104 protein-coding genes and 4 tRNA genes (2 of these 108 only partly in view) are annotated in these 114,917 nt (G+C 59.1%); 53 read left to right on the plus strand and 55 right to left on the minus strand.

Annotation, left to right across the window (positions count from 1 at the left end; all coding sequences use genetic code 11):
* The 5 genes from msrP to V6Z53_RS28575 all read right to left on the minus strand — a co-directional run.
* Window positions 1-317: the start of a protein-methionine-sulfoxide reductase catalytic subunit MsrP gene (msrP, locus tag V6Z53_RS28555; protein WP_338583057.1), read on the minus strand. 697 nt of this gene lie to the left of the window's left edge; the window shows 317 of its 1,014 coding nt (coding positions 1-317); the start codon lies at window positions 315-317; the stop codon falls past the left edge of the window.
* 63 nt (window positions 318-380) lie between these two features.
* Window positions 381-1,238, minus strand: coding sequence for a CDP-diacylglycerol--serine O-phosphatidyltransferase (gene pssA / locus V6Z53_RS28560; RefSeq protein WP_338583059.1), 858 nt, complete (start codon window positions 1,236-1,238; stop codon window positions 381-383).
* Between the two features lie 145 nt (window positions 1,239-1,383).
* A complete protein-coding gene (ilvC, locus tag V6Z53_RS28565) occupies window positions 1,384-2,400 on the minus strand; it encodes a ketol-acid reductoisomerase (RefSeq protein ID WP_007948647.1) in 1,017 nt (338 codons plus the stop codon).
* Window positions 2,401-2,448: 48 nt separating this feature from the next.
* Window positions 2,449-2,940 (minus strand): acetolactate synthase small subunit, encoded by a 492-nt coding sequence (gene ilvN, locus V6Z53_RS28570; protein ID WP_003176102.1) that lies wholly within the window; start codon window positions 2,938-2,940, stop codon window positions 2,449-2,451.
* Between the two features lie 2 nt (window positions 2,941-2,942).
* Window positions 2,943-4,667, minus strand: coding sequence for an acetolactate synthase 3 large subunit (locus tag V6Z53_RS28575; protein WP_338583060.1), 1,725 nt, complete (start codon window positions 4,665-4,667; stop codon window positions 2,943-2,945).
* Between the two features lie 400 nt (window positions 4,668-5,067).
* Between V6Z53_RS28575 and V6Z53_RS28580 the strand changes: the two genes are divergently transcribed.
* On the plus strand, window positions 5,068-5,490 hold the full coding sequence (locus V6Z53_RS28580) for a DUF4124 domain-containing protein (RefSeq protein WP_338583061.1): 423 nt from the start codon (window positions 5,068-5,070) through the stop codon (window positions 5,488-5,490).
* Window positions 5,491-5,508: 18 nt separating this feature from the next.
* On the opposite strand, the gene V6Z53_RS28585 is transcribed toward V6Z53_RS28580, so the two are convergent.
* Genes V6Z53_RS28585 through mrcB form a run of 3 tightly spaced genes read right to left on the minus strand, consistent with a single transcriptional unit; the run spans window position 5,509 to window position 8,919 of the window.
* Window positions 5,509-5,844 (minus strand): YqcC family protein, encoded by a 336-nt coding sequence (locus tag V6Z53_RS28585; protein WP_338583062.1) that lies wholly within the window; start codon window positions 5,842-5,844, stop codon window positions 5,509-5,511.
* On the minus strand, window positions 5,844-6,578 hold the full coding sequence (locus tag V6Z53_RS28590) for a hypothetical protein (protein ID WP_338583064.1): 735 nt from the start codon (window positions 6,576-6,578) through the stop codon (window positions 5,844-5,846). The genes V6Z53_RS28585 and V6Z53_RS28590 overlap by 1 nt, the downstream gene beginning before the upstream one ends.
* Window positions 6,579-6,594: 16 nt before the next feature.
* Window positions 6,595-8,919: a penicillin-binding protein 1B gene (mrcB, locus tag V6Z53_RS28595; RefSeq protein ID WP_338583065.1), complete on the minus strand. Its 2,325-nt coding sequence runs from the start codon at window positions 8,917-8,919 to the stop codon at window positions 6,595-6,597.
* Between the two features lie 115 nt (window positions 8,920-9,034).
* On the opposite strand from mrcB, the gene V6Z53_RS28600 reads away from it, so the two are divergent.
* From V6Z53_RS28600 to V6Z53_RS28610, 3 genes are all read left to right on the plus strand, one after another.
* Entirely contained in the window at window positions 9,035-10,591 is a 1,557-nt protein-coding gene (locus tag V6Z53_RS28600) for a bifunctional aminoglycoside phosphotransferase/ATP-binding protein (protein ID WP_338583066.1), read from the plus strand.
* A gap of 91 nt (window positions 10,592-10,682) precedes the next feature.
* Window positions 10,683-11,027: a pentapeptide repeat-containing protein gene (locus V6Z53_RS28605; protein ID WP_338583068.1), complete on the plus strand. Its 345-nt coding sequence runs from the start codon at window positions 10,683-10,685 to the stop codon at window positions 11,025-11,027.
* A gap of 243 nt (window positions 11,028-11,270) precedes the next feature.
* Window positions 11,271-11,543 carry a TfoX/Sxy family protein gene (locus V6Z53_RS28610; RefSeq protein ID WP_007971093.1) on the plus strand — a complete coding sequence of 91 codons (273 nt, stop codon included), beginning with the start codon at window positions 11,271-11,273 and terminating at the stop codon, window positions 11,541-11,543.
* A gap of 270 nt (window positions 11,544-11,813) precedes the next feature.
* Here V6Z53_RS28610 and V6Z53_RS28615 read toward each other — a convergent pair whose 3' ends face one another.
* Window positions 11,814-12,686 (minus strand): ABC transporter substrate-binding protein, encoded by an 873-nt coding sequence (locus V6Z53_RS28615; RefSeq protein ID WP_338583070.1) that lies wholly within the window; start codon window positions 12,684-12,686, stop codon window positions 11,814-11,816.
* A gap of 164 nt (window positions 12,687-12,850) precedes the next feature.
* Here V6Z53_RS28615 and V6Z53_RS28620 point away from each other — a divergent pair, with 164 nt between their 5' ends.
* Complete coding sequence (locus V6Z53_RS28620) at window positions 12,851-13,168, plus strand: Rieske 2Fe-2S domain-containing protein (protein WP_338583071.1); 318 nt, start codon at window positions 12,851-12,853, stop codon at window positions 13,166-13,168.
* Here V6Z53_RS28620 and sfsA read toward each other — a convergent pair.
* Both sfsA and V6Z53_RS28630 read right to left on the minus strand, forming a co-directional pair.
* The gene (sfsA, locus tag V6Z53_RS28625; protein ID WP_338583072.1) at window positions 13,165-13,878 is read right to left on the minus strand and encodes a DNA/RNA nuclease SfsA; all 714 of its coding nucleotides are present in this window, start codon (window positions 13,876-13,878) and stop codon (window positions 13,165-13,167) included. The two genes, V6Z53_RS28620 and sfsA, sit on opposite strands and share 4 nt — an antisense overlap.
* Window positions 13,878-15,050 carry a pyridoxal phosphate-dependent aminotransferase gene (locus V6Z53_RS28630; protein ID WP_338583074.1) on the minus strand — a complete coding sequence of 391 codons (1,173 nt, stop codon included), beginning with the start codon at window positions 15,048-15,050 and terminating at the stop codon, window positions 13,878-13,880. The genes sfsA and V6Z53_RS28630 overlap by 1 nt, the downstream gene beginning before the upstream one ends.
* 334 nt (window positions 15,051-15,384) lie before the next feature.
* On the opposite strand from V6Z53_RS28630, the gene dksA reads away from it, so the two are divergent.
* From dksA to V6Z53_RS28710, 16 genes are all read left to right on the plus strand, one after another.
* A complete protein-coding gene (gene dksA, locus V6Z53_RS28635; protein ID WP_338583075.1) occupies window positions 15,385-15,828 on the plus strand; it encodes an RNA polymerase-binding protein DksA in 444 nt (147 codons plus the stop codon).
* A 77-nt stretch (window positions 15,829-15,905) separates the two neighbouring features.
* Window positions 15,906-16,802 carry a tRNA glutamyl-Q(34) synthetase GluQRS gene (gene gluQRS, locus V6Z53_RS28640; protein WP_338583076.1) on the plus strand — a complete coding sequence of 299 codons (897 nt, stop codon included), beginning with the start codon at window positions 15,906-15,908 and terminating at the stop codon, window positions 16,800-16,802.
* Window positions 16,803-16,879: 77 nt separating this feature from the next.
* Entirely contained in the window at window positions 16,880-17,056 is a 177-nt protein-coding gene (locus V6Z53_RS28645) for a hypothetical protein (RefSeq protein WP_003176118.1), read from the plus strand.
* On the plus strand, window positions 17,040-19,994 hold the full coding sequence (locus tag V6Z53_RS28650; protein WP_338583077.1) for an ATP-binding protein: 2,955 nt from the start codon (window positions 17,040-17,042) through the stop codon (window positions 19,992-19,994). The genes V6Z53_RS28645 and V6Z53_RS28650 overlap by 17 nt, the downstream gene beginning before the upstream one ends.
* A 22-nt stretch (window positions 19,995-20,016) precedes the next feature.
* Window positions 20,017-21,456, plus strand: coding sequence for a sigma-54 dependent transcriptional regulator (locus tag V6Z53_RS28655; RefSeq protein ID WP_338583078.1), 1,440 nt, complete (start codon window positions 20,017-20,019; stop codon window positions 21,454-21,456).
* A gap of 735 nt (window positions 21,457-22,191) precedes the next feature.
* The gene (locus V6Z53_RS28660) at window positions 22,192-23,592 is read left to right on the plus strand and encodes a polynucleotide adenylyltransferase PcnB (RefSeq protein WP_338583079.1); all 1,401 of its coding nucleotides are present in this window, start codon (window positions 22,192-22,194) and stop codon (window positions 23,590-23,592) included.
* Between the two features lie 3 nt (window positions 23,593-23,595).
* Entirely contained in the window at window positions 23,596-24,081 is a 486-nt protein-coding gene (folK, locus tag V6Z53_RS28665; protein WP_338583080.1) for a 2-amino-4-hydroxy-6-hydroxymethyldihydropteridine diphosphokinase, read from the plus strand.
* Between the two features lie 377 nt (window positions 24,082-24,458).
* A complete protein-coding gene (panB, locus tag V6Z53_RS28670) occupies window positions 24,459-25,259 on the plus strand; it encodes a 3-methyl-2-oxobutanoate hydroxymethyltransferase (RefSeq protein ID WP_338583082.1) in 801 nt (266 codons plus the stop codon).
* Window positions 25,256-26,116 carry a pantoate--beta-alanine ligase gene (panC, locus tag V6Z53_RS28675; protein ID WP_338583084.1) on the plus strand — a complete coding sequence of 287 codons (861 nt, stop codon included), beginning with the start codon at window positions 25,256-25,258 and terminating at the stop codon, window positions 26,114-26,116. Before panB ends, panC begins: the two co-directional genes overlap by 4 nt.
* A gap of 138 nt (window positions 26,117-26,254) precedes the next feature.
* Window positions 26,255-26,635 carry an aspartate 1-decarboxylase gene (gene panD / locus V6Z53_RS28680; protein ID WP_008153310.1) on the plus strand — a complete coding sequence of 127 codons (381 nt, stop codon included), beginning with the start codon at window positions 26,255-26,257 and terminating at the stop codon, window positions 26,633-26,635.
* A 225-nt stretch (window positions 26,636-26,860) separates the two neighbouring features.
* On the plus strand, window positions 26,861-28,525 hold the full coding sequence (gene pgi / locus V6Z53_RS28685; RefSeq protein ID WP_338583086.1) for a glucose-6-phosphate isomerase: 1,665 nt from the start codon (window positions 26,861-26,863) through the stop codon (window positions 28,523-28,525).
* Window positions 28,526-28,753: 228 nt separating this feature from the next.
* Window positions 28,754-30,691: an acetate--CoA ligase gene (gene acs, locus V6Z53_RS28690; protein ID WP_338583087.1), complete on the plus strand. Its 1,938-nt coding sequence runs from the start codon at window positions 28,754-28,756 to the stop codon at window positions 30,689-30,691.
* A gap of 128 nt (window positions 30,692-30,819) precedes the next feature.
* Window positions 30,820-31,692 carry an oxygenase MpaB family protein gene (locus V6Z53_RS28695; RefSeq protein ID WP_338583089.1) on the plus strand — a complete coding sequence of 291 codons (873 nt, stop codon included), beginning with the start codon at window positions 30,820-30,822 and terminating at the stop codon, window positions 31,690-31,692.
* Window positions 31,693-31,874: 182 nt separating this feature from the next.
* Window positions 31,875-32,891: a class I SAM-dependent methyltransferase gene (locus tag V6Z53_RS28700; RefSeq protein WP_338583090.1), complete on the plus strand. Its 1,017-nt coding sequence runs from the start codon at window positions 31,875-31,877 to the stop codon at window positions 32,889-32,891.
* A gap of 93 nt (window positions 32,892-32,984) precedes the next feature.
* On the plus strand, window positions 32,985-35,936 hold the full coding sequence (locus V6Z53_RS28705) for a DUF748 domain-containing protein (RefSeq protein WP_338583092.1): 2,952 nt from the start codon (window positions 32,985-32,987) through the stop codon (window positions 35,934-35,936).
* Complete coding sequence (locus tag V6Z53_RS28710; protein WP_338586586.1) at window positions 35,936-36,232, plus strand: DUF2845 domain-containing protein; 297 nt, start codon at window positions 35,936-35,938, stop codon at window positions 36,230-36,232. The genes V6Z53_RS28705 and V6Z53_RS28710 overlap by 1 nt, the downstream gene beginning before the upstream one ends.
* A 269-nt stretch (window positions 36,233-36,501) precedes the next feature.
* Here V6Z53_RS28710 and V6Z53_RS28715 read toward each other — a convergent pair whose 3' ends face one another.
* Together V6Z53_RS28715 and V6Z53_RS28720 are read right to left on the minus strand one after the other, a co-directional pair.
* A complete protein-coding gene (locus tag V6Z53_RS28715; protein ID WP_338583094.1) occupies window positions 36,502-36,858 on the minus strand; it encodes a BON domain-containing protein in 357 nt (118 codons plus the stop codon).
* A 309-nt stretch (window positions 36,859-37,167) separates the two neighbouring features.
* Complete coding sequence (locus V6Z53_RS28720; RefSeq protein ID WP_338583097.1) at window positions 37,168-37,587, minus strand: pilin; 420 nt, start codon at window positions 37,585-37,587, stop codon at window positions 37,168-37,170.
* A gap of 225 nt (window positions 37,588-37,812) precedes the next feature.
* Here V6Z53_RS28720 and pilB point away from each other — a divergent pair, with 225 nt between their 5' ends.
* Genes pilB through yacG form a run of 5 tightly spaced genes read left to right on the plus strand, consistent with a single transcriptional unit; the run spans window position 37,813 to window position 42,424 of the window.
* On the plus strand, window positions 37,813-39,513 hold the full coding sequence (pilB, locus tag V6Z53_RS28725; protein WP_338583098.1) for a type IV-A pilus assembly ATPase PilB: 1,701 nt from the start codon (window positions 37,813-37,815) through the stop codon (window positions 39,511-39,513).
* Between the two features lie 2 nt (window positions 39,514-39,515).
* Window positions 39,516-40,733 carry a type II secretion system F family protein gene (locus V6Z53_RS28730; protein ID WP_338583099.1) on the plus strand — a complete coding sequence of 406 codons (1,218 nt, stop codon included), beginning with the start codon at window positions 39,516-39,518 and terminating at the stop codon, window positions 40,731-40,733.
* A gap of 1 nt (window position 40,734) precedes the next feature.
* Complete coding sequence (locus tag V6Z53_RS28735; RefSeq protein WP_338583101.1) at window positions 40,735-41,607, plus strand: A24 family peptidase; 873 nt, start codon at window positions 40,735-40,737, stop codon at window positions 41,605-41,607.
* The gene (gene coaE / locus V6Z53_RS28740) at window positions 41,604-42,227 is read left to right on the plus strand and encodes a dephospho-CoA kinase (protein ID WP_338583103.1); all 624 of its coding nucleotides are present in this window, start codon (window positions 41,604-41,606) and stop codon (window positions 42,225-42,227) included. The genes V6Z53_RS28735 and coaE overlap by 4 nt, the downstream gene beginning before the upstream one ends.
* Window positions 42,224-42,424: a DNA gyrase inhibitor YacG gene (gene yacG, locus V6Z53_RS28745; protein WP_060543361.1), complete on the plus strand. Its 201-nt coding sequence runs from the start codon at window positions 42,224-42,226 to the stop codon at window positions 42,422-42,424. Before coaE ends, yacG begins: the two co-directional genes overlap by 4 nt.
* A 35-nt stretch (window positions 42,425-42,459) precedes the next feature.
* On the opposite strand, the gene V6Z53_RS28750 is transcribed toward yacG, so the two are convergent.
* Complete coding sequence (locus V6Z53_RS28750; protein WP_338583107.1) at window positions 42,460-43,149, minus strand: energy-coupling factor ABC transporter permease; 690 nt, start codon at window positions 43,147-43,149, stop codon at window positions 42,460-42,462.
* Window positions 43,150-43,336: 187 nt separating this feature from the next.
* Here V6Z53_RS28750 and V6Z53_RS28755 point away from each other — a divergent pair, with 187 nt between their 5' ends.
* A complete protein-coding gene (locus V6Z53_RS28755) occupies window positions 43,337-43,579 on the plus strand; it encodes a DUF2790 domain-containing protein (protein ID WP_338583108.1) in 243 nt (80 codons plus the stop codon).
* A gap of 8 nt (window positions 43,580-43,587) precedes the next feature.
* Here the strand turns inward: V6Z53_RS28755 and V6Z53_RS28760 are convergent, their stop codons facing one another.
* Genes V6Z53_RS28760 through V6Z53_RS28770 form a run of 3 tightly spaced genes read right to left on the minus strand, consistent with a single transcriptional unit; the run spans window position 43,588 to window position 47,440 of the window.
* Window positions 43,588-44,856, minus strand: a complete 1,269-nt coding sequence (locus V6Z53_RS28760) for an OprD family porin (RefSeq protein WP_338583109.1) — start codon at window positions 44,854-44,856, stop codon at window positions 43,588-43,590.
* Window positions 44,857-44,872: 16 nt separating this feature from the next.
* The gene (locus tag V6Z53_RS28765) at window positions 44,873-46,093 is read right to left on the minus strand and encodes a benzoate/H(+) symporter BenE family transporter (RefSeq protein ID WP_338583110.1); all 1,221 of its coding nucleotides are present in this window, start codon (window positions 46,091-46,093) and stop codon (window positions 44,873-44,875) included.
* 3 nt (window positions 46,094-46,096) lie between these two features.
* On the minus strand, window positions 46,097-47,440 hold the full coding sequence (locus V6Z53_RS28770) for an aromatic acid/H+ symport family MFS transporter (RefSeq protein ID WP_338583111.1): 1,344 nt from the start codon (window positions 47,438-47,440) through the stop codon (window positions 46,097-46,099).
* Between the two features lie 218 nt (window positions 47,441-47,658).
* Here V6Z53_RS28770 and V6Z53_RS28775 point away from each other — a divergent pair, with 218 nt between their 5' ends.
* From V6Z53_RS28775 to V6Z53_RS28790, 4 genes are read left to right on the plus strand one after another with little or no spacing between them, the layout of a single operon-like run.
* Window positions 47,659-48,285 (plus strand): DUF1780 domain-containing protein, encoded by a 627-nt coding sequence (locus V6Z53_RS28775; protein WP_007970534.1) that lies wholly within the window; start codon window positions 47,659-47,661, stop codon window positions 48,283-48,285.
* Window positions 48,282-48,809, plus strand: a complete 528-nt coding sequence (locus tag V6Z53_RS28780) for an MOSC domain-containing protein (protein ID WP_338583114.1) — start codon at window positions 48,282-48,284, stop codon at window positions 48,807-48,809. Before V6Z53_RS28775 ends, V6Z53_RS28780 begins: the two co-directional genes overlap by 4 nt.
* A gap of 54 nt (window positions 48,810-48,863) precedes the next feature.
* Entirely contained in the window at window positions 48,864-49,037 is a 174-nt protein-coding gene (locus V6Z53_RS28785; RefSeq protein ID WP_338583115.1) for a DUF3094 family protein, read from the plus strand.
* A 60-nt stretch (window positions 49,038-49,097) separates the two neighbouring features.
* Window positions 49,098-50,396, plus strand: a complete 1,299-nt coding sequence (locus tag V6Z53_RS28790) for an NAD(P)/FAD-dependent oxidoreductase (protein ID WP_338583116.1) — start codon at window positions 49,098-49,100, stop codon at window positions 50,394-50,396.
* A 115-nt stretch (window positions 50,397-50,511) separates the two neighbouring features.
* Here the strand turns inward: V6Z53_RS28790 and V6Z53_RS28795 are convergent, their stop codons facing one another.
* From V6Z53_RS28795 to rluD, 8 genes are all read right to left on the minus strand, one after another.
* On the minus strand, window positions 50,512-52,137 hold the full coding sequence (locus V6Z53_RS28795; RefSeq protein ID WP_338583117.1) for a methyl-accepting chemotaxis protein: 1,626 nt from the start codon (window positions 52,135-52,137) through the stop codon (window positions 50,512-50,514).
* A 152-nt stretch (window positions 52,138-52,289) separates the two neighbouring features.
* Window positions 52,290-52,366 (minus strand) — tRNA-Pro (locus tag V6Z53_RS28800).
* A gap of 95 nt (window positions 52,367-52,461) precedes the next feature.
* Window positions 52,462-52,537 (minus strand) — tRNA-Lys (locus V6Z53_RS28805).
* Window positions 52,538-52,542: 5 nt separating this feature from the next.
* Window positions 52,543-52,619 (minus strand) — tRNA-Pro (locus tag V6Z53_RS28810).
* A gap of 9 nt (window positions 52,620-52,628) precedes the next feature.
* Window positions 52,629-52,704 (minus strand) — tRNA-Asn (locus tag V6Z53_RS28815).
* Between the two features lie 300 nt (window positions 52,705-53,004).
* A complete protein-coding gene (gene clpB / locus V6Z53_RS28820; protein WP_338583119.1) occupies window positions 53,005-55,569 on the minus strand; it encodes an ATP-dependent chaperone ClpB in 2,565 nt (854 codons plus the stop codon).
* 130 nt (window positions 55,570-55,699) lie between these two features.
* On the minus strand, window positions 55,700-56,425 hold the full coding sequence (gene pgeF, locus V6Z53_RS28825; RefSeq protein ID WP_338583121.1) for a peptidoglycan editing factor PgeF: 726 nt from the start codon (window positions 56,423-56,425) through the stop codon (window positions 55,700-55,702).
* On the minus strand, window positions 56,422-57,384 hold the full coding sequence (rluD, locus tag V6Z53_RS28830; RefSeq protein ID WP_047533394.1) for a 23S rRNA pseudouridine(1911/1915/1917) synthase RluD: 963 nt from the start codon (window positions 57,382-57,384) through the stop codon (window positions 56,422-56,424). The genes pgeF and rluD overlap by 4 nt, the downstream gene beginning before the upstream one ends.
* A gap of 151 nt (window positions 57,385-57,535) precedes the next feature.
* Here rluD and V6Z53_RS28835 point away from each other — a divergent pair, with 151 nt between their 5' ends.
* The 4 genes from V6Z53_RS28835 (at window position 57,536) to V6Z53_RS28850 (ending at window position 61,842) form a co-directional block, all read left to right on the plus strand.
* The gene (locus V6Z53_RS28835) at window positions 57,536-58,558 is read left to right on the plus strand and encodes an outer membrane protein assembly factor BamD (protein WP_338583123.1); all 1,023 of its coding nucleotides are present in this window, start codon (window positions 57,536-57,538) and stop codon (window positions 58,556-58,558) included.
* Window positions 58,559-58,695: 137 nt separating this feature from the next.
* Window positions 58,696-58,929: a PP0621 family protein gene (locus V6Z53_RS28840; RefSeq protein WP_338583125.1), complete on the plus strand. Its 234-nt coding sequence runs from the start codon at window positions 58,696-58,698 to the stop codon at window positions 58,927-58,929.
* Window positions 58,919-60,508, plus strand: a complete 1,590-nt coding sequence (locus tag V6Z53_RS28845; protein WP_338583127.1) for an ATP-binding protein — start codon at window positions 58,919-58,921, stop codon at window positions 60,506-60,508. The genes V6Z53_RS28840 and V6Z53_RS28845 overlap by 11 nt, the downstream gene beginning before the upstream one ends.
* Before the next feature lie 2 nt (window positions 60,509-60,510).
* Window positions 60,511-61,842 (plus strand): sigma-54 dependent transcriptional regulator, encoded by a 1,332-nt coding sequence (locus V6Z53_RS28850; RefSeq protein WP_338583129.1) that lies wholly within the window; start codon window positions 60,511-60,513, stop codon window positions 61,840-61,842.
* Window positions 61,843-61,972: 130 nt separating this feature from the next.
* Here V6Z53_RS28850 and thiO read toward each other — a convergent pair whose 3' ends face one another.
* The 7 genes from thiO to V6Z53_RS28885 are packed head-to-tail and all read right to left on the minus strand — an operon-like array spanning window position 61,973 to window position 68,749.
* Entirely contained in the window at window positions 61,973-63,073 is a 1,101-nt protein-coding gene (gene thiO / locus V6Z53_RS28855) for a glycine oxidase ThiO (RefSeq protein WP_338583131.1), read from the minus strand.
* Between the two features lie 57 nt (window positions 63,074-63,130).
* On the minus strand, window positions 63,131-63,532 hold the full coding sequence (locus V6Z53_RS28860; RefSeq protein ID WP_338583132.1) for a type IV pilin protein: 402 nt from the start codon (window positions 63,530-63,532) through the stop codon (window positions 63,131-63,133).
* Between the two features lie 14 nt (window positions 63,533-63,546).
* Window positions 63,547-66,642, minus strand: a complete 3,096-nt coding sequence (locus tag V6Z53_RS28865; RefSeq protein WP_338583133.1) for a PilC/PilY family type IV pilus protein — start codon at window positions 66,640-66,642, stop codon at window positions 63,547-63,549.
* Window positions 66,629-67,108 (minus strand): PilX N-terminal domain-containing pilus assembly protein, encoded by a 480-nt coding sequence (locus V6Z53_RS28870; RefSeq protein WP_338583134.1) that lies wholly within the window; start codon window positions 67,106-67,108, stop codon window positions 66,629-66,631. Before V6Z53_RS28870 ends, V6Z53_RS28865 begins: the two co-directional genes overlap by 14 nt.
* An 11-nt stretch (window positions 67,109-67,119) precedes the next feature.
* Window positions 67,120-67,833, minus strand: coding sequence for a prepilin-type N-terminal cleavage/methylation domain-containing protein (locus V6Z53_RS28875; protein ID WP_338583135.1), 714 nt, complete (start codon window positions 67,831-67,833; stop codon window positions 67,120-67,122).
* On the minus strand, window positions 67,830-68,279 hold the full coding sequence (gene pilV / locus V6Z53_RS28880; RefSeq protein ID WP_338583136.1) for a type IV pilus modification protein PilV: 450 nt from the start codon (window positions 68,277-68,279) through the stop codon (window positions 67,830-67,832). The genes V6Z53_RS28875 and pilV overlap by 4 nt, the downstream gene beginning before the upstream one ends.
* A complete protein-coding gene (locus tag V6Z53_RS28885) occupies window positions 68,276-68,749 on the minus strand; it encodes a GspH/FimT family pseudopilin (RefSeq protein ID WP_338583137.1) in 474 nt (157 codons plus the stop codon). The genes pilV and V6Z53_RS28885 overlap by 4 nt, the downstream gene beginning before the upstream one ends.
* A 128-nt stretch (window positions 68,750-68,877) precedes the next feature.
* Between V6Z53_RS28885 and V6Z53_RS28890 the strand changes: the two genes are divergently transcribed.
* Window positions 68,878-69,435 carry a GspH/FimT family pseudopilin gene (locus tag V6Z53_RS28890; protein WP_338583138.1) on the plus strand — a complete coding sequence of 186 codons (558 nt, stop codon included), beginning with the start codon at window positions 68,878-68,880 and terminating at the stop codon, window positions 69,433-69,435.
* On the opposite strand, the gene ispH is transcribed toward V6Z53_RS28890, so the two are convergent.
* From ispH to murJ, 6 genes are all read right to left on the minus strand, one after another.
* The gene (gene ispH / locus V6Z53_RS28895) at window positions 69,404-70,351 is read right to left on the minus strand and encodes a 4-hydroxy-3-methylbut-2-enyl diphosphate reductase (RefSeq protein WP_095196614.1); all 948 of its coding nucleotides are present in this window, start codon (window positions 70,349-70,351) and stop codon (window positions 69,404-69,406) included. The two genes, V6Z53_RS28890 and ispH, sit on opposite strands and share 32 nt — an antisense overlap.
* Window positions 70,352-70,506: 155 nt before the next feature.
* Window positions 70,507-70,944 (minus strand): FKBP-type peptidyl-prolyl cis-trans isomerase, encoded by a 438-nt coding sequence (gene fkpB, locus V6Z53_RS28900; RefSeq protein ID WP_178081412.1) that lies wholly within the window; start codon window positions 70,942-70,944, stop codon window positions 70,507-70,509.
* Between the two features lie 7 nt (window positions 70,945-70,951).
* On the minus strand, window positions 70,952-71,464 hold the full coding sequence (gene lspA / locus V6Z53_RS28905; protein ID WP_338583139.1) for a signal peptidase II: 513 nt from the start codon (window positions 71,462-71,464) through the stop codon (window positions 70,952-70,954).
* Window positions 71,457-74,288, minus strand: a complete 2,832-nt coding sequence (gene ileS, locus V6Z53_RS28910; RefSeq protein ID WP_338583140.1) for an isoleucine--tRNA ligase — start codon at window positions 74,286-74,288, stop codon at window positions 71,457-71,459. Before ileS ends, lspA begins: the two co-directional genes overlap by 8 nt.
* Window positions 74,289-75,239: a bifunctional riboflavin kinase/FAD synthetase gene (ribF, locus tag V6Z53_RS28915; RefSeq protein ID WP_008058292.1), complete on the minus strand. Its 951-nt coding sequence runs from the start codon at window positions 75,237-75,239 to the stop codon at window positions 74,289-74,291.
* Window positions 75,240-75,368: 129 nt separating this feature from the next.
* Entirely contained in the window at window positions 75,369-76,907 is a 1,539-nt protein-coding gene (gene murJ / locus V6Z53_RS28920) for a murein biosynthesis integral membrane protein MurJ (RefSeq protein WP_338583143.1), read from the minus strand.
* Window positions 76,908-77,159: 252 nt separating this feature from the next.
* Here murJ and rpsT point away from each other — a divergent pair, with 252 nt between their 5' ends.
* Complete coding sequence (gene rpsT, locus V6Z53_RS28925; protein WP_007970922.1) at window positions 77,160-77,438, plus strand: 30S ribosomal protein S20; 279 nt, start codon at window positions 77,160-77,162, stop codon at window positions 77,436-77,438.
* A gap of 183 nt (window positions 77,439-77,621) precedes the next feature.
* Here rpsT and V6Z53_RS28930 read toward each other — a convergent pair whose 3' ends face one another.
* The 5 genes from V6Z53_RS28930 to rplU form a co-directional block, all read right to left on the minus strand.
* Window positions 77,622-78,086 carry a CreA family protein gene (locus V6Z53_RS28930; RefSeq protein ID WP_338583146.1) on the minus strand — a complete coding sequence of 155 codons (465 nt, stop codon included), beginning with the start codon at window positions 78,084-78,086 and terminating at the stop codon, window positions 77,622-77,624.
* 12 nt (window positions 78,087-78,098) lie between these two features.
* The gene (proB, locus tag V6Z53_RS28935; protein WP_338586587.1) at window positions 78,099-79,217 is read right to left on the minus strand and encodes a glutamate 5-kinase; all 1,119 of its coding nucleotides are present in this window, start codon (window positions 79,215-79,217) and stop codon (window positions 78,099-78,101) included.
* Window positions 79,218-79,354: 137 nt separating this feature from the next.
* Window positions 79,355-80,578 (minus strand): Obg family GTPase CgtA, encoded by a 1,224-nt coding sequence (gene cgtA / locus V6Z53_RS28940; RefSeq protein ID WP_338583148.1) that lies wholly within the window; start codon window positions 80,576-80,578, stop codon window positions 79,355-79,357.
* A 197-nt stretch (window positions 80,579-80,775) separates the two neighbouring features.
* Window positions 80,776-81,033, minus strand: coding sequence for a 50S ribosomal protein L27 (rpmA, locus tag V6Z53_RS28945; protein WP_003205738.1), 258 nt, complete (start codon window positions 81,031-81,033; stop codon window positions 80,776-80,778).
* A gap of 35 nt (window positions 81,034-81,068) precedes the next feature.
* Window positions 81,069-81,383 (minus strand): 50S ribosomal protein L21, encoded by a 315-nt coding sequence (gene rplU / locus V6Z53_RS28950; protein ID WP_003176051.1) that lies wholly within the window; start codon window positions 81,381-81,383, stop codon window positions 81,069-81,071.
* 240 nt (window positions 81,384-81,623) lie between these two features.
* Between rplU and V6Z53_RS28955 the strand changes: the two genes are divergently transcribed.
* From V6Z53_RS28955 to V6Z53_RS28970, 4 genes are all read left to right on the plus strand, one after another.
* A complete protein-coding gene (locus V6Z53_RS28955) occupies window positions 81,624-82,592 on the plus strand; it encodes a polyprenyl synthetase family protein (RefSeq protein ID WP_150701501.1) in 969 nt (322 codons plus the stop codon).
* Between the two features lie 182 nt (window positions 82,593-82,774).
* Window positions 82,775-83,833, plus strand: a complete 1,059-nt coding sequence (locus V6Z53_RS28960) for an IS110 family transposase (RefSeq protein ID WP_338586588.1) — start codon at window positions 82,775-82,777, stop codon at window positions 83,831-83,833.
* Window positions 83,834-84,187: 354 nt separating this feature from the next.
* On the plus strand, window positions 84,188-84,529 hold the full coding sequence (locus tag V6Z53_RS28965) for a zinc ribbon domain-containing protein YjdM (RefSeq protein WP_020798653.1): 342 nt from the start codon (window positions 84,188-84,190) through the stop codon (window positions 84,527-84,529).
* Between the two features lie 207 nt (window positions 84,530-84,736).
* Window positions 84,737-84,994: a hypothetical protein gene (locus tag V6Z53_RS28970; protein ID WP_338583158.1), complete on the plus strand. Its 258-nt coding sequence runs from the start codon at window positions 84,737-84,739 to the stop codon at window positions 84,992-84,994.
* Window positions 84,995-85,110: 116 nt separating this feature from the next.
* Here the strand turns inward: V6Z53_RS28970 and V6Z53_RS28975 are convergent, their stop codons facing one another.
* From V6Z53_RS28975 to V6Z53_RS28985, 3 genes are all read right to left on the minus strand, one after another.
* Window positions 85,111-85,728, minus strand: a complete 618-nt coding sequence (locus tag V6Z53_RS28975) for an FKBP-type peptidyl-prolyl cis-trans isomerase (RefSeq protein ID WP_338583160.1) — start codon at window positions 85,726-85,728, stop codon at window positions 85,111-85,113.
* Window positions 85,729-85,849: 121 nt separating this feature from the next.
* Window positions 85,850-86,158: a DUF6482 family protein gene (locus tag V6Z53_RS28980; protein WP_338583162.1), complete on the minus strand. Its 309-nt coding sequence runs from the start codon at window positions 86,156-86,158 to the stop codon at window positions 85,850-85,852.
* 132 nt (window positions 86,159-86,290) lie between these two features.
* Window positions 86,291-86,779 carry a TIGR00645 family protein gene (locus tag V6Z53_RS28985; RefSeq protein ID WP_007970904.1) on the minus strand — a complete coding sequence of 163 codons (489 nt, stop codon included), beginning with the start codon at window positions 86,777-86,779 and terminating at the stop codon, window positions 86,291-86,293.
* Between the two features lie 159 nt (window positions 86,780-86,938).
* Between V6Z53_RS28985 and V6Z53_RS28990 the strand changes: the two genes are divergently transcribed.
* Window positions 86,939-88,768 (plus strand): hypothetical protein, encoded by a 1,830-nt coding sequence (locus tag V6Z53_RS28990; RefSeq protein ID WP_338583164.1) that lies wholly within the window; start codon window positions 86,939-86,941, stop codon window positions 88,766-88,768.
* Between the two features lie 6 nt (window positions 88,769-88,774).
* On the opposite strand, the gene V6Z53_RS28995 is transcribed toward V6Z53_RS28990, so the two are convergent.
* Together V6Z53_RS28995 and V6Z53_RS29000 are read right to left on the minus strand one after the other, a co-directional pair.
* A complete protein-coding gene (locus V6Z53_RS28995; protein WP_338583165.1) occupies window positions 88,775-89,116 on the minus strand; it encodes a hypothetical protein in 342 nt (113 codons plus the stop codon).
* Window positions 89,117-89,414: 298 nt separating this feature from the next.
* Window positions 89,415-91,853 carry an AAA family ATPase gene (locus V6Z53_RS29000; RefSeq protein ID WP_338583167.1) on the minus strand — a complete coding sequence of 813 codons (2,439 nt, stop codon included), beginning with the start codon at window positions 91,851-91,853 and terminating at the stop codon, window positions 89,415-89,417.
* 276 nt (window positions 91,854-92,129) lie between these two features.
* Here V6Z53_RS29000 and V6Z53_RS29005 point away from each other — a divergent pair, with 276 nt between their 5' ends.
* The 3 genes from V6Z53_RS29005 (at window position 92,130) to V6Z53_RS29015 (ending at window position 95,254) form a co-directional block, all read left to right on the plus strand.
* Window positions 92,130-92,618, plus strand: a complete 489-nt coding sequence (locus V6Z53_RS29005) for a DUF3015 domain-containing protein (RefSeq protein WP_192309054.1) — start codon at window positions 92,130-92,132, stop codon at window positions 92,616-92,618.
* A 90-nt stretch (window positions 92,619-92,708) separates the two neighbouring features.
* Entirely contained in the window at window positions 92,709-94,562 is a 1,854-nt protein-coding gene (locus tag V6Z53_RS29010) for a DUF4105 domain-containing protein (RefSeq protein WP_338583169.1), read from the plus strand.
* A 197-nt stretch (window positions 94,563-94,759) separates the two neighbouring features.
* Window positions 94,760-95,254 carry a GreA/GreB family elongation factor gene (locus V6Z53_RS29015; protein ID WP_338583170.1) on the plus strand — a complete coding sequence of 165 codons (495 nt, stop codon included), beginning with the start codon at window positions 94,760-94,762 and terminating at the stop codon, window positions 95,252-95,254.
* Here the strand turns inward: V6Z53_RS29015 and gdhA are convergent.
* The gene (gene gdhA, locus V6Z53_RS29020; RefSeq protein WP_338583171.1) at window positions 95,251-96,588 is read right to left on the minus strand and encodes an NADP-specific glutamate dehydrogenase; all 1,338 of its coding nucleotides are present in this window, start codon (window positions 96,586-96,588) and stop codon (window positions 95,251-95,253) included. The genes V6Z53_RS29015 and gdhA overlap by 4 nt on opposite strands.
* 371 nt (window positions 96,589-96,959) lie before the next feature.
* The gene (gene ettA / locus V6Z53_RS29025; RefSeq protein WP_338583173.1) at window positions 96,960-98,624 is read right to left on the minus strand and encodes an energy-dependent translational throttle protein EttA; all 1,665 of its coding nucleotides are present in this window, start codon (window positions 98,622-98,624) and stop codon (window positions 96,960-96,962) included.
* Window positions 98,625-99,014: 390 nt separating this feature from the next.
* Between ettA and V6Z53_RS29030 the strand changes: the two genes are divergently transcribed.
* The 6 genes from V6Z53_RS29030 (at window position 99,015) to V6Z53_RS29055 (ending at window position 108,202) form a co-directional block, all read left to right on the plus strand.
* Window positions 99,015-102,761, plus strand: coding sequence for an EAL domain-containing protein (locus tag V6Z53_RS29030; RefSeq protein WP_338586589.1), 3,747 nt, complete (start codon window positions 99,015-99,017; stop codon window positions 102,759-102,761).
* Between the two features lie 249 nt (window positions 102,762-103,010).
* Window positions 103,011-104,264, plus strand: coding sequence for a serine hydroxymethyltransferase (glyA, locus tag V6Z53_RS29035; RefSeq protein ID WP_338583175.1), 1,254 nt, complete (start codon window positions 103,011-103,013; stop codon window positions 104,262-104,264).
* 242 nt (window positions 104,265-104,506) lie between these two features.
* Entirely contained in the window at window positions 104,507-105,055 is a 549-nt protein-coding gene (locus tag V6Z53_RS29040) for a hypothetical protein (RefSeq protein WP_338583177.1), read from the plus strand.
* A gap of 347 nt (window positions 105,056-105,402) precedes the next feature.
* The gene (locus tag V6Z53_RS29045) at window positions 105,403-106,716 is read left to right on the plus strand and encodes a C4-dicarboxylate transporter DctA (RefSeq protein ID WP_338583179.1); all 1,314 of its coding nucleotides are present in this window, start codon (window positions 105,403-105,405) and stop codon (window positions 106,714-106,716) included.
* A gap of 66 nt (window positions 106,717-106,782) precedes the next feature.
* Window positions 106,783-107,487, plus strand: a complete 705-nt coding sequence (locus tag V6Z53_RS29050) for a FadR/GntR family transcriptional regulator (RefSeq protein ID WP_338583181.1) — start codon at window positions 106,783-106,785, stop codon at window positions 107,485-107,487.
* A gap of 25 nt (window positions 107,488-107,512) precedes the next feature.
* Window positions 107,513-108,202, plus strand: a complete 690-nt coding sequence (locus tag V6Z53_RS29055; protein WP_338583183.1) for a GntR family transcriptional regulator — start codon at window positions 107,513-107,515, stop codon at window positions 108,200-108,202.
* Window positions 108,203-108,302: 100 nt separating this feature from the next.
* Here V6Z53_RS29055 and yjiA read toward each other — a convergent pair whose 3' ends face one another.
* From yjiA to V6Z53_RS29070, 3 genes are all read right to left on the minus strand, one after another.
* A complete protein-coding gene (gene yjiA, locus V6Z53_RS29060; RefSeq protein WP_338583185.1) occupies window positions 108,303-109,274 on the minus strand; it encodes a GTPase in 972 nt (323 codons plus the stop codon).
* 162 nt (window positions 109,275-109,436) lie between these two features.
* Window positions 109,437-109,634: a YbdD/YjiX family protein gene (locus V6Z53_RS29065; protein WP_007895266.1), complete on the minus strand. Its 198-nt coding sequence runs from the start codon at window positions 109,632-109,634 to the stop codon at window positions 109,437-109,439.
* Window positions 109,635-109,649: 15 nt separating this feature from the next.
* Window positions 109,650-111,716: a carbon starvation CstA family protein gene (locus tag V6Z53_RS29070; protein WP_338583187.1), complete on the minus strand. Its 2,067-nt coding sequence runs from the start codon at window positions 111,714-111,716 to the stop codon at window positions 109,650-109,652.
* Window positions 111,717-111,875: 159 nt separating this feature from the next.
* Between V6Z53_RS29070 and V6Z53_RS29075 the strand changes: the two genes are divergently transcribed.
* Window positions 111,876-112,244 carry a PilZ domain-containing protein gene (locus V6Z53_RS29075; protein WP_338583189.1) on the plus strand — a complete coding sequence of 123 codons (369 nt, stop codon included), beginning with the start codon at window positions 111,876-111,878 and terminating at the stop codon, window positions 112,242-112,244.
* A 110-nt stretch (window positions 112,245-112,354) separates the two neighbouring features.
* Here V6Z53_RS29075 and radA read toward each other — a convergent pair whose 3' ends face one another.
* On the minus strand, window positions 112,355-113,722 hold the full coding sequence (radA, locus tag V6Z53_RS29080; protein ID WP_338583190.1) for a DNA repair protein RadA: 1,368 nt from the start codon (window positions 113,720-113,722) through the stop codon (window positions 112,355-112,357).
* A gap of 657 nt (window positions 113,723-114,379) precedes the next feature.
* Between radA and mscL the strand changes: the two genes are divergently transcribed.
* Window positions 114,380-114,793, plus strand: a complete 414-nt coding sequence (mscL, locus tag V6Z53_RS29085) for a large-conductance mechanosensitive channel protein MscL (protein WP_338583191.1) — start codon at window positions 114,380-114,382, stop codon at window positions 114,791-114,793.
* Between the two features lie 44 nt (window positions 114,794-114,837).
* Here the strand turns inward: mscL and V6Z53_RS29090 are convergent, their stop codons facing one another.
* A protein-coding gene (locus tag V6Z53_RS29090; RefSeq protein WP_338583193.1) for a ferredoxin--NADP reductase crosses the window boundary here: on the minus strand, window positions 114,838-114,917 show its 3' portion. It continues 697 nt past the right edge of the window; only the last 80 of its 777 coding nucleotides appear in the window; its start codon lies beyond the right edge, outside the window; it ends in the stop codon at window positions 114,838-114,840.

Consider the following 114,917-nt stretch of genomic DNA (forward strand, 5'->3'; position numbering starts at 1 on the left):
GGGTCACCTTTGTCAGTACCGAACTCATAGAAGTTGTTGTAGTGGGTCGCATCCTTGAAGGGTGTGATCGCCTCATCTTTAACGTTAACCGCCCCCCATTGGGTAGAAGGAAGCTTTTCGCTAAACCAGGAAGGCGCCTTGCCAGGTTCGACATCCGGGTAACGCGCCGTTTCATCGGCCACCGCCCATCGAGGCAGACCACTCACGGCCAACCCGGCAACGGCAGCACCCAATATATTGCGTCGAGAAAGATAGAAGGATTCAGGCGTGACGTCCGACTCTAGGCAGTCGGACGCTTTTGGGACTTTGATCAGCATGGCTACTCCGCAGCATTGGAGAACAGATGCACCAACAGACTGCGGAGTATGAGGGAAATTACATCACTCGACGCTTTTACGCCGACGAAGATGTAACAAGTACTGCACCGGACCGGAAGCTGCGTAGGCGAGGAACACCAACAGCAGAATGCGCGGCGGATCGCTGAACACCACTGCGAACACCAGGACCACCGCAAGGATCGCCACGAACGGCACGCGCCCTTTCAGGTCCAGCTCCTTGAAGCTGTTGTACTTGATGTTGCTGACCATCAGCATGCCCGCAGCCGCAACCATCAGCGCCACCAGGAAGGACATCTTGGAGCCCTGGATGCCGTAATCACTGAACGCCCAGACAATCCCGGCCACAACACCAGCGGCAGCCGGGCTGGCCAGACCGATGAAGTAGCGCTTGTCGGCGGTGCCGACCTGGGTGTTGAAGCGCGCCAGACGCAGCGCCGCGCCCGCGACATAAATGAAGGCGACCATCCAGCCGACCTTGCCCATGTCACCCAATGCCCAGCCAAACGCCAGCAATGCCGGCGCAACACCGAAGGCGACCATGTCCGACAGCGAGTCGTACTCGGCACCGAAGGCGCTCTGGGTATTGGTCATGCGGGCAACTCGACCGTCGAGACCGTCGAGCACCATGGCGACGAAAATCGCGATGGCGGCGAAAGCAAAATACTTGCTCGCACCAATCGAATCACCGGCACTCAAGGCACTCTGGGCGCTCATGGAGTTGATGATGGAATAGAACCCTGCGAACAGGTTCGCAGTGGTAAACAGATTCGGCAGAAGATAGATGCCACGATGCCGGACTTTACGGCCTTCAGCATCATGCCCTTCTTCGACATGCTCATCGATGGGCAGCAGGCTTTCGGCGTCAGAGGCCTGCTTTGGCTCTTCGGGACGTTCGCTCATGGACAATACCTTGCAACGGGGTGGAAAGTTTCGACAGATGTCTGCGACGCCGGTTCGCATCGCAAACGATGCAGCTTTATACCAGAACAGACCGTCCAAACGAAAAAACGCGGCCTAAGCCGCGTTTTTCGTACAAGTGTCAGACTTAGTTTTTGGCTTTGTCGACGATCTTGTTGGCACCGATCCACGGCATCATGGAGCGCAGTTGCTCGCCGATGATTTCGATACCGTGAGCGGCGTTGTTACGACGCTTGGCGGTCATCGAAGGATAGCCGGTAGCGCCTTCGCTGATGAACATCTTGGCGTATTCGCCGTCCTGAATACGTTTCAGGGCGTTGCGCATGGCCTGACGGGATTCGGCGTTGATCACTTCCGGGCCGGTCACGTACTCGCCGTATTCGGCGTTGTTGGAGATCGAGTAGTTCATGTTGGCGATACCGCCTTCGTACATGAGGTCAACGATCAGCTTCAGTTCGTGCAGGCATTCGAAGTAGGCCATTTCCGGCGCGTAGCCAGCTTCAACCAGGGTTTCGAAACCGGCTTTAACCAGTTCAACGGTACCGCCGCACAGAACGGCTTGTTCGCCGAACAGGTCGGTTTCAGTCTCGTCCTTGAAGGTGGTTTCGATGATGCCGGTACGACCGCCACCAACGCCGGCAGCGTAGGACAGTGCAACGTTTTTGGCGTTGCCCGAAGCGTCCTGATAGATAGCGATCAGGTCAGGGATACCGCCGCCCTTCACGAATTCGGAACGTACGGTGTGACCTGGAGCCTTCGGCGCGATCATGATCACGTCGAGGTCAGCGCGTGGCACTACCTGGTTGTAGTGGATCGCGAAGCCGTGGGAGAAGGCCAGGGTGGCGCCTTTCTTGATGTTCGGCTCGATTTCGTTCTTGTACAGGGCGGACTGGAACTCGTCCGGGGTCAGGATCATGACCAGGTCGGCAGCTGCTACAGCGGAAGCAACGTCAGTCACTTTCAGGCCGTGGGCTTCGGCTTTGGCAACAGTAGCCGAACCTTTACGCAGGCCAACGGTAACGTCAACGCCGGAGTCTTTCAGGTTGCACGCTTGAGCGTGGCCCTGGGAACCGTAACCGATGATGGCAACTTTCTTGCCCTGGATGATCGACAGGTCGCAGTCTTTTTCGTAATAAACTTTCATGAAATTCCCCTATATATCCAGGCCGTGCAGGCCGTTCGCTAATTTGGTTTAGATGCTGAGTACTTTGTCGCCGCGTGCAATCCCGGTTACGCCGCTACGGACGGTTTCCAGAATCGAGGCGGTGCCGATGGACTGAATGAAGCTGTCGAGCTTGTCGCTGGTACCGGTCAGTTGAACGGTATACACGCTGGCGCTCACATCAACGATCTGCCCACGGTAAATATCGGTAGTGCGCTTGATCTCGGCGCGCTGGGCGCCGGTGGCCTTGACCTTAACCAGCATCAGTTCGCGCTCGATGTGAGCACTTTCCGACAGGTCGACCAGTTTTACCACTTCGATCAGCTTGTTCAGGTTCTTGGTGATCTGCTCGATGACTTCATCGTGCCCCACGGTGGTCAGCGTCAGACGCGACAGGGTCGGGTCTTCGGTTGGCGCCACGGTCAGGCTTTCGATGTTGTAGTTGCGCTGCGAGAACAGGCCGACTACGCGAGACAGAGCGCCGGGTTCGTTTTCCAGAAGCAAGGAAATAATGTGCCGCATGATTAGGTACGCTCCGTCTTGCTCAGCCACATATCGCGCATGGAGCCGTCTTTGATCTGCATCGGGTAGACGTGCTCGCTGGTGTCGACCGAAATATCGATCACCACCAGGCGATCTTTCATGGCGAACGCTTCTTCCATCTTCGACTTCAAATCTTTCGAATCGGTGATGCGCATACCAACGTGACCATAAGCCTCCGCCAGCTTGACGAAATCAGGTAGCGATTCCATGTAGGAATGAGAGTGACGGCTGCCGTAGCTCATGTCCTGCCACTGGCGAACCATGCCCAACACACCGTTGTTCAGGATGACGATTTTTACCGGCAAACCATATTGCAGGCAGGTCGACAGTTCCTGAATGTTCATCTGGATGCTGCCCTCGCCCGTTACGCAGGCGACGTCATCATCCGGGAAGTTCAACTTGATGCCCATGGCCGCCGGGAAACCGAAGCCCATGGTGCCCAGGCCACCGGAGTTGATCCAGCGGTTCGGCTTGTTGAACTTGTAGTACTGCGCCGCGAACATCTGATGCTGGCCCACGTCGGAAGCAACAAAGGCATCGCCCTTGGTCACTTCGCACAGGGTTTCGATCACAGCCTGCGGCTTGATGACACTGCCGTCGCCCTTGTCGTAAGGGAACAGGCCGCGATCACCCTTCCACTCATCGATCTGCTTCCACCAGCTGGCAACGGACTCCTTGTTCGGGGTCTCGCCGATTTCCTTGAGGATCGCGACCATTTCGGTCAGGACGCTCTCGACCGGGCCAACGATTGGCACGTCGGCCTTGATGGTCTTGGAAATCGAAGCCGGGTCGATGTCGATGTGAATGATCTTGGCGTTCGGGCAGAACTTCGACGCACCGTTGATAACACGGTCATCAAAGCGCGCGCCGACGGCCAGGATCACGTCAGCATGGTGCATCGCCAGGTTGGCGGTGTAGCTGCCGTGCATGCCGAGCATGCCGATGAACTGACGATCGGTGCCTGGGAAACCGCCCAGGCCCATCAGGGTATTGGTCACTGGCAAGTTGAGCATTTTCGCCAACTCGGTCAGCGGCGCGGAGCCACCACCGAGAATCACGCCGCCGCCCGAGTACATCACGGGACGCTTGGCCGCCAGGAGCATTTCTGCCGCCTTGCGGATTTGCCCGGAGTGACCGCGAACAGCTGGGCTGTAGGAGCGCAACTTGGCTTTTTTCGGGAAGACGTATTCGTACTTCTCGGCCGGGTTGGTCATGTCTTTCGGGATATCGACAACGACTGGGCCAGGACGACCGGATTGCGCCAGGTAGAAGGCTTTCTTCATGACTTCCGGGATTTCCGACGCATGCTTGATCATGAAGCTGTGTTTCACGATCGGCCGGGAGATACCGATCATGTCGGTTTCCTGGAATGCGTCGGTGCCCACCATGGTGCTCGGCACCTGGCCGGAAATCACCACCATCGGAATAGAGTCCATGTAGGCCGTAGCGATACCGGTAATGGCGTTTGTTGCGCCAGGACCGGAAGTCACCAGTACCACACCGGCTTTACCGGTGGCACGGGCGTAGCCGTCAGCCATATGGGTAGCCGCTTGTTCGTGACGAACCAGGATGTGGGTCACTTCCGGTTCTTTGAACAGGGCATCGTATACATGAAGAAGAGCACCACCCGGGTACCCGTAGATATATTTGACGCCTTCGTCACGCAAAAAGCGGACGAGCATCTCACCGCCAGATAAAAGCTCCACGTTGCTCACCTCTAAAACGCCAGAATACCGCCCACGAAAAATGGGACGGGTCTTAATAGGTTTACTTCTCAGCAGAGCATGAGCGACGGTGGTCGCCGACTACGTCAGCACTGACTGAGCAAGTATTGGGATCGTCCCAAGTGTTGCGGGCCTTTCCCACCCAGCGCGAGGTAACGCGTTGCGGGTGTAACAGGTCGGCGCTGGTGTGCGCCTCATGATCTGCTGAGAGGGTCTGCTTCTGGCAGTCCCTGTACAGCGGACTTTGGATTCTTCTGTTTCGCCCTTCGCAAGTCAAGCCGTCAATGTGCTTTATTCTAGTAACCACATGAGAACGCAAGAAAAAACCCATAAATCCCATGTGTGTTAGCTTCAATTGCGCAACTTTTGACAAGGAATTGGCATGCGTACGCACTTCTTCATCGCCGGCCTGATGGTCGCCCTCAGCCCGTTGTCCATGGCCGCGCAGATTTACAAGTGGGTCGACGCCCAAGGCGTTACCCATTTCGATGCGCAGCCACCGCAAGGCCAGCAAGCCACTGTAGTGGTAACGCCCTCCTCACCCGCCAGCAAGCCGCCCACAACCACCAATAGCGGCGTGATCGGCGATCAACGGGCCATCGACAACACCGTAAAGGAGCAGGTCGCCGAGCAGCAGGCAGAACTGAAAGTGTTTTGTGATCAGGCGCGAACAAACCTGGCGCAGCTGCAGAACAACCCGCGGCTCAGGGAGGAAGTGGAAGGAGAATTGCGCCGACTGGATGATGCACAGCGGCAAGAGCGTATAAGCGAAACGCAGAAGCAGATTGCGGATAACTGCCAGTAATCACTGGCAGCGTCCGATTCAACGGGAGGCGGTGATCAGCAGATCAAACTCTTTGAGCAGCACTTGCAGCTGTCGATCCTTGCCCTGGACATTGCGCCCAGCGAAGACCATTTCGGCCATTTCCTGAATGCCCGAAGCGTTCGGCAACGGGAGATCCTGTTCCAGGATTGCCCTCATGCGCGGAAGGAAAATCCACTGCAGCCACTGTTCGAACTCCAGAGTATCGACCGAAAACGGCTCGACACTGGAAAGCGCTTCAGCCGATGGCGAAACCTCGTCCCACCATCCCTGCACACGCAATTCCCGTTCGATCAGCAACAACTTATCGGCGATCTTCGGAAAGCGGCCATCCATTACGACGTAACCTTGGCTTTCTGACGGGCCAATGCGGCGCCAGCCGAATCACCCTGTTTCTCACGCGCCTGAGCGATCAATTCCCACAGGCTGGCCTGAAGTGCCGGACGACCATTGGCGAAAGTCAGGCCACGGCGAGCGAATTGCTCAGCCTGCGGCGCGTCACCTTGCGCCATGCGTACTTGCGCCAGGCGATAAAGCACTTGCGGTTCACGCGGGGCAACACGCTGGGCACGTTCCAGACTTGAAGACGCACCATTGAGGTCGCCGCCAGCCTGTTGCTGCTGAGCGGTGGTCAACAGTGCCAGGACAGGACCGTCCAGTTGCTCATCGGCGGACAGCCCGCCGGAACTGGCCGACGGAATCCCGCTCGGCGTCGACGGCATGCTGTAGCTGCCCTGATTGATCGGCGCGGACTGAACCGGCGACGTATCAATCGGCCCTGGCGTAATCGGACCCGGGGTAATCGGCGTGGTGCTGATCGGCGTCGACGTCGTTGCACCGCCACCCGGCACCATCACGACCACACCGGTATCGCCTTGTGGAATTTCCTGAGCCTGAGATTGCACAGGACGTTTTACTGTCGTCTGACGGTAACCACCGTTCGCAGAAACGCGCTCGCTATTGGAAACCGTGGTGCCGGAGTCCACTACTGGAATCGAGCCACGCTGTACGCTGGAACAACCGCTGAGCAAAGCTACGGCGGCAACCGCTGGAATCAACCACTTGTTCACTTGAAACCCTCTTTGCTTAATTCATCCAGCCTTTGACCCAATCCATCACCGTTTCGCCGGAAGCAGGGCCTTCGCCACCGCATGCGGCGCCGGGAGGCGGTTCGCTGCCGCGAATATACGGCATCTGCACGGCGCCTGGGCAACCGGCATCAGAGCCTTGTCCTGTCCGTGAATCGACCCAGGCCTGAACGACATTATCCGGCTGCGGCATGTCCAGCGGCAACGGATCGGCTTTGCGCATGAAACTGGTCCAGACCTGCAACGCACCGGTAGCGCCAGTGAATGGCGTCTTGCCGTTATCGTCGCGACCGAGCCAGACCACTGCCAGCAAATCCTGGCTGAAGCCCGCGAACCAACTGTCCCGCGAATCGTTACTGGTGCCGGTCTTGCCGGCCAGGGTCAAGGTTTTCGGTAACACGTTGTAAACCGAACTACCGGTACCTTCACGCATGACCCGCTGCATGGCGCTCTGGATCAGGTAAATGGAAGCCGGATCGAAGCGCTGCTGAATCTGGAACGGATAACGCTTGAGCGGTTCGCCTTCGGCCGTCAGCACGCTACGAATCCCGCGCATCGGTGTATTGAAACCACCGTTGGCGAGGGTCTGGTACATGGTCGCCACTTCGATCGGGGTCATGCCGCCCGCCCCCAGCAACATCGACGGGAACGCCGGGAATTCGCGGGTCACCCCCAATCGGCCGAGGGTCTTGAGCACATTCGGCACACCCACCGCCAGGCCAAGACGCGCGGTCGACAGGTTGTAGGAATGCGCCAACCCTTGATACAGGAAAACCGTGCCATGGGAGCGGCGATCATAGTTCTGCGGTTTCCAGACCTGACCGTCCGCACCTTTGACCGAGAAGGATTCGTCTGACAGCCAACTGGTCAATGTGTACTGGCTCGGTTTCTCGAGCGCTGTCAGATAAACCGCCGGCTTGATTAACGAGCCAATCGGTCGCACCGCATCCAGTGCACGGTTGAAACCGGCAAAACTGGCCTGGCGACTGCCGATCATGGCCTGGACTTCGCCGGTTTCCGGATTGGTCACGACCATGGCCGCTTCAACGTCATCGGAACCCTTGCGCCCGGACAGGCGCTTGAAGGTGTCGTTGACCGACGCCTCGGCTTTCATCTGCAGGATCGGGTCGAAGCTGGTGAAGATTCGCAGGCCTTCTTCGGTCAAGTCTTCGTCGCGATAGTCTTCGCGAAGCTGGCGCTTGACCAGATCGAGGAAGCCAGGGAACGAGCTGTCCGCCAATTTGCCTCGCGTTGTCACTCCCAACGGCATTTTCTTCGCGGCAGCGACCTGCTCGGCGGTGGCGACGCCCTGTTGCTCAAGCACATCGAGCACCAGATTGCGCCGCTCGAGCGCCCGCTCAGGGTTGCGACGCGGATTGTAGTAAGACGGGCCCTTGACCATGCCCACCAGCATTGCGACTTGATGCAGCTTCAGTTCCGACAATGGCTGCCCGAAGAAGAACTGGCTGGCCAGACCGAAACCATGCACCGCCCGCTGACCATCCTGGCCGACGAACACTTCATTGAGGTAGGCCTCAAGAATTTCTCGTTTGTCGTAATGCAACTCTAGCAACATCGCCATCATGGCTTCGGTGAGTTTACGGCTCAGGCTGCGTTCACTGGTCAGGTAGAAGTTCTTGACCAGTTGTTGCGTCAGCGTACTGCCGCCCTGGGTCATCTTGCCGCCAGAGGTGTTGACGTAGACGGCTCGTGCAATCGATTTCGGCGACACGCCCCAGTGGCTATAGAAATCCCGATCTTCCACGGCAACCAGGGTTTCCAGCAAATACGGTGGGACCTGATCGATTTTGATCAGAATGCGGTCTTCGAGGTTCTTCGGATAAATCCCGCCGATCAGCAGCGGCTCCAGGCGCACCACGGATAGCTTCGAACCGTTCGTCGCCGAGAGCTCGGCAACGTAGTCACCGGAGAAACGCACTCGTACCGGCTGAGCACTCTCCATGCCTTCATAGAACTGGAAGCCACGGGTATTCAAGTCGACAGTATTGCCGCTAACCGCCGCCGCGCCGGGGCCATTGCTCACGCTTTCACGGCGATAGCCCAAGGCATCGAGCTCAGTGAGAAAGTCGTCGCGGCTCAGCTTTTGTCCGACGAACAGCTCAAGCGGACGTGCGTAAACCTTGGCCGGAATCGTCCAGCGCTTGCCGGAGAACTTCTCCTGCACGATGGCATCGAGATAAACGGCGAATCCGGCCAGCACCACAAGGCCGACCAGACTGAGTTTAAGGGCCCAGCCCAGCCAAGGCCGCAGGCCTCGGGAAGGTGGTTTTTTAGGAGTGCGGGGGGATCGAGTACGAGTCATGGCGGCGGATTATACGCACTTTATTCATACTCAACAGGAGCCCTCCGAGTTTGCGTTAGGCTGGCTAGCCGCCATAATGACGACCTGAATTTTCCAGACTCTGAAGGATCACCCTGTGAGCCAGTCCCTGATCGCCGCCCTGCAAAACCCGGCCCTTTTTCCGCATCCAGTTGACGGGTTTCAGGTCATAGAGACCCATATTTCCTGGGTGCTGCTCACCGGCCCCTATGCCTATAAAGTGAAGAAGCCGGTTAATTTCGGCTTTCTTGACTTCACCACCCTTGAGGCTCGCGAGCATTTTTGCGGCGAAGAGCTGCGTTTGAACCAGCGCCTGACAGATGATTTGTATCTTGAAGTGTTGCCAGTCACTGGCACTGTCGACGCTCCGCAACTGGGCGGCGAAGGCCCGGCCATCGAATACCTGCTGAAAATGCGCCAGTTCCCACAAAGCGGCCTGCTCAGCACCTTGCAGGCCAATGGCGAACTGACCACCGCGCACATCGATGCGATGGCGGCGCAAATTGCCCGGTTCCACCTCAATGCACCGAAAGTACCGAGCGAACACGAAGCCGGCACCCCGGACAGCGTCATGGCACCGGTGCGCCAGAACTTCGATCAGATCCGTCCATTCCTCAGCGACAAGGCTGACCTGCTGCAACTCGACGCCCTGCAAGCCTGGGCAGAGAGCAGCTTCGATCGCCTGAAGCCGGTACTCACCCAGCGCAAGGCCGACGGTTTCATCCGCGAATGCCACGGCGACATTCATTTGGGTAACGCGACGGTGATCGACGGTAACGTCGTGATTTTCGACTGCATCGAGTTCAACGAACCGTTCCGCTTCACCGACGTGTATGCCGACGCCGGTTTCCTCGCCATGGACCTCGAAGATCGCGGCCTGAAGTGCCTGGCTCGTCGCTTCATCAGCCAGTATCTGGAACTGACCGGCGATTATCAGGGCCTGGAGTTGCTCAACTTCTATAAAGCCTACCGTGCATTGGTTCGCGCCAAGGTCTCGCTGTTCAGCATGCCCGCCGACGCCACCCCGGTGCAGCGCGCCACCACCCTGCGCCAATACCGTACCTATGCGAACCTGGCGGAAAGCTACAGCACCATTCCTTCGCGCTTCATGGCCATTACCCACGGTGTTTCCGCCGTTGGCAAAAGCCACGTTGCGATGCGCCTGGTGGAAGCGTTGGGCGCGATTCGCCTGCGCTCCGATGTCGAGCGCAAGCGCCTGTTCGGCGAGCAAACCGTCGCGAACGACCTGCAGGCCGGCATTTATAGTGCCGACGCCAGCACCGCGACTTACAACCGCCTGCATGAAATTGCCGCCGTCATCCTCCACGCCGGTTTCCCGGTAGTAATCGACGCCACTTACCTCAAGCACGACCAGCGCAACAGCGCCGCAAAAGTTGCCGAGGCCACGGGCGCGCCGTTCCTGATTCTCGACTGTAATGCGCCGCAAGCGGTCATCGAGAGCTGGCTGGCCCTGCGCCAGGCAGATAAAGCAGATCCGTCCGACGCCACGCTGGAAGTCATCGCAGCCCAGCAAGCCAGCCGTGAAGCTCTGACGCCAGCAGAGATCCTCTGCAGCAAACGCGTTCAAACCAATGAAAGCGGAACGCTCGACACAGTCGTGGCGCAAATTCGCCAACGCCTGCCAGGCCTGTAAAAAACTATTTCAGTCGTGAGGCGTTTGCCCGCTTCACGGCTGTCAAATAGTGGCACTATACTGGCGTCATAAAACCATCAGGTGATGCGACATGAGCCAGCCGAAACTTCTCGACACCCCGCTTTACGCCTTGCTGCACAAAGACGACATCACAGGTTTTAACAACGAACGCCCCAAGGATGGGCCTGTCGACATGGTCGGTGGTGACTTCCGGGGTCTGGATCTGCGTGAGTTGAACGCCGACGGCGTCGATTTCACAGATGCTTATTTCCGCTCGGCAGATTTGCGCGGCATCGACTTCCGCAAAGCATCGCTTGAAGGCGCGAGTTTGGCTCATGCGCAGATTTCCGGCGCTTACTTTCCGGTAGAGCTGAGTGCAGACGAGATTCTGATGTCGATGAACTTCGGCACCCGACTGCGGTACCGCACCCGCTGACCGTAAACGCAATCTGACAAGTCCGGCGCCCCCGCTTCGCACTGGACTTCGGGCAGACTTGCCCTGAATCCCGACATCTTCAGCATCTATCCCGCTCACTTAGCAGATTTTCCTGCATCCGCGAGCGCCTGCCTCTTAGAAGCATTTGCGTCGAAAACGACCAAACAATCACGCTTTTCCTACTGATGGCTACACTCCTCAGAAGCTTGCCCACGCACCATTCGGCCATCGCAAGGAGGCTTGATGAATGATGAACTGCAACACCTGAAAAATCTTGGCAAGACGTCGGCGCAATGGCTGCATGCCGTGGGCATCCACAGCGCCTCGGACTTGCGTCGCCTGGGGGCGGTGGACGCTTATCGGGCCGTGCGCACCCGCGGGTTTCGAGCGTCCAAGGTGTTGTTGTATGCAATCGAAGGCGCCCTGATGGATGTGCACTGGAACGACATTCCTGCCGAACGCAAAGAAGCCCTGAATAAACAGCTGGAAGCCATCTCGTCGCGCCACAAGAATTGAACCAGTGCCCCTTTCATCCTGGCGCACTAAAAACGACAGACCAATATTCAACGATTACAATGACTTATCGATAGAGCACGACACAAATCAGGTAAACGGAAAATCAGCTGTTGACTTGGTAATGAGAATCGCTATGATTATCACAACTGGTCGCGAGACTGGTCGATATTCTGAAAAGCCCTTGGTTCGGACTCTCAGATTATCTCCTCATCAGGCTAATCACGGTTATTTGACCCGGCTCTTGCCGGGTCTTTTTTTGCCTGTGGAAAACTACTGGCTTACGTCAGCGGGAAAGAACCCGTCTGACAGTTTCTTCAGGCTTTCCGGCAATCGTGGCCCCAACCCGCCTACCAGCAAAGTGGGATCAAGTTCGATGACCCGGCCATCCCTGGCTGCGCGGGTAGAGGCCAGAATCGGATTTTCCTTGAACAACGCTGCCCGCGCCGCGTCACCGCTAAGCGCTCTGTCGGCAAACACCAGCACATCGGGATCCAGACTCACCAGCGACTCGTTGGAAAAGGGCTTGTACCCGGTGTGGGTTGCCAGATTGTGGCCGCCGGCCCGTTGCAGCAACCAATCGGCGGCGGTGTCCTTGCCGGCGATCAACGGCTTGCCGCCAGCGTGTCCGAGCAACAACAGTACACCCGGAGAAGGTTGCTTCAGTTGCGCTTGGGTAACCCGGATCTTCTGCTGCTCCAGCGCCTGTTGATAAGTAGTCAGCAATTGAGTTGCCCGTTCTTCGGCGCCGAGCAACCGGCCCAAATGCTGCAGATTGGTATGCAGCGTCGGCAGGTCCGGCTGGGCCGAGAACAGTTCGACCTGCACGCCTGCGCTACGAATCTGCGAAAGCACCGGTGGCGGCCCCATTTCTTCGGTTCCGACCAGAATCTGCGGGCGCAAACTCAACACACCTTCCGCCGAAAGCTGCCGTTGATACCCGACACTGGGTAAAGCCTTGAGGGATTCCGGGTGTTGACTGGTGGTATCGACGCCCACCAGTTTCGACTCACCGCCCAAGGCGCTGACCCACTCCGAAAGCGCGCCACCGGCACTGACCCAGCGCTGCGGCAAGTCTGCCGCGGCGGCGTGATGACTGGCGAGAAGTCCGACACAAAGCACGGCGACACGGGTACTCAGGCGCATAAACAGCTTCCTTTGAGGGTTTCCCGGGCATCAGGTGGGCAGGCCAAGTATCCTGTGCACCTGGCACCCGCACCCATAGGGCAAGTCAGCCATTTGATAATCGCTTGCATTTTCACGTCAAGCTCGGACATACCCGGTCACAACTGCGCGACCTGAGGATAGGCATGAAATTTCTGTGTACTGGCATTGAGCTGGCCGACGCCAGCAGCCGTGGATTCGAACTCGACGGGCAGAAGCTGTTCGCCGTGCGTCGCGCCGGCCAGGTTTATGTCTATATCAATCGCTGCCCGCACCGCGGTGTCGGGCTCGAGTGGACCCCTGACCAGTTTCTAGATCCGAGCAACAGCCTGATCCAGTGCGCTACCCACGGCGCTCTGTTTTTGATCGAGGACGGCGAATGCGTGTCCGGCCCCTGCGCGGGACAATCGCTGACCCGCGTCGATTGCCGCGAAGACGCACAAGGAATCTGGGTCAGCCTTTAACCGCCGAGCAACACTTCCAAGCGTCGATCCACCACCATTTCTTCATGGGTCAGGCGCACGCCATAGGCCAGCACCTCAACCCCACACGCCACCGCCTCACGCAGGGCCAGCGCGTAGACCGGATCAATTTCTTCGGCAGGACGCACAGCGTCGACCCCGGTGAGGTTCACGCAGTACAACTGCACCGCACGAATCCCGTCCCGCGCCAGATGCGCCAACTCCCGCAAGTGCTTGGCGCCGCGCTGGGTCACCGCATCGGGAAACGCTGCCACCGCGATGCCGTCAAACCCCAGCGTGACACTTTTGACTTCCACATAGGCTGGGCCGTCGGGGTATTCGAGACGAAAATCGATCCGGCTCTTTTCCTGACCGTAGGCCACTTCGCGCTTGAGTTGGGTAAAGCCGTTCAGTTCGGTGATCACCCCGGCCTGCAGCGCTTCCTCGATCAAAGCGTTGGCCCGACCGGTGTTCACGCAAAAGTGACGGCCGTGCGGCGTCTCGCCGATTTCCCAGGTGCCGGGCAACTTGCGCTTGGGGTCGTTGGAGCGGCTGAACCAGACCTGGCCTCCTTCGACCTGACAATTGAGCATCGATCCGGTGTTGGGACAGTGAATGGTCAGCAACTCACCGGTAACGGTTTCGATATCGGCGAGAAAACGCTTATAACGGCGGATCAGCCGACCTTCTTCGAGGGGAGGATGAAAGCGCATCAGCCTTGCCAGCTCCGCAGACCACGCGCGATACGCTCCACCGCTTCCTGCAAGCGTTCGAGGTTCTGCGTGTAGGCAAAACGCACGTGGTGCCCGGCTTGATAACGTCCGAAGTCCAGTCCCGGCGTGAACGCCACGTGCTCGGTTTCGAGGAAGTGCCGGCAAAACGCGAAGGCATCGCCGCCAAACTTGCTGATATCGGCGTACAGGTAGAACGCGCCCTCGGGTTCGACGGCGATCCCGAAGCCCAATTCGCGCAGGGCTGGCAACAGAAAATCCCGACGACGACCGAACTCGGCGCGACGTTCTTCGAGAATGCTGATGGTTGCGGGTTCAAAGCAGGCCAGGGCAGCGTGCTGAGCCATGCTCGGGGCGCTTATGTAGAGATTCTGCGCGAGTTTCTCCAGTTCACCGACTGCCGCTTCCGGCGCCACCAGCCAGCCGAGTCGCCAACCGGTCATGCCGAAATACTTGGAAAAACTATTCAGCACAAAGGCGCTGTCATCGACTTCCAGCACGCTGGCCGCATCGGTGCCGTAGGTCAGGCCGTGATAGATCTCGTCCACCACCAGATGACCGTGGCGTTCCTTGATCGCACGGGACAGCCCGGCCAACTCATCCCGGGTCAGGATCGTCCCCGTCGGATTGGCCGGCGACGCGACCAACGCACCCACGCTATCGTGGTCCCAATACCGCTCGACCAGATCCGGCGTCAGTTGATAACGCACATCCGGACCAACAGGAACAAGCTGCGCAGCGCCTTCCACCAAGCGCAGGAAATGCCGGTTGCACGGGTAACCTGGATCCGCCAGCAGCCAGTGCTTGCCCGGATCCACCAGCAAGGCGCTGGCCAGCAGCAGCGCGCCGGAACCGCCCGGCGTGATGAGGATGCGTCGCGGGTCAATGTTCAACCCATAACGCTGCTGATAAAAGCCCGAAATGGCCTCACGCAGCTCGGGAATCCCACGCGCGGCGGTGTAGCGCGTCTTCCCCGCCGTCAATGCCGCCTGACCGGCACGGATGATCGGTTCGGCGGTAGTGAAGTCCGGCTCGCCGATTTCCAGGTGAATCACATCGTGACCGGCGGCCTGTAATTCATTGGCCCGCGCCAGCAACGCCATGACATGAAAAGGTTCGATCGCGCGACTGCGGGCACTGTAGGACTGAGCCATTGGCCTTCCTTCAACGGGGAAAAGAACCGATTCTACCCAAGCGCAGGAACGAGCGAGAACCTAAAGCGGTCAGAGGCCATAAGACCCCGGTCACAAACGACTCAAGCGAGTGCCCAAGGTTTGACTAAAATCATTAATTGAGCAGGTCTCCACCCCCACCAGACAGCGCTTTGCCACCATCTGCGAGCGCCTCAGGCCGCAACCTCGACATCCGGGAGTAGCGCGCTCTGATTTGATCTGGTAAGTTCGCCCGCTTGCAGCCGCAGGGCCGGCAGGTGTCGGTGATGGAGCAATCCTGCGCAGATGGATTACAAGAGTAGAGGCGGTCTATTTCATGTCCACCCAAGCAAAGCAACAGGCAACCCCGTCGATCAGCGGCTTCGAACCCTACAAAGAAGTGAAGGGCGAGGAGTACATGGGCAAGCCCATGCGCGCGCACTTCACCAAGGTCCTGAACAAGTGGAAACAGGACTTGATGCAGGAAGTCGACCGTACGGTTGATCACATGAAGGACGAAGCAGCCAACTTCCCGGACCCGGCCGACCGTGCCAGCCAGGAAGAAGAGTTCGCCCTCGAACTGCGAGCCCGCGATCGTGAGCGCAAGTTGATCAAAAAGATCGACAAGACGCTGCAATTGATCGAAGACGAAGAATATGGCTGGTGCGAGTCCTGCGGCGTCGAAATCGGCGTCAAGCGTCTGGAAGCCCGCCCTACCGCCGACATGTGCGTTGACTGCAAGACCCTGGCGGAAATCAAGGAAAAGCAAGTCGGCAAATAATTGCGACTTGAACGAAGAACGGAGCGTGCGAACGCTCCGTTTTTGTTTCTGATGTTTTTTTGGCTTTAAATGTATTCATGACCGCCATCACCTCCCCCACCTACATCGGGCGCTTCGCCCCTACGCCCAGTGGCCATTTGCATTTCGGCTCGCTGGTCGCCGCATTGGCTTCGTACCTCGACGCGCGCTCGGTGGGCGGCCGCTGGCTGATGCGCATGGAAGACCTTGACCCGCCCCGCGAAGAACCCGGCGCCCAAGCCGCGATCCTCAAGGCGCTGGAAAGCTATGGTTTCGAGTGGGATGGCGAAATGGTTCGCCAGAGTGACCGCCACGATGCCTACGCCGAAGTGCTCAATCGCCTGTTCAATCACGGCCTGGCCTACGCGTGCACGTGCTCGCGCAAACAACTGGAGCCGTATCACGGCATTTATCCGGGACTCTGCCGCAATGCCGGGCACAGCACCGAAGACGCCGCCATCCGCGTGCGTGTCCCCGAACTGGACTACCACTTCATCGACCGGGTGCAGGGCAAATTCCATCAACACCTGGGCCGGGATGTCGGTGATTTCGTGATTCGCCGCCGCGACGGGCTCTACGCCTATCAACTGGCGGTGGTGCTGGACGATGCCTGGCAAGGCATCACCGACATCGTGCGCGGCGCCGACCTTCTCGACTCCACGCCACGCCAGCTCTACTTGCAGGAGCTGCTTGGCCTGCGGCAACCGCGTTACCTGCACATCCCGCTGATTACCCAGCCCGATGGCAACAAACTCGGCAAGTCCTACCGTTCGCCACCGCTGACCGAAGATCAGGCCACGCCTTTGCTACTACGGGCCTTGCGTGCGCTGGGACAAAATCCCGGCGCCGAACTGGCTTACGCCACGCCACGGGAAGTGCTGGATTGGGGGATCGCTCACTGGGACGCCCTGCTGATCCCGCGCACACTCAGCCTGCCCGAGGCGCAGCTACAGTGATCGTGCTTGCAGTGGCGCGCCCATCCGTTACCATCGCCGCACGTTTTCGGGCACCCGCATAAAAAAGAGAGGCCGGGATGTACATCTATCGCTTGGTCCTGCTCCTGGTAGTGGGGATTTATCTGTTTTCCCCGGCCATCATGGATTGGTGGATCGACGCCACTGGCGCCTGGTATCGCCCGTATCTGCTCTGGCTGATCCTGATCGTCGTGACCTTCATCCTGCAGAGCCAAAAAGATGCCGATGAGCTTTAGCCTGACCCAGATGATCCTGATCAGCGCCGCGTACCTGGCGGTGCTGTTCGGTGTGGCCTGGATCAGTGAACGGGGCATGATCCCGCGGGCGATCATTCGCCACCCGCTCACCTACACCCTGTCGCTGGGCGTCTATGCCAGTGCCTGGGCGTTTTATGGCACCGTGGGCCTGGCGTATCAGTACGGTTATGGCTTCCTGTCCAGCTATCTCGGTGTGTCCGGCGCATTCCTGCTCGCGCCCGTGTTGCTGTATCCGATCCTGAAGATCACCCGCACTTATCAGCTGTCGTCCCTCGCCGACCTGTTCGCGTTTCGCTTCCGCAGCACCTGGGCCGGTGCGCTCACGACGATTTTCATGCTGATCGGTGTGTTGCCGCTTCTGGCACTGCAGATTCAGGCGGTGGCCGACTCCATCGGCATCCTCACCCGCGAGCCGGTGCAGCATCGCGTAGCCCTGAGTTTCTGCGCCCTGATTACGCTGTTCACCATTTTCTTCGGCTCCCGGCACATCGCTACCCGCGAGAAGCATGAAGGATTGGTGTTCGCGATTGCCTTCGAGTCGGTCATCAAGTTGATTGCCCTCGGCGGCGTCGGCCTCTACGCGCTGTACGGCGTGTTCGACGGCCCGCAACAACTGGAACTGTGGCTGCTGCAAAACCAGACCGCCCTCGCCGCCCTGCACACGCCATTGCAGGAAGGCCCGTGGCGTACGCTGCTGCTGGTGTTCTTCGCCTCGGCGATCGTGATGCCGCACATGTACCACATGACCTTCACCGAAAACCTCAACCCGCGCTCGCTGGTCAGCGCGAGCTGGGGTCTGCCGCTGTTCCTGTTGCTGATGAGTTTGGCAGTGCCGCTGATTCTCTGGGCCGGGCTGAAACTCGGCGCCACGACCAACCCGGAATATTTCACGCTGGGCATCGGCATCGCCGCCAACAGCAAGGCTTTGGCGCTGCTGGCGTATGTCGGCGGATTGTCCGCTGCCAGTGGCCTGATCATCGTCACCACCCTCGCTCTGTCGGGGATGGCGCTCAACCATTTGGTGTTACCGCTGTATCAGCCTCCGGCGGAAGGCAACATCTATCGCTGGTTGAAATGGACACGCCGGGCGCTGATCGTCGCGATCATTATGGCCGGTTACGGTTTCTACCTATTGCTAGGCGCCGAGCAGGACCTGGCCAACCTCGGCATTGTCGCGTTTGTGGCCACGCTGCAATTCCTGCCGGGCGTGCTGTCGGTTCTGTACTGGCCGACCGCCAACCGCCGCGGCTTCATCGCCGGTTTGCTGGCGGGGATTCTGGTGTGGCTGGTGACCATGCTGCTGCCGCTGGTCGGCAATCTGCAAGGCTTCTACATTCCGCTGTTGAACATGATCTACGTGCTGGACGACACCAGTTGGCACATGGCCGCGATCGCCTCGCTGGCCGCCAACGTACTGATGTTCACCCTGATCTCGCTGTTCACCAACGCCAGCACCGAAGAGGCCAGCGCCGCCGAAGCCTGCGCCGTGGACAACGTGCGTCGCCCGCAACGCCGCGAACTGCATGCCGCCTCGCCGCAGGAATTCGCCACACAACTGGCCAAACCGTTGGGGGCAAAAGCAGCGCAGAAGGAAGTCGAACAAGCCCTGCGCGACCTTTACCTGCCTTTCGACGAGCGCCGACCGTATGCCTTACGCCGCTTGCGTGATCGCATCGAAGCCAACCTCTCTGGCCTGATGGGCCCGAGCGTGGCCCAGGACATGGTCGAGACATTCCTGCCGTATAAGGCCGGCGGCGAAAACTATGTCACCGAAGACATCCACTTCATCGAAAGCCGTCTCGAGGACTATCACTCGCGCCTGACCGGCCTGGCTGCTGAACTCGATGCACTGCGCCGCTATCACCGCCAGACCCTGCAAGAGTTGCCGATGGGCGTTTGCTCACTGGCCAAGGATCAGGAAATCCTCATGTGGAACAAAGCCATGGAGGAGCTGACCGGGATCGCCGCGCAGCGTGTGGTCGGTTCGCGCCTGAGCACCATCGCCGATCCGTGGAAAGAACTGCTGCAAGGCTTCATCAACGTTCCGGACGAACACTTGCACAAGCAGCACCTGGCCCTCGACGGCCAGACCCGCTGGCTGAACCTGCACAAGGCGGCCATCGACGAACCGCTCGCGCCGGGCAACAGCGGCCTGGTACTGCTGGTAGAAGACCTGACCGAAACGCAGATGCTCGAAGACAAACTGGTGCACTCCGAGCGTCTGGCCAGCATTGGTCGACTGGCTGCCGGCGTGGCCCATGAAATCGGTAACCCGATCACCGGCATCGCCTGTCTCGCGCAGAACCTGCGCGAAGAGCGCGAGGAGGACGGCGAGCTCAAGGAAATCAGCGGACAGATCCTCGAACAGACCAAACGCGTGTCGCGCATCGTGCAATCGCTGATGAGCTTTGCCCATGCCGGCAGCCACCAGCACAGCGACGAGCCCGTCTGTCTGGCTGAGGTCGCTCAGGACGCCATCGGCCTGCTGGCCCTGAACCGACGCAATTTCGAAGTGCAGTTCTACAACCTGTGCGATCCCGAACACTGGGTCGAAGGCGACCCGCAACGGCTCGCCCAAGTCTTGATCAACCTGCTCTCAAACGCCCGCGACGCCTCGCCTCCCGGCAGCGCGGTGCGGGTCAAGAGCGAAGCCGGCGAACACACGGTCGACCTGATCGTGGAAGACGAAGGCAGCGGTATTCCGAAGAACATCATGGATAGATTGTTCGAACCTTTCTTCACCACCAAGGACCCGGGTGAAGGCACCGGTCTGGGCCTTGCACTGGTCTATTCCATCGTTGAAGAGCATTATGGACAAATCACCATCGACAGCCCGGCTGATGTTCAGAGCCAACGCGGCACCCGTATCCGGGTGACATTACCGCGTCATGTCGAAGCGACGTCCGCTGTGAACTGAGACCGTCGAGAGTATCGAATCAATGCCGCACATTTTGATCGTCGAAGACGAAACAATTATCCGCTCCGCCTTGCGCCGCCTGCTGGAACGCAACCAGTACCAGGTCAGCGAAGCCGGTTCAGTGCAGGAAGCACAAGAACGCTTCACCATTCCCACGTTCGACCTGATCGTCAGTGACCTGCGCCTGCCGGGCGCTCCGGGCACCGAGCTGATCAAACTCGGCCAGGGCACTCCGGTGCTGATCATGACCAGTTACGCCAGCCTGCGCTCGGCGGTCGACTCGATGAAGATGGGCGCGGTGGATTACATCGCCAAGCCTTTCGATCACGACGAAATGCTCCAGGCCGTTGCGCGTATCCTGCGTGACCGCCAATCGGCGCAAGCCAGCGGTGAACCGGTTGCCGGCAAGGCCAGCAATGGCGCGGCCAAACCGGGCATCGATAACAGCAACGGCGAGATCGGTATCATCGGCTCGTGCCCACCGATGCAGGATCTGTACAGCAAGATCCGCAAGGTCGCGCCGACCGACTCAAACGTCCTGATCCAGGGCGAATCCGGCACCGGTAAAGAACTGGTGGCCCGCGCCCTGCACAACCTGTCCAAACGCGCGAAGGCGCCGATGATCTCGGTGAACTGCGCGGCCATTCCGGAAAGCCTGATCGAGTCCGAACTGTTCGGCCACGAAAAAGGTGCGTTCACTGGCGCCAGCGCCGGGCGCGCAGGTCTGGTGGAAGCAGCCGATGGCGGCACTCTGTTCCTCGATGAAATCGGCGAACTGCCGCTGGAAGCCCAGGCACGTCTGCTGCGTGTGCTTCAGGAAGGCGAAATTCGCCGGGTTGGTTCGGTCCAGTCGCAGAAAGTCGATGTGCGCCTGATCGCCGCGACCCACCGCGACCTCAAGAGCCTGGCGAAGATCGGCCAGTTCCGTGAGGACTTGTACTACCGCCTCCACGTGATCGCCCTGAAGCTGCCGGCCCTGCGCGAGCGCGGTGCCGACGTCAATGAAATCGCCAATGCGTTCCTGGCGCGACAGAGCGCGCGGATCAACCGCACCGACCTGAAATTCGCCCCGGACGCGGAACAAGCCATTCGTCATTACTCCTGGCCCGGCAACGTTCGTGAGCTGGAAAACGCCGTCGAGCGCGCCGTGATCCTGAGCGAGAGCCCGGAGATTTCCGCCGAGCTGCTGGGTATCGACATCGAGCTGGGTGATCTGGACGACGACGAGTTCATCGGCCTGCCCCCGCAACAGGGCAACGGCAACGCCAGTAACAACAACCACGAACCGACCGAGGACCTGTCCCTGGAAGACTACTTCCAGCACTTCGTGCTCGAGCATCAGGACCACATGACCGAAACCGAGCTGGCGCGCAAACTCGGGGTCAGCCGCAAGTGCCTGTGGGAACGCCGTCAACGCCTGGGCATTCCACGGCGCAAGACCGGGGTGGCCAGCGAGAGCTGAACCGCAGCTGTCTGATGTGTGGGTAACACGTGACTTGTTGAAAAAACTGTTACCTCAGCTTTTTCACGTAACAGAAGCCGGGGCTTACGGTAACGAAGCCCCGGCTTTTTTTCGCCTGCACAAACCCCGTCAGCACGCCCAACCCCTTGTTTTACTGGGGTTCGCAAAAGTTGGCACGCACCCTGCTATATGTTTGGTACAAGAACAATAACAAGCAATGTACAAGACAATAAAAATAAGACGAATCGACTCACGCACAATAAAAACAAGACGGCGAGAGGCGCAGCTAACTGATTCTTTTGGAGAGGCGTTGTATTTGGGGCTTGCCCCACGACCAGGCCGAGAACAACAAAAAACTGTCTTAAGACAGAGCCTGTACTGGTTGGATCGAAAGATCACTGCAATTCAGCGACCAAAGCAATCCGTTTGCTCTTGGCTCCCGATTGGGAGGGTCATGAAGGAAAGCTTCATGGCGAGGGCACTCAACAAAAACAAGAAGCCCGAAACCAATAACAAAAATAGAGCATGCAACTACTTCTTGGGGAGCTTCGGCTCCCCTTGTAGTTTCTGCGATTCGAGAAACCCTGCAAAACTGCCCGCTTTCAGCTGTAAGCATGCGCCTTACAGCTCATATCTGCTGCGTCCTACACCATCCCCCGACTAAATGCTAGAATCCCCGCCCATCATGCGGTCATTCTTTGTTTTGGCCGAACATTCCTTCAAACAGTGCATCCCATGCTGAAGAAGCTGTTCCAGTCATTCCGTACTCCCCTGCGTCGTACGCAACACATTCGCAGCACGCCTGAAGTGCTCAACAGCGGCCAACACTCGCTGCAAAAGGCTCAATTCAGCCGTTACGCGGTGAACATCGTCGAACGCCTGCAGGGCGCCGGCTACCAGGCCTACCTGGTCGGCGGTTGCGTGCGTGACATGCTGCTCGGCATCACGCCGAAAGACTTCGACGTCGCCACCAGCGCCACACCCGAGCAAGTCCGGGCCGAATTCCGCAACGCGCGAATCATCGGTCGACGTTTCAAACTGGTGCACATCCACTTCGGCCGCGAAATCATCGAAGTCGCCACCTTCCGCGCCAATCACCCGCAAAACGATGAAGAGGAAGACAACAACCAATCCTCACGCAACGAAAGCGGGCGCATCCTGCGCGATAACGTCTACGGCACCCTGGAAGAAGACGCGCAACGCCGCGACTTCACCATCAACGCCCTGTATTACGATCCGGTCAGCGAGCGCATCCTCGACTACGCCAACGGCGTACACGACATCCGCAATCAGCTGATTCGCCTGATCGGCGATCCGAAGCAGCGCTACCAGGAAGACCCGGTCCGGATGCTGCGCGCGGTGCGTTTCGCCGCCAAGCTGAATTTCGGCATCGAAAAACACAGCGCCCTGCCGATCCGCGACCTGGCAAAGACGCTGCGCGATATCCCGGCGGCCCGTCTGTTCGAAGAAGTACTCAAGCTGTTCCTTTCCGGCCATGCCGCGGACACCTTCGAGATGCTGGTCGACCTGCAACTGTTCGATCCGCTGTTCCCGGCCAGTGCCGAGGCGCTGGAATACAACCCGACCTACACCCACACCTTGATCAGCGAAGCACTGATCAACACCGATCTGCGGATCAAGCAGAACAAACCGGTGACTCCGGCGTTCCTGTTCGCTGCCCTGCTGTGGCCAGCCCTGCCGGCGCGCGTATTGCGCCTGCAAGAGCGTGGCATGCCGCCGATTCCGGCGATGCAGGAAGCGGCTCACGAGCTGATTGCCGAACAGTGCCAGCGCATCGCGATTCCAAAACGCTTCACCATGCCGATCCGCGAGATCTGGGACATGCAGGAGCGCCTGCCTCGTCGCAGCGGAAAACGTGCCGACCTGTTGCTGGACAACCCGCGATTCCGCGCCGGCTACGACTTCCTGCTGCTGCGTGAAAGCGCGGGCGAGCAGACCGATGGCCTGGGCGAATGGTGGACGGATTATCAAGATGCCAACGAAAGTGAACGTCGTGACATGATCCGCGACCTCAGCGGCAAGGACGAAGGCACCGGTGCACCGCGCAAACGTCGTCGTAGCGGCGGTTCCAAGCGCAAGCGCGCCGCCGGCGTTTCGAGCACCACAGACGAGTAATCCATGGAACGCATCTACATCGGCATGGGCAGCAACCTCGCTGACCCTGCCGAACAATTGCGCAGCGCCGTCGAAGCGCTGGCGCAATTACCGCAATCGGAGCTGGTCGGAGTTTCCGCCTTTTATCAAAGCGACTCGCTGCTCCCCGGCCAACCGCGCTATACCAACGCGGTTGCCGCTATCGACAGCACCCTTGCCCCACTGGACCTGCTCGATGCGCTGCAAGCCATCGAAAACGGTCAGGGCCGTGAGCGTCTTGAGCGCTGGGGCCCGCGTACGCTGGATCTCGACATCCTGCTGTTCGGTGACCGCCTGATCGATGAGCCGCGCCTCAAAGTCCCGCACTACCATATGCAAGAGCGAGCCTTTGTGCTGTATCCGCTGGCCGAGCTTGCGCCTGGGGATCTGCGTTTGGCCGATGGTCGCAAGTTGACCGATTTGCTCGCCGCATGCCCGTTCGTCGGCCTCGAACGCCTGACTCCGAGCTAACACCGCCCCCTGTAGGAGCAAAGCTTGCTCGCGATGACGGACTCACATCTGACATCTACATCAGCTGGCGCGCCGCTTTCGCGAGCAAGCTTTGCTCCTACAGAAACTACCTACGCCGAGCAGCACCACAGCAGCCAGCCTGCTGAATCGCATCAGTCCCCTTCGGTAACACCCCACCCGTAACAATGCGGTAACACACCCGATTGACTTCCCGAGTTCTCCTCACGACTATAGGCGTCCCGCTGCCGCCAACACGGCACACAAGGGCGCAATCCAGGCCTTATAAGCACGACAGAAGACCGTGCGCCTGAGTAGATGACGAATCACGCGCGTTACTCGCAGTAGTTTCCATAGCGCCTGAACGAGGATTTTTTGACATGCCAGCCATCACCCTGACCACGCTCCAGAGCCTCAAGCAGAAAGGTGAAAAAATCACCATGCTGACCTGCTATGACGCGACCTTCGCCCACGCCTGCAACCAGGCTGGCGTCGAAGTGCTGCTGGTGGGCGACTCCCTCGGCATGGTTTTGCAAGGTCACGACAGCACCCTGCCAGTCACCACCGCTGAAATGGCTTACCACGTCGCGGCCGTCAAACGCGGTAACAGCGATGCACTGATTCTCGCCGACCTGCCTTTCATGGCCTACGCCACCACCGAACAAGCCATGGCCAACAGCGCCCTGTTGATGCAGGCCGGCGCGCACATGGTCAAGGTTGAAGGTGCCTTGTGGCTGGCGGACTCGATTCGCCTGCTCGCCGAACGTGGCATCCCGGTGTGCGCGCACATGGGCCTGACGCCGCAATCGGTGAACATCCTCGGCGGTTATAAAGTCCAGGGCCGCAACGAAAACCAGGCGCGGCAGATGCGTGCCGATGCGATTTCGCTGGAACAGGCCGGTGCGGCGATGCTGCTGCTCGAATGCGTGCCAAGCGAACTGGCCGAAGAAATCACCCAGGCTGTGGGCATTCCGGTGATCGGTATCGGCGCTGGTCATCGCACCGACGGCCAGGTACTGGTGCTGCACGACATGCTGGGCCTGTCCATCACCGGCCGAGTACCGAAATTCGTGAAGAACTTCATGGCCGGCCAGGAAAGCATTCACGCGGCCCTGAGCGCCTACGTCAGCGAAGTCAAAGCGGCGACTTTCCCAGGCATCGAACACGGATTCTCTGCATGAACACCGTAAAAACCGTACGCGAACTGCGCGCCGCCGTGGCCCGCGCCCGCAGCGAAGGCAAGCGCATCGGCTTCGTGCCGACCATGGGCAACCTGCACAGCGGCCATGTCGCGCTGATTACCAAGGCCACCCAACGGGTGGATTTCGTGGTCGCGAGCATTTTCGTCAACCCGCTGCAGTTCGGTGCCGGCGAAGACCTCGACAAATACCCGCGCACCCTCGCGGCCGATCAGGAAAAACTGCTCGAAGCCGGTTGCGACCTGTTGTTCGCGCCCGCCGTGGAAGAGATGTACCCCGACGGCATGGCCGGCCAGACTCGCGTCAGCGTGCCGCAATTGTCCGAAGGCCTGTGCGGCGCCAGCCGTCCGGGGCATTTCGAGGGTGTGGCGACGGTGGTCAGCAAGCTGTTCAACATGGTCCAGCCGGATTTGGCGATTTTCGGCCAGAAGGATTTCCAGCAACTGGCGGTGATCCGCGCACTGGTCCACGACCTGAACATGCCGATCCAGATCATCGGCGAGCCGACCGTTCGCGCGGCCGATGGCCTGGCGTTGTCGTCGCGCAATGGTTTCCTCAGCGAAGAACAGCGGGCCGTGGCGCCAGTGGTGTATCGCACGCTGAGCGAGATTGCCGAATCGATCAAGCAGGGTGAGCGGGATTTCCCGGCACTGATAAATGCGCAAATCAAACAGCTCGAAGCGGCTGGCTTGCGTGCGGATTATCTGGAAATTCGCCATGCGCTGACCTTGCGCCCGGCGACGGCGGAAGATCGCGATCTGGTGATCCTGGTGGCGGCGTTCCTCGGCACGACCCGGTTGATCGACAACCTGCACCTGAATCTCGATACACCCCTCTAAACCCCACCCATCCTCCTGTAGGAGCCGAGCTTGCTCGCGATAGCGGACAGACAGCCAATACAAATATTGAATGTCAGGCCCTCATCGCGAGCAAGCTCAGCTCCTACAGGGTAAAAACACGACCTTGGAAAAACACTCATGCACGCCATCATGCTCAAAGCCAAGCTGCATCGCGCCGAAGTCACCCACGCTGTACTCGATTACGAAGGTTCTTGCGCCATCGACGGTGAATGGCTGGACCTGTCCGGTATCCGTGAGTACGAACAGATCCAGATCTACAATATCGATAATGGCGAGCGCTTCACCACCTACGCTATTCGTGGCGAAGAAGGTTCGCGCATGATCTCGGTCAACGGTGCCGCCGCACACAAGGCCAAGGTCGGCGATCGCGTGATCATCTGTGCTTACGCTCATTACAGCGAAGCCGAACTGCTCAACTTCAAGCCGCGCATGCTTTACATGGCGCCGGGCAACGAACTGAGCCACACCAGCAATGCCATTCCGGTCCAGGTCGCCTGATCGAAGCCTGTCTTGCTTCCGTTTGTCGGACTGTTCCTAACCTGGATGTTAAAAAAGTACCGGAAACAGGTCAGACAAAGTCAAGACAGATCATTGCGCGGGGTTTACTGTATTCGACCTGCGCCATGAATTCGTGTCGACGCAGTTGACCGGGACGCCCATCCATAGCGCTCCGGGATTTTTAGTGTTCAAAAGGCCGTTCAAGTAAAAAGGAAACCCGCAGCGATGGCGTATTACCGCACTCCTCACGACGTGACCGCTCTGCCCGCCTGGCAAGCGTTGAATGACCACCGCCAAGCCATGCAGGATTTCAGCATGCGCGAGGCCTTCAATGCCGACCCGCAGCGCTTTACCCAATTCACCCTCAGCAGCTGCGGCCTGTTTCTCGACTATTCGAAGAACCTGATCAACGCCGAGACCCGCAATCTGCTGGTGGGCCTGGCCAACGAAGTCGACCTTCAGGGCGCGATCAAATCGCTGTTCGACGGCGAGATCGTCAACGCCTCCGAAGGTCGCCCGGCCTTGCACACCGCCCTGCGCCGCCCGGTCGGCGACAAGCTGTCGGTCAATGGCGTCAACGTGATGCCGGAAGTGCACAAGGTGCTGAACCAGATCACCGACCTCGTGGGCCGCATCCACGATGGTCTGTGGCGTGGCTACACCGAGAAGCCGATCACCGACGTGGTGAACATCGGCATCGGTGGCTCGTTTCTCGGCCCTGAACTGGTTTCCGAAGCACTGCTGTCCTACGCCCAGAAAGGCGTGCGCTGCCACTATCTGGCGAACATCGACGGCAGTGAATTCCACGAGCTGACCATGAAGCTGCGTGCCGAGACCACGCTGTTCATCGTCTCGTCGAAATCCTTCAACACCCTCGAAACCCTGAAAAACGCCCAGGCCGCCCGTGCCTGGTATCTGGCCCAGGGTGGTTCGGAAGCCGAGCTGTACCGTCACTTCATCGCGGTATCGAGCAACAACGCCGCCGCCGTGGCCTTCGGCATCCGCGAAGAAAACATCTTCCCGATGTGGGACTGGGTCGGCGGGCGTTACTCGCTGTGGTCGGCCATCGGTTTGCCGATTGCCCTGGCCATCGGCATGTCGAACTTCAAGGAACTGCTGTCCGGTGCCTACACCATGGACCAGCACTTCCAGAGCGCACCGTTCGAACAGAACATGCCAGTGCTGCTGGCCTTGCTCGGCGTGTGGTACGGCAACTTCTGGGGCGCGCAGAGCCACGCGATCCTGCCGTACGACCACTACCTGCGGAACATCACCAAGCACTTGCAACAGCTGGACATGGAATCCAACGGCAAGAGCGTTCGTCAGGACGGCACCGCGGTGTCCACCGACACCGGTCCAGTGATCTGGGGTGGCGTCGGTTGCAACGGTCAGCACGCCTATCACCAGTTGCTGCACCAAGGCACCCAACTGATTCCGGCCGACTTCATCGTGCCGATCGTCAGCTTCAACCCGGTGTCCGACCACCACCAGTGGCTGTACGCCAACTGCCTGTCACAGAGCCAGGCGCTGATGCTCGGCAAGACCCTTGCCGAAGCTGAAACCGAACTGCGCGACAAAGGCATGAGCGAAGCCGAAGTGCATAAACTCGCGCCGCACAAGGTGATCCCGGGCAACCGTCCGAGCAACACCCTGGTGGTCGAGCGCATCAGCCCGCGCCGCCTCGGCGCACTGGTGGCGATGTACGAACACAAAGTCTTCGTGCAAAGCGTGATCTGGGGCATCAACGCCTTCGATCAGTGGGGCGTGGAACTGGGCAAGGAGCTGGGCAAAGGCGTCTACAACCGCCTGGTCGGCAGCGAGGAAACCCCGGCTGACGACGCGTCCACCCAAGGCCTGATCAACTACTTCCGTGGTCGTCACCGCGGGTGATTTGACGCCTGCCCACAGAGTGTGTCGAGCACACAACTTGTGGGCAATGAATACCCAATGTGGGAGCGGGCTTGCTCGCGAATGCGGTGTATCAGTCGACATTTTCGTTGGCTGGTACGACGCATTCGCGAGCAAGCCCGCTCCCACAGTTGTTTTGTGTATGACTTGAACCCATTGGTTACTCGGCGCATCTTTATCTTTGTCGCAAAACAAGAATAAGGAACCGTCATGTTCGATATCAGCACGTTCCCCAAAGCCGATGCCGTCCGCCGGGCTGCACAATTGAGTCAAGACGACTACCACCGCCTGTACCGCGAATCCATTGAACACCCCACTACGTTCTGGGCCGAACAGGCCACCCGCTTCCTCGACTGGAGCAAGCCGTGGGACACCGTCCAGCGCTATGACCTGAAAACCGGTGAGGCCAGCTGGTTTGCCGGCGGCAAATTGAACGTCAGCTACAACTGCATCGACCGGCACCTGGAAAAACGCGGCGATCAGATCGCGATCATCTGGGAAGGTGACGATCCCGCCGAATCCACCCAGATCACCTACAAAAAACTCCATCACAACGTCTGCCGCCTGGCCAACGTGCTCAAAAGCCGTGGCGTGAAGAAAGGCGACCGCGTGTGCATCTACATGCCGATGATTCCCGAAGCGGCCTACGCCATGCTCGCCTGCACGCGTATCGGTGCGGTGCATTCGGTGGTGTTCGGCGGTTTCTCCCCGGACTCGCTGCGCGACCGGATTCTCGACGCCGACTGCCGCACCGTGATCACCGCCGATGAAGGCGTGCGCGGCGGCAAATTCGTGCCGCTGAAACAGAACGTCGACAAGGCGCTGCAAAGTTGTCCGGACGTGAGCACCGTGGTGGTGGTCGAGCGTACACAGAATGAAGTGAGCTGGGTTGAAGGCCGGGACATCTGGTATCACCAGGCGCTGCGCGACGTCGGCGACGACTGCCCGCCCGAACCGATGGACGCCGAAGACCCGCTGTTCATCCTCTACACTTCCGGCAGCACCGGCAAACCGAAAGGCGTGCTGCACACCACCGGCGGTTATCTGCTGCAAGCGGCGATGACCTTCAAGTACGTGCTCGATTACCGCGACGGCGAAGTGTTCTGGTGCACCGCCGATGTCGGCTGGGTCACGGGCCACAGCTACATCGTCTACGGTCCGCTGGCCAACGGCGCAACGACGTTGATCTTCGAAGGCGTGCCGAGCTATCCGAGCACCTCACGCTTCTGGCAAGTGATCGACAAGCACAAGGTCAACATTTTCTATACCGCTCCGACCGCCCTGCGCGCCTTGATGCGTGAAGGTCCGGAACCGTTGAAGGAAACTTCCCGCGCCAGTGTCAGACTGCTCGGAACCGTCGGTGAGCCGATCAACCCGGAAGCGTGGGAATGGTACTTCCATCAGGTCGGTGAGGAGCGCTGCCCAATCGTCGACACGTGGTGGCAGACCGAAACCGGCGGCATCATGCTCAGCCCGTTGGTGAGCGCACAACGGATCAAACCCGGCTGCGCCACGCAACCGATGTTCGGCGTGCAACCAGTGTTGCTCGATGAGCAAGGCAAGGAAATCAAAGGCGCCGGCAGTGGCGTGCTAGCCATAAAATCAAGCTGGCCGGCGCAGATCCGCAGCGTCTATGGCGATCCGCAACGCATGGTCGACACCTACTTCAAGCCTTACCCCGGCTATTACTTCACCGGTGACGGCGCTCGTCGCGATGAGGACGGCGATTACTGGATCACCGGGCGTATCGACGATGTGATCAACGTTTCCGGGCACCGCATCGGCACCGCCGAGGTGGAAAGCGCGCTGGTGCTGCATGACAGCATCGCCGAGGCCGCCGTGGTTGGTTACCCTCACGACGTCAAAGGCCAGGGCATCTACGCGTTCGTCACACCCATGAACGGCGTCGAACCCGGCGACGAACTGAAGAAAGAGCTGCTGGCGATGGTCAGCAAGGAAATCGGCAGCTTCGCCAAGCCGGATCTGATCCAGTGGGCGCCGGCCTTGCCCAAAACCCGTTCAGGCAAGATCATGCGGCGTATCCTGCGCAAGATCGCCTGCAATGAACTCGACAGTCTTGGCGACACCTCGACCCTGGCCGACCCGAGCGTGGTGCAAGGCTTGATCGATAAACGCCTGAATCAATAATGCACTGCCGTCTGTAGGAGCAAAGCTTGCTCGCGATGAACGATAACGCGGTCTACCGATGAACCGCGTCATCGTTCATCGCGAGCAAGCTTTGCTCCTACAAAAGCATCATAAATTACCGGGATATCATGGAATTCATCCGCACCCGCATTGAAACCCAGATCATGAGCCTGACCGGTCTGTCCTTGGGCAAGCTTGATCTGGAGAACCCCAAGGGCGATCCCGGGCTGTTCGGGCCCGACTCCGTGAGCTGGCAGGTGCACGGCGACTTCAGCAGCATGCTCATCGGCGGCATCAGCGCCCTGATGTTGCAGGCCTTGCATCCGTTGGCGCTGGCCGGCGTGTGGGACCATTCGAATTTTCGTGAGGACATGCTCGGCCGGTTGCGTCGCACCGGGCAATTCATCTCCGGCACGACCTTCGGATCAAGACAGGACGCCGACTGGCTGATCGAAAAAGTCCGCACCATTCACCTGCAAGTGACCGGCACCGCGCCGGACGGTCGCCCTTACGCCGCCAGCGATCCCGACCTGCTGACCTGGGTGCATGTGGCCGAAGTCAGTAACTTCCTCGCGGCACATTTGCGGTATCGCAATCCGCATTTGTCCTTGTCCGATCAGGATCGCTATTACGCAGAAATCGCCCTGGTCGCCGAACGTCTGGGCGCGCGGAATGTGCCGCGCTCGCGGCAGGAAACTTCCGATTATCTCGAAGGCATCCGTCCGCAACTGCTGTGCGACGCACGCAGCCGGGAAGTGTTGCGGTTGTTATTGAACGCGCCGTCGCCCAGCCGTTTGGCCAGGCCTTTCGGCGGGCTGATGATGCAGGCCGGGATCGATCTGCTGCCGGATTGGGCCAGTGACATGCTTGGCGTCAGCCAGAACCCGCTGCAACGCAAGCTGATCCGCGCCAGCGTCAATCGCAGCGCGCCGATGCTGCGCTGGGCGGTGCGTAATGGCTCGGTGCAACGGGCCAAGCGGCGGATGGGGTTGTTGACCTGACGCTCCGCCTCATGCGGCTAGACCTGTGGCGAGGGAGCTTGCTCCCGTTCGAGTGCGAAGCGCTCGCATAAAACTCCGACAAGGGCTGAGATTTTGGGGCTGCTTCGCAGCCCAGCGGGAGCAAGCTCCCTCGCCACAGTGTTAAACTCCCGCGCCAAATTCCCTCCTGCAAGGCGCCCAGCATGTCTTCCTTGAATCAGGCGCTGCGCGCCGCCCTTGAACATCGCCAGGATCTGCTCGCCGAGTTGCACAGCCAGGGCACCGATTGCTATCGCCTGTTCCATGGCAGCCAGGAAGGCGCCGGTGGCCTGACCATCGACCGCTACGGCCCGCAATTGCTGGTGCAGAGTTTCCATCAGTCGCTGGAACGCGAAGACCTGGTGCACCTGCACGAGACGATCAACCAGTATTTGGGTCTAGAAACCCTGTTGATCTACAACGACCGTTCCCGTGGCAATTCGCGCATCGACCGCGAAGACACTGTCTACCGCGCCGACGAAGCAGCGCTGCAAGATCTGGTCGGCCATGAGTGGGGCCTGAACTATCGGGTGCGTGGGCGTCATGCCGGGCAGGACCCGCTGCTGTTCCTCGACCTGCGCAACACCCGTGGCTGGGTCAAGGACCACAGCAAAAACAAAAGCGTGCTGAATCTGTTTGCCTACACCTGCGGCGTTGGTCTCAGCGCGGCGGCCGGTGGCGCCAGCGAGGTGTGCAACCTGGACTTCGCCGAAGGCAATCTGGCGGTCGGTCGTGAAAACGGCTTGCTCAACCCACAATTGCCGACCATGGAATTCATCCAGTCCGATTACTTCCCGGCCATCCGCCAACTCGCCGGCCTGCCCATCAGCCAGCGTCGCGGGCAAAAACTGCCGAGCTATCAGCGCCTGGAACAGCGTCAGTACGATCTGGTGCTGCTCGATCCACCGGCCTGGGCCAAGAGCGCGTTCGGCACCGTCGACCTGCTGCGCGACTACCAGAGCCTGCTCAAACCCGCCCTGCTGACCACCGCCGACAACGGCGTGCTGATCTGCTGCAACAATCTGGCAAAAGTCAGCATGGACGACTGGCGCGAGCAGGTTTTGCGTTGCGCCGAGAAAGCCGGGCGGCCGGTGCGCGAGTGGACAGTGATGAAACCCGGTGCCGATTTCCCGTCGATGGATCAGCAACCACCACTGAAAACCCTGATCCTGCAGCTCTGATCGGTGTCAGACAAATCTGAAAAATCCTGAACAGGCTGTTTGCTTCGGAACCGGAATCGCGTGCCATACTCCAAGGCACTCCGATTCAGACAGATGAAGCCACGCATGTACAAAGGATTGATTCGCGCCATCGGCGCCTTGTTGACTGCTCTGGCCCTCTACAGCTTGCTGGGCTTTCTGATTTTGCCGGGCATCGCCTTGCGCATCGCCAACCAGCAATTGGCCAATTATTCCACGACCCCCGCCACGCTTCAGCGGATCGAACTCAACCCGTTCAGCCTCGAAGTGACCCTTTGGGGCCTGAGCATCGGTGAGCCCGGCAAGGAACAGGTCGGCTTCGAACGCCTGTATGCCAACCTGCAACTCGATAGCCTGTGGACCAAGGCGCTGCATCTGTCGGAAATCGAACTGGACAAGTCCAAAACCGAAATCCTCTTCAGCAAAGACGGCAAACTCAACCTGCTGGGGCTGTTCAAGATACCGGCTAGCGAACCGACCCCTGCCGATCCTGACGCCAAGCCGTTTCCGCTGCGTATAGACAGCATCAAACTTGCCGGTGGCGCCGTGCACTTTGAAGATGCCCGGCCGAGCGAGCCCATCGAATTCCTCTACGACGCCCTCGATTTCGAGCTGAAAAACCTCAGCACCCTGCCCGAAGACAGCGCCGACATGACCCTGGTGGCCGTCGGCCCCAACGGCGGGCAAATCGACTGGACTGGCAACTTCAGCCTGATCCCGATCGCCTCCGAAGGTAAGCTGAAAATCACCGATGGCAAGATGAAAGCCTTCTGGCCCTACGTGCGCGATGCCGTGCCCCTGGACCTTGAAAGCGGCGTCATGAGCATCAGTACTGATTACAAACTCAATCTGTCCAAGGAAACCGAGCTGCTGCTGAGCAATGTCTCGGCCACCATCGCGCCCTTCGCCATCAAGGCACCGGACGGTCGGCCGCTGGTGAAGCTCGAACGACTGGACGTCAGCGAAACCACTGTCGATCTGGCCAAACAGCAAGTTGTGGTCGGCAAGATCCGCAGCCACAAACTGGAAACCTGGGCCGCACTGGAAGCCGATGGCCAACTGGATTGGCAAAAGTTGTTCGCCAGCCAGCCGTCCAAACCCGCCGCCAAGGCTAACGCCGAACCGGCCAGCACGCCCGCTGCCGCCGACTCGCCAAAAGTGGAAGCAGCCCCAAGCAAGCCTTGGCAGGTATTGCTCAACGACGTGCAACTGCGTGACTACCAAGTGCACCTGGCAGACCGCAAGGCTCAACCCGCCGTGGCACTGGAACTCGGCCCACTGAATCTCGACTTGCAGAAGTTCGACAGCCTCAACGGCTCGCCCTTCAACCTCAAGCTCGACACCGGCGTGGGCAAGCAAGGCAAGCTCATCGCCGAAGGCGAGGTCAATCTGGCGCCGGTCAGCGCCAAACTGAATGTGCAGACCAAGGACATCGACCTGCGTGTCGCCCAGTCCTACATCAGCCCGTTCATTCGCCTTGAGCTGCGCAGCGGCATGCTCGGCAGCGATCTGGCGGTCAACCTGAAAAGCACCGAGCCGCTGGCCTTCAGCGTCACCGGCCGCGCCCAGGTTGATCAACTGCACACCCTCGACACCCTGAAAACCCGCGACTTCCTCAAGTGGCAGCAGGTGGTGGTCGAAGGCCTGAACTATCAACACGGCGACAGCCTGTCGATCGACAAGGTCAACCTGCTGCAACCCTATGTACGCTTCATGATCAACGATGACCGCACCACCAACATCGATGACTTGCTGATTCCGCAACCGGCCGACACCGGCGCCAAACCTGCCGCCGCCAAACCCGCGGCGAGCAAGGACAAGCCGCTGGGCATCCACATCGGCGGCATCGCCATCAATGACGGCTCGGCCAACTTCGCCGACTTCAGCCTCACGCCGAACTTCGCCACCGCCGTCCAGCAACTCAACGGGCAGATCGGCACCATCGATAGCCGTCAGGCGAAACCGGCCAGCGTCGACGTCAAGGGCAAGGTCGACCGCTATGCGCCGGTCACCATCAAGGGCGCGGTCAACCCGTTCGACCCGATGGCCAGCCTCGACATCGCCACCAGCTTCAAACGCGTGGAACTGACCACGCTGACGCCTTACTCCGGCAAATTCGCCGGTTACCGCATCCGCAAGGGCCGGCTGAATCTCGACCTGCATTACCAGATCACCAAGGGCCAGCTCAAAGCCGAAAACAAAGTGGTGGTCGAGCAGTTGCAACTGGGCGAGAAAGTCGACAGCCCGGACGCCGTGAGCCTGCCGCTGAAACTGGCGATTGCCTTGCTCAAGGACGTCGACGGCAAGATTTCCATCGAACTGCCGGTAACCGGCGACCTGAACAACCCGCAGTTCAGCGTCATGCCGATTGTCTGGCAAACCCTGCGCAATCTGATCGTCAAGGCTGCGGCCGCGCCGTTCAAACTTATTGGCGGCCTTGTATCGGGCGGCGGTTCGGAAGATTTGGGCAGCGTGTCGTTCGCCCCAGGCTCAAGCGACTTGAGCAAGGACGCCGAAGGCGCTTTGGACAAGCTGAGCAAGGCCCTTAAAGAGCGCCCTGCCCTGCGCCTGGAAATCGAAGGTACGGCGGCGAAGAGCAGCGACGGTCCGCTGATTGCCGAGCAACGTCTGGAACGGGAATACCAGTACAACTACTACAAAATGCTCCAGCGTCGCGGCGACAAGGTTCCGGCCCAGGCTTCGTTGCTGGACGTTCCGGACAACGAAAAAGGTCCGCTGCTGGAAGGCATCTACCGCACACGCCTGAAGGTTCAGCCGCCTGCGGAATGGAAGGACCTGGGCAAGGATGATCGCACGGCGAAAATGCGCGAAGGCGTGATCCAGTTCTGGAGTTCCAGCGATGTGTTGCTGCGCCAGTTGGGCCAGGACCGCGCCAGCAGCATCAAGGACTATCTGGTCGACAAAGGCCAACTGGCCGATGACCGTGTGTACTTCATCGATGCGCAATTGGGCGAAGCGGAGAAGGACGGCAAGGTCGTGACGCCGATGCATCTGGACGCTGAATGATGGGGGTTCGGCTGCTGCTCGCACTTGCGCTGGCAATCGCTGCGAGCCAGGCCTCGGCAGCGGACACCTTGCGGTGTGGTAGCCAATTGATCAGCGTCGGTGACCGGTCGAGCGAGGTGCTGCAGAAATGCGGCGAACCTGTCGGCCGTGATTTGCTGGGGTACAAGCGCAGCGCCAATCGGCGGGAAGAGTTCCAGGTCGAGGAATGGACTTACGGGCCGAAGGGCGGGATGTATCAGTACTTGCGGTTCGAGGGGAATCGATTGGTGCAGATCACCAGCAAGCGCGGTAATTAATTCTCACGGATCAAATGTGGGAGCGGGCTTGCTCGCGAATTCGGAGTGTCAGCGAACATCACCGTTCCATGACACAACGCTTTCGCGAGCAAGCCCGCTCCCACATTGGTTTTGCATTGATCCTGAAAATAGAACAGGCCCCGACACGAATACCGGGGCCTGTAATGGCCACATCCTTATGGCCGTTCGCATGAACTCCTGAGATGCGGCAGACGTATGACTTGGCCCGTCTACCGCGCCTTCTCCCGGTCCAGGCGAGAAGTCTTGCCTTACTCGGCTTTCAGGCCGTCAGCGGAGACCGCTTTGACGCCTTTGATTTTCTTGGCGATCGCCACGGCGGTGGTTTTCTGAGCGTCAGTTACCGCAGTAGTGGACGACAGAGACACGACGCCTTTGTTGGTTTCAACTTTGATATCGGTACCTGGGATGCCTTTTTCGGTGACCAGGTCGGCTTTGACTTTGGTAGTGATCCAGGTATCGGAAGTAGCTTCTTTCGCTTCAGTCATTTCACCGGCGGCCAGCACCATTGGCGACTGGGTAGCCTGGGTGGTTTGGGCGAATGCGGCGTTGGCCATGGTCAGGGTCAGCGCGGTAGCAGCAGCGGCAGTGATAGCGAACTTCTTCATACGAGTAACTCCTGTTTTTCTGGAAAGTCTGCTGGGTTCTTGTCAGCAGGGTTACCGGAGATATTGCGAACGCTGTGCCAAGTTTGAGACAGATAATTAATCGTTATAAATCAACTACTTACTAAAAAGGCAATTTTGCGGACTCGTGCAAAATGCATGAGTTGAACTTTATCTACATGCAAGTTGCGGGTTTTCAACAAGGCCTAAAGCCATGAATTGTCGGAGGTTTTCTCATTTACTCGACATCCTGGACGGCGAGCAAAAAAATACCCCGCCAAGGGCGGGGTATCAGGCATGAAAAGCGATGGTTCAAGCTTTCGGAGCAACCCCCGTGCAGCCCTTCGGCGCGTATTCCTGATCCACAGTTGTGGCACACGTCCAGCCAGTCACCGTACGCGAAAGGGTAATGGTTTTATTCAGTACCGGACCCGGCGCATTAAGGATCGTGCAACCAATAGTCCCGGTGCCATCAGCGGCTTTACCCGAGGCCGTGGTGGTGCAGTTCGAGGTGGCTGCTGTGCCGCCAACCTTGGTCAAATCAGGGTCGGTCCCTTGATTGATAATGTCCTCGAACGGCACCTTCAACGCCGAAATCTCGGCCAGCCCCGCCGTCACCTTGGCCCGCGCCTGATACTTGGAGTAAGCCGGTATCGCGAACGTCGCGAGAATCCCGATGATCGCCACCACGATCAGCAGCTCGATCAGGGAAAAACCTTTTTGAGTGTTCATAGACAGCCTCCGTGCATGAGTCGAAATCTCATGATCTGAACCTGTCGCAGCACAGCCCATGCCAAGCCCCGTGCGCCCTATAGACGGGGGGCGTGTAGTCTGCGACGCCCTTTCCTACTCCCAGGATCCGCACTATCTGACGCTTTTTGTCACCTCACTACCGCTGGTTTGGCTCCATTGCTTGACTAGGCTATAAGTCATGAATTGTCTGCGTCCGGTATCCCAATGAATGACATCGCCCTCAGCGGCCTGGCCAAGCAATTGGTCCTGGCCGAGCTGCTCACTGACAAAAGCGCGCAACAGGCGTCCCAGCAAGCCCAACGCAACCGCATCTCCCTGGTCAGCTACCTGGTTCAGAACAAACTGGTCAAAAGCCGCCAGGTCGCCGAGATCGCCTCGGAGCATTTCGGCATGGCCTTGCTGGACCTTCATGCCCTGGACAAGGAGATTCAGCCCAAGGGCCTGGTCAGTGAGAAGCTGGTCCGCCAGCACCACGCGCTGCCCCTCTGGCGCCGAGGCAACAAACTGTTCGTGGGGATTTCCGACCCGACCAATCACCAGGCCATCAACGACATCCAGTTCAGTACCGGGCTTACGACCGAAGCCATCCTCGTGGAGGACGACAAGCTCAGCGACGCCATCGAGAAGTTCTTCGACACCCATGGGACCGGCCTGGAAGACATGGCCGATGTCGACCTCGAAGGCCTGGACATCGAGACCATCGATGACAAGCGTCAGGACGCCATCGTCGGCCAGGATGCCGATGACGCGCCGGTGGTGCGCTTCGTCCACAAAATGCTGCTCGACGCGATCAGGAGCGGTTCTTCCGACCTGCATTTCGAGCCCTACGAGAAAATCTATCGCGTGCGGATGCGCACCGACGGCATGCTGCGGGAAGTCGCCAAGCCGCCGATCCAATTGGCCAATCGAATCGCCGCGCGGCTGAAGGTCATGGCCAGCCTCGACATCTCCGAACGCCGCAAGCCCCAGGACGGGCGGATCAAGATGCGCCTGTCCAAGAGCAAATCCATCGACTTTCGGGTCAACACCTTGCCGACCCTGTGGGGCGAGAAAGTGGTGATCCGGATTCTTGATCCCTCCAGCGCGCAAATGGGCATCGACGCCCTCGGCTACGAGCCTGAACAACAAGAACTGTACATGGCCGCACTCAGGCAACCTCAAGGCATGATTCTGGTGACCGGCCCCACCGGCTCGGGCAAAACCGTTTCGCTCTACACCGGGCTGAACATCCTCAACACCGTGGACATCAACATTTCCACCGCCGAAGACCCGGTGGAGATCAACATGGAAGGCATCAACCAGGTCAACGTCAATCCGAAGCAAGGGATGGACTTCGCCCAGGCGCTGCGCTCGTTCCTGCGCCAGGACCCGGACGTGATCATGGTCGGCGAAATCCGTGATCTGGAAACCGCCGAAATCGCCATCAAGGCTTCGCAGACCGGGCACCTGGTGCTGTCGACCCTGCACACCAACAGTGCCGCACAAACCCTGACCCGCTTGCAGAACATGGGCATCCAGGGTTTCAACATCGCCACGTCCGTCAGCCTGATCATCGCCCAGCGCCTGGCGCGCAAACTGTGCAGCCATTGCCGGGTGCCGCTCGACATTCCCCGCGAGGCGCTGCTCAAGGAAGGCTTCCCCGAGGAACGCATCGGCACATTCACGATCTATGAGCCGGTCGGCTGCGAACAATGCAACGGCGGCTACAAAGGGCGAGTGGGGATTTATGAAGTGGTGAAGAACACAGCGGACTTGCAACGATTGATCATGGCCGAAGGCAACTCACTGGACATCGACGAGCAGATGCGCAAGGACGGCTTCAACGACCTGCGCACCTCGGGCCTGCTCAAAGCCATGCAGGGCATTACCAGCCTTGAAGAAATCAACCGGGTTACCAAGGACTGAACATGGCGGTCAAGGCAGCGAAAATCAGCATTTACGCCTGGGAAGGCACCGACCGCAAAGGCACGAAAGTCACCGGTGAGTTGAGCGGGCAAAACCCGGCGCTGATCAAGGCACAACTGCGCAAACAAGGCATCAACCCCGGCAAGGTGCGCAAGAAATCCGTCTCGCTGTTCAACGTCGGCACGCGCATCAAGGCCCAGGACATTGCCCTGTTCACGCGCCAGATGGCGACCATGATGAAAGCCGGCGTACCGCTGTTGCAGTCGTTCGACATTATCGGCGAAGGCTTCGATAACCCGGCCATGCGTACGCTGGTGGACGAGGTCAAACAGGAAGTCGCGGCCGGCAACAGCTTCGCCGCGGCCCTGCGCAAAAAGCCGCAATACTTCGATGAGCTGTACTGCAATCTGGTGGATGCCGGTGAACAGGCCGGCGCGCTGGACACCCTGCTGGAACGGGTCGCGACCTACAAGGAAAAGAGCGAAAGCCTCAAGGCCAAGATCAAGAAAGCCATGACCTATCCGCTGCTGGTGGTGTTGGTCGCGATCGTTGTCACCGGGATTCTGCTGGTCAAGGTGGTGCCGCAATTTCAGTCGGTGTTCGAAGGGTTTGGCGCCGAATTGCCCGCCTTCACTGTGATGGTCATTGGTCTGTCGCGATTCATGCAGGACTGGTGGTGGATGATGCTCGGCGTGCTGATCGTCGCGATCTTCGCGCTGCGTCACGCCTTCAGGACGTCTCAGGCCTTTCGCGACCGAACGGACGCCTGGCTACTGAAGCTGCCGCTGGTGGGCACCTTGATGTACAAATCCGCCGTGGCGCGTTTTGCCCGCACGTTGTCGACGACTTTCGCCGCCGGCGTGCCGCTGGTGGAAGCCCTGGAATCGGTGGCCGGCGCCACCGGCAACATCGTGTTCAAACGCGCGGTGCTGCGCATCAAGCAGGACGTTTCGACGGGCATGCAGCTGAATTTTTCAATGCGCACCTCGGGCATTTTTCCGAACATGGCGGTGCAGATGACCGCCATTGGCGAAGAGTCCGGCGCACTGGACGACATGCTCGACAAGGTCGCGGGTTTTTACGAGGACGAGGTGGACAATATGGTCGATAACCTCACCAGCCTGATGGAACCGTTCATCATGGTGGTGCTGGGTGTTATTGTCGGCGGCCTGGTGGTTGCGATGTACCTGCCCATCTTCCAACTCGGCTCAGCGATCTGACATGCCCTTGAACGAAATCCTGCTCCAATACCCGCTGGCATTTGTTGTCATCGCGGGAGTGATTGGCCTATTGGTGGGCAGCTTCCTAAATGTGCTGGTCTGGCGCCTGCCGAAAATGCTCGAACGCGAGTGGCGCGTTCAGGCCCATGAGATCCTCGGGCTGCCCGGTGAAACCCCGCTGCCGACCTTCAACCTGTTCCTGCCCCACTCCCAGTGTCCACATTGCAACCACCGGATCCGTGCCTGGGAAAATATTCCGCTACTGAGTTTCGCGTTTCTGCGGGGACGCTGCTCCGCTTGCGCGACACCGATCAGCAAACGTTATCCACTGACCGAACTGGCCTGCGGCCTGTTGTCTGCGTTCATTGCCTGGCACTTCGGTTTCGGCTGGCAAGCCTGTATGGCGATGCTGCTGACCTGGGGTCTGTTGGCCATGAGCCTGATCGACGCCGAGCATCAACTGTTGCCGGATGTGCTGGTGCTGCCGTTGATGTGGCTGGGGCTGATCGTCAACAGTCTCGACCTGTTCGTACCGCTGCATGACGCGTTGTGGGGCGCCATTGCCGGTTACATGGCGCTGTGGTCGGTGTTCTGGCTGTTCAAGCTGATGACCGGCAAGGACGGCATGGGCCATGGTGATTTCAAGTTACTGGCGCTGTTTGGCGCCTGGGGCGGCTGGCAGGTTTTGCCGCTGACCATCCTCCTTTCATCCTTGGTGGGGGCCGTTATCGGCGTGATTTACCTGCGCCTGCGCAAGGCTAAAACCTCGACGCCGATTCCCTTCGGCCCCTATCTGGCAATTGCCGGCTGGATTGCCTTGCTCTGGGGTGGTCAAATAACCGACTTCTATTGGCAGTTTGTCGGTTTGAAATGAATACCCCTGTGGAAAAACCCTGGATTCTCGGCCTGACCGGCGGCATCGGCAGCGGCAAAAGCGCGGCGGCCCAGCATTTCATCGACCTCGGCGTGCACGTGGTCGATGCCGATCATGCGGCTCGCTGGGTGGTGGAGCCAGGCCGACCGGCGCTGGCAAAGATCGCCGAACACTTCGGCCCCGGCGTGTTACTGGCCGATGGGCAACTGGACCGCGCCGCCCTGCGTAAACTGATCTTCGAAGTGCCGGATGAACGCCGTTGGCTGGAAGCCTTGCTGCATCCGCTGATCGCCGAGGAAATCGCTCATCACTTGGCGCTGGCAAAATCACCTTACGCGATTCTGGTTTCGCCGCTGCTGATCGAGTCGGGCCAGTACGCCATGACTCAACGGGTGCTGGTCATCGATGCCCCGGAACAGCTACAGATCGAACGCACCCTGCAGCGCGACCAGACCAGCGAACAGCAGGTCCAGGCGATCCTCAAGGTCCAGTCCAGCCGCCAGGACCGCGTCAGCCATGCCAACGAAGTGGTGGTCAACGACCGCGACCTCGCCTGGCTGCACAGCGAGGTCGAACGCCTGCATCACTTTTATCTAACTTTGCCTGGAGGCCAGTCATGAGCCAGATTCCAACCGTCGAATGCCCGACCTGCGGCGCCCCTGTCGAATGGAGCCCCGAGAGCAAGTTCCGGCCGTTCTGTTCCGACCGTTGCAAACTGATCGACCTGGGCGCGTGGGCGTCGGAAGAACACAAAATCCCAGTGGCGCCGGATGCCGAGGACGAACTGTTCAGCGGTGATTTCGACCCGCGTCACTGAGCCATTGCGTCGACGATTTCAGGCTTTGATGTCCATCAAGACCTGGGATCGTCGTCCTTCCACGGCGCCGACAGATAACGCGTGCGGTTGAAGGTTTCCAGCCATTCCGGGCAGAACACCACCAGCGCGCTGACCACCATGCCGTTAATGAACGCCTCGGGAAAAATGATCAGCCACAGGTAACCGATAAAATCTTCGAGCCAGTACGGCAGGGCGAACAGTTCGTCGTACCACAGCACCGTGAGCGCCAGCACCAGGCACAACAATGCCGAAAGCGCTGCGGCAAAGAAACCGGAAACGAAGATGTAGACGAAGAGATTTCGTGGTTGCGCGCGTTCCACCAGAATCGCACAGCACTCGGTGACCAATACCGGCAACAGAATGAACAGCGCGCCATTGACCCCCATTGCCATCAAGTCCTGACGCCCGAGCAGCACCAGCCCGGCTTGCGCCACCACGCCGCCGACGATCGCCAGCGGCCAGTCCAGCAACAGCGTCACGGCCGTCATGCCGATGAAGTGGTAAGACACGCCGGTATCGAAATCCCGTCGCACCAGCCACAGCATGAACAACGCGAACACGGTGCCGAACAGTAGATGCTGACGACGGCTGTCGGTGAACAGCTCGACCCACGGCGCGCGCGCAGCGGCCCAGATCAAAACCGGTCCGTAGATCAGCCACCCCACGGTGAGGGTTTGAGATGACAGCAACTCGGCACCGATCATGGCTGGGCGCGCTCCCTTGTCTTGCCGTAAGCGAACAGGCCTCCAGTCTACCCGCCCCTTTTGATCTCGTGCCAAATGGGCGCTGATTGTTACGTTTTACGCAAGACTGCATCTGGCGTTCGCCCCTTTATCGGACGGTGGCAAAGACTAAAATTCAAACATCAAAACCGATCCGGAGTACGCCAGCATGAAAACGTTGATCAGCCTGTTGCTGACCGTCATCGCTACCTCGGCCATGGCCGCTGAAGTCGAGCCACCCGCTGTCCAGTACAACCCCGCGCAGCCACTGGACATCGCAAAAGTGGTTTCCGTATCGGACACCGCGACCGCGTGCGGGGTTGTGCCGGCGACGATGGTGTACGTTGATCATCAGGGCCAGACTCGCCGCGTGACGTACGAAGTCATCGGCAATTGCACCAGCAACCTCTGATCAACGGCTCATAGCAACGTCCACGTGTAACTGAGGATCAGACGGTTTTCGTCGATGTCGCTGCGGTAATTGGAACGCGCCATCGCATTGCGCACGCGGATACCCAGGCCTTTGAGGCTGCCGCTTTGCAGCACATAGCCGATGTCGAGGTCACGCTCGCGATCCTTGCCTTCGTAACCCTGGCCGGTGTCGACATTGTTGCCGCTGATGTAGCGCACAGTACTGGTCAGCCCCGGTACGCCGAGTGCCGCGAAATCGTAGTCGTAGCGCGCTTGCCACGAGCGCTCATCGGTGTAGGCGAACTCATAGGTCGGCACTTCGTTGCCCAGTGGTGAGATGTTGGCAAACACCCGTGGAAACGCGCTGTCGCCGAACATGCCTTGATAGCCGATGTAAAACGTATGGCCACCCCGCTTGGCCGACAGCAGTGAAAAGAACGCCTGGTTATCGATGTTGCCCAGCAGCTTTTTGCCGTCCTCGCGCGAATCGTAGTAACCGAGATTGGCGCCGAGAATCCAGTCGCCCACTGGCTCACTGTGCTTGAGGCCAAGGAAGCGCTGGTTGTAGATATCTTCCAGTTGCCCGTACCACGCGCTGACCGAAGTGCGCTTGTCATTGAAGGCATAATCGGCGCCGGCAAAATTGAACCCGTCACTGCTGACCTGGCGCTGCGGCACGTGGCCGAGCATGGCTTGCATCTTTTCGTCACCGGCCTCGTTGCGCAGGCTGGTTGAACTCAAGTGACCGCCCTGCAGCGTCAGGCCGCTGATATCGTTGGAGGTGATGCTAGCGCCTTGGTAGCTCGGCGGCAGCAGGCGAATATCGCTGAAGGCCAACACCGGCAGATTGGGTTGCAGCTCGCCGACCTTTAGCTCGGTTTTGGAGTAGCGAATCTTCAACGCGCCTTCCAGGCGGCTGTAGTTGTCCGGAGCGCGACCGTCGTCCTGCACCGGCAACAAGCCCGTATTGGTCCGGTCCGGGGCGCTGTCGAGCTTGAGACCGAGCAGGCCGATTACGTCCACACCAAACCCGACGGTGCCCTGGGTGTAGCCGGATTTCACGTTGAGAATGAAGCCCTGCGCCCACTCTTCAGCCTTCGACTGTTGGTTGGCGCCGACGATGTCGGAGAAGTCGCGGCTGAAGTAGTAATTGCGCGCCTGCAAGGTCGCAGTGGTGTCTTCGATAAAACCTTTTTCAGCGGCCATCGCGCCTGTGGAAAAACTCGAGGCGACAGCCAGGGACAACGCAGAACCGGTTGTTGGGAAAATCTGTTTCATTGTCTTTCTCTTATTGTTATTGATCGACAGGTTGAACAACTTCAGTTGCAGTGGATTCGCGACGGGGAACAGGACGGCGGGCGTTTAACAGCACATGGGTGACCATGCCGAAAATCAGCCCCCAAAATGCGGCGGACAATCCAAACAGCGACATGCCCGACGCGGTGACCAGAAAGGTCACCAACGCGGCTTCACGATCGCTCGGCACCGCCATCGCCCCCGCCAAAGCCCCGGCAATCGCGGCAAACAGCGCCAATCCGGCCAGTGCCGCGATCAGCTCTTTGGGGAACGCGGAAAACAGCGAGACCAGCGTGGCGCCGAAGATCCCGAACATCAGGTAACACAGGCCGCCGACAACGCCGGCCACGTAACGCTTGCGCGGATCTTCGTGGGATTCGCGACCGGTACAGATCGCCGCCGTGATCGCCGCCAGATTCAAACCATGGCAACCGAACGGTGCCAGCAACGCCGTACCCAACGCGCTGCTGGCAATGATCGGGCTCGCCGGCGTCGGGTAACCACTGGCGCGCAGCACCGCCATGCCGGGCACGAATTGCCCGGTCAGCGCCACCATCACCAGCGGCAATGCGATGTTGAGGATCGCGCCCAGGCGGAACTCGGGCGTGATCCACACCGGCGTGGCCAGGCCGATCACCAGCGCTTCACGATGCAAATCACCGGTGAACGCCGCAATCGAACAGCCCACCAGCAACACCATCAACACTGCATAACGCGGCATCACCCGCTTGCAGATCAGGTACGTGGCAAACATCGCCAGCACCAGCAGCGGTTTGCGTTGCATCGACACGAACAACCCGGTGCCGAAACTGAAGAGGATGCCCGCCAGCATCGCCGCCGCAATCGCTGCGGGCAGCTTGCTGATGATCCGGTCAAACGCCCCCGAGATCCCGACCACGAAAATGATCAGGCTGCTGATCAGGTAAGCACCCACGGCCTCTGCCATGGAGATGTCCGGCAGCAGCGCCACCAGCAACGCCGAGCCCGGCGCCGACCAGGCGATGATCACCGGAACGCGGTAGCGCAGGCTCAAACCGATACCCAGCACCGCGCTGCCGATGGAGATCGCCCAGACCCAGGACGACAACACTTCCCGCGAGAGATGGGCCGCTTCGGCCGCCTGAAAAATGATCACCAACGGGCCGGCGTAGGAAATCACCGTGGCGATGAATCCAGCCACGGCGGCGGACAACGAAAAGTCCTGGAAGAACGCTTTCATGACTCAGGCACCGGTTGCGGAGAGCGCTGGGCTGACACTGGAGGCGCTGCGTCGGCTGCTGATGGCGAACACGGTCATGGCGAGGGCCGCCACCGCACCGGGCAAGGCAAACGCCATGAAGTTCAGTTGCAGCGGCAGGCTGATCCCGAGCAAGGCACCGCCCAGCAGCGGACCGACGATGGCCCCGTTGCGCCCGATTCCCGACGCCCAGCCCAGCCCGGTGGAACGAATGGTCATGGAATAGAATTGCGCGGCACAGGCGTACAGCAGGATCTGCGAGCCAATGGTGGTGGCGCCGGCAATGGCAATCAGCAGGTACAACACTGGCATCGGGCTGTTGAAACCCAGCAGCGTGATCGACACCGCCGCCATGGCGAAAAACACCGCCAGCACTTTCGGCAGATTGAGTTTGTCGCCCAACACCCCGCCGCCGACCGCGCCGAAAATCGCCCCGAAGTTCAACACCAGCAGGAACGACAGGCTCGAACCGAGGCTGTAACCGGCGTTGGCCATCAGTTTCGGCAACCAGGAACTCAGCGCGTACACCATCAACAGGCAGCAGAAAAACGCCAGCCACAACATCAGCGTGCGAAGCGCTCGGCCCTCACGGAACAACTGCAGAACGGGCGTGCCCGTGCCCTTCACTTCGGCCATGTGCAACTGATCGGAAGGCTGCGCAACGTAGGCCGGATCGATGCGTTGAAGAATGTCGCGTGCTTCTTCATCGCGCCCCTGACGCAACATGAAACCCACTGATTCGGGCAGGAAGTACATGATCAGCGGCAACAACAGCAACGGCAGGACCGCCACGTAGAACACCGACTGCCAGCCGAAACTCGGGATCAGCACAATCCCCAGCCCGGCGGACAACATGCCGCCGACCGAATAGCCGCTGAACATGATCGCCACCAGCGTGCTGCGGATTTTCTTCGGTGCGTACTCGTTCATCAGCGCCACGACGTTAGGCATCACACCGCCAATGCCGAGCCCGGCAATGAAGCGACACAGGCCAAACTCGGTGGGGTTGCGGGCAAAGCCGTTGAGCACGGTGAAACCGCTGAAGAGCATCACGCAAATGGTGATGGCTTTTTTACGACCGATCTTGTCCGACAACGGCCCGAAGAACAGCGCACCGAACATCATGCCGAACAGTGCATAACTGCCCAGTGCGCCGGCCTGCAGAGGGCTGAGCCCCCACTCTTTCATCAGCATCGGCAAGACCACGCCGTAGATCACCAGATCGTAACCGTCGAAAATGATGATCAGGGCGCACCAGAACAGCACCATCCAGTGAAAGCGGTTGAACCGAGCGTTGTCGATAACCTCATGTACGTCGATCTTGCGCATGGCATTTATCTCTTGTTGTTGTTTTTTTAGAGCGTGGGTATCACGGCTTACGTCCGTACAGCCGAGGGTAGAGCCACCAGGCGCGAGTCAATATCCGCATTGCGCAGACCACTATCCGTTTTGTGCAGGGCCCTGAAACGGGCATGGGAACCGAGGGAATTGCCCCTCTCCGATAAACTGTCTTCTTTGCGATCGCATTTGGACGCTAAGCTTGGCCTATGGATGACTCAGATTACTTACGCCTGCTGACCATCGCGGCCGAGCAAGCCAACGCGTTCCTGTCCAATGCCCGCAAATGGGAGCGTGAGCGTTGGGTCTGTCAGCGCCTGCTGCAAGGGCTGAACATTCCCTATCGCGCCGACGAATTCGCCCCGGCCGGAGAGCCGCCGGACGTGTTGTTTCGCGACGCCAGTTTCGAGGTGTTCTTCGTGCTCGATGAGGGCCGGCGCCTCAATGATGAATGGCGAGATGAGCTGCAACGTCGACGCAGTGCGTTCTCCCTTAGCCAATTGGTAAGACGCGAAGCCAAGCCGCGACGCATCCCCGCCAACGAATTCTTGCTGCGACTGGCTCCGACCTTGCGCAAAAAAGCGCACAACTACAAAGAACGCGGTATGGACCTGGGTGAGCTGGACATCATCGCCTTCGCCAGCCTCAAGCGCGAAGTGCTGGACCTCAACAGCCATTTCCCGCCGCCTACGGAATACCTGCGCCAGGGTTGGCGCTCGCTGTCGCTGGTGGGTCCGACCTTCGCTCGCGTGCTGTTCGCCCATCCTGATGCACCGGACTTCCTGCGCAGCAACCTCGGACGCAGCATCGTTTTCGATGTCGGGATCAGCCTGTGAGTCCGTTACAGGAATTGATTGCCCATGTCCCGCAAACCGGCCGCGTACGCTGGATCGGCGTGCGCCCGGAGCGTCACGCGCCGATGATCGAACTGGACGCCGTGGAAGCGCGGCTTGAATCCGGTTTGACCGGTGACCGCGCCCGGCCCGGCGTACGCAACGCGCGGCAGGTGACGCTGATTCAGTGGGAACATCTGTCGGTGATCAGTTCGCTGATGGGACGCACGGCGGATCAACCGGTCCGGCCTGAAGATCTGCGGCGCAATCTCGTTATCAGTGGGATCAACCTGTTCAGCCTCAAGGGGCGACGCTTCCGGATTGGCCAGGCGATTTTCGAAACCACCGGCTGGTGCCAGCCCTGCGCGCGCCTGGAAAACAACCTCGGCAGCGGAACGTTCCAGGCCGTGCGCGGGCATGGCGGAATCACCGCCCGAGTGTTACAAAGTGGCATCATTCGCCTGGAAGATACGGTGAGCGTCGAGCCCTTGCCAGAGAGCGGCTATGCTCCGTTCATCGCGGGATAACGCCCGTTGTAGCTTCATCACATTTAGCAACGTCTACCCCTGACGAGGCCCGATATGACCAGCCGCCTGAACCCTGACGACCAGAAGCATGTCGAAGCGTATCTGCAACTGTCCCAACACCGAGTCGAGCGCCGGCCATTCCGGCCGTGGATGCTCCTGGTGATGGTGCTGGCAGTAACCATTGGTCTGGGCCTGTTGAGCCGACTTATCAGTTACCTGACGCTATGAGCTGCCTTGCGCTCGCTCGGGTAATTGCACCGATTTCTTTTAGCCTTGCGAGTTATCCCCATGTCCCATCGTATTGTTATTGTCGGCGGCGGCGCCGGCGGTCTGGAGTTGGCTACCCGTCTGGGTAAGACTCTAGGCAAGCGCGGCACGGCCAGCGTCATGTTGGTCGACGCGAACCTGACCCACATCTGGAAACCGTTGTTGCACGAAGTGGCGGCCGGTTCCCTGAACTCTTCCGAAGATGAACTCAACTATGTTGCCCAAGCGAAATGGAACCACTTCGAGTTCCAGCTGGGACGCATGAGCGGGCTCGATCGCGCGAACAAGAAAATCCAGCTGGCCGCCACCTATGACGAAGCCGGCCTGGAATTGGTGCCGGCGCGGGAAGTGCCTTACGACTCGCTGGTGATTTCCGTCGGCAGTACCACCAACGACTTCGGCACCCAGGGCGCGGCGCAGCATTGCCTGTTCCTCGACACCCGCAAACAGGCCGAGCGTTTCCATCAGCAATTGCTCAACCACTACCTGCGCGCCCATGCCGGACAGACCGACGCGGTCGAGCAAATCAGCGTGGCCATCGTCGGCGCCGGTGCCACCGGGGTCGAACTGGCAGCTGAACTGCACAACGCCGCCCATGAACTGGCGGCCTATGGCCTGGACCGGATCAAACCGGAAAACATGCACATCACCCTGATCGAAGCCGGGCCACGGGTGCTGCCGGCGCTGCCTGAGCGGATCGGCGGACCTGTGCATAAAACCCTGGAGAAACTCGGGGTCAACGTGATGACCAACGCGGCGGTCAGCGAAGTGACGGCGGATAGCTTGATCACCGCCGATGGCAAAGTGATCAACGCCAGCCTGAAAGTCTGGGCCGCCGGGATTCGCGCACCGGGTTTCCTCAAGGACATCGATGGCCTGGAGACCAACCGCATCAACCAACTGCAAGTGCTGCCGACCCTGCAAACCACTCGCGACGAAAACATCTTTGCCTTTGGTGACTGCGCTGCTTGTCCGCAACCGGGCACCGACCGCAACGTGCCGCCGCGCGCCCAGGCAGCGCATCAACAGGCGTCGTTGCTGGCCAAATCGCTGAAGCTGCGCATCGAAGGCAAGGCATTGCCGGAGTACAAGTACACCGACTACGGCTCGCTGATCTCGCTGTCACGTTTCTCGGCTGTGGGTAACTTGATGGGCAACCTCACCGGCAGCGTGATGCTGGAAGGCTGGCTGGCGCGGATGTTCTACGTGTCGCTGTACCGCATGCACCAGATGGCGCTGTACGGACCGTTTCGCACGGCGATGCTGATGCTGGGGAGCAAGATCGGACGCGGGACCGAGCCGCGTCTCAAACTGCACTGATAAAAACCTGTGGGAGCTAGCCTGCTAGCGATAGCGTCGGAACAGTCAACATCAATGTTGACTGACATAGCGCCATCGCTAGCAGGCTAGCTCCCACAATTTCTATCTGAAGAAATTACACCCGAAACCGCCGCACCATCCCCTGTAACGCATTCGCCAGTTGCGACAACTCATGGCTCGATGCACTGGTCTGATCGGCCCCAGTGGCGGACCGCACCGACAGGTCGCGAATATTCACCAGATTACGGTCCACCTCACGCGCCACTTGCGCCTGCTCTTCGGCCGCACTGGCGATCACCAGGTTTCGCTCGTGGATCTCATGCACGGAAGCCGTGATGGTTTGCAAGGCCTCGCCTGCGCGCTCGGCCAGGACCAGCGTGCTGGCAGCACGTGAAGCGCTGGTGTTCATCGCCTCGAGCGCCTGGCTCGACCCATCGCGCATGCCTTGGACCATTTGCTCGATTTCCTGAGTCGATTGCTGTGTGCGATGGGCCAAGGCACGCACTTCATCGGCCACCACTGCAAAACCTCGACCACTCTCCCCCGCCCGCGCCGCTTCAATGGCCGCGTTCAGTGCCAGCAGATTGGTTTGCTCGGCAATGGCGCGAATCACATCCAGCACCTTGCCGATATCCTGAGACTGATTGGCCAGGGACCGCACCAACTCCCCGGTACTTTGCACGTCATGGGCCAGCGAACTGATCGCGCTGGCCGTCTCGCTGACCCGTTCCTGCCCCAGATGCGCCGACTCACTGGACTGGCGCGTGGCATCGGAGGTAGACACGGCGTTGCGTGCGACCTCTTCCACAGCGGAGGTCATTTCATTGACCGCCGTGGCCGCCTGCTCAATTTCGTTGTTCTGTTGTTGCAGGCTCTGATTGCTGTCGAGGGTAACGGCGTTCAATTCATCGGCAGCCGTGGCCAGTTGCGTCGCGGAGCCGCTGATGCCTTGCAGGGTTTCCCGCAGATTCTGCTGCATGGTCGCCAATGCCTTGAGCAAACGGCTGACTTCGTCGTTGCCATGGGTTTCGATCGGGCGAGTCAGGTCGCCCTGCGCCACATGTTCCGCTGCACTCACGGCTTCACTCAGCGGACGCACGATGCTGCGGGTCAGCAACATGGCCAGGGCAACAGTCGCCAACGCCGCGAGGGCGATAAACAGGCTGACGATCGTGCGCGACGTTTCGTAGTGTTCTTTGGATTTCTCGCTCTCTGCCGCGACTTGTCGGCTAAACAGTTCCGCCAGGTCACTGAGTTGCTTGCCGGAGCCGTCGACCACGGTCTTCATATCCACCAGCAGCAGCTTGGTTAGCTCGTCGCGACGGCCTTGTTCGGCCAAGGTGAAGGATTGGGCAATACCGGCGCGATAGGCCGTGAAGGTGTTTTTGAATTGGTCGTACAACGCCTTGCCTTCAGCCGTGGTGACCAGCTTGTCGTAGGCCGCGATTTTGTCGCTCAGCTCCTTGTCCCGGGTATCCATCTGGCTGCGGTATTGCGCGATGTTCTTCGGGTCCGGGTCCAGCGCCATGCGCAAGGAAATGGTGCGAATGCGCAACATGATTTCGCGAATTTCATCACCGCCGCGAATGCTCGGCAGCCATTGTTTCTCCACCGCCACTTCACTCTCTCGAATGCTCGACATCTGCCCCAGCGCAAAAATCCCGAGCAGCGCCACGAGCACCGCGATCAAGGCAAAACCCAGTGCGGCACGGGGGGCAATATTCAACTGACGCAGAAACATAACGAGTGCCTTTGTTTTTGTTGGCTGAGTGGAGACGCTGTTGGCGCTCCGGTAGCTCGTTATCGGCAAGTTGTACGATGACTAAAGAGATGAATGCACTTTTTCGAAGGCAAAAAAAATCCCCGTATCTTTCGATACGAGGATTTTTAATATGGTCGGGGTAAGGGGATTCGAACTCCTGACATCCTGCTCCCAAAGCAGGCGCGCTACCGGACTGCGCTATACCCCGGTAAAAAAAAGGCACCTTTTAAAGGCGCCTTCTTCGATCAGTGCTTTTGGCCTCTGATCTTAAGATTCGATTCCAGCGCTAACTGGTTTCAAAAATGGTGGGTCGTGTGGGATTCGAACCTACGACCAATTGGTTAAAAGCCAACTGCTCTACCAACTGAGCTAACGACCCAAAAATGGTCGGGGTAAGGGGATTCGAACTCCTGACATCCTGCTCCCAAAGCAGGCGCGCTACCGGACTGCGCTATACCCCGGTTTGAAATTGGCTCCGTGACCAGGACTCGAACCTGGGACCCAATGATTAACAGTCATTTGCTCTACCGACTGAGCTATCACGGAACTACACATTTCAATTTACAACGGTGAAGCTTTACTGCGTTCTCTTCGACCCGTTCGCATCGCTGCGTTCGTGTGTCTGAGGCGCGCTATTCTACAATCTTAAGCACCTCTGTCAACCCCCTAAATTGCTTTCAAGTTAATGATTTGCAACTTATTTCAGATTTCCGCTTGGGGAGCAGAAACCCTACCGGGTGACTTACTGCGGGGCGCACTTTACAAGCCTTTTCCTTTAAGTTCAACAGCCTGGCGAAAAAAAGGCCTCGCAATGCGAGGCCTCCTTTTTTGTGCTGCCGTTTGGACTCAGTTGAAAACGATTTCGTCGTTTTCCACTGTACCCACAGCAGTGTCTCCCGGCATGAAGCGACCGGACAGAATCAGCTGTGCCAGCGGGTTTTCGATCCAGCGCTGGATCGCCCGTTTCAGTGGCCGCGCGCCGTACACCGGGTCGTAACCGACCGCGATCAGCTTATCCATGGCCTCTGGGCTCAACTCCAGCTTCAACTCGCGCTCAGTCAGACGACTGCGCAGACGACTCAACTGGATCTCGGTAATGCCAGCGATCTGATCCCGCGCCAACGGCTCGAAGATCACCACTTCGTCGACCCGGTTGATGAACTCCGGCCGGAAGTGGCTGGAAATCGCATCCATCACCGCTGCACGCTGCGCTTCACGATCACCGACCAGCTCCTGGATCTGCACCGAGCCCAGGTTGGAGGTCATGACAATCACGGTGTTCTTGAAATCTACCGTGCGGCCATGGCTGTCGGTCAGGCGACCGTCTTCGAGCACTTGCAGCAAGATGTTGAACACATCCGGGTGCGCCTTCTCGACTTCGTCCAGCAAGATCACCGAATAAGGCTTGCGACGCACCGCCTCGGTCAGGTAACCGCCCTCTTCATAGCCTACATAGCCTGGTGGCGCGCCAATCAAGCGAGCCACGGAATGCTTCTCCATGAACTCGGACATATCGATCCGCACCATCGCCTCTTCGGTATCAAAGAGGAATTCGGCCAGCGCCTTGCACAGCTCGGTTTTACCGACACCGGTCGGGCCGAGGAACATGAACGAACCACTCGGGCGATTCGGGTCGGACAACCCGGCACGGGAACGCCGCACCGCGTTGGAAACCGCGACCACCGCTTCGTCCTGACCGATCACACGCTGGTGCAACAGGCTTTCCATCTTCATCAACTTGTCGCGCTCGCCTTCGAGCATCTTCGACACCGGAATACCGGTCCACTTCGAGACGACTTCGGCGATCTCTTCTTCAGTCACCTTGCTGCGCAGCAACTGGTTTTCGGCTTTGCCGTGCTGATCGACCATCTGCAGGCTGCGCTCCAGGTCCGGGATCACCCCGTACTGCAATTCGGCCATGCGATTCAGGTCGCCTTTGCGGCGCGCGGTTTCCAGTTCCTGACGGGACTGTTCAATCTTTTGCTGAATCTGCGCAGAACCCTGAACCTCGGCCTTTTCCGAGTTCCAGATTTCTTCAAGATCCGAGTACTCACGCTCGAGACGAACGATTTCTTCCTGGAGTTTCTCCAGGCGTTTGATCGCCGCTTCGTCGCTTTCTTTCTTCAGTGCCTGGGACTCCACCTTCAACTGAATCAGGCGACGCTCCAGACGGTCCAGCACTTCCGGCTTGGAGTCGATCTCCATGCGGATGCGGCTGGCCGCTTCGTCGATCAGGTCGATGGCCTTGTCCGGCAACTGACGGTCAGTGATGTAACGATGGCTGAGCTTGGCCGCCGCGATGATCGCACCGTCGGTGATCGCCACCTTGTGGTGAACTTCGTAGCGCTCTTTCAGGCCACGCAGGATCGCGATGGTGTCTTCTTCGCTCGGCTCATCCACCAGCACTTTCTGGAAGCGACGCTCAAGCGCCGCATCCTTCTCTATATATTGGCGGTACTCGTTGAGCGTGGTCGCACCGACGCAATGCAGCTCACCGCGAGCCAGCGCAGGTTTGAGCATGTTGCCCGCATCCATCGAGCCTTCGCCTTTACCGGCGCCGACCATGGTGTGCAGTTCGTCAATGAACAGAATGATCTGCCCTTCCTGCTTCGACAGTTCGTTGAGCAGCGACTTGAGGCGCTCTTCGAACTCACCGCGATACTTGGCACCGGCAATCAACGCCCCCATGTCCAGGGACAGCAAGCGCTTGCCCTTGAGGCCGTCCGGCACTTCACCGTTGATGATGCGCTGGGCCAGGCCTTCGGCGATGGCGGTTTTACCGACGCCAGGCTCACCAATCAGCACCGGGTTGTTCTTGGTACGGCGTTGCAGGACCTGGATGGTCCGGCGAATTTCGTCGTCACGGCCGATCACCGGATCGAGCTTGCCGTCTTCGGCGCGCTTGGTCAGGTCGACGGTGTACTTATCCAGCGCCTGCCGCGCTTCCTCGTGATTCGGGTCGTTGACGGCCTCGCCACCACGCAGGTTGTTGATCGCGTTTTCCAGGGCTTTCTTGCTCACGCCCTGACCGAGCAACAGTTTGCCGAGCTTGCTGTTTTCGTCCATGGCGGCGAGTAGCACCAGTTCGCTGGAAATGAACTGGTCGCCCTTCTGCTGGGCCAGGCGATCAGCCTGATTGAGCAGACGTGCCAGATCCTGCGACATGTTGACGTCGCCGGTCGGGTTCTGGATTTTCGGCAGCTGGTCGAGCTCTTTGGTCAGCTCTTTACGCAAGCTGTTGACGTCGAAGCCCACCTGCATCAACAGGGGCTTGATCGAGCCGCCCTGCTGTTCGAGCAAGGCCTGCATCAAGTGCGCCGGCTCGATGGCCGGATGATCGAGACCGACGGCCAGGGATTGGGCATCGGACAATGCTAACTGCAATTTGCTGGTTAAACGGTCTATACGCATGGGTCACCTTCCTTTTGAGCAGGCCGGACCTATAAAACATCCTGAATGAAGAAACCTGCCAGATACCACAATAGATGTGGTCGATTCTGGGAGTTTCAAGCGTCGTGACGTTGATGCAGGTCAGGAAAGTCTAGCGTTCGAGCCAGATCAAGGAAGCAAATCGACCAGTGCGAGGGCTGCGTCGGTAAGAAAAGAAGCGCGGATCTGTCACGGTGCAGAAACCACCGCCATAGACTGCAGTCACACCGCGAGCCGCCAGACGCAGACGCGCCAGCTTATAGATGTCGGCCATGAACTTGCCGGCATTGACGCTCGGCACAAAGGCTTCAACCGCTTGCGGCAATTGCTGCACGAAGGTTTCGCGCACTTCCGGGCCAACTTCAAAGGCTTGCGGGCCAATGGCCGGACCGAGCCAGACCAGCACGTCGGCAGGTGGCACGGCCAGACTGTCGAGCGTGGCTTCCAGCACACCCGCCGCCAACCCGCGCCAACCGGCATGGGCCGCCGCAACGCGAGTGCCGGCACGGTCGCAAAACAATGCTGGCAGGCAATCGGCGGTCATTGCTGCGCAAGCGATGCCGGGAGTCGAAGTCCAACTGGCATCAGCGGTGACTACCTGACTTGGGTCTGCATGGGCCACGACAATGCCGTGGACCTGCTGTAGCCAGGCCGGTTGAATAGAGAAGTGATCGGTAAGACGACGGCGGTTCTCGGCGACAGCTTCAGGGCTGTCGTCGACATGGTCACCGAGGTTGAGGCTGTCGAACGGCGCCAGACTGACGCCGCCCGCACGGGTAGTCACACAGGCTTTGACCCCGGCCGGCGCGGGCCAGTCAGGAATCAGCCAGTCACTCATCCGATGAACGCCTCGCGGTCTTGCTTGAGCAGCGTCAGCAACCAGACGAAATCTTCTGGCAACGGCGATTCCCAGCTCATGCGTTGACCGGTGGTCGGGTGATCCAGCTCCAGGAAACGCGCATGCAGCGCCTGACGCGGGAAGTTTTTCAGCGACTCGACCATGGTCGGGTTGGCTGCCGGTGGAATCCGGAAACGACCGCCATAGGCAGGATCTCCGACCAACGGGAAGTTGATGTGCGCCATGTGCACGCGAATCTGGTGCGTACGACCGGTTTCCAGCTTCACCCGCACGTGGGTGTGGGAGCGGAAACGCTCGAGCACGCGGTAATGGCTGACGGCTTGCTTGCCACCTTCCATCACGGCCATGCGCTGGCGCTGCTGGCCGTGACGACCGATCGGCGCGTTGATCTTGCCGCCGGCGGTTACCACACCAATCACGATGCATTCATAGATGCGGCTGACACTGCGGCTCTGCAACTGTGTAACCAGCTGCGTCTGCGCCTGAATGGTCTTGGCCACCACCATCAGACCGGTGGTGTCCTTGTCCAGACGGTGCACGATACCGGCGCGGGGCACATTGACGATGTCCGGCACGTGGTGCAGCAAGGCGTTGAGCAAGGTGCCGTCGGCGTGACCGGCAGCCGGGTGAACCACCAGGCCCGCAGGCTTGTTGATCACCAGGATGTCGTCATCTTCGTAGACGATGTCCAGGGCAATGTCTTGAGCGACCCATTCGCCCTGAGCTTCCTGCTCGGCAGTGAGTTCAAGAATGGCGCCACCGTGAACGATGTCTCGCGGGCGGATAACCGCCCCATCCACAGTCAGGCGGCCGTCTTTGATCCAGGCGGAAAGGCGCGAGCGCGAGTGCTCAGCGAATAATTGTGCGGCGACTTGATCGAGGCGTTGGCCGCCCAATTCGGACGGCACCTCTGCGCGAAGTTCAATTTTATCGGACATGCTCAGACTAGGCGTCGGCACAGCCTTTGGTTTCGGCTGCGCGCTTGTGGTTAAATACGGCGTCTTTTGCCCCGAGGCTATTCAACGGGGCGCTCATCATAACAGGACGGCCACGCCCAAGACAGCGGCCGTCATAGGGACGCAAGCCGCCATGCAAGTGAAACACCTGCTGCTGATCGCCATCCTCGCATTGACCGCTGCTTGCTCATCGAAGGAAGTCGTAGACGAAAACCTGAGTGAAGTCGAGTTGTACCAACAGGCCCAGGCCGATCTGGACAACAACAGCTACACCAGCGCCACCGCCAAGCTGAAGGCTCTGGAGTCGCGTTATCCGTTCGGTCGTTATGCTGACCAGGCTCAACTCGAACTGATCTACGCCAACTACAAAAACGCCGAACCGGAAGCTGCCAAAGCCGCTGCCGAGCGTTTCATTCGTCTGCACCCACAGCACCCGAACGTCGATTACGCCTACTACCTCAAGGGCCTGACTTCGTTCGACCAGGACGTTGGCCTGCTGTCGCGCTTCCTGCCGCTGGACATGACCAAGCGTGACCCGGGCGCCGCGCGTGACTCCTATAACGAGTTCGCCCAGCTGACCAGCCGCTTCCCGAACAGCCGTTACTCGCCTGACGCCAAGCAGCGCATGATCTACCTGCGCAACCTGCTGGCAGCCTACGAGATCCACGTTGCCGACTATTACCTGACCCGTCAGGCCTATGTCGCTGCCGCGAACCGTGGCCGCTACGTGGTGGAAAACTTCCAGGAAACCCCTTCGGTCGGCGACGGCCTGGCGGTGATGACCGAGGCTTACCAGCGTCTGCACCTGGACGAACTGGCCGCCACCAGCCTCGAAACCCTGAAGCTCAACTACCCGAACCACCCAAGCCTGGTTGACGGTCAGTTCGTGCCGTCGGTTGCCGAAGCCGACAACCGTTCGTGGCTGAGCAAGGCCACCCTGGGCCTGATCGAATCCCGTCCGCCGCTGCCGCCGGGAGAAACCCGCGCCAACCAGGACGTGCAGAAGCAATTCCAGGACGCGAAAGACGCAATTCCGAGCGATCTCAAGCCTAAAGACGAAAACGGCGATGTGATCGAAGAAGAAGATCACGAAGCGGAAGGCAACAACGATGACCGTTCGTGGTTCAGCTACATGACTTTCGGCGTGTTCGACTGACACGACCGGCAGTACGCAAAGGGAGACTCTTGAGTCTCCCTTTTTTGTTGCCGTTTTTTTGTGTTGAGCAATTGCACTGTGCGCCTGTCATCTCCCCGGCTAAACTGCCGGTTCATCAGCCAATAAAGCAGCTCATCATGCTTCGTTTATTATTCTGGATCGCCGTGATTGCCGCCGCCGTGTGGTTCTGGCGCAAGTACAAAAGCGCGGCTGCCGTACCCAAGTCACCTGCCGAACTGGAAGCGGCACCGATGGTTCGCTGCGCCCATTGCGGCGTGCACCTGCCCCGCGATCGCGCGCTGAACCTTCAAAAACAGTGGTATTGCAGCCAGGCTCATCTGGAGCAAGGCCCCGGTTCCAGTGATCGCTGAGGCGTCCAGTCACAGCGACAAACAGGCCCAGCGACTGCTGCGCCTTTATCATCTCTACCGTTTAAGCGTCGGCATCATCCTGGTGCTGCTGATCTCCAGCAACATGGACAACCGGTTGCTGACCTCGGCCAATGACGACCTGCTGCGCTCTGGCAGCTGGTTGTACCTGGTGCTGAACATTTTGCTGGTGGTGTTCTTCGAGAACACCCGCCATCCTGCGCAACTGTTCAGCCTGGCGCTGCTCGACGTACTGCTGCTGTGCGGCCTGTTCTTCGCTGGCGGCGGCGTGGCCAGCGCCATTGGCAACTTGCTGATCGTTTCGGTGGCCATCAGCAATACGTTGCTGCGAAGGCGTATCGGCCTGTTGATTGCCGCCGTCGGGGCGATCGGCATTGTCGGTTCGAGCTTCCTGTTGAGCGTCAGCCATCGCGCCAATCCCAATGACTATTTACAGGTCGGCACCCTCGGCGCCCTGTGTTTTGCCGCAGCCCTGCTGGTGCAAGGCCTGGTCCGACGGCTGGAAGTCAGCGAAACGCTGGTGGAGCAGAAGGCCAGTGAAGTCGTCGGCCTGGAAACGCTCAATGCGCTGATCCTGCAACGCATGCGCACCGGCATCCTGGTGCTCGACGAGCAGCGGCGCGTGCAATTGGCCAACCACAGTGCCCTGACGCTGCTCAGCTGTGACCGCCTCGAAGGCCAACTGATCGACGACCACCTCCCGGCACTTGTCGATCGCCTGAACCTGTGGCTCAGCAACCCGACCCTGCGCCCGCAAAGCCTGAAAATCGCCAGCAGCGGCGTTGAGCTACAGCCCAGTTTCATAGCATTGGACCCAAGCCCGCAGCATCAGACGCTGATCTTTCTCGAAGATCTCGCCCACATCGCGCAACAGGCCCAACAACTGAAACTCGCCGCCCTCGGGCGCCTGACCGCCGGCATCGCCCATGAAATTCGCAATCCACTGGGCGCCATCAGTCATGCCGCACAGCTATTGCGCGAATCTGAGGAACTCAACAGCGCGGATCAACGTCTGACCCAGGTCATTCAAGATCACTCCCAGCGCATGAATCGAGTCATCGAAAACGTCCTGCAACTGTCCCGCCGCCAGCAAACCGTGCCGCAACGGTTGGACCTGAAGCCGTGGCTGCAACAGTTCGTCACTGAAACCCGCGAGGGCGCGACCGAGCGCCAGCAGATTCATCTGCACATCGCTGCGGGAGACTTCAAGACCTTGATGGACCCGAACCAGTTGAACCAGATTCTCGACAACCTGATTCGCAACGGCTGGCGCCACAGCGCCCAGAACCACGACCAGGCACAGGTATGGCTTGAGTTGTTCATCGACTCCGACAGCCAGTTGCCAATCCTTGAAATCCTCGACGACGGCCCCGGTGTGGCCGCGGACCATCAGGCGCAGCTGTTCGAGCCTTTCTTCACCACCAGCCACCAAGGCACTGGCCTGGGGCTGTATCTGTCCCGTGAGCTGTGCGAAAGCAACCAGGCCCGCCTAGACTTCAAACCACGCCAAGGCGGCGGCTGCTTTCGCATCACTTTTGCTCACGGACGGAAACAAAGTTGAACATGGGCCCACGGCAAAAAGTCCTGATCGTCGACGACGAACCGGACATCCGCGAACTCCTGGAAATCACCCTGGGACGGATGAAACTCGATACATACAGTGCGCGCAACGCCGGCGAGGCCCTGGCCCTGCTCAAGCGCGAAACGTTCGACCTGTGCCTGACCGACATGCGCCTGCCGGATGGCACCGGCCTTGAGCTGGTGCAACACATCCAGCAACGTTACCCGCAAGTTCCGGTGGCGATGATCACCGCCTATGGCAATGTCGACACGGCGATCAACGCCCTCAAGGCCGGCGCCTTCGACTTCCTGAGCAAACCGGTGGACCTCGCCCGCCTGCGGGAACTGGTCACCAGCGCCCTGCTCCTGCCCGTCCCCGGCGGCGGCCTTGATCGGCGCTTGCTCGGCGACTCATTGCCCATGCGCAATTTGCGCAAGCAGATCGACAAACTGGCGCGCAGCCAGGCGCCGGTGTACATCAGCGGCGAATCCGGTAGCGGCAAGGAACTGGTCGCGCGCCTGATCCACGATCGGGGGCCTCGCGCCAATCAACCCTTTGTTCCAGTCAACTGCGGAGCGATCCCGTCGGAACTGATGGAAAGCGAGTTTTTCGGCCATCGCAAAGGCAGCTTCAGCGGCGCCATCGAAGACAAACCCGGGCTGTTCCAGGCCGCCCATGGCGGCACGCTGTTCCTCGACGAAGTGGCTGACTTGCCGTTGCCGATGCAGGTCAAATTGCTACGGGCCATTCAGGAGAAAGCCGTACGCAGCGTCGGCGGGCAACAGGAAGAGGTGGTCGACGTACGTATTCTTTGCGCGACTCACAAAGACCTCGGCGCCGAAGTCGCTGCCGAACGTTTTCGTCAGGACTTGTACTATCGCTTGAACGTGATCGAGCTGCGGGTTCCGCCGCTACGCGAACGTCGAGACGATATCGAACCGTTGGCCGGCCATGTGCTCAAGCGCCTGGCTGCCGACACCGGCCAGCCGGAAGCAAAGCTTCACCCGCAAGCACTCGATGCGCTGAAAAGTTACCGCTTCCCCGGAAACGTCCGGGAACTGGAGAACATGCTCGAACGCGCACACACGCTTTGCGAAAACAAACAGATTGAAGCGGGCGACCTGCGACTGGCCGAAGGCAACTGTCATCCGGAAGGAGGCGTGCCGGATCTGACGCAGATCGACAATCTGGAAGCGTACCTGGAAAACGTCGAACGCCAGCTTCTTCTTCAAGCCCTGGAAGAAACCCGCTGGAACCGCACGGCGGCGGCTCAGCGGTTGAATCTTTCATTCAGGTCGATGCGGTATCGGCTGAAGAAATTCGGGTTGGATTGAGGGCCTCATCGCTAGCAGGCTAGCTCCCACATTGGTTTCGAGGTGTTCACAAATGTTGTGCTCACCTGGGTTCCCTGTGGGAGCTAGCCTGCTAGCGGTAGCGATCTGACAGGCAGCTAATTTCTATCGGTCAGATGCGCCCCGTCGGCGCATACGGTGTCGGATCAATGATCGGCGTCCTGCCCAACATCACATCGGCAAACAACTGACACGACGCCGGTGCCAGCACCAAGCCATTGCGGAAATGCCCGCAGTTCAGCCACAACCCGTCAAACCCCGGCACTTGGCCAATGTACGGAATGCCTTCCGGCGAGCCCGGCCGCAAACCGGCCCAATGCCCGACCACTTCGGCGTCGGCCAGTGCCGGAATCAACTCGACCGCCGAGGCCTTGAGGCTTTCAAGAGCCGACTCGGTAGTGGTTTTGTCGTAACCCTCATACTCCAGCGTACTGCCAATCAGAATGTGCCCGTCGCGCCGGGGAATCGCATAACGCCCCTTCGCCAGCACCATGCTCGGCAAAAAATCGGCCGCACACTTGTAGAGAATCATCTGCCCTTTCACCGGTTCGACCGGTAATTCCAGGCCCAGGCTTTTGAGCAGATCACCGCTCCAGGCACCAGCGGTCAGCACCACTTGATCGCCATGGATTGCACCTGTGGAGGTCTGCACACCGACAACTTTTTCGCCTTCGCGAACAAATCCACTGACTTCGCACTGCTCATGAATCGTCACGTTCGGCAGCGCCTGCAATGCAGCCTTGAGCGACTTCACCAAGCGCGGATTGCGCACATTGGCTACATCAGCCATGTAGATCGCTCGGGAAAAACCACCGCCCAGCACCGGCACCGCGTCGTGAGCCGCCGAGATATCCACAGCCCGCAATGGCCGGCTCTCACGTGCAGCCCATGCCAATGCTTCGGCCTCGTCGTCCAGATCCAGCCAGTACAGGCCGGTGGTGTGCACCTCGGGGTCGACCCCTGTGGCGGCAAACAAACGCTCGCCCAGTTGTGGATAAAAATCCTGGGACCAATGGGCCAGTGCGGTGACTGCCGGGTTGTAGCGCCACGGGTAGAGCGGCGAGACGATGCCACCCCCCGCCCAGGACGACTCCTGACCGAGGTTCGAACGGTCCAGCAGCACGACGCTGTGCACTTCGGACGCGAGATTGAAAGCCGTCAGCAGACCGATTACTCCACCGCCGACAATCACCACTTGCTGTTGCCTGGTCATATTCTGATCCAACCGATAAATAGACAGAGGACGCAAAAGGCGCCCGAAAAAGAAAACTCAGCGACCCCAGCAATCCTTGGTAGTCAGACCGGGCGTGGCGTTGACCATGCTGCGCACGCCGGTATTGGTAATCGTGAAATCACCGCACTTGTCCATCGCCATGGATGTACCGGCCTTGCGCACCGCCGTCAGCAAAAAAGTCTGGTCGGTCAGTGTCGACGTGATGGTGTAGTAGTCATTGCCGGCACTCAGGCCGGCAGCACCGGTGTAGACATTCTTTTGCGAATAGAAACGCTCGAGAATCTGTGCCTGCTCGGAGAGCAGACCGGCCACTTCGGTACGACGCCCCTTCTTCAGGTATTCGGTGAAGCTCGGCGCAGCGATGGTCATGACAATCCCGATGATAGCAATCACGATCATGATTTCGATCAGGGTAAAACCGCGGTTGGATCTGTGCATGCCTCAACTCTCACTTACTGTATTTGTCGCCACATGATGCGACGGCTGCCGCCGCCGGATTTTTCCACCAGCGTGGTGATGCCGCCACTGGAATCGTTCACGACCTTGCGGGTCGCGCCATTGACGACGCCATTCAACGTCGGGATGCCGCCGGTAAAAATCACGCCGCTGGACACCGTGTCGGTGCTGTCGACCATGCCGTCGCCATTGGTGTCGAGCACCGCGTAGTTGAGCATCTTACCGCTGAACGCATCGAGTTCGACCAGTTTGCCTGTGCCAAAACTTGCGCAAGGGTCCGTGGTGTCGACGCTGGCCGTGGTGAAGATGATCCGCCCGAGCACCAGATTGGCCTGATTGATCACCCGCTCGCCCGTCAGCGCGTTGTTGTAAACCAACGGCAAGTACCAACCCTTTTCCGCCGGATAGGTCACCTCGTTCTGGCTGGTGGTGATGAACTGGCCGGAGCTCCCCGAGAACACACCCGTCACAGCCTGAGCCTGCAAACTCGACGTGGTGATTTGCCCGGAACCGCCGTCCGCGTCCCACACCGCATAGAACGCCTGCAAATCCTTGTTGGTCTTGTCCGCCGTTTCGTTGAATTTCCCGGTGCCAAAAAATACCACTTTGCCGCCCAGGGAATTGTCCGCAAGCAAGGGCTGCGCGGTGATCGGCTGGGTCGCGCCTCCCGCAGCGGTAAACAACGGCTTGCCGGAAAACGCCACGCCCCAGCTATCCGAGGTAGTGCCGCTTAGATCAAATTTCCACAGCCGCCCCTTCAAGTCACCGCCATACGCGGCCTGCACCACGTTCTGCGAGTTGACCTTGAGCTTTACCGAAGACAAACCGTTAGTGGTCTCAGTGCTGTCGACGACGATTTTCTTGATCAGCGAGCCATCGCGAATATCCACCACATACAACGCCGCCACGCCGGAGTTGCTGCCGTAGCCATTGGAAATGAACGCGGCCCATCGACCATCGGCCAAGCGTGCCACTTCCGGACGCGCATAGGCATAACCCAGATCATTGAAAGCGTTTGCCGTGCTGGCAGTGGCAGGTGCACTGATTTCCCACAACGCCTTGGTCACGTTACCGGCCGAAGCGTCGAACAGCTGCAACGCATAGAAGGTTCGCCCGCCCGCCCCGGTTCCGCCGAGCGCGAGGGTTTTCCAGGCACTGTTGAGTTGGGCATCGAACACGCCGACCTGTCCGTCCACCAAAAACTTGTGGCTGACGCCGTTGATGTACGTGGTATCGGCGATATAGCGCAAAGATGGCAACACGCTGGACGGCATATAGGCATAGCGCCGGGTGCCGTTTGCCGAGTTGATGACGTTTACAAAACCGTCGTTGGCGTTGACCACCAGGCTGGCGCTCATGTTGGCCGACTTGGTTGCCAGATAGGTGCTGTAGGTGGTGTCGCCGGAAAGATCAGAGGCGGTTTTATCCGTAGGTGAAGCCAAAGCCAACGGAGAGTTGATGATGTCCCCCAGCAGCACACTGCGCACTTTCAGACCGGTTTTGTTGGTGCCCTTGCTCCACTCCACCAGATCGCTGCCGGTGATGCCTGTAGGCAGTCCTTGATTGAGAATGGTTTGCTGGGCTGTGGAAAAGTTGGCGTAGGCCAAGGTCACTGCCGTGTTGGTTTGGTTGTTCCAGGACTGATAGGTCGGTGCAGTGGCTGCGGGCACTATGGCCGTGTCAGTGGTCCACAGCACTGCACTGGTATTAACCGCGCCGCTCGGGGAGAAACCATAGGACTTGATCGTGCCCCGCCAGTCCTTGGGGTCGTAACTGGTCTGGAAGTAACTGGTGCCGCTGGCGAGAATCGTTCCGCTTGTGGTGCCGCTGCCGCCGGAACCTGCCTTGGACGTGATTTCACTCAGAGCCGAAGACAACGCGGCGTTCAACCCGGCGCTGTCGGTGGCCTGGTAGTACTTGCCCTGACCGTAACTCGCGGCGTCCGACAGCATCTGGTTCGCCGCGGTAAAACCCACGGTGTAGGTGTTCATGTTCTGCTTCGGAAAATCGGCGGCATCCCAGCTTTTGCCCGCAAGGTCGGTGCCGGTCGAGCGCATATCGATGTCGAAGGCGAATTTGGCGATGTCATCCAGATAAAGTGCATCGCCTTCTTCGTCCCCTTTTTCCGGAGCATTTCCATCGTTGTTAACACTGTCCCAATTGGGTAGTCGAGGACCTCCTTTGGTGGAGGCCTGGGGATCATCGCTTGGGAAAGTCCGGTCGAACGTGGGTAAACCGTCAGTGACCACTACCCCGTAGTTTTTCTGGCAGCGATACTGGATCGGGCTGGTGTAAGTGGTAGGTGCAGTGTTGTAGAACGGCGCCATGCCACGCATGTAACGGGTCACTTCGTAATATGTCTTCGCCAATGGAGTACTAGCGACAGCGCTCAAGCCATTGATCGAGTTGATCAATGCGTTGTAGTTGGCATCTACCGACAAATCACCGATCGCCCTGGCAATGTAACCACCACTGCCAAGGTTGTTACTGGTGGGCAGATTGAAGGTCGCAAGACCGATGCGCAGCGTGCGATTACTGAAGACCAGACTTCTGGAAACATCCCGAGCCACATCCATCCGGTAGTCGTCAGGTATGGCATTGGCGCCCGAGGTGAAGTCCCGATTCGAACCATTAGCAAGCGCCAAGAGATAAGCAAGGTAGTTAGCGGAGTATCGCGTGTTTTCATTGCCCACCGGGTCGGGCAGTTTCAGGCAAATCGGTGTCAGTCCAAGAAAGCCGCGATAAAAACCGTACCAATTACCGTTGGTCGAACACCCGCCCCGGTTCAGGCTCGACAAAGAAATATTGGCGTCACTCATGTTCAGATTCTCGCCGCCGACACATGAAAAATTGGAACTGCACACCGCAATCTGCGCCCGGTTGACCGTCGGATCGAAACCCGGCGCCCAGATGATGTTATTCATGCTCCCCGAATTGTCGATCATCAACATCACGTTCGGTGCGACTGCGGCGGCACTCAACAACGGCGAGTCCGAAGGCGTAAAGGCGTAGGCCGGCGCCCCCAGATACAGCCCCAAAACAGCACCACAAAACATCTTCCAGAGGCGCGCGCGCGTTTCAGTACTTCGCATAAACACTCTCCACCACACTGCGCGAGTTACCCGCGATGCCCACTGCGGTCACCCGGTACAACGTGGCCGACGTATTGCTTGGAACGTTCACCGCCGTCAGTGTGGTGCCAATATTTTGCACACCATAAAAACCGCTGCCGGAAGCGATCCAGGTCACTCCAGAAGTGGAATTGAACCCGGCGACCTTGACCGTCGACGACTCGGCCGGCGGCGCACACTGGCTGGTGCCGTTGCACACCGCCAATGAATAGCTGTCGAGTTGCACCGCACTTTCACCGACGCGCAACGCCGCTTCGGCGCCCTGGAACGACTGATTGCGCAAGCTCACACTGCCGGCCATTTTTTCCTGCAGGGTGGCGTTCTGCATCGATGAAAGGCCAATCAGCGTCAGCAGCAACAGGAACACCAGGCTGACCAGCAGCGCCATGCCACGCTGGCCATGACCAGTGACGGGAGAAAATTTCATCGGCCCTCCCCTCATGGCAGGCGGTTGCGCAAAGCGGCAACCACATTGAAGGTTTGATTGCTCACCCGATTGTTCGGATCGGTGAGAGTTAGGCTCAAACGCACGCTGCGGATGCGTGCCGGATCAGAGGGATTACTGCTATAACTGGAGGCGGCCGAATCGGCGGCGGAGCTGGCAAGGCCGAAGCTGACATTGAAGGCACTGACGTTATCCACCAGTACTTGCTGGGCCGGCGTGCCTCTGCCGATACCCATCGTCAACTGGCCGTTCTTCAGGCTGTAGATCAAGCGCCGGATCGGAAACGCCAGTTGGCCTGACGCAGGCGTACGTGAGTCGGAGTAAGCCGTCGCACTGTTTCGACAGTCTGAAATCACTGTCCACGTCGGCGTGCCGCCGCTGCTTCCCACATCCGCAGTCACCAGCGTCAGCTTGAGATTTGCGTTATCCCAACTGATCGGCGTGACTTGAGCTGCATTGAAATCACCCGCCGTACTGGCATCAGTGATCGTCCCCAAACAACCGAACATACCGACCATGCGGATTTCCTGAATCATTTTGCTCAGCACGAATCGCGCGTCTTCCTGCATGACCGCCGCGGCGTTCTGGCTGACGTAGGTATTTTTCGCGGCAATGAAAACCTGCACCACGCCCAGCACCACGATCAGACTCAAGGCCAGGGCGATCAGCAGCTCGATCAGGCCGAACCCTCTATGCAAGCGGTTCATGGCGTCGATACCGGGTCGACGGTCGCGCGACTGGTGAGGACGAAGCTGCGACGGGAATTGGCGCTGTTGGCGGCCCGGGAGTCATCCCATGTGATGGTGATGGTGTAAACCCGTTGATTGAGCGCGATGCTGCCGGTGGCGGTGGGTCCACCGAAATTGATGATATTGCTGGTGAAGTCGTAGAGGTCCTGGTCCCGGGCGATGCTCAGATTGCCCGAGGTCGGCGGCGTCACGGTGTAGTCGGCGGCTGAATTGGCACGAATGCGGTCCATCATGTCGTAGGCGATAAAACTGGCCTGGCTGGTCATGCGCGCACTGTCGGTGTACTTCAGCGCATTGAGTTGGAACGCCGCCGCACCCAACAGCCCTACGCTCAGAATCAACAACGCCACCAACACTTCGATCAACGTCATGCCATCCTGTGCATGCTTGCTCCATGACCTCATCCGCAACTTCCACCCAATTGAATTCGTCCGTTCAAACACACATTCAGCGTCCTGCTTTGCGTGCCCAGCACATAGTTGATTGCCACCGCTGTGGACGGTGACGACAGCCCGCCCAGATTATTGAAATCGATGGCGGTCACTCCTGAGGTTAGCGTCAGAGTCGCACCGCTGCTCATCGCTGGAACAACCCGCAATACATTGGCCGGAGTGCCAGTACTGTCATAGACCGTCAACTCCCCGGTCCAGACGCTGCCGCCCGCCGTGGGTCGAAGCCGGGTCGTCACGCCACGATCGATAGCCTCAAGACGGGCGAAATTCAAACCACGTTGCAGGTCGCCGATTTCGGTATCGGCCCTTGTCGTTTGCGCCGAACGGGTAAACGCCGGAACAGCCAGAGTGATCAGCACCAGAAAGATCCCGAGCGCGATCAGCAACTCGACCAGCGTGAAACCTTTTGAACGATGTTCCATCGGTGCCCTCCGTTGCCGTCGGCTATACCTGCTTACACGCTAGAACATTCGACCGCCAAGACCCGGTTGAATTGCCATTACCCGTGCATGGATCGCACGGCCCGCATCACTCCAGGGAGGGAAATGACATGGATCAGCGAGGCTTCAGCCTGATCGAACTGCTTATGGGACTGACGATTGTCGGGATTGTTCTGCATTTGGTCAGTCCGGCATTTGCAGCGGTCACTGAATCGAACCATCGCGAGCAGGCGGCACAGTCGCTTTACAGCGGCATCCGCACGGCCAGGAGTGAGGCCATAGCACGCCATCAGAATGTGATGATCCACGCCATCAATGGCGACTGGGGCCAGGGTTGGCGGATCATTCTGGATATCAGCGGCAAGGGGCAGCACGACGCCAGCAACCCGCTGCTGGTCGAACGCCAGAGCGGCACTCGGGTGCCGATTGTCGGCAATCGACCCGTGAGCAAATTCGTGCGCTTCAGCGATCTGGGTGAACCACAGTTCGCCAGGGGCGAGTTTCAGGCAGGGACATTACACATTTGCGCGACTCACGAACCGGTGAGCCAGTACCAAGTGGTGCTGGCCCCGACCGGTCGCGTCAGCCTGCGTAGCGCAAAGGCTGAGCAGGCATTGTGCGCAGAAGGGAAAAAACTTAAAGCAGGGAACGCACGCGCAGTTCTTTAGGCATGGAGAAGGTGATGTTCTCCTCGCGACCGGCCAATTCATCGGCACCGGTAGCGCCCCAGGCCTGCAACTGCTGGATCACCCCCCGCACCAGAACTTCCGGTGCAGAAGCGCCAGCGGTAATGCCGATGCGCTCGACACCGTCGAACCAGCTCTTTTGCAGATCTTCGGCACCGTCGATCAGGTACGCCGGAGTCGCCATGCGCTCGGCGAGTTCCCGCAGGCGATTGGAGTTGGAGCTGTTCGGGCTGCCGACCACCAGCACCACATCGCATTCATCAGCCAGTTGCTTGACGGCATCCTGACGGTTTTGCGTAGCGTAGCAGATGTCGTCCTTGCGTGGACCGCCGATGGCCGGGAAACGCGTACGCAGGGCGTCGATGACGCGACTGGTATCGTCCATGGACAACGTGGTCTGGGTCACGAACGCCAGTTTTTCGGGGTTGTTCACTTGCAGTTCGGCGACGTCTTTCTCGTCTTCGACGAGGTAGATCGCACCGCCATTGCTGGCATCGTACTGGCCCATGGTGCCTTCGACTTCCGGGTGCCCGGCGTGGCCGATGAGGATGCATTCACGACCGTCGCGGCTGTAGCGTGCGACTTCGATGTGCACCTTGGTCACCAGCGGGCAAGTGGCATCGAACACTTTCAGGCCACGGCCGGCGGCTTCGGTGCGCACAGCCTGGGAAACACCGTGGGCGCTGAAGATCACGATCACGTCGTCCGGTACCTGATCCAGTTCCTCGACGAAGATCGCGCCACGATTGCGCAGGTCTTCGACGACGAATTTGTTGTGCACCACTTCATGGCGCACATAGATCGGCGGCCCGAAGACTTCCAGGGCGCGGTTGACGATTTCGATCGCCCGGTCCACACCGGCGCAGAAGCCACGGGGGTTGGCGAGTTTGATTTGCATGCTGTGCCTCGTGTCTTGCGCCAGAAATTAGATCGTTACAACCCTGTAGGAGCAAAGCTTGCTCGCGATAGCGGGGGGTCAGTCAACATTGATGTCGACTGAGATTACGCCATCGCGAGCAAGCTATGCTCCTACAGTTGACTGTGTACAGTCAGTTACAGCGCTTTGACGGAAATGATTTCCACGTCAAAGGTCAGTGTCTTGCCTGCCAGCGGATGGTTGAAGTCGATGGTCACTTGCGCGTCATCGAACTCTTTCACCACACCCGGCAATTCAGTATTGGCCGCATCGTTGAAGATCACCAGCAAACCCGGCGACAGGTCCATGTCCTGGAACTGCGAACGCGGGATGATCTGCACGTTTTGCGGGTTTGGCTGGCCGAAAGCGTTTTCCGGCTCGATGTTCAGTGTGCGCTTGTCACCGGCCTTGAAACCGAACAGCGCCGCTTCGAAACCTGGCAACAGGTTGCCGTCACCGACCTTGAAGGTCGCCGGGGCTTTGTCGAAAGTGCTGTCCACTGTGTCGCCGTTCTCCAGGCGCAATGCGAAATGCAAGGTGACTTCCGTGTTCTGGCCGATGCGTTGCTCAGCCAATACCTGTTCAGTCATGAACGGCTTCTCCGGTCTTTTTACTTTTGAACATGTCCAGTGCCAGCATCACCGCACCAACAGTGATCGCACTGTCGGCAAAATTGAACGCCGGGAAGTGATGGCGGTTCTGCCAGTGCACCAGAATGAAATCGATCACATGGCCCAGGGCAATGCGGTCATACAGGTTGCCCAGCGCGCCGCCGAGTACCAGTGCCAGCGCAACCGCCAGCCAGGTTTCGTTGCGACCCAGGCGTTTGAGCCAGACCACCAGCACCGCACTGACCACAATGGCGATCAGGGCAAACAACCAGCGCTGCCAACCGGAGCTGTCAGCCAGGAAGCTGAATGCCGCACCAGTGTTGTAGGCCAGGGTCCAGCTAAAGTAGTCAGGGATCACCACGATCTGCTGATACATCTCGAGCTTGCCCTCGAAGTAGTACTTGCTGGCCTGGTCGATGACCAGGACCAGCAAACTCAACCAGAGCCAGCTCAGTCGCCCGAAGCGACCAACGGCATTAGGCATAGTGACGAACCTCGCCAGCGCCGCTGATGTTGTCGACGCAACGGCCGCAGATTTCCGGATGCTCCGGGTTCACGCCGACGTCTTCACGGCAGTGCCAGCAACGGGCGCACTTGGCGAAGGCAGACTTGACGATCTTCAGCTTCAGGCCGCTGACTTCAGTGACCACGGCATCGGCCGGAGCCTGCACGAACGGCGCAACGCTGGCGGTCGACGTGATCAGCACAAAGCGCAATTCGTTGCTCAGCTTGGCCAGATCGGCGCTCAAGGCGTCTTCGGCGAACAGCGTCACTTCGGCTTGCAGGTTGCCACCGACGGCCTTGGCCGCGCGCTGGATTTCCATTTCCTTGTTGACCGCGACCTTCACGGCCATGATCCGGTCCCAGTACGCACGATCCAGCTCGAAGCCTTCCGGCAGTGCGGTCAGGCCTTCGTACCAGGTGTTGAGCATGACGGACTCGTTACGCTCGCCCGGCAGGTACTGCCACAGTTCGTCGGCGGTGAACGCCAGGATCGGAGCGATCCAGCGCACCAGCGCTTCGGAGATGTGGAACAGCGCGGTCTGGCACGAACGACGGGCCTTGCTGTCGGCGCCGGTGGTGTACTGGCGGTCCTTGATGATGTCGAGGTAGAAACCACCCAACTCCTGCACGCAGAAGTTGTGGATCTTCGAGTAAACGTTCCAGAAGCGGTATTCGCCGTAGTGTTCTTGCAACTCGCGTTGCAGCAACAGGGTACGGTCCACGGCCCAACGGTCCAGCGCGAGCATTTCTTCGGCCGGCAGCAGGTCCGTAGCCGGATTGAAACCGGTCAGGTTGGAAAGCAGGAAACGCGCGGTGTTACGGATACGCCGGTAGGCGTCCGCACTGCGTTGCAGGATCTGCTCGGAAACCGCCATTTCACCCGAATAGTCGGTCGAAGCGACCCACAGACGCATGATGTCGGCGCCCAGGGTGTCGTTGACTTTCTGAGGCGCAATCACGTTGCCCAGGGACTTGGACATCTTGCGGCCGGACTCGTCGACAGTGAAGCCGTGGGTCAGCAGCTCGCGGTACGGCGCGTGGTTGTCGATGGCGCAACCGGTCAGCAGCGACGAGTGGAACCAGCCACGGTGTTGGTCCGAGCCTTCCAGGTACAGGTCGGCGCGTGGGCCGGTTTCGTGGCCCATCGGGTGCGAACCGCGCAGGACGTGCCAGTGCGTGGTGCCCGAGTCGAACCAGACGTCGAGGGTGTCGCTGATCTTGTCGTACAGCGGGGCTTCATCGCCCAGCAACTCGGCGGCGTCCAGCTTGAACCAGGCTTCGATGCCCTCGCCTTCAACGCGCTTGGCCACTTCTTCCATCAGCTCGACGGTGCGTGGGTGCAGTTCGCCGCTTTCCTTGTTCAGGAAGAACGGGATCGGCACGCCCCAGTTGCGCTGACGGGAGATGCACCAGTCCGGACGGTTGGCGATCATCGAGTGCAGGCGCGCCTGGCCCCAGGCCGGGACGAACTTGGTGTCTTCAATGGCTTTGAGCGAGCGCACACGCAGGGTGTCGCCGCTGGTTGGCTCTTTGTCCATGCCGATGAACCACTGCGCGGTGGCGCGGTAGATCAGCGGGGTCTTGTGGCGCCAGCAGTGCATGTAGCTGTGTTCGATGATGGTGGTGTGCAGCAGCGCACCGACTTCGGTCAGCTTGTCGACGATGGCCGGGTTGGCCTTCCAGATGAACTGGCCGCCGAAGAATTCCAGCGACGGCACGTACACGCCGTTGCTTTGTACCGGGTTGAGGATGTCGTCGTTGACCATGCCGTACTTCTTGCAGGTCACGAAGTCGTCCACGCCGTAGGCCGGCGCGGAGTGAACCACACCGGTGCCAGCGCCCAGCTCAACGTAATCGGCCAGGTAAACTGGCGACAGACGGTCGTAGAACGGGTGACGGAAGTTGATCAGCTCCAGCTCTTTACCGGTGGTGGTCGCGATGACCGAACCTTCGAGGTTGTAACGAGCCAGGCAGGCTTCGACCAGTTCTTCAGCCAAAACCAGCAGCTTGTCGCCGACATCGACCAGTGCGTAGTTGAATTCCGGGTGAACGTTCAGCGCCTGGTTGGCCGGGATGGTCCACGGGGTGGTGGTCCAGATCACGATCGAAGCAGGCTTGGCCAGCGACGACAGACCGAAAGCGGCAGCCAGTTTGGCTTCATCGGCAATCGGGAACGCCACGTCGATGGTCGAGGACTTCTTGTTCTCGTACTCGACTTCCGCTTCAGCCAGGGCCGAACCGCAGTCGAAGCACCAGTTCACAGGCTTCAGGCCCTTGAACACGAAACCGCCCTTGACGATTTCAGCCAAGGCGCGGATTTCACCGGCCTCGTTCTTGAAATCCATGGTCTTGTACGGGTTGGCGAAGTCGCCCAGCACACCCAGACGGATGAACTCGGACTTCTGGCCTTCGATCTGCTCGGTGGCGTAGGCCCGGCACAGTTCGCGGGTCTTGTCGGCGCCCAGGTTCTTGCCGTGGGTCACTTCGACTTTGTGCTCGATCGGCAGACCATGGCAATCCCAGCCCGGAATATAAGGCGCGTCGAAGCCCGAAAGGGTCTTCGAACGGATGATCATGTCCTTGAGAATCTTGTTCAGTGCGTGACCGATGTGGATCGTGCCGTTGGCGTACGGAGGGCCGTCGTGCAGGACGAACTTCGGACGATCCTTGCCAATCTCGCGCAACTTTCCGTACAGGCCAATACTGTCCCAGCGCTGCAGAATCTGCGGTTCGCGCTGTGGCAGGCCGGCCTTCATTGGGAAGGCGGTGTCCGGAAGGTTTAGCGTGGCTTTATAGTCGGTCATTTAAGGCTCTTCATTAGCGATTGGCGCTAGGTGCGACAGGGCACGGGCGGCGGCGACATCCGCATTGATCGCCGTCTTAAGCGCCTCCAGAGAGGCGAAACGCTGCTCTTCACGCAGCTTTTGGTGGAAAACCACCGTCATACGCCGGTCATACAGATCGCCGGCAAAATCTAAAAGATGGACTTCGAGGTGGGCTTTGCCATCCCCTTGGACCGTGGGCCGCACGCCGATATTGGCGACGCCCGGCCAGGTCTTGCCGTCGAGGTCGACGCTGACCAGGTAAACCCCGGTGAACGGCACGCGACGGCGCTTGAGTTGAATGTTGGCAGTGGGTGTACCCAACTGACGCGCCAGTTTCTGGCCGTGCAGCACGCGACCGGCAATCCGGTACGGGCGACCGAGCAGGCGTTCGGCCAGTGCGAAATCAGCGGCGGCCAAGGCATTACGTACCTGAGTGCTGCTGACGCGAATGCCGTCGAGCTCGACGGTCTGCGCCGCTTCGACGGTAAAACCCTGCATCACGCCGGCCTGTTGCAGGAAATCGAAATCCCCTACCCGGTCACAGCCGAAACGGAAGTCGTCACCGACTTCAAGGTGCTGCACACCGAGGCCGTCGACCAGAATGGTATCGACGAATTCGCTGGCGCTGAGCTTGCTCAGACGCTGGTTGAATGCCAGGCACAAGACCCGGTCGACGCCTTCGGCAGCCAATAGCTGCAGTTTATCCCGCAGGCGGGCCAGACGGGCCGGCGCCGTGTCCGGAGCGAAAAACTCCCGTGGCTGCGGCTCGAAAATCACCACGCAGCTGGGCACGCCCAACTCCAGCGCACGCTCACGCAGCCGCGCCAGGATAGCCTGGTGGCCACGGTGTACACCGTCAAAGTTGCCAATAGTGGCGACACAGCCCCGATGCTGGGGGCGCAGATTGTGGAGGCCTCGAACCAGCTGCATAACGCGCTTCTTGCTCATAAAGTGGTCGATTATAACCACACCCGGCGGCCGACGACAGGCAACACCGTAACCCAAAGTGATCGAGCCGACAAAAATGCCGGCTCGCCCGTATTTATGGAGGTTTTATCCTCAGCCCAACGCTTTGCGATTGAAGTCGCGCAGGCGGAAGCCCATCAACATTAACATGCCGAAATACGCCACCACACCGGCAACCACCAAGGCGCCCAGGCGCAGGAAACGCTCAAGCATCTGTCCCTCGCCCCAGGCCGGCATGAAATGCATGCCCGCCAGCAACACGGCGGACATTACCGTCACCGCGATTACCAGCTTGAAGCCGAACTTCGCCCAACCCGGTTGCGGCTGGTACATCTGCTGTTTGCGCAGTTGATAGAAGAGCAGGCCCGCATTGAGGCAGGCCCCGGCACTGATGGCGAGCGCGAGCCCGGCGTGGGCCAGCGGGCCGATCAGCACCAGGTTGAACAACTGAGTAACGACCAGGGTGAATATTGCGATTTTTACCGGCGTGCGGATGTTTTGTTGCGCATAAAAGCCAGGTGCCAGCACTTTAATCACGATAATCCCGAGCAAACCGACCGAGTACGCGATCAACGCGCGCTGGGTCATGGCCGCATCATGCGCATCGAACTGACCGTACTGGAACAGCGAAACCGTCAGCGGCTCGGCGAGAATCCCCAGCGCCAGGGCGCAAGGCAGTACCAGCACGAAGCATAGGCGCAGACCCCAATCGAGGATGCGCGAGTACTCTTGGCGATCCTTGCTGGCATAGGTTTTGGCAAGGGTCGGTAGCAGAATCGTGCCCAACGCCACGCCCAGAACGCCGGACGGCAGCTCCATCAAGCGGTCGGCGTAGTACATCCACGACACGGAACCCGCGACCAGGAACGAGGCGAAAATGGTGTTGATGATCAACGAGATCTGACTCACCGAGACCCCGAGGATCGCTGGCAGCATCTGTTTCATGACCCGCCAGACGCCGGTATCGCGCAAATTCAGGCGCGGCAGCACCAGCATGCCGATCTTTTTCAGGTGCGGCAGCTGATAAAGCAATTGCGCCAGGCCGCCTACCAATACGGCCCAGCCCAGCGCCATCACCGGTGGATCGAAGTACGGCGTCAGGAACAGCGCAAAGATGATCATGCTGACGTTGAGCAGGGTCGGCACGAACGCCGGTACCGAAAAACGGTTCCAGGTATTGAGGATCGCGCCCGCCAATGACGACAGGGAAATCAGCAATATGTAAGGAAAGGTCACCCGCAATAGATCGGACGTGAGCTCGAATTTTTCCGGGGTATCGGTGAAGCCCGGCGCCGTCACCCAGATCACCCACGGTGCGGCAAGCATGCCCAGCGCCGTGACCAGCGCCAGTACCAGCGTCAACAAACCCGAGACGTAGGCAATGAACGTGCGCGTCGCCTCTTCGCCCTGCTGGCTTTTGTATTCCGCAAGAATCGGCACGAAGGCTTGGGAAAATGCCCCTTCAGCGAAGATCCGGCGCAGCAGATTGGGCAACTTAAAGGCGATAAAGAAGGCGTCAGTCGCCATTCCCGCGCCAAATGTACGCGCAATGAGGGTGTCACGAACAAACCCCAGAATCCGGGAAAGCATCGTGATAGAGCTGACGGCGGCCAACGATTTAAGCAGATTCATTGAAAGAGTTTGTGCCTGTCGATAAACAGCAGGCGAACAATGCGCCTACTTGTGCGATACTCCGCGCCGCAACAGCACAGAGCCAAAGCTCGCGAGTTTACAGGTCACACGCCGGAAAGAAATATCCCGTCGCACCACGCCTACCACTTAGCGGAACGTTTCAAGCGCCCTTGACAAGACTTCAACTCATCGGCATGATTCGCGGCCTATTTTGTTTGCTATTTCCTAAAAAGTCTTTCGAGGAGCTCGACGGTGGCCAACTCACCTTCCGCCAAAAAACGTGCAAAACAGGCTGAGAAGCGTCGCAGCCACAACGCCAGCCTGCGTTCCATGGTCCGTACCTACATCAAAAACGTAGTTAAGGCCATCGACGCAAAAGACGCTGCTAAAGCACAAGCTGCTTACGTTCTGGCTGTGCCAGTTATCGACCGTATGGCCGATAAAGGCATCATCCACAAGAACAAGGCTGCTCGCCATAAGAGCCGCCTGAATGGCCACGTAAAGGCCCTGAACGTTGCCGCTGCTGCCTAAGCGACTCGTTCATTAAAAAACCGACCTCAGGGTCGGTTTTTTATTGCTTGCGATTTAGTGAATTCAACGCAAAAAAATGTGGGAGTGAGCCTGCTCGCGATGACGGATTAACATTCAGCATTTGTACTGGCTGGATACCCGCTATCGCGAGCAGGCTCGCCCCACAGTTTGTCTTGCGTCAGGTTATTGGGCGTGCGCCCACGGCAAAATCGGAATTGCCGTCACCGCATTCTGCGGGCTGCCTTCGATCAAGCGATCGCTGTAGACCAGATACACCAACGTATTGCGCTTCTTGTCGAGGAAGCGCACCACCTGCATGGTCTTGAAGACCAGCGACGTACGCTCCTTGAACACCTCATCGCCATCCTTCAGCTCACCCTTGAAGCTGATGGGGCCGACCTGACGACAAGCGATGGAAGCTTCGGCACGATCCTCGGCCAGACCCAACCCACCCTTCACGCCACCGGTTTTGGCGCGAGACAGGTAGCAGGTCACACCTTCGACCTTCGGATCATCAAACGCCTCGACCACGATCCGGTCGTTCGGCCCGACGAACTTGAACACCGTCGACACCTGGCCAATCTCCTCGGCGGAAGCCAGCAGCGGCATCGCCAGCACTAACCCCAACAATCCTTTTGCCAAACGCATTCAGGTATTCCTTCAGACCAGAATCAGGTTATCGCGGTGAACCAGTTCCGGTTCCGCCATATACCCCAACAACCCGACAATCGCCTCAGACGACTGACCGATGATTTTTTGTGCTTCCAGCGCACTGTAGTTGGCCAGGCCACGGGCGATCTCACGTCCGTCCGGCGCCACGCACACCACCATTTCGCCGCGGCGGAAGCTGCCCTGCACCAGCTTGACCCCGACCGGCAACAAACTCTTGTTGCCTTGGGACAGCGCCGCCACCGCGCCCGCATCCAGCACCAGCGTGCCTCGGGTTTGCAGATGACCAGCCAACCACTGCTTGCGCGCCGCCAGCATGCCGCGCTCAGGCGAAAGCAAGGTGCCGATGCGCTCGCCCACCTTGAGGCGATCCAGCACACGCTCAAGGCGACCGCCAACGATGATGGTATGTGCACCGGAACGGGCCGCCAGCCGCGCAGCGCGCAACTTGGTCTGCATACCGCCACGCCCAAGCGCCCCACCGGTACCACCCGCCACCGCATCAAGCGCCGGATCATCGGCGCGCGCTTCGTAAATCAGCTGGGCATCAGGATTGCTGCGCGGATCGGCGTCGAACATGCCGTCGCGATCCGTCAGGATCACCAGCAAATCCGCCTCAACCAGGTTGGCCACCAGCGCCGCCAACGTATCGTTGTCGCCGAAACGAATTTCGTCGGTGACAACGGTGTCGTTCTCGTTGATCACCGGGATGACTTTCAGCTCGACCAACGCGCGCAAGGTACTGCGGGCGTTCAGGTAGCGCTTGCGGTCGGACAGGTCGTCGTGGGTCAGGAGAATCTGCGCCGTGTGCCGGCCATGCTCGGCGAAGCTCGATTCCCAGGCTTGCACCAAGCCCATCTGACCGATTGCAGCGGCAGCCTGAAGCTCGTGCATCGCACTGGGTCGCGAGGTCCAGCCCAGACGGCTCATGCCGGCAGCCACCGCCCCGGAGGACACCAGCACCAGCTCAACGCCCGCCTCATGCAGGGCCACCATCTGTTCAACCCAGACACCCATTGCCGCGCGATCCAGGCCTTTGCCGTCCGCCGTCAGCAAAGCGCTGCCGATTTTCACGACCCATCGCTGCGCACCTGTCACCTTGCTCCGCATCATCTTCAACCTTAGCTTGAGGGCAGCGCGACCTGGCACTGCCCGTGACATTATTCGTGGTTATTCGTGACCAACGATCGATTTCCAGATACTAAAACGCCGCTCGATTGAGCGGCGCTTAAGTTTATCGCAACGAATCAGTCACGCACGTAAATGATTTCCGGACCGTCCTCGTCATCCACATCTTCTTCGTCCCAATCGTCGTCACCGATGTCATGGACCGACTTCACGCCGCTGCGACGCAGGGCACGCTGATCATCCAGCGCCTGCAACTGGGCGCGAGCTTCGTCTTCGATGCGCTGATCGAGATCGGCCAGCTCTTCCTTGTAGGCAGGGTCGTTGGCCAGGCGATCGGCACGATCTTCCAGGTAACGCATGATGTCGTGGCACAAGCGCTCGGTGTTCTGCTTGGCAATCGCCGAGATCACATAGACCGGACCAGTCCATTCCAAGCGATCAACGATTTCCTTGACGCGAGCATCGTGCTCTTCGTCGAGGATCTGGTCGCACTTGTTCAGGATCAACCAGCGATCACGCTCAGCCAGGGATGGGCTGAACTTGGTCAGCTCGTTGACGATGACTTCGGCAGCGTCCGGAGCACTGGTGTCGTCCAGCGGCGCCATGTCGACGAGGTGCAGCAACAGACGGGTACGCGACAAGTGCTTGAGGAAGCGAATGCCCAGGCCCGCGCCGTCGGAAGCACCTTCAATCAGCCCCGGAATGTCCGCGACCACGAAGCTCTTCCAGCGATCAACGCTGACCACACCCAGGTTTGGCACCAAGGTGGTGAACGGGTAGTCGGCGACTTTCGGCTTGGCGGCCGATACCGAACGGATAAAGGTACTTTTACCGGCGTTCGGCAAGCCCAGCAAACCGACGTCCGCCAGCACTTTCATTTCCAGCTTGAGGTCACGCTGCTCGCCCGGCTTGCCCGGCGTGGTCTGGCGTGGCGCACGGTTGGTACTGGATTTGAAACGGGTGTTGCCCAGACCGTGCCAGCCACCGTGAGCGACCAGCAACTTCTGGCCAGCCTTGGTCAGGTCGCCGATCACTTCCTGAGTGGCGGAGTCGATCACCGTGGTGCCGACCGGAACGCGCAGCACAAGCTCTTCACCCTTCTTGCCGGTGCAGTCAGTGCTGCCGCCGTTGGCGCCACGCTCGGCATCGAAGTGCCGGGTATAACGATAGTCGACCAGGGTGTTGAGGTTTTCGTCGGCGATCATGTAGACCGAGCCGCCATCACCACCATCACCGCCGTTCGGGCCACCGTTTTCGATAAATTTTTCCCGACGGAAACTCATGGCGCCATTGCCACCGTCGCCAGCCTTTACTCGGATCGATACTTCATCAACAAACTTCATAACAACACGCCTCTCGCCATACGGACGAGCCGAAAAACACTAAGACATAAGACTCTTGCAAAAATGAGCGCAGCGACCTCAATCAACGACCGCACAGTCCAGCGCGCCGACAGCCCATACAAACAGTTTTGCAAGAGACTCACCCCACAAACGAAAAAGCCCCGTCGCGAGACAGGGCTTTTCCAGCGATCGCGCAATTAAGCGGCGATTACGCTCACGTAACGACGACCGAAGGCGCCTTTTACTTCGAACTTGATCACGCCTTCGACTTTAGCGAAGAGGGTGTGATCTTTACCCATACCAACGCCGTAGCCAGCGTGGAATTGGGTGCCGCGCTGACGCACGATGATGTTGCCCGCTTTGATAGCCTGGCCGCCATACATCTTCACGCCAAGGCGTTTGGCTTCTGAGTCGCGACCGTTACGGGTACTACCACCAGCTTTTTTGTGTGCCATGAGTTCAATTCTCCTAGTGAGGAATTAGGCTGAAATTAAGCCTGAATACCGGTGATTTTGATCTCGGTGTACCACTGGCGGTGGCCCATACGCTTCATGTGGTGCTTACGGCGACGGAACTTGATGATGCGGACTTTATCGTGACGACCTTGGGAGATCACTTCAGCCACAACGGTAGCGCCAGCAACAACTGGAGCGCCGATATTCACGTCGTCGCCATTGGCAACCAACAGAACGCGATCAAAGGTAACGGATTCGCCGGTAGCGATTTCCAGTTTTTCGATCTTCAGGTATTCACCTGGGGCGACTTTGTACTGCTTGCCGCCAGTAACGATTACTGCATAAGACATGGTATTTCTCCGATAATCCTGCTCACCCAGCTCTTTATAAGAAGAGGTATTGGCTGGCATGGCTGCATGGGGCTGGAAGGCCCGCTTGCAATTGCGTAAGGCAGGTGCTGCCCAGGAAGTTCAGGGTGCGCGATTGTACGCAAGGCACGAGCGCCTTGCAAGGGGCCGTCCATCGCGCCTTGACAGGCCAGGACGTGGGTCCTAGCATGCCGCGCAACCCTTCTGGAGCGACTGTCGCTGATGCAACCCCAAGCTTTCTACCGCGCGGTCGCGGACGATTTTAGCGCCGTCGACGGCATCATCAAGAAGCAGCTGACTTCCCGAGTGCCGCTGGTATCTAAAATCGGCGACTACATTACTTCGGCCGGCGGCAAACGCCTGCGTCCTTTATTGGTGCTGCTGTCCGGCAAAGCACTGGGACGTGAAGGCGATGACCTGCGACTTTTGGCCGCGACCATCGAATTCCTGCACACCGCGACCCTGTTGCATGACGACGTAGTCGACATGTCCGGCATGCGCCGTGGCCGCTCGACCGCCAACGCCATGTGGGGCAATGCGCCGAGCGTGCTGGTGGGCGACTTCCTGTATTCGCGCTCCTTCGAAATGATGGTCGAACTGGGCTCCATGCCGGTGATGAAAATCCTTTCGCAAGCCACGCGCATCATCGCCGAAGGCGAAGTGTTGCAGCTGTCGAAGGTCCGTGACGCCAGCACCACTGAAGAAACCTACATGGAAGTCATCCGCGGCAAGACCGCGATGCTCTTCGAAGCCTCGACCCACAGCGCCGCGGCCCTGGCCGGCGCAACGCCTGAACAGAGCGAAGCACTGCGCATGTTCGGCGATCACCTGGGTGTGGCTTTCCAACTGGTCGACGACCTGCTGGATTACAAAGGCGACGCGGAAACCCTGGGCAAGAACGTCGGTGACGATCTGGCCGAAGGCAAGCCGACCCTGCCGCTGATCTACACCATGCGCGAAGGCACGCCGGAACAGGCTGCCTTGGTGCGCAAGGCTATCCAGAAAGGCGGCATCGAAGACCTGGAGAGCATCCGCGAAGCCGTGGAGGCCTCGGGCTCGCTGGAATACACCGCGCAACTGGCCCGCGATTACGTGGCCCGTGCGATCAAATGCCTCGACGCACTGCCGCCGAGCGAGTATCGCGATGCGCTGGTTGAGCTGAGCGAGTTTTCGGTCGCCCGTACGCACTGATCGTTAAAGCAAGATCAAAAGATCGCAGCCTTCGGCAGCTCCTACACCCACCCTGTAATTGGATGGACTCGCCCAAGCCGAGGCGTCAATGCGCCACGGTGGCAGTCTAAACAGCCAACGACAGCGAGGGCGAGTCCATGAAAAATCATAGTTCGTTTGATCAATCCGTGTCTTCTTCCGATTTGTCGGCCTGCACAACCTTGGCGGTCGACCTGGCCAAACAGGTCTTTCAGGTCGCCGGTGAAGATATCCTCGGCCAGGTGTTCTACGAGCAGCGGATCAAGTCGCGCGAGGCGTTTTATGATTTTCTCCGACAGTTGCCGCCGCATGTCGTGGTTTTGATGGAGACCGGTCCGGGTGCCCAGGCCTGGGCCCGGCAGCTGCAAGACCAAGGCAATCCGGTGCGGATTCTTCCAGCCGGTTTGGTGGCCACACATCGCAGCGGGCCTAAAAATGATCGCAACGATGCGCTGGCGATTCTGCGGGCTAATCGCGATGAAAAAATCTGCGCAGTACCGGTCAAAAGCGTTGCGGCGCTGGCAATGCAGGCGTTGCATCGCGCCCGCCAGGGCTATGTGCGTCGACGCACGGCCCTCAGTAATCAGATGCGCGGCCTGCTGCTTGAGCACGGCGTAGCCTTGGCACAGGGCGATGTTGCGATCAGCCAGAAAATTCCGCGGGTGCTGGAAGATGCCACCCAACCGGTGCCGGGCCTGCTGCGTGAACTGATCGACGAACTGTTGGCCGAGTGGCGCCATTTGGGCGAGCGCATCAGCGTACTGACGGGACGCCTGGAAGTGGCCGCCAACACCGACATGACGGCGAAGCGGCTAATGACTGTGCGCGGCATCGGCCCGATCACTGCCACGGCACTGGTGGCCAAGGAAACCAAGCCTGAGCGATTTCCCAATGCCCGCAAGTTTGCCGCGTACTTTGGCATGGTGCCTGACCAGCACAGCAGCGGGGAGACGGTCCGGTTGGGGAACATGACCAAGCGAGGTGATGCTTATTTACGCAGCCTGATGATCCAGGGAGCCCATGCGGTGCTGCAACAACTACGACCTGATTCCCAGCAACCCGATGACCGCCGTTTGTTGCACTGGATGAGCCGGTTGGGCCGTAAGGAGGCTGCGATCAGGCTAGCCAACCGCAACCTGCGAATCGTCTGGGTGCTTCTACAGAATGACCAGACTTATCGTCGCCACGCGGGTGATGGCCAGCCAGCGACGATGGGCCACTGAGCGACAGAGTTCTGCCACCGAGGTACTAACCGTCTGACCCTCTGCTGAAAAAAATTGACCCCAGGTAAGACCGGCGTGGATTGATGCCTAAGCTCCTACTGGCCTTCGAGGCCTGACTGTAATCGGCATACCACGAGCTTTTCCAATTTTGGCCAGAAGCCGAAGACGGCTTCCACGAATAGGCCTAATACATAGATGCAACGGGGCAGCGGTTTTTCAAAAGCGGGTAGACAGTGGGTGCGAGTCCATACATAGGAGCTGCCGAAGGCTGCGATCTTTTGCTTTCAACTCCCCGCACCTGGAAAACCCTATACAATGTGCGCTTTTTAACGATCCTGAATCCAAGGAGCCTTAGTGAGCACGTTGCCACCCTGCCCGAAATGCAATTCCGAATACACCTACGAGGACGGCGCCCAGCTGATCTGCCCCGAGTGCGCTCACGAGTGGTCCGCAAGCGGCGAAGCCGAAGCGGTGTCCGATGACGCGGTGAAAAAGGATTCGGTCGGTAACGTCCTGCAGGACGGCGACACCATTACCGTGATCAAGGACCTCAAGGTCAAGGGCACGTCGCTGGTGGTCAAGGTCGGCACCAAGGTGAAGAACATCCGCCTGTGCGATGGCGATCACGACATCGACTGCAAGATCGACGGTATCGGCCCGATGAAACTCAAATCCGAGTTCGTCAGAAAAGTCTGAACCTGCTGTATTCCATCCCGCGCCAGGCGTGGGATGGTGCTTCGCCCTCCCCTGCTTCACCCAGCAAATCCTCGCAATAGCTAAAGGCCAGCCGTTTTGACCTTACGCAATCTTTACCCGGAAAAAAGCCCAAACCGCCAATAGGTCCTTGCTATTTATTGAATAGGAATTATTCTCATTGAAACCAATCAATGGAGATGAGAATTCATGACTTACTTAATCGATGCCTGGCTGGACCGCCCACACCCTTACCTCAGGATTCTGCATCGCGAAACCGGGGAAGTCTGTGCGGTACTTGAAGAGGAAGCCTTGAGTGAACTTCAGGATCAGGGTGATCTTGACCTCAATGGCCTGAATTCCAGCGAGCCGGTGGTGCTCAAGGAAGTAGTGCGCAACCTGTTTCTGTTCTGCTATGCCCGGGCATTGCGCCCGTCGCATGAACTGAATCACAAGATTGAAGTATGAATAGCATCGCAAACCCTGTAGGAGCAGAGCTTGCTCGCGATGCAAGCAACTCGGTTCAATTTTGATACCGAGGTGCTGCTATCGCGGGCAAGCCTTGCTCCTACACGATCAAATGCTTACAGAACGTCGAGCAGCTCGACGTCGAACACCAGTACGCTGTGCGGCGGAATGCTGCCAACGCCTTGAGCGCCGTAAGCCAGTTCGCTCGGCACGTACAGACGCCATTTGCTGCCGGCATTCATCAGTTGCAGGGCTTCGGTCCAGCCAGCGATCACGCCGCCAACCGGGAATTCTGCAGGCTGGCCACGCTCGTAGGAGCTGTCGAACACGGTGCCGTCGATCAGGGTGCCGTGGTAGTGAGTACGCACGGTGTCTTCACGGGATGGCTTGGCGCCTTCACCGGCAGTCAGAACTTCGAACTGCAGGCCGGAAGCCAGGGTGGTGATGCCGTCACGCTTGGCGTTTTCAGCCAGGAAGGCCAGGCCTTCGCCAGCGGCCGCTTCAGCCTTGGCTGCAGCTTCGGCTTGCATGATTTCACGGATCACTTTGAAGCTGGCGGACATTTCTTCCTGGCCGACACGGCTTGGCAGACCGGCGAATGCGTCGGTCAGACCTGCCAGGATCGCGTCCAGGTTAACGCCCGGTGGCGGGTTGTCGCGCAGTTGGTCGCCCAGCTGACGGCCAATGCCGTAGCTGACGCGAGTTTCGTCGGTGGACAGATTTACTTCGGACATGACACTGCTCCGCTGTGCGGACGGACCAGGAACTTGCCGTGCATGCACAGCGCGTCCCGGAGCGCCCGAAACCAAAAGGGCCAGCAGACTAGCACAGTTGCCACCGCGTTGATGAGGGGTGTCAGCCCTGTCGTGGAGATCGCTGGTCGATCGGCACCTTCAGGCTTTCGTCAATGCCGCCGAGCCCGCACATCTCGTCATGCACCAGGTTGTGCACGAGGTTGAAGTTCAGCTTGGGAAAGGAGTGAAGCACTTCGCGAGCGTGCTCGACCGAACGCAAATGCATCATTTCGCCGCGTTTATCGCTCAGGGGATACGCGGCGCCATGCATCCGCGCTTCCAGCAGATAAATCCCCCCCTCCATCGAGATCAGGTTCAGCTCGTCGACCTTCCCGGCGACGGCATAGGCATTCAACTCTTGCAGGTTCATGAAGGCACCTCACACAGTGGCGAGCCATTACCTCTACAGGGATAGGCCTCGACGCATCAAAGTACAAGCCACAAACGACGCCGCCCGTCTGTTTTGCAACAGACGGGCGGCGGGTACAGCGCTGAATGTTGATCAGTGCTTGGTCACTTTATCCAGGTAACCCATGGCAAAGGCCGACACCACGAAGGTCATGTGAATGATCACGTACCACTGCAAATGCTCGGGATCGACGTTCTTGGCGTCCATGAAGATGCGCAGCAAGTGAATCGAGGAAATCGCCACGATGGAAGCGGCCACTTTCATCTTCAGCGACGAAGAGTCCATGGTGCCCAGCCAGTTGAGCTTTTCCTTGCTGTCGTCGATGTCGAGTTGGGAAACGAAGTTTTCGTAACCGGAAATCATCACCATCACCAGCAAACCGCCCACCAGCGCCATGTCGATCAGCGACAGCAGCACGAGGATCAGGTCCGACTCGGCCATCGAAAAAACGTTGGGGATGACGTGGAAGACTTCTTGGAAGAACTTCAGCGCCAGGGCCAGCAACCCGAGGGACAGGCCGAAGTAGATCGGCGCCAGCAACCAGCGGGAGGCGTACATTGCATTTTCGATAAAGCGTTCCATTGAATCTCACAGGTGGTCTGAAAATCGACGCGAGTATAGCAGCCCGCTGTTACACCCAGAAACCATCGGGAAATCCGCCACCTGCGCGTGTACATCAAGGTTTTTCTGCTAGTGTCCAAACCATTGACAGCTCAGTGATATCGGACAGGAAGACAGGAAATGGATGCGCGCTTGCCTTTAACCGGTGCAGGAATCTGCCTGGCGTTGCTGATGAGCGCCTGCTCGCCGAGCGATGAAAAACGCCAGGTCAGCCTGGAGGAAAAGACTGCGCAGTTCGAAAAGTCGCTGGATGCGATCCAGGACCCGAAACTCAAGGACGCCGTGGCGGAACTTGGCGGCTCGCTGCTGCTGCTCGAACGGGCGCAACTCAAGCTCGACAGCAAACCGGTGGAGACCGAATACGGTGAAGACGCCCTCGCCGTCCTCAAGCACTACCCCTCGCCCCAGGCACTGGTCGACACCTACATCAACGGCCTGTTCGTGTTGCATAAAGATTCCAGCTCCGACTACCTCACCGACCTGCAACCCGTATTTCCTTTCAATTTCAGCATTCCGGCGGCGTTTCTGTTTCCCCATGGCCTGGAATGGCAATCGGTCACGCTGAGCAACAAACGCGTCATCGCCTTCCAGCCGGAATGGTCGGAAACCGATCCCGGCATTCAGTTGAGTCCGTCGAGCTCCAACCTGAACAATCCCGATGACCTGACCGTGGCGTATCCGTTCATCGAAGGCCTGGATGCCGATATCAAGAACCAGCCGCAACCGCTCAGCCTGCAAGGCAAGATCGAAGTCATCGCCCCCCATCGGCTCTACAGCTTCGACCTGACGAAAAAGGATGTCGGCCAGACGCGCACCAACGACAACGTCAGCGTCACCCTGCTGAAGCTGGCCAATAACTACGCAGAACTCGAATTCAGCAACAGTGCGCCACAAGCCCCGGAGATCGTAGAAACACCGCTCAACCCGCTGATCGTCCAGGCCAAGGATGCCAGCGGGCAATTTCTCTCGCGCTCCGGCTCGATCAATGAAACCGCTGCGCAAATCGCTTTCTACCAGAAGCAGTTGGTGAAAATGCAGCAACAGAAATCCTGGAGCGAAGCGTTCGAAAAGCAGCTCGATGAAGAGCACCGCACCTTCGAGAAGCAACAAACCCATCGTTATTCGAAAGTGTATTTCAACGGACCGATCGAAACTCTCGAAGTGAGCCTACTGGACTTTTCAGCCGTCACGGTGACCCGCAAGGATCTGGATCTGCCGGTGCGTCGCTTTGACCGTCACACCACGCAGAAAACCATCCAGCCCTTGAACTTGCCGGTGGTGGTGTATGACGACCAGGCGCCGAGCTGGCTCAAGGGCGCGACCTTGACCGAGGAACAACTGAAGAAGGGGGTCAAAATCACTCAGTCGGTTGATGACTCAAGCGCTGCCCGAGTCGAATTCAGCCACCTCAAAAGCTTCAATGACGAACTCCTTGGCACCTCCTTCAATCCCGGCGAAAACCCGGTCAGCTTCTTCACCGAGGACAGCCGGGGCAAACGCGATGAACCGATCGAACTGCCGCCGGAGGCGTATGAGGTCGATCCCCTTCGCGGCACCATCACCTATGACCTGAACCTGTTTCCGGAAACGCCCGCTTACGTGGTGGGCTCCGTGCCGCTGTTCCTGGCGACGGTCGACAAGCAGAGCATCGACGCTCATCAACTGCCCAAAGGCCTGGAGCTCAAAGGCAACGCGTTGGTGGTGGACCTGAAAGTGTTCCCCGAGCAGGACTGGCGGTTTTTTGCCAAGGACGACAGTGGCAATTACCTCAAGGAAATTCTCGCAGTCACCCATGATGCAGGCACAGAAGGCCCCGCGCTGTTTGCCGTCCATTACTTCTACGGCCAACCCACGCGCCTGGAAACCTATCAGCGAACTGACCTCACCACCGTGCAATATGGCTACGAGGTCAAACTCGACAAGGCTGATGCATCCAAGCTGGCCCAATAGAACGGACTAATGATCGGGCCGAAACTCAAAGCCACCGACGTTACGGCAACGTCCGCCATTGATCTCGCGCAACTGGGCTTGCAGATGCAGGCACCAGATTTGCGGATCATCAGCGAGTTCGTAGCCGTGCAAGGTCAGGCTTTCAACAATGGTGTCGAGGATGGATTCAGCCGCGAACGGACCAGGAAACGGGCCCTGGGCTTTGATGGCTGAAGGTTGTTCGCCGGCCATTCCGGCGGCGAAGAGCAAGGTCCACATACCCGTATCACCCGCCAACGGCTTGATGGCGCATTCGATACGGGTCACAAGACCCAGGCATTGACGAGTGAGGCAGAGGTTGCGCGACATGGCGGCGACCCTCGGTAGATCCGGTATTCAGCCTCCACGGGAAGGCTGTTTCGATCCAGTGATTACTGTCCCTGTCCTTGAGCAGAGAATAGAAGAAAAGTGCGGGATGCAGGCCATTCGATACCAGAAGGCGCCGAATGGTCATTGTGTGAATATTGACGCCAGAGTGATGGCGTTTTCGGACTGTATAGATCACCTGTAGGAGCCGAGCTTGCTCGCGATTGCGGACGTTCAGTCACCACAGGTGCTGAATGTCAGTCCGCTATCGCGAGCAAGCTCGGCTCCCACAGGTTATGCATCACGCAGGCTTGGCCTCGACCAGCGCCTCGACCGCCATCTCCTTTTCAGCCTCTTTTAGATCTTCCTCACTGATCATTTCCGCAATGACCCGCAAGCGCTCCACCACCCGTGCGTTGACGCTGCCTTCAGGGAATTCGCCGTTCTCGTCCGGCTCGCCCGCCGGTTCGCCGACCAGCAGGCTCAAGGCCTCATCAGCCTGGCGTACCGCGTAGACATGGAACTGCCCGGCACGCACCGCCGTCAGCACTTTCTCGTCGAGCATCAACGTAGCGACGTTGGCCTGCGGAATGATCGCGCCCTGCTCGCCGGTCAGCCCGCGCGCTTCACAGAGGCGGAAGAAGCCTTCGATCTTCTCGTTGACCCCGCCCACTGCCTGCACTTCACCGAACTGGTTGATCGAACCGGTAATCGCAAAGCACTGTTTGAGCGGGGTTTTCGACAAGGCCGAAATCAGCGTGCACGCCTCGCCCAGAGAGGCGCTGTCGCCGTCCACATAACCGTAGGACTGCTCCAGTGCGATACTCGCGGAAATCGCCAACGGGAATTCCTGGGCGTAACGGCTGCCCAGATACCCGGTGAGGATCATCACGCCTTTGGAGTGGATCGGCTGACCGAGGTTGACCTCACGTTCGATGTCGACGATGCCGCTGCCGCCCGGATACACCGTGGCGGAAATCCGCGCCGGTACACCGAAGGCCGAATCGCCGACTTCCAGCACCGTCAAGCCGTTGCACTTGCCGACCGCCGCGCCATCGGTGTCGATCAGGATGATCCCCGCCAGCATGTCATCGAGAATCCGCGCCGACACGCGTCCGGTACGGGTGGCCTTGGCCTTCAGCGCACGTTCGATGTGCCCGGCGTCGGTCATCTCGTCACCCGCCAGATGGCGAATGAAATCCGCCTCGCTGACCAGTTGGAACAGGTCGCCAATCCGTGCTGACAAACGCCCCTGATGCTCGGCCAGACGCGCGCTGTACGTCGCCAGACGCGCCACCGCATCGGCGGTCAACGGCGCCATGCCTTCTTCGGATGTACGGGTTTTGAGCAACTGGGCGAACTGCTCCAGGCTCTCGTCGACCATCGGGATGTCTTCGTCGAAATCCACCAGGACGCGGAACATCTCCTGGAAGTCCGGATCGAGGTCTTGCAGCGTGTAATAGAGCTGACGGGCGCCGATGATCACGACTTTGACCTGCAGCGGAATGTGCTGCGGGTTCAGCGTGACGGTGGCGAACCGGCCCATTTCACCGAGCGGCGATTCCATTTTCAGCTTGCGCGATTGCAGGGCGCGTTTCAGCGCGTCCCACACGAACGGTTCGCTGAGCATTTTTTCCGCTTCGAGGATCAGGAAACCGCCGTTGGCGCGGTGCAGCGCACCCGGTCGCAATTGCCGATACGTCGTGTACAACGCGCCCTGATCGGTGCTGTATTCGATACGGCCGAACAGGTTTTCGTAGGTCGGGTGCGGTTCGAACACCACCGGCGCACCGCCGCTGGCCGAATGACCGACCACCAGGCTCGGCGCGTATTGCTCTTCCAGCAGTTTGCGGGCGACGGCGTCGGTCTTGCTGTCGTCCACCAGTTGCTCGACCACGGTCTTGAGCAGGTAAACCTGCATCGCTTGCAGGTAACCGCACACCGCCGCGTTCTCGGCGTACTTCTCCGACAACGGCGAAAGTAACGGCTGCAAGGCCAGGGTGATGGTTTCTTCGTTGAGGTGGCGCAGTTGATTGCTCGACTCTCGCTTCCATTGCGGCAGGCTGGCGAGCTCTTCGTTCAAGCGCTCTTCGAGGGACGAGATGTCCTCATGGAAACGCTCGCGCTCAGCTTCCGGCAACTGGGCGAATTCCGCTTCGTCCAGGGCCTTGCCTTCAAGCATCGGGGTGAACGCGATGTTGCTGCTGTCGCGGTAGAGAGCGACGTCCTTTTCCAGGGCCAGACGCTCAATGATATCCAGAGCCTTGTCGTAGCGCTGATTGAAGGCGCGGTCGATGGCGCTCTTTTTCTGTTGGTAGGACGGGTGCTCGAAAACGGCTGGGAAAGTTGCCAGCAGGTTGTCGATCAAACCGTTGATATCACCAATGAAATTACCGGCGGTACCCGACGGCAGCTCCAGTGCGCGAGGTTCGCGCGGCTCATCGAAATTATTGACGTAGACCCAGTCCGCCGGGGTCTGCAGGCGTTTGCCTTCGGCTTTCAGGTAGCGTTTGACGAACGAAAACCGGCCGGTGCCGGGCTCACCCATGACGAACACATTGTAACCGGGGCGTGGCATGGCCACACCGAACTGCAAGGCTTCGACAGCACGTTCCTGGCCAAGCACACCGCGAAAGGGCTCCAGATCATTGGTGGTAGAGAAGCTGAACTGTTCAGCGGAAAACGGACGGGTCAGCGCTTCGGGCGCTAGACGCAAGCTGGCAGCAACAGGATCAGGCATCGGGCTTCCTTAGATCAGGCGGGGCAGATAGCGGCATTCTGGCGCTGCCTGTACCTGACTGGCAAGGAGCGCCTCAGACCAAAGCATAGACAAGTCATGCCGCCGCTGCGGGCGTGCGCCAAATCACTGTTTGCGGCAAATGTTTTGCAAAAAATCACGGAACCGCGCGATCGTGCCTAAACTCCAAACTGCGCGGCTGGACTAATAACCGGCCCACTGGCACCGGAACGGGCCAGATCCCTTGTCCATTGGTACGCACATAAAGAGAACAAAGCTATGAAACGGATTCTTCTCGGTACTCTCTTCACCGCTGTATCCATCAACGCCATGGCTCAGGCGCCAGGCGGCCCGGATTGCGGTTGGGGCAACATGCTGTTCGAAGGTCAGCGTGGCACCCCGGCTCACTTCCTGGCATCCACCACCAACGGCACTTCCGGCAACGCAACCTTCGGTATGACCTCCGGTACCAACGGTTGCTCGACCAACGCGTCGCTGACCTATGGCGGCAAATCCTGGTTTGCCATGAATGGCATGATGAACGAGCTGTCCGAAGACATGGCCAAAGGTAACGGCGAAGCGCTAACTACCTATGCCGTGGTACTGGGCGTGGCGCCGGAAGACCGTGCGCACTTCGCCGCCGTCACTCACGAGCACTTCCAGCAGATCTTCAGCAAGGCTGACGTGACTGCCGAAGATGTGCATACCAACACCCTGGCCGTTCTGAAGAACGATCCTCGTCTGGCCAAGTACGCCACTCAGGCATAAGCTCGACCCGCCCGCTTCTTTCGGGAAGCGGGTTTTGTTTTTTGGACCTGCCCCTCTTTGGGTCTTTTTCTCAAGTATTAAGTTGCCACTATGCTCAAACGCCTTGCCTGGCTGGCGCTCTGTGTCTGCGCCCCGCTGTCCGCCGCGCCTCACATCGACCCTCAACGTTTGCAGCAACTGGCCAACGACCCTTTCTGGATTTCCCTGGGCCATTACGAAACCGCCAAGCTCGGCGGCTGGCGCAGCTATGTCAGCGACCCGAAATTCTTCCTCGCCGCGGATGGCAACGAACATCCCGATCATGAACTGGCCGCTACCGTACAGGCCTTGTACGCGCCGGCGAGTGCCGGCGAGCAGCACGCCCAATGCGTTTACCCTGCCCGCACGCGTTGGCTCAAGGCACAATTGAATCTGACCGATTTGCCGACACTGGACTGCGCCGAGTTCAAGCAGTGGTTCAAGGACGTCTCGCCCCACAGCGCGGTGATGATCTTCCCGGCGGCCTATTTGAACAGTCCATCGTCGATGTTCGGCCACACCCTTCTGCGCATCGACCAAGCTGATGTGCAGAGCGACAAGACCTCACTGCTCAGTTACGCGATCAATTTTGGCGCCTACATCGAAGGCTCCGACAACAGCATCCTTTACGCCTGGAAAGGCTTGATGGGCGGCTATCCCGGGCTGTTCGCGCTGGTGCCATACCAGGAAAAGCTCTCGGAGTACCGCAGCCTGGAAAACCGCGACCTGTGGGAGTACCGGCTGAACCTGACACAAGCGGAAACCGCGCGCATGGTCGAGCACGTCTGGGAGTTGAAGCAGATCAAGTTCGATTACTTCTTCTTCGACGAAAACTGTTCCTATCGCCTGCTGGAACTGCTGCAAGTGGCCCGCCCGAGCCTGCGCCTGACCGAACAATTCCCGCTGACCGCCATCCCGACCGATACCGTCAAAGCCGTGAAAGAAGCCGGGCTGGTGGAATCGATCCAGTACCGCCCTTCCCGTGAGCGAGAGTTGCTGAGCCGCGCCGAGCCATTGAACCCGGAAGAGCAGCAGTGGGTGCTGAAAGTCAGTGCTGACCAGAAGCAATTGCAAACGCCGGAATTCAAGGCCCAACCCCGCGACCGTCAGGCGCTGATCATCGATGCGGCCTATCGCCTGGAACGCTATCGCGCCAACGGCCAGGAGCGTGATCCAGCGCGAGCGCAACGCAGCTTCGAACTGCTGCGGGCGATCAACCAGAACCCGGCACCGGAATTGGTTATCCCGCAACCGGGCCTGCCCGAAGATGGCCACGAATCCCGCACGTGGCAGGTCGGTGTCGGCACCCGTGGCGACCGTGCGTTCGGCGAATACGGCCTGCGCATGGCCTATCACGACCTCAACGACAATTCGGAAAGCTTCCCCCTCGGCGCGCAGATCGAAATCCTGCAACTGAAGCTGCGCCAGTACGAAGGTAATGACTGGCAGGTGCAGCAACTGGACCTGGCAACCATTCGCTCCCTGACCCCGCGCAATGAGTTGCTGCAACCGCTGTCGTGGCAGGTCACCGGTGGCCTGGAGCGAGTGCCGGGCAAGCATGACGATGAAACCCTGGTCAGCCACGTCAACGGCGGCGGTGGTGGAACCTGGCAACTGGCCGACGACATGCTCGGTTTTGCCTTGGGTACTGTGCGTGTGGAGCACAACAATGACTTCGCCGAATTCATTTCCCCGGCGGCGGGTTTCAACACGGGGTTGCTGTGGAAAAACCCGTTGGGCAACTTGAGCCTCGAAACCAAAGGCGATTTCTTCACCAATGGCGAAGTGCGCCGGTCCATCAGTTTGAATCAGCAATGGGAGCTGTCGCGCAACCTGGGCTTGCGCCTGAGCGCCCAGCGCGAGTTCAGCCATTTGGCGACGCCCGAAAACGAAGTGATGCTTGAGGTGAAGTGGTATCACTATTGACCTAAACACACCGCAACCCCTGTAGGAGTGAGCCTGCTCGCGATAGCGCAACTTCAGTCGATATCGCAGTTGGCTGATAAACCGCCATCGCGAGCAGGCTCGCTCCTACAGTAGTTTTGTGGTGTTGAATGGGGACAGACATCCGCCGAAACTAAAAGCCTGCAACCATGGCCCAATTCCTATAACGGGAGAAATCCATGAGCCGGGCATTCGTCAACGAAGATAACGCCGCCGCGCAAGCCGATCAGCCGGTCGAACGGCAGGTCAGTGCGCAACCCAACTACGTCACCCCGCAAGGCCTGAGCCTGTTGCAGGAAAAGGTGGCTGAGCTGCAAGCCCTGCATGCCGAGCAAACAGCCAAGGGCGAACAGGCGGACAAACAACGCCTGGCCGATCTCGAACGGGATCTGCGCTACTTCAAGCAGCGGCTGGGCAGCGCACAAGTGGTGCCGGTTGCGACGTCTACCGAAAAAGTGCAGATCGGTAGCTGGGTGACTTATGCCGATGAACACGACAGCGAACGCCGCGTGCAACTGGTAGGTGAAGATCAGGCCGATGCAGCCCATGACCTGATCAATTGGGGCTCGCCTCTCGGCCGGGCGTTACTCGGCGCACAGCTCAATGATGAAGTGCTGTGGCAACGCCCGGCCGGTGACCAGCTGATCGAGATCATCCGCATCGAACCGGCTTAAACCACGCCTTGGGCCAGCATCGCATCGGCGACTTTGACGAAGCCGGCGATGTTCGCGCCTTTGACGTAATTGACCTGACCGTTCTCCTCACCGTAATGCACACAGGCGTGGTGGATCGACTGCATGATCGCGTGCAGCTTGCTGTCCACTTCACCGCCGGTCCACAGCAGGCGCATGGCGTTCTGCGACATCTCCAGACCGCTTACGGCAACGCCACCGGCGTTGGACGCCTTGCCCGGCGCGAACAAGATGCCCGCTTCGATGAACAGGTCCACGGCTTCCAGCGTGGTCGGCATGTTCGCGCCCTCGGCCACACAGATGCAGCCGTTGCGCAGCAACGCATGCGCCGCCTCGGCATCCAGTTCATTTTGTGTGGCACATGGCAGTGCGATATCGCAACTCAAGCCCCACGGATGTTGACCCGCGAGAAACTCGAGGCCAAAGCGCCCGGCCAGTTCGCTGATGCGCCCGCGCTGAACGTTTTTCAACTCCAGCACCGCTTGCCATTGCGCTTCGGTCAAACCGCTTTCGCAGTACAACGTGCCTTCGGAGTCCGACAGCGAAATCACTTTGCCGCCCAGGTCCATGACCTTGCGCGCAGCGTATTGCGCGACATTGCCGGAACCGGAGATCGCTACGCGTTTGCCCTCGACCGTCAGGCCACGACGCTTGAGCATTTCTTCAGCGAAGTACACGCAACCGAAACCGGTGGCTTCCGGACGAATCAGGCTGCCGCCGTAGCTCGGGCCTTTGCCGGTCAGCACGCTGGTGAACTGGTTGCTCAGGCGCTTGTATTGACCGAACAGGAACCCGATTTCGCGCGCACCGACGCCGATGTCACCGGCCGGCACGTCAACGTCGGCGCCGATGTGACGGTACAACTCACTCATGAAGGCCTGGCAGAAGCGCATGACTTCCGCATCGCTTTTGCCTTTAGGGTCGAAGTCCGAACCGCCCTTGCCGCCGCCCATGGGCAGCGAAGTCAGCGAGTTTTTGAAAGTCTGCTCGAACGCGAGGAACTTCAATACACCGAGGTTCACCGAAGGATGGAAGCGCAACCCGCCCTTGTACGGGCCGATGGCGCTGTTCATCTGGATGCGGAAACCGCGATTGACCTGCACCTTGCCGTGATCGTCGACCCAGGAAACCCGAAACACGACCGCCCGCTCCGGCTCACAGATGCGCTCCAGAATGCCCGAGGTCAGGTAGTGCGGATTGGCTTCGAGAAACGGCCACAGGCTGCGCAAAACTTCTTCGACGGCCTGGTGGAATTCAGGTTGATCCGGGTCGCGTTTTTTCAGGCGGGCAAGGAAGGATTCGACGGATTCGATCATGGAAAAGTCTCGGCAAATTTATTGTCGTTGGGAGAGATTGGGCCGGACTTTAACAAACGGATCGCGCACAAGAACAGAGCAGAATGTCGCATTTGTGAAATTAAATGGTGCACAGGATATAAATCAGACCCGTTTTTTGGTCGGTTTTGCACCTGAATAGGGAGCTAATCTCCAAGTCATGCACCAACAGTTACACCATCATCGCCAGCAGGCTGGCTCCCACAGGGGTTGGCGGTGGAACGGGATTTATTGCCTGCACAATACTTTGTGGGAGCTGGCCTGCCAGCGATGAATTCTCCTCGGTATCCCTGAAAAACCGGCCAAAAAAAACGGAGCCCGAAGGCTCCGCTCTTTATGCAACCAACCCGAAATCAGGCCAGCTTTTTGTGCCGTACACGATGCGGCTGGGCAGCTGCTTCGCCGAGACGCTTTTTGCGATCGGCTTCGTATTCGGTGTAGTTGCCTTCGAAGAACACCGCTTGCGAGTCATCTTCGTACGCCAGGATGTGCGTCGCGACGCGGTCCAGGAACCACCGATCGTGAGAGATCACAATGGCGGCGCCCGGGAAGTCCAGCAGGGCTTCTTCCAGGGAACGCAGGGTTTCAACGTCGAGGTCGTTGGACGGTTCGTCGAGCAGCAGGACGTTACCGCCCTCCTTCAGGGTCAGGGCCAGGTGCAAGCGACCGCGCTCACCACCGGACAGGTCCTTGACGAACTTCTGCTGGTCGCCGCCCTTGAAGTTGAAGCGACCGACGTAGGTACGCGACGGGATCTCGTAGTTGCCGATGCGGATCTGGTCCGAACCGTCGGAGATCTGCTGGAACACAGTCTTGCTGCCGTCCAGGTCTTCGCGGCTCTGGTCGACGCAGGCCAGTTGCACGGTTTCACCGACTTCGATGCTGCCCGAATCCGGAGTTTCCTTGCCCATCAACATGCGGAACAGGGTCGATTTACCGGCACCGTTACCGCCGATCACGCCGACGATGGCGCCTTTCGGCATGGAGAACGACAGGTTGTCGATCAGCACGCGATCGCCGTAGCCCTTGGTGACGTTCTTGAATTCGATGACCTTGTCGCCCAGGCGTGGACCGGCCGGGATGTAGATCTCGTTGGTTTCGCTGCGCTTCTGGAATTCCTGCGATTGCATTTCTTCGAAGCGTTGCAGACGAGCCTTGGATTTCGACTGGCGGGCCTTGGCGCCTTTGCGCACCCACTCCAGTTCTTCCTTCATGGCTTTTTCGTGGGCCGACTGCTGCTTGGATTCGGCAGCCAGACGATCGGACTTGGCTTCCAGCCAACCCGAATAGTTGCCCTCGTAAGGAATGCCCGCGCCGCGGTCGAGTTCCAGAATCCAGCCAGCAACGTTGTCCAGGAAGTAACGGTCGTGCGTGATCGCTACCACTGTACCCGGGAAGTCGTGCAGGAAGTGCTCCAGCCAGGCGACGGAATCGGCGTCCAAGTGGTTGGTCGGTTCATCGAGCAGCAGCATGTCCGGTGCGGACAGCAGCAGACGGCACAGGGCCACACGGCGCTTTTCACCACCGGACAGGACTTCGATCTTGGCATCCCAGGCCGGCAGACGCAGCGCATCGGCGGCGACTTCCAGTTGGCGATCGAGGTTGTGACCGTCGCTGGCCTGCAGGATCGCTTCGAGCTTGGCCTGTTCGGCGGCCAGTTTGTCGAAGTCAGCGTCTTCTTCAGCGTAAGCCGCGTAGACCTCGTCCAGGCGCGCCTGGGCGTTCTTGATGACGCTGACCGCTTCCTCGACCACTTCACGCACGGTCTTGGTCGGGTCAAGTTGTGGCTCTTGCGGCAGATAACCGATGTTCAGCTCCGGCATCGGACGCGCTTCGCCTTCGAACTCGGTGTCGACGCCGGCCATGATTTTCAGCAGCGTGGATTTACCCGAACCGTTGAGGCCGAGCACGCCGATCTTGGCGCCAGGGAAGAACGACAAGGAGATGTTTTTCAGGATTTCCCGCTTCGGCGGAACAACTTTGCCCAGCCGATGCATGGTGAATACGTATTGAGCCATGGAGAACCTTGGGTCAGTGACTGATGAATGAATAGAGCGCAGGCGAAGCCCGGGCCAGACCATGCGCGTTGACCGCTTAGTTGGAGACCAAAGCGTGCGCGCTGAAAAAAGTCTGAGTTTAGGAGCTGGAACGCTCCCGCGTAACCGGCAAAGCTACCTGAATGACAGAAGGCCGTCCAGCCGAGCGGGGCTGGCACTTTGCCACAACTCAAGGCATGCTAGCCGCCCTTCGGGCGTCCGGCTTATAGTGCACGTCGCGCCAGTCCAGCCAAACCGCAGGATTACAGCTTGTCCAATGTCCCTTCGCCCTTGACCACCCGTGCACCGACAGCGGCGTCCGGTTCGCCCCTGCGCGGAACCCTCAAAGGTGCGTTGGCGACCCTGGTGCTGATGCTGCTCGCACTGCTGTTCTGGCAACTGCTGGATCAGCTACGCGAAACCCAGAAAAGCCAGCGTCAGTACACCATCGACTACACCGCCGACCTGGCCGCGCAAGTCAGTCTGAACATGGCGCTCAACGCGCAGATCGCCATGAACCTGCTACCGATCGTCGAACAGCCGCAAAGTACCGACGAACAGCAGGAGCTGCTGCGCAAGCTGCAAAAGTCCTTGCCTGACCTGACCAGCCTGGCCCTGCTCAGCCCTTCCGGCACCATCATCACGGACAGCGCGGCCAACAGCGAAGACGCCGACTACCTGAGCGAACTGGTCCGGCGCAGCCGTGCCCAGCCTCACTATTTCAGCAACGCCATCGATGGTTCGATGGTGCACCTGTTATTGCATCAAGCCAGCGGCAGCACACGTGGCTATTGGGCCTTGCGTTTCAAACCGACATTTTTCTCGTCTTTGACCAAGTTGAACGAAGCCGATGGCCGTCCCCAGTGGCTGGTGGAAAACCGCTTCAACCACCAGATCATCAGCCGCGATGAAGCGCTGCCATTGGTCAACCCCGGCACGCTGACCCAGGATGACCTGAGCAATAGCGTGCTGACCGTTCCGCTGAGCGGCAGCGACTGGCAACTGCGCGGGCTGTTCGATCGCCAGCGCGTACTCGAAGAACTGCTGCCGGCCTTCATCGGCAAATGCCTGCTGGGCCTGGCCTTTTCCATGTTGCCGTTCATCGTCCTGCTGAACATGCGCCGGCGTCAGCGCCAGTTGCATGAAGGCCGTCGGCGCTATCAGGAGATTTTCGAAGGCACCGGCGTTGCGTTGTGCGTGCTCGACATGTCCGGCCTCAAGAATGTGTTCGGCAAGGGCCAGATGCAGAGCAACAATCAACTGCAAACGTGGCTGGCGGTCCCGGAGCAGCGCCAGCAGTTATTACAGGCGCTGCGCATTACCGAGGTCAACCAGGTCGCGTTGCAACTGCTCAACGTCAACACCTCCGATCAAGCCTGGAAACTGCTGATCGACGGCAACCCGCTGGACGGCAGCGCTATCGGCAACCAAGTCCTGGAAGCGCTGCTCAACCAACAGAAAAAGCTTGAACTGGAAATCCGGCTCCAGGACGCCGCCGGCAACGACCAGCACCTGTGGCTGGTGCTGCGCCTGCCGGAAAGCCCTGAAGACTATAAAGCGGTGATCCTGAGCATCACCGACATCACCAGCCGCAAGCTCATCGAGTTGTCGCTGCAAGAGCGTGAAGGATTCTGGTCCGATGTGGTGCGCACCGTGCCCGATCACCTGTATGTGCAGGACGTGATCAGCCAGCGCATGATCTTCAGCAACCACCATCTGGGCCAGACCCTCGGTTACAGCCGTACCGAGCTGCACCAGATGGGCGAGTATTTCTGGGAAATCCTGCTGCATCCCGACGATGCCGACTACTACCACCGCTCGCGCCAGAGCCAGCGGCAAGGTGGCTACAGCCAATTGATGCAATGCCAGTTGCGCTTCCGTCACCGCGACGGTGAATGGCGCCGTTTCGACATTCGCGAACAGGCCCTGGCGCGGGACAAGAACGATCAGGTGACTCGCATCATCGGCGTGGCCAAGGACGTCACCGAACAGATCGAAGCCAGTGAGTCCCTGCGCGACAGCGAGCAGCGCTACCGGATGCTCGCCGAAAGCATCAGCGACGTGATTTTTTCCACCGACAACCGCATGACGCTCAATTACGTCAGCCCGTCGGTGCAAGCCGTGCTGGGTTACGACGCCGAATGGATTTTCCAGAACGGCTGGCAATCGACCATCGCCAACCCGCAGCAACTGGCCGGTATCTACACGCTGATGGAGCGGGTCAGCAAAGCGCTGGATCACCCCGAGCAACTGGCACTGTTGCGCAACCAGGTGCAGACCCAGTTGTTCCTGTTCGATTGCTTGCGGGCCGATGGGCGCAAGATTCCGATCGAGCTGCGGCTGGTACTGGTCTGGGACGAGCACGGCGCATTCGAAGGCGTACTTGGGGTTGGTCGCGACATCAGCCAGCAGCGCCGCGCCGAAAAAGACCTGCGCATGGCCGCCACGGTATTCGAACACTCGACGTCGGCGATCCTGATCACCGACCCGGCCGGCTACATCGTCCAGGCCAACGAAGCCTTCAGCCGCGTCAGCGGTTATGCGGTGGAACAGGTGCTCGACCAGTTGCCGAACATGCTGACCGTTGACGAGCAGCAGGAAGCCCATCTGCGCTACGTGCTCAAGCAACTGAACCAGAACAGCACCTGGGAAGGCGAAGTCTGGCTCAAGCGCCGCAATGGCGAACATTACCCGGCGTGGGTCGGCATCACCGCCGTACTGGACGACGAAGGCGACCTGGCCAGTTACGTGTGCTTCTTCAGCGACATCAGCGAGCGCAAGGCCAGTGAGCAGCGCATTCACCGCCTCGCCTATTACGACGCCTTGACGCACCTGCCCAACCGCACGCTGTTCCAGGATCGTCTGCACACCGCGTTGCAAGCGGCCGAACGGCAGAAGTCGTGGGTGGTGCTGATGTTCCTCGACCTCGACCGTTTCAAACCGATCAATGACTCCCTGGGCCACGCCGCCGGCGACCGCATGCTCAAGGAAATGGCCACGCGCCTGCTCGGTTGTGTCGATGATGACGATACCGTGGCGCGCATGGGCGGTGACGAGTTCACCTTGCTCCTGCAACCACGGGCCAACCGTGAAATTGCCTTGAACCGGGCGATCCACGTGGCCGAACAGATTCTCGCCAGCCTGGTAAAACCGTTCGTGCTCGAAGGCCGCGAGTTCTTTGTCACGGCCAGTATCGGCATCGCCCTGAGCCCGCAGGACGGCAACGAACTCAGCCAGTTGATGAAGAATGCCGACACCGCGATGTACCACGCCAAGGAGCGCGGCAAGAACAACTTCCAGTTCTATCAGGCGGACATGAACGCCAGCGCCCTGGAGCGTCTGGAGCTGGAAAGCGACTTGCGTCACGCACTGGAGCAGAACGAGTTCGTGCTGTATTACCAGCCGCAATTCAGCGGCGATGGCAAACGTTTGACCGGCGCCGAAGCGCTGCTGCGCTGGCGCCACCCGCGTCGCGGCCTGGTGCCGCCGGGGGATTTCATTCCGGTGCTCGAAGAGCTCGGTCTGGTGGTGGATGTCGGCGACTGGGTGATCAGCGAAGCCTGCCGCCAGCTCAAGACCTGGCATCAAGCCAAGGTGCGCGTACCGAAGGTGTCGGTGAACATTTCCGCGCGGCAGTTCTCCGACGGCCAGCTCGGTACGCGGATCGCCACCATCCTCAAGGAAACCGGCCTGCCGCCGGCGTGCCTGGAGCTGGAACTGACCGAAAGTATCCTGATGCGCGAAGTCAGCGAGGCGATGCAGATTCTCGACGGCTTGAAAAACCTCGGCCTGAGCATTGCGGTCGACGACTTCGGCACGGGCTACTCATCGCTCAACTACCTCAAGCAGTTCCCGATCGACGTGCTGAAAATCGACCGCACCTTCGTCGATGGCCTGCCGTCGGGTGAACAGGATGCGCAGATCGCCCGGGCGATCATCGCCATGGCCCACAGCCTCAACCTGGCGGTGATCGCCGAGGGCGTGGAAACTCAGGAGCAGCTGGATTTCCTCAGGGAACACGGTTGCGATGAGGTTCAGGGGTATCTGTTCGGGCGGCCGATGCCGGCGGACAAGTTCGAAGTGCAGTTCAGCGATGATGCGCTGTTCATGTTTGACTGAAGTATTGCAGCGAGGCAGCTGGCCTCATCGCTGGCAAGCCAGCTCCCACAGTGACTTGCTGTGGACCAATATTTGTGGGGCGAAGCACGGACATTGTGGGAGCTGGCTTGCCAGCGATGGGGCCAGCACAGACACCGCATGTCAGTCATGAAGCCCACTTGTCTGCGACATGATGTCCTTTCATATGCCTTCCAAAACCCGTTGGGGTAGAATGCCCCCCTTTTCTGCCCCCGATCCTTGAGGACCGCCATGTTCAGCCGTGATTTGACTATTGCCAAGTACGACGCCGATCTCTTTGCCGCCATGGAGCAAGAAGCTCAGCGCCAGGAAGAGCACATTGAGCTGATCGCTTCGGAAAACTACACCAGCCCTGCGGTGATGGAAGCTCAAGGCTCGGTACTGACCAACAAGTACGCCGAAGGCTACCCGGGCAAGCGCTACTACGGTGGTTGCGAGTACGTCGACATCGTCGAGCAACTGGCCATCGACCGTGCAAAAGAACTGTTCGGCGCCGATTACGCCAACGTTCAGCCGCACGCCGGCTCGCAAGCCAACAGCGCCGTTTACCTGGCCCTGCTGTCGGCTGGCGACACCATCCTGGGCATGAGCCTGGCCCACGGCGGTCACCTGACCCACGGTGCCAGCGTTTCCTCCTCCGGCAAATTGTACAACGCCGTCCAGTACGGCATCGACGCCAACGGCCTGATCGACTACGACGAAGTCGAGCGCCTGGCTGTTGAACACAAGCCGAAAATGATCGTGGCCGGGTTCTCTGCCTACTCGCAGATTCTGGACTTCCCGCGCTTCCGCGAAATCGCCGACAAGGTTGGCGCTTACCTGTTCGTCGACATGGCCCACGTGGCCGGTCTGGTCGCCGCTGGCGTCTACCCGAACCCGGTTCCATTCGCTGACGTCGTGACCACCACCACCCACAAGACCCTGCGCGGTCCACGTGGCGGCCTGATCCTGGCTCGCGCCAACGCCGACATCGAGAAGAAGCTGAACTCCGCCGTATTCCCGGGCGCCCAAGGTGGCCCGCTGGAGCACGTGATCGCTGCCAAGGCGATCTGCTTCAAGGAAGCACTGCAGCCTGAGTTCAAGACTTACCAGCAACAAGTGGTGAAAAACGCCCAGGCCATGGCCAGCGTATTCATCGAGCGCGGTTTCGACGTGGTTTCCGGCGGTACTGAAAACCACCTGTTCCTGCTGTCGCTGATCAAGCAGGAAATCTCCGGTAAAGATGCCGACGCCGCTCTGGGCAAAGCGTTCATCACCGTGAACAAGAACTCCGTGCCAAACGACCCACGCTCCCCGTTCGTCACCTCCGGCCTGCGCTTCGGCACCCCGGCTGTGACCACTCGCGGCTTCAAGGAAGCAGAGTGCAAGGAACTGGCCGGCTGGATCTGCGACATCCTGGCTGACCTGAACAACGAAGCGGTGATCGACGCCGTTCGTGAGAAGGTCAAGACCATCTGCAAGAAACTGCCGGTGTACGGCGCTTAATAAGCCCCGCTAAACCGTAGTTAAAAAGCCGGCACTTGTGCCGGTTTTTTTATGCCCGTTAGTTACACGCACCAAAAACGGAAACTTACTTACAGACAACAATACCTCTAAAGTCTTGCAACACACCAAAAGTTCAACCTTTAAACTTTAATGATAGTCTCTCCCCTACAGACAACGAATAACCCGACCCACTAATAATCAATTATCGGTGTTATTCCAACATCACGGAAGAGACATATATCATGCAAACCACGGATGAAAACCAATCATTTACCGCTCAACTTTTTGTCGATAACAAGCCAGTTGCCCTAGCCGGCAAGGTCATTCGAAAAATGCTGGAATCCCCTGATTTTTCTGAGAAAGAAAAGGATGTCCTGAAGAAGCAACTCGACCTGTACGCAGATGTTCTTCTGAGTTACGCAGAGGACGTAACCCCAGAAACGTTCCTCTTCGCTCATCAGGACGATGTCTACACAATCAAGATTGAGGATCGTGACGGAAACTTCAAAAATACTGCAAGCATGGAAGGCGAACTGCGTAACCTGTCGGTTTTTGATGGTGATGACCCTACTTACTTTCGCATCATTCATCAGGGCGAATATGTGAAGCTTGATGATATGCCAAACGAACTAAATACAATCCGCTTACGATCGGGACCGCAACGCCGGGAGGTTCTAACCTATGGTCAACTACCTAATTTTCCCATCCTGACCGACAAAGAAAATCGCGGCGGCAGGACTTTATTCCTTGAATTAAAGATTATCAAACGTCATGTCTCCACCGCATTCTGAAGTGCATTCGAATTAGAACTCACTCTTCGGAAGCGGTGACCGACGTAAACCTGTAGGAGGTGGGTTGCTGGTGATCGCCAGCAACCCGCCTCTTTGTTCTTGCCGAAGGAGCCGTCAGTTTCTTTGCTCCCCCCAAAAATTTTCAAACGACAAAACGCTCAAGGTCGGGCCATCCAACCCAACTGGTAAGACCGGTCATGCCAATCGTGGAATTTTTGCTTGCGATCCTCCGAAAACAGGGCCTAGACTTTGCCTGCACTGGACATACCGGTAAGACCACAATAATTAAGTCCTGAAGCTGATGCACTCTGCGCACGGCAGCCAGGACACCGACCAGGATTCCTCCCATGCTCAGATGGTGCTCGCGTTCAATCTTCCTCCAAGTGGTTCTCGGACTGGTGCTCGGCATCATCTGCGGGCTGACCCTTCCCGAATACTCCGCTCAGCTCAAACCGCTCGGTGACGGTTTTATCAAGCTGATCAAAATGCTCATCGGCCTGATTGTGTTCTGCGTCGTGGTCAGCGGCATCAGCGGTGCCGGCGACCTGAAGAAGGTCGGCCGCATCGGCCTCAAATCGGTGATCTACTTTGAAATCCTCACCACCATTGCGCTGGTGATCGGTCTGATGTTCGCCTTCAGCACCGGGATCGGCAGCGGTGCGAACATTCATCTGGAGCAGCTTTCCGCCGCCGACATGGGCGATATCGCCCAGCGCGGTCAGCACATGCACACCACCACGCAGTTCCTGATGGACCTGATTCCGACCTCGGTCATTGGCGCCTTCGCCGACAACAACATCCTGCAAGTCCTGCTGTTTTCGGTGCTGTTCGGCAGTGCGCTGAATCTGGTGGGAGAAGCGGCGTCGGGTATTTCACGGTTGATCAATGAGCTGAGCCACGTGATCTTCCGCATCATGGGCATGATCGTGCGTCTGGCGCCGATCGGTGTGTTCGGTGCGATCGCTTTCACCACCAGCAAATATGGCCTGGACTCGCTGCAACACCTGGGCAGCCTGGTCGGTCTGTTTTACCTGACCTGCGTAGCCTTCGTGTCGCTGATTCTCGGCTTGGTCATGCGCCTCTCCGGTTTGAAGATGTGGCCGCTGCTCAAGTACCTGCGCGAAGAATTGCTGATCGTCATGGGCACTGCTTCGTCCGACGCTGTGTTGCCACAAATCATGCGCAAGCTTGAGCATCTGGGCATCGGCAGTTCGACGGTCGGGCTGGTGATTCCAACCGGTTACTCGTTCAACCTCGACGGTTTCTCGATCTACCTGACCCTGGCCATCGTGTTCATTGCCAATGCCACCGGCACGCCGCTAGCGATGACAGATCTGCTGACGATTCTGTTGGTGTCGTTGATCACCTCCAAAGGCGCGCACGGTATTCCCGGCTCGGCGCTGGTGATTCTGGCCGCGACACTGACCGCGATCCCGGCGATTCCGGTGGTGGGTCTGGTGCTGGTGCTGGCAGTGGACTGGTTCATGGGCATCGGCCGGGCGCTGACCAACCTGATCGGCAACTGTGTGGCGACCGTGGCCATTGCCCGCTGGGAAAAGGACATCGATGTGCAACGGGCGAACAAGGTACTTTCCGGCCAGGTGGGTTATACCTTCCAGCCGCGCAAACCGGTGGCACCGGTGCATCAGCAGGAATTTTGAATACACGCCGTGCCTGCTCCGGGCAGGCACGGCCAACAAACTTGATGGATGCTCATGGAGCGAACAGTGATTACCTCGTCGACCGTTGTAAATTCAGTCGTGGAAAAACTTCGGGCCGCACTGGCCCGTGGTCAGTGGCGTTCCGGTGAAATGCTGCCGGGGCAACGTGAACTGGCCGAACAACTGGGTATCAGCCGCCCGAGCCTGCGTGAAGCGGTGATCGTGCTGGAAACCCTCGGTCTGGTGCGCTCAATGCCGGGCAAAGGCGTGGTGGTGCTCGAAGCCAATCTCGCCGACAGCCAGGCGCATGAAAGCGCAGTGGCCGCGGCGAGCCTGGAAGATGTGCTGCAACTGCGCTACACCCTCGAGCCGTTCATCGTCGGCCTGGTGGCGCAATCCATCAGCAGCAAGGAAGTCGGGCAACTGCGCCTGACCCTGATGGACATGCGCGAAGCCCTGGAAGCCAACGACAGTGAAGCCGGCGTGAATGCCTACATCGCCTTCCACGAAGAGCTGTTCACGCTGACATCGAATCCGATCTTCCAGAGCGTGGTCCAGCAGACCAGCAATGCCCTCAAGCAGAGCGCCGATGTGCTGCGCAACTCCCCGGAACACCTGGCTGAGCGCCTCGAAGAAAACGAAGCGGTGGTTCGGGCGATCCGCAGCAAGAACAGCGCCCAAGCCAGCGCCGAGATGCGTCGACACATTATTCGGGAAGGCCAGCGGATGGGCATCGAGTTGAACATCCCGGAAGACCATTTCGGCAGTTGAAACCTATTCAAACCGGAGACAGGCCATGAACAGCTTCGCCTCACCGCAGACTCTTGTTGCCCTGCCCTTTGCGCCGTTGGTGGATGATCTGTATGCACGAATCTTCGAGGCAATTCTCGAACAGCGAATCCATTCGGCCAGCCGCTTCACTGAAGAAAGCCTGGCGCAAATGTTCGGCGTTCGACGCAGCGATGTTCGAGATGTGCTGACACAACTATCCCATCAGCAAATCATCGTCCTTCGAGTCAACCATCGCCCCCGCGTAGCCGAAATTGATGCCGAACAGACCCGGCAGACGCTGCATGCCCGGCGCCTGGCCGAAGTCATGCTGGTGCGACTGGCCTGTCAGCAGCCTCTTGCACAAGACATGAAACGCCTGCGCGCGCTGATCGAAAGCGAACGCCAATGCACAGAACAAGGCCGGGCGCTGCGTCTGTCGGGCGAGTTCCACCTGCGGTTGGCGCAAATGGCAGGGAATGCACCGTTGGCGCACTTTCTCGAAAGCCTGATACCGCTGACTTCGTTGGCGCTTGCGCAGTGTGATGAGCAGTCGACGGATTATTGCGCGTGGCGGGTGCACCTGAAGATTCTGGATGCGCTGGAACAAGGTGATGCGGCGAAGGCGGAAACCGAGCTCAACCGGCATCTGGATTATCTGGAGGATGTGTTGCTGAGCCCTCTATCGGCACGGGGCCAAAACTGTGCTGCAGGTTAGTCCGCCATCGCGAGCAGGCTCGCCCACAGGGGACTGCATTTCAAATGTGGGAGCGAGCCAGCTCGCGATGACGGCTTAAGGCTCGCTGCAACTTCTGGCTTTAATCCGCCGCCACCCGCGCAAACCCTTCGCGAATCTTTTCTTCCGGCAAATCATCGGCAATGAACACGATCACGCTTTCGCGTGTTTCACCCTCTGCCCACTCCGTATCCCAATCGAAACCGTAAAGCTTCAGCACGCCCTGAAACACCATGCGCCGCGTTTCGCCAACGATGTTCAGTACCCCTTTGTAGCGCAGCAATTGCTTGCCGTGGTCCTCCAGCAGCTCGTTCATGAACTCGCTGAGCTTGTCGATATCCAGCGGCTTGTCGGTGCGCAGCACCAGGCTGGAAATGCGGTCAATGGACGGGGCCTGGCTCACCGGGCGCAAACTCACGCCACCACCGAGGTCGGCATTGAGATTGAAACCACGCACGTCGAGCAGCTCGGCCAGATCAATCTGACCATGGTCGACCACGCGGATTGGTGCGCGACGATTGATACGGGTCAGCCGCTCGCTCAGCGCCGTGAAAGTCGGCTCGTCTACCAAATCGCGCTTGCTCACCAGCAAGCGGTCGGCGAAACCGATCTGCGCCTGGGCGATGGTTTGGGTCAGATGAGTTTCGGCGTGCGCCGCGTCGACCAGTGTGATGATGCCGTCGAGGATGTAGCGCTCGCGCAATTCTTCGTCGATGAAGAAGGTTTGCGCCACTGGGGCCGGGTCGGCCAGGCCGGTGCATTCAATCACCAGACGGTCGAAGGCGATGTCGCCGCTGTCGAGGCGCTCGAGCAGCAGGTACAGGGCTTTGGTCAGGTCGGTGTGGATGGTGCAGCAGACGCAGCCGTTGGACAGCGTCATCACTTGTACCGGTTCGTCGCCCAATAGTTGGGTGTCGATGCCGGCGTCGCTGAATTCGTTTTCGATCACGGCGATTTTCAGGCCGTGCTCGGTTTTGAGCAGATGGCGCAGCAAAGTGGTTTTGCCGGCGCCGAGGAAGCCGCTGAGGATTGTGACCGGGATGGGAGAGGACACGCTCTATCTCCTGTTGTACAAAATTAAAAACAAACACAAAACAAATGTGGGAGCGGGCTTGCTAGCGAAGAGGGTGTGTCAGTCGACATGAATGTTGAATGACACACCGCTTTCGCGAGCAAGCCCGCTCCCACAGGGTGTTGCGTCAACCTCGCTGCTGGATCAACAGCACTTCGGCCCACCCTTGCCACCGTAGCGGGCTTCCTGACGTTCGCGGAAGAACATCTCGTAGCTCATCACCGGTTTGTCCGGGTGTTTGGTTTGCATATGCTCGACGTAGTTGTCGTAGTCGGGCATGCCGACCATCAGGCGCGCGGCCTGACCGAGGTATTTACCGAGGCGACTCAGGTCATTGAACATGCTGCATTCCTCAGGTTACGCATCCGGCAGTGCCTGGAATGGCGATTCTTTATCCGTACGTTCTTTTTTACCCCAGGAGGCAATGCCGACCTTGAGTGCATAGAACAGGATGCTGAACACCACGAACAGGAACAGCGCGGTCAGCGTTGCGTTGGTGTAGGCGTTGAAGATCACGTGTTGCATCTGCGTGATGTCCTTGGCCGGGGCGAGGATCTGGCCGTTGGCCAGGGCATCGCTGTATTTTTTCGCCAGCGACAGGAAGCCGATCGCCGGGTTGGCGTCGAACAGCTTGATGAAGCCGGCAGTGGTGGTGCAGATCAACAGCCACACGGCAGGCAACAAGGTCACCCAGATGTAGCGTTGACGTTTCATTTTGATCAGCACGACAGTGCCGAGCATCAGCGCGATACCGGCCAGCATCTGGTTGGAGATGCCGAACAGCGGCCACAAGGTGTTGATGCCACCCAGCGGATCGATTACGCCCTGATACAACAACCAGCCCCACATCGCCACACAACCGGCGGTGGCGATCAGGTTGGCAGTCCAGGATTCGGTGCGTTTCAGCGCCGGGACGAAAGACCCCAGGAGGTCTTGCAGCATGAATCGACCGGCACGGGTACCGGCGTCCACAGCGGTCAGAATGAACAGCGCCTCGAACAGAATCGCGAAGTGGTACCAGAACGCCATGGTGTTTTCACCCGGCAGCACACTGTGCAGGATCTGCGCGATACCGACCGCCAGGGTCGGCGCACCACCGGCGCGGGCCAGGATGGTGGTTTCACCGATGTCATGGGCAACCGCTTGCAGCGCTTCCGGGGTAATCGCAAAGCCCCAGCTGCTGACCGCTGTTGCCACCGCCACTACGTCACCGCCGACTACTGCAGCCGGACTGTTCATGGCGAAGTACACGCCAGGCTCGATCACCGAAGCGGCGACCATGGCCATGATTGCCACGAAGGATTCCATCAGCATGCCGCCGTAGCCGATGTAACGGGCGTTGACCTCGTTATCCAGCAGCTTCGGCGTGGTGCCGGAGGAAATCAGCGCATGGAAACCCGATACCGCGCCACAGGCAATGGTGATGAACAGGAACGGGAACAGACCGCCCTTCCACACCGGACCGGTGCCGTCGATGAACTGAGTCAGTGCCGGCATTTTCAGCTCGGGCATGGTGATCAGAATACCGATCGCCAAGGCAACGATGGTGCCGATTTTCAAGAAGGTCGACAGGTAGTCACGCGGCGCCAGGATCAGCCACACCGGCAGTACCGCCGCGACGAAACCGTAACCGATCAGCATCCAGGTAATCTGGATACCGGTGAAGCTGAACGCCTTGGCCCACACCGGATCAGCGGCGATCTGCCCGCCCAGCCAGATCGAACCGAGCAGCAGCAGCACGCCGATCACCGAGATCTCACCGATGCGGCCCGGGCGGATGTAGCGCATGTAGATGCCCATGAACATCGCGATCGGGATGGTCGCCATCACGGTGAAGATGCCCCACGGGCTCTCGGCCAACGCTTTCACGACGATCAACGCCAGCACCGCGAGGATGATGATCATGATCAGGAAGCAGCCGAACAGCGCGATGGTGCCGGGGATGCGGCCCATTTCTTCGCGAACCATGTCACCCAGGGAACGACCGTTGCGGCGGGTGGACATGAACAGGACCATGAAATCCTGAACGGCACCCGCCAGCACCACACCGGCGATCAGCCAGAGCGTGCCGGGCAGATACCCCATCTGCGCCGCCAGCACCGGACCGACCAGAGGCCCCGCGCCGGCGATGGCCGCGAAGTGGTGACCGAAGAGGATGTGTTTGTTGGTCGGCACGTAGTCCAGACCATCGTTGTTGAGTACGGCGGGGGTGGCCCGTCGCGGGTCAAGCTGCATCACATTGTTAGCGATGAACAGACTGTAGTAACGGTACGCAACCAGATAAATGGCCACGGCTGCGACCACAATCCATAAGGCATTGATTGCCTCACCTCGGCGCAGTGCCACTACACCCAGGGCGCACGCCCCTATGATTGCCAGCACCAGCCAGGGTAGATGGCGTAGCGGGCTATTATTATTTTTCATTTTATTATTCCAGCCAGAGTGGACAAGAAAGACAGCCACACCGAGTTTAGCTCTCCTGACGGTAAAGGCCATACCCCAACGTTGGTCTAGAGCCTTGTCCTGGCTGGCAGGTTTTGACAATGCCGGTCTATAGTCAGCGAACATCCAGAGGATTGCGCCATGAGCGAGCACCCAGCCGATCGCCGCCGCTTCAAACGTATTGCGTTCGATGCCAGAACCGAGCTGAGCCAAGGGGAATTCATCTGGCCGGTGAAGTTGATCGACCTGTCGCTCAAAGGTCTATTGATCGAGCGCCCCGAGCCTTGGCTGGGTGATGGCAAGCAGGATTTTTTCGTCGACATTCATCTGAGTGAAGATGTCGATATCGAGATGGATGTGCAGTTGACCCATGAAGACCATGGGCAATTGGGCTTTGTGTGCAGGCATATCAGCCTGGAGTCTATTGAGCGTCTGCGGCGGTTGATTGAGCTGAACCTCGGAGACCAAGCAGAGCTGGAGCGGGAGCTGGGTGCGCTGATCGAGGTTTGAACACACTATGTAGGAGCTGCCGAAGGCTGCGATCTTTTGGTTTTTTGCGTCAGCCGTATCACTGAAGATCAAAAGATCGCAGCCTTCGGCAGCTCCTACAATTCAGTCGCTTACTCGAAGAGTGCGTCGAGCGCCTGCTCCAGACGCGTTACCGCAATGATCTGCAACCCCGGCGGCGACTCTTTCGGCGCATTGCCCTTGGGCACGATGGCCCGCTTGAAGCCGTGCTTGGCCGCTTCTTTCAATCGCTCCTGACCGCTTGGCACCGGGCGCACTTCGCCGGACAAACCGACTTCACCAAACACCAGCAAATCATGGGGCAACGGCCGGTTGCGCAAACTGGACATTACCGCCGCCATCAACGCCAGGTCGGAAGCCGTTTCCAGTACCTTCACGCCGCCGACCACGTTAAGGAACACGTCCTGATCGTGGGTCGGAATTCCGCCATGGCGGTGCAGCACCGCCAGCAACATCGCCAGACGATTCTGATCCAGCCCCAGCGTTACCCGCCGCGGGTTGGCGAGATGGCTGTCATCCACCAGCGCCTGGACTTCCACCAGCATGGGCCGGGTGCCTTCCCACGTCGCCATGACCACACTGCCCGGGACTTCTTCCTGCGCACGGGTGAGAAAAATCGCCGACGGGTTGGAGACTTCTTTCAGGCCCTTGTCGGTCATGCCGAACACGCCCAATTCGTTGACCGCACCGAAACGGTTTTTCACCGCACGCAGCAAACGCAGACGGCCATCGGACTCGCCTTCGAAATACAGAACTGTATCGACCATGTGCTCCAGCACGCGTGGACCGGCCAGTGCGCCTTCCTTGGTGACGTGACCGACCAGGAAAATCGCCGTGCCGCTCTGCTTGGCATAGCGCACCAGCAATGCCGCGCTTTCCCGCACCTGGGACACGCCACCCGGCGCCGACTGCAACTGCTCGGTGAAAATCGTCTGGATCGAGTCGATCACCATGACCTTGGGCTTTTCCTGCCGGGCCGTGGCGATGATGGTTTCGATGCAGGTTTCGGTCATGACCCGCAGCTGATCCTGCGGCAAGCCCAAGCGGCGGGCACGCATGGCCACTTGTTGCTGGGATTCTTCACCGGTGACGTACAGCGCCGGCATGCTTTTGGCGAGGTTGCACAGGGTTTGCAACAGAATGGTCGATTTGCCGATGCCCGGATCACCGCCGATCAGCACTACCGAACCGTCGACAAGGCCACCGCCCAGAACCCGATCCAGCTCACTGGAGGCCGTGGAGAAGCGCGGGATCTCTTCGACACTGACTTCGGCCAGAGTCTTGATCTGCGCCTGCTGGCCCGTCCAACCGGTACGCCCGCTGGGCGCCGCCGCCCCGCCGCTTTCCACCATGGTCTCAGTCAGCGTGTTCCAGGCGCCGCATTCGCCGCACTGGCCGGCCCACTTCGGGAAGGTTGAGCCACACTCGGTGCAGCCGTACATGCGCTTGGCCTTGGCCATCTGAACTCCCCGGCAAAAATCGCGATGATAGCTCAGCTGAGGCGGATCGGTACGTCACGGTTGTCCGGTTGGGTGTCCTGGAGCAACTAAAAATTTAAAGATCATAAAAGGGCATTGGCACTTCATAGCTTGCCAAGAGCTTATATTTCAAATTGCTTCTAATATACTAGCCACATGTAAATCAATTAATTTTGTCCAAGTTTTTTCCGCCATCCTCACTTTTGAACCCCAATAAATCCGAATAAAAAGTTGTACAAGAACTGAAAGCAAAAAGTCACACCGTACAAGATACTCATTGCCATAGAAATGCCATCAGACCACTTACCCGAGCACTCAACTAGTCCATCCAACAAAAGACGCGATTCGAATTTTCAAACCGAAACTGAATCCGCCATATCAGAGCCCAGTAAACCCGAGTGTGCCCATTTGTCATCATCCATTCAGGCGAGTACCAGGGACATGTCGTTTTCGTTCAAAGGTTATCGAAACGGCGATTCCAGCGCGGTTACACCGCGTGGAAGCGAGGGCGCGGTCTAAACTTTTCAGCGCTGATCCGGTCGATTGCAGGCAAGCAACGTAAGCAGTTGTTTCGGGCAGGATGCACCTTGCTGATTTACACTGCGTTCACCAACCTCATCTGTAACAAGGAAATAACCTATGGGCGTGCTAAACGAGTTCAAGGCCTTCGCGGTCAAAGGCAATGTGATCGACATGGCCGTCGGTATCATCATCGGCGCCGCTTTCGGCAAGATCGTTTCGTCTTTTGTCGGCGATTTGATCATGCCCCCTATCGGGCTGCTGATCGGCGGGGTGGACTTCAGCGACCTGGCCATTACGCTCAAGGCAGCTCAAGGCGACGTTCCGGCGGTGGTCCTGGCGTACGGTAAATTCATCCAGACCCTGATCGACTTCGTCATCGTTGCCTTCGCGATCTTCATGGGCGTCAAGGCCATCAACCGCCTGAAGCGCGAAGAAGCCGTGGCCCCGACCCTGCCGCCGGTTCCGACCAAGGAAGAAGAATTGCTCGGTGAGATTCGTGATTTGCTGAAGGCCCAGAACAATCGGCCTTGAGCGTTTCAGCGATAAAAGAACGGCGCCTGCAGGGCGCCGTTTTTTTACCAGAAATTCTCCACTGCCACCTGCCCGGGTCGCCGGCTGAGGCTCAAATGCATATCGCGCTGCTTGAGCAGCTTGC

It is taken from the genome of Pseudomonas sp. MAG733B (assembly GCF_036884845.1).
GTDB lineage: Bacteria > Pseudomonadota > Gammaproteobacteria > Pseudomonadales > Pseudomonadaceae > Aquipseudomonas.

Excerpts from the sequence above, each read along its gene's own strand:
- V6Z53_RS28750 (WP_338583107.1), bottom strand. The coding sequence starts at position 43,149 with ATGATCGGTGCCGAGTTGCTGTCATCTCAAACCCTCACCGTGGGGTGG.
- ilvN (WP_003176102.1), bottom strand. The coding sequence starts at position 2,940 with ATGCGGCACATTATTTCCTTGCTTCTGGAAAACGAACCCGGCGCTCTG.
- V6Z53_RS28630 (WP_338583074.1), bottom strand. The coding sequence starts at position 15,050 with ATGGCTCAGTCCTACAGTGCCCGCAGTCGCGCGATCGAACCTTTTCAT.
- V6Z53_RS28890 (WP_338583138.1), top strand. The coding sequence starts at position 68,878 with ATGGATCAGCGAGGCTTCAGCCTGATCGAACTGCTTATGGGACTGACG.
- V6Z53_RS28770 (WP_338583111.1), bottom strand. The coding sequence starts at position 47,440 with ATGCGCAAGATCGACGTACATGAGGTTATCGACAACGCTCGGTTCAAC.
- V6Z53_RS28695 (WP_338583089.1), top strand. The coding sequence starts at position 30,820 with ATGGAATTCATCCGCACCCGCATTGAAACCCAGATCATGAGCCTGACC.
- V6Z53_RS28790 (WP_338583116.1), top strand. The coding sequence starts at position 49,098 with ATGTCCCATCGTATTGTTATTGTCGGCGGCGGCGCCGGCGGTCTGGAG.
- V6Z53_RS29015 (WP_338583170.1), top strand. The coding sequence starts at position 94,760 with ATGAGCCGGGCATTCGTCAACGAAGATAACGCCGCCGCGCAAGCCGAT.
- V6Z53_RS29040 (WP_338583177.1), top strand. The coding sequence starts at position 104,507 with ATGCAAACCACGGATGAAAACCAATCATTTACCGCTCAACTTTTTGTC.
- V6Z53_RS28705 (WP_338583092.1), top strand. The coding sequence starts at position 32,985 with ATGAAGCCACGCATGTACAAAGGATTGATTCGCGCCATCGGCGCCTTG.
- pilV (WP_338583136.1), bottom strand. The coding sequence starts at position 68,279 with ATGAGGTCATGGAGCAAGCATGCACAGGATGGCATGACGTTGATCGAA.
- V6Z53_RS28795 (WP_338583117.1), bottom strand. The coding sequence starts at position 52,137 with ATGTTTCTGCGTCAGTTGAATATTGCCCCCCGTGCCGCACTGGGTTTT.
- V6Z53_RS29070 (WP_338583187.1), bottom strand. The coding sequence starts at position 111,716 with ATGAAAAATAATAATAGCCCGCTACGCCATCTACCCTGGCTGGTGCTG.
- gdhA (WP_338583171.1), bottom strand. The coding sequence starts at position 96,588 with ATGATCGAATCCGTCGAATCCTTCCTTGCCCGCCTGAAAAAACGCGAC.
- V6Z53_RS28885 (WP_338583137.1), bottom strand. The coding sequence starts at position 68,749 with ATGGAACATCGTTCAAAAGGTTTCACGCTGGTCGAGTTGCTGATCGCG.
- gluQRS (WP_338583076.1), top strand. The coding sequence starts at position 15,906 with ATGACCGCCATCACCTCCCCCACCTACATCGGGCGCTTCGCCCCTACG.
- V6Z53_RS28720 (WP_338583097.1), bottom strand. The coding sequence starts at position 37,587 with ATGAACACTCAAAAAGGTTTTTCCCTGATCGAGCTGCTGATCGTGGTG.
- panD (WP_008153310.1), top strand. The coding sequence starts at position 26,255 with ATGCACGCCATCATGCTCAAAGCCAAGCTGCATCGCGCCGAAGTCACC.
- V6Z53_RS28760 (WP_338583109.1), bottom strand. The coding sequence starts at position 44,856 with ATGAAACAGATTTTCCCAACAACCGGTTCTGCGTTGTCCCTGGCTGTC.
- V6Z53_RS28865 (WP_338583133.1), bottom strand. The coding sequence starts at position 66,642 with ATGCGAAGTACTGAAACGCGCGCGCGCCTCTGGAAGATGTTTTGTGGT.
- yacG (WP_060543361.1), top strand. The coding sequence starts at position 42,224 with ATGAGCCAGATTCCAACCGTCGAATGCCCGACCTGCGGCGCCCCTGTC.
- V6Z53_RS28730 (WP_338583099.1), top strand. The coding sequence starts at position 39,516 with ATGGCGGTCAAGGCAGCGAAAATCAGCATTTACGCCTGGGAAGGCACC.
- clpB (WP_338583119.1), bottom strand. The coding sequence starts at position 55,569 with ATGCGTATAGACCGTTTAACCAGCAAATTGCAGTTAGCATTGTCCGAT.
- V6Z53_RS28835 (WP_338583123.1), top strand. The coding sequence starts at position 57,536 with ATGCAAGTGAAACACCTGCTGCTGATCGCCATCCTCGCATTGACCGCT.
- V6Z53_RS28700 (WP_338583090.1), top strand. The coding sequence starts at position 31,875 with ATGTCTTCCTTGAATCAGGCGCTGCGCGCCGCCCTTGAACATCGCCAG.
- V6Z53_RS28985 (WP_007970904.1), bottom strand. The coding sequence starts at position 86,779 with ATGGAACGCTTTATCGAAAATGCAATGTACGCCTCCCGCTGGTTGCTG.
- lspA (WP_338583139.1), bottom strand. The coding sequence starts at position 71,464 with ATGCCTAATGCCGTTGGTCGCTTCGGGCGACTGAGCTGGCTCTGGTTG.
- pssA (WP_338583059.1), bottom strand. The coding sequence starts at position 1,238 with ATGAGCGAACGTCCCGAAGAGCCAAAGCAGGCCTCTGACGCCGAAAGC.
- panB (WP_338583082.1), top strand. The coding sequence starts at position 24,459 with ATGCCAGCCATCACCCTGACCACGCTCCAGAGCCTCAAGCAGAAAGGT.
- V6Z53_RS28930 (WP_338583146.1), bottom strand. The coding sequence starts at position 78,086 with ATGCGTTTGGCAAAAGGATTGTTGGGGTTAGTGCTGGCGATGCCGCTG.
- V6Z53_RS28615 (WP_338583070.1), bottom strand. The coding sequence starts at position 12,686 with ATGCGCCTGAGTACCCGTGTCGCCGTGCTTTGTGTCGGACTTCTCGCC.
- V6Z53_RS29010 (WP_338583169.1), top strand. The coding sequence starts at position 92,709 with ATGCTCAAACGCCTTGCCTGGCTGGCGCTCTGTGTCTGCGCCCCGCTG.
- V6Z53_RS28580 (WP_338583061.1), top strand. The coding sequence starts at position 5,068 with ATGCGTACGCACTTCTTCATCGCCGGCCTGATGGTCGCCCTCAGCCCG.
- pgi (WP_338583086.1), top strand. The coding sequence starts at position 26,861 with ATGGCGTATTACCGCACTCCTCACGACGTGACCGCTCTGCCCGCCTGG.
- panC (WP_338583084.1), top strand. The coding sequence starts at position 25,256 with ATGAACACCGTAAAAACCGTACGCGAACTGCGCGCCGCCGTGGCCCGC.
- V6Z53_RS28785 (WP_338583115.1), top strand. The coding sequence starts at position 48,864 with ATGACCAGCCGCCTGAACCCTGACGACCAGAAGCATGTCGAAGCGTAT.
- V6Z53_RS28710 (WP_338586586.1), top strand. The coding sequence starts at position 35,936 with ATGGGGGTTCGGCTGCTGCTCGCACTTGCGCTGGCAATCGCTGCGAGC.
- rluD (WP_047533394.1), bottom strand. The coding sequence starts at position 57,384 with ATGTCCGATAAAATTGAACTTCGCGCAGAGGTGCCGTCCGAATTGGGC.
- V6Z53_RS28585 (WP_338583062.1), bottom strand. The coding sequence starts at position 5,844 with ATGGATGGCCGCTTTCCGAAGATCGCCGATAAGTTGTTGCTGATCGAA.
- pilB (WP_338583098.1), top strand. The coding sequence starts at position 37,813 with ATGAATGACATCGCCCTCAGCGGCCTGGCCAAGCAATTGGTCCTGGCC.
- ileS (WP_338583140.1), bottom strand. The coding sequence starts at position 74,288 with ATGACCGACTATAAAGCCACGCTAAACCTTCCGGACACCGCCTTCCCA.
- ettA (WP_338583173.1), bottom strand. The coding sequence starts at position 98,624 with ATGGCTCAATACGTATTCACCATGCATCGGCTGGGCAAAGTTGTTCCG.
- folK (WP_338583080.1), top strand. The coding sequence starts at position 23,596 with ATGGAACGCATCTACATCGGCATGGGCAGCAACCTCGCTGACCCTGCC.
- dksA (WP_338583075.1), top strand. The coding sequence starts at position 15,385 with ATGTCCACCCAAGCAAAGCAACAGGCAACCCCGTCGATCAGCGGCTTC.
- V6Z53_RS28715 (WP_338583094.1), bottom strand. The coding sequence starts at position 36,858 with ATGAAGAAGTTCGCTATCACTGCCGCTGCTGCTACCGCGCTGACCCTG.
- V6Z53_RS28655 (WP_338583078.1), top strand. The coding sequence starts at position 20,017 with ATGCCGCACATTTTGATCGTCGAAGACGAAACAATTATCCGCTCCGCC.
- V6Z53_RS28605 (WP_338583068.1), top strand. The coding sequence starts at position 10,683 with ATGAGCCAGCCGAAACTTCTCGACACCCCGCTTTACGCCTTGCTGCAC.
- V6Z53_RS28990 (WP_338583164.1), top strand. The coding sequence starts at position 86,939 with ATGGATGCGCGCTTGCCTTTAACCGGTGCAGGAATCTGCCTGGCGTTG.
- V6Z53_RS28955 (WP_150701501.1), top strand. The coding sequence starts at position 81,624 with ATGCAACCCCAAGCTTTCTACCGCGCGGTCGCGGACGATTTTAGCGCC.
- ilvC (WP_007948647.1), bottom strand. The coding sequence starts at position 2,400 with ATGAAAGTTTATTACGAAAAAGACTGCGACCTGTCGATCATCCAGGGC.
- mrcB (WP_338583065.1), bottom strand. The coding sequence starts at position 8,919 with ATGACTCGTACTCGATCCCCCCGCACTCCTAAAAAACCACCTTCCCGA.
- V6Z53_RS28970 (WP_338583158.1), top strand. The coding sequence starts at position 84,737 with ATGACTTACTTAATCGATGCCTGGCTGGACCGCCCACACCCTTACCTC.
- murJ (WP_338583143.1), bottom strand. The coding sequence starts at position 76,907 with ATGAATCTGCTTAAATCGTTGGCCGCCGTCAGCTCTATCACGATGCTT.
- thiO (WP_338583131.1), bottom strand. The coding sequence starts at position 63,073 with ATGACCAGGCAACAGCAAGTGGTGATTGTCGGCGGTGGAGTAATCGGT.
- V6Z53_RS28775 (WP_007970534.1), top strand. The coding sequence starts at position 47,659 with ATGGATGACTCAGATTACTTACGCCTGCTGACCATCGCGGCCGAGCAA.
- V6Z53_RS29075 (WP_338583189.1), top strand. The coding sequence starts at position 111,876 with ATGAGCGAGCACCCAGCCGATCGCCGCCGCTTCAAACGTATTGCGTTC.
- cgtA (WP_338583148.1), bottom strand. The coding sequence starts at position 80,578 with ATGAAGTTTGTTGATGAAGTATCGATCCGAGTAAAGGCTGGCGACGGT.
- V6Z53_RS29005 (WP_192309054.1), top strand. The coding sequence starts at position 92,130 with ATGAAACGGATTCTTCTCGGTACTCTCTTCACCGCTGTATCCATCAAC.
- sfsA (WP_338583072.1), bottom strand. The coding sequence starts at position 13,878 with ATGCGCTTTCATCCTCCCCTCGAAGAAGGTCGGCTGATCCGCCGTTAT.
- V6Z53_RS28875 (WP_338583135.1), bottom strand. The coding sequence starts at position 67,833 with ATGAACCGCTTGCATAGAGGGTTCGGCCTGATCGAGCTGCTGATCGCC.
- coaE (WP_338583103.1), top strand. The coding sequence starts at position 41,604 with ATGAATACCCCTGTGGAAAAACCCTGGATTCTCGGCCTGACCGGCGGC.
- V6Z53_RS29000 (WP_338583167.1), bottom strand. The coding sequence starts at position 91,853 with ATGCCTGATCCTGTTGCTGCCAGCTTGCGTCTAGCGCCCGAAGCGCTG.
- V6Z53_RS29030 (WP_338586589.1), top strand. The coding sequence starts at position 99,015 with ATGCTGCTCGCACTGCTGTTCTGGCAACTGCTGGATCAGCTACGCGAA.
- V6Z53_RS28620 (WP_338583071.1), top strand. The coding sequence starts at position 12,851 with ATGAAATTTCTGTGTACTGGCATTGAGCTGGCCGACGCCAGCAGCCGT.
- rplU (WP_003176051.1), bottom strand. The coding sequence starts at position 81,383 with ATGTCTTATGCAGTAATCGTTACTGGCGGCAAGCAGTACAAAGTCGCC.
- radA (WP_338583190.1), bottom strand. The coding sequence starts at position 113,722 with ATGGCCAAGGCCAAGCGCATGTACGGCTGCACCGAGTGTGGCTCAACC.
- V6Z53_RS28765 (WP_338583110.1), bottom strand. The coding sequence starts at position 46,093 with ATGAAAGCGTTCTTCCAGGACTTTTCGTTGTCCGCCGCCGTGGCTGGA.
- ispH (WP_095196614.1), bottom strand. The coding sequence starts at position 70,351 with ATGCAAATCAAACTCGCCAACCCCCGTGGCTTCTGCGCCGGTGTGGAC.
- rpmA (WP_003205738.1), bottom strand. The coding sequence starts at position 81,033 with ATGGCACACAAAAAAGCTGGTGGTAGTACCCGTAACGGTCGCGACTCA.
- V6Z53_RS28755 (WP_338583108.1), top strand. The coding sequence starts at position 43,337 with ATGAAAACGTTGATCAGCCTGTTGCTGACCGTCATCGCTACCTCGGCC.
- ribF (WP_008058292.1), bottom strand. The coding sequence starts at position 75,239 with ATGCAGCTGGTTCGAGGCCTCCACAATCTGCGCCCCCAGCATCGGGGC.
- pgeF (WP_338583121.1), bottom strand. The coding sequence starts at position 56,425 with ATGAGTGACTGGCTGATTCCTGACTGGCCCGCGCCGGCCGGGGTCAAA.
- V6Z53_RS28870 (WP_338583134.1), bottom strand. The coding sequence starts at position 67,108 with ATGAAATTTTCTCCCGTCACTGGTCATGGCCAGCGTGGCATGGCGCTG.
- mscL (WP_338583191.1), top strand. The coding sequence starts at position 114,380 with ATGGGCGTGCTAAACGAGTTCAAGGCCTTCGCGGTCAAAGGCAATGTG.
- V6Z53_RS28610 (WP_007971093.1), top strand. The coding sequence starts at position 11,271 with ATGAATGATGAACTGCAACACCTGAAAAATCTTGGCAAGACGTCGGCG.
- V6Z53_RS28995 (WP_338583165.1), bottom strand. The coding sequence starts at position 89,116 with ATGTCGCGCAACCTCTGCCTCACTCGTCAATGCCTGGGTCTTGTGACC.
- glyA (WP_338583175.1), top strand. The coding sequence starts at position 103,011 with ATGTTCAGCCGTGATTTGACTATTGCCAAGTACGACGCCGATCTCTTT.
- V6Z53_RS28980 (WP_338583162.1), bottom strand. The coding sequence starts at position 86,158 with ATGAACCTGCAAGAGTTGAATGCCTATGCCGTCGCCGGGAAGGTCGAC.
- V6Z53_RS28975 (WP_338583160.1), bottom strand. The coding sequence starts at position 85,728 with ATGTCCGAAGTAAATCTGTCCACCGACGAAACTCGCGTCAGCTACGGC.
- V6Z53_RS28850 (WP_338583129.1), top strand. The coding sequence starts at position 60,511 with ATGGGCCCACGGCAAAAAGTCCTGATCGTCGACGACGAACCGGACATC.
- V6Z53_RS28860 (WP_338583132.1), bottom strand. The coding sequence starts at position 63,532 with ATGCACAGATCCAACCGCGGTTTTACCCTGATCGAAATCATGATCGTG.
- proB (WP_338586587.1), bottom strand. The coding sequence starts at position 79,217 with ATGCGGAGCAAGGTGACAGGTGCGCAGCGATGGGTCGTGAAAATCGGC.
- V6Z53_RS28840 (WP_338583125.1), top strand. The coding sequence starts at position 58,696 with ATGCTTCGTTTATTATTCTGGATCGCCGTGATTGCCGCCGCCGTGTGG.
- V6Z53_RS28650 (WP_338583077.1), top strand. The coding sequence starts at position 17,040 with ATGCCGATGAGCTTTAGCCTGACCCAGATGATCCTGATCAGCGCCGCG.
- V6Z53_RS29045 (WP_338583179.1), top strand. The coding sequence starts at position 105,403 with ATGCTCAGATGGTGCTCGCGTTCAATCTTCCTCCAAGTGGTTCTCGGA.
- V6Z53_RS29055 (WP_338583183.1), top strand. The coding sequence starts at position 107,513 with ATGAACAGCTTCGCCTCACCGCAGACTCTTGTTGCCCTGCCCTTTGCG.
- V6Z53_RS28735 (WP_338583101.1), top strand. The coding sequence starts at position 40,735 with ATGCCCTTGAACGAAATCCTGCTCCAATACCCGCTGGCATTTGTTGTC.
- acs (WP_338583087.1), top strand. The coding sequence starts at position 28,754 with ATGTTCGATATCAGCACGTTCCCCAAAGCCGATGCCGTCCGCCGGGCT.
- V6Z53_RS28645 (WP_003176118.1), top strand. The coding sequence starts at position 16,880 with ATGTACATCTATCGCTTGGTCCTGCTCCTGGTAGTGGGGATTTATCTG.
- V6Z53_RS29065 (WP_007895266.1), bottom strand. The coding sequence starts at position 109,634 with ATGTTCAATGACCTGAGTCGCCTCGGTAAATACCTCGGTCAGGCCGCG.
- V6Z53_RS28660 (WP_338583079.1), top strand. The coding sequence starts at position 22,192 with ATGCTGAAGAAGCTGTTCCAGTCATTCCGTACTCCCCTGCGTCGTACG.